Annotated in this window: 101 protein-coding genes, 2 tRNA genes and 1 pseudogene (1 of these 104 cut by a window edge); 67 read left to right on the top strand and 37 right to left on the bottom strand. The window is 67.5% G+C overall.

Annotation, left to right across the window (positions count from 1 at the left end):
* The 3 genes from ACT54R_RS06670 to ACT54R_RS06660 form a co-directional block, all read right to left on the bottom strand.
* On the bottom strand, positions 1-106 hold the 5' end (the start) of the coding sequence (locus ACT54R_RS06670; RefSeq protein ID WP_476324744.1) for a hypothetical protein. 215 nt of this gene lie to the left of the window's left edge; 106 of the gene's 321 nt are visible here — the first part of the coding sequence; its start codon is at positions 104-106; the stop codon falls past the left edge of the window.
* A gap of 63 nt (positions 107-169) precedes the next feature.
* Complete coding sequence (locus tag ACT54R_RS06665; protein WP_476324742.1) at positions 170-1,552, bottom strand: PP2C family protein-serine/threonine phosphatase; 1,383 nt, start codon at positions 1,550-1,552, stop codon at positions 170-172.
* An 84-nt stretch (positions 1,553-1,636) separates the two neighbouring features.
* Entirely contained in the window at positions 1,637-2,062 is a 426-nt protein-coding gene (locus ACT54R_RS06660; RefSeq protein ID WP_476324740.1) for an ion channel, read from the bottom strand.
* A 246-nt stretch (positions 2,063-2,308) separates the two neighbouring features.
* Between ACT54R_RS06660 and typA the strand changes: the two genes are divergently transcribed.
* Positions 2,309-4,138, top strand: coding sequence for a translational GTPase TypA (typA, locus tag ACT54R_RS06655; RefSeq protein WP_168459313.1), 1,830 nt, complete (start codon positions 2,309-2,311; stop codon positions 4,136-4,138).
* Between the two features lie 106 nt (positions 4,139-4,244).
* On the opposite strand, the gene ACT54R_RS06650 is transcribed toward typA, so the two are convergent.
* On the bottom strand, positions 4,245-5,348 hold the full coding sequence (locus ACT54R_RS06650) for an NAD(P)/FAD-dependent oxidoreductase (protein WP_476324738.1): 1,104 nt from the start codon (positions 5,346-5,348) through the stop codon (positions 4,245-4,247).
* Positions 5,349-5,478: 130 nt separating this feature from the next.
* Between ACT54R_RS06650 and ACT54R_RS06645 the strand changes: the two genes are divergently transcribed.
* From ACT54R_RS06645 to ACT54R_RS06625, 5 genes are all read left to right on the top strand, one after another.
* On the top strand, positions 5,479-5,820 hold the full coding sequence (locus ACT54R_RS06645; RefSeq protein ID WP_476324736.1) for a DUF971 domain-containing protein: 342 nt from the start codon (positions 5,479-5,481) through the stop codon (positions 5,818-5,820).
* Positions 5,817-7,565 carry a fumarate reductase/succinate dehydrogenase flavoprotein subunit gene (locus tag ACT54R_RS06640; RefSeq protein WP_476324734.1) on the top strand — a complete coding sequence of 583 codons (1,749 nt, stop codon included), beginning with the start codon at positions 5,817-5,819 and terminating at the stop codon, positions 7,563-7,565. The genes ACT54R_RS06645 and ACT54R_RS06640 overlap by 4 nt, the downstream gene beginning before the upstream one ends.
* Positions 7,566-7,596: 31 nt before the next feature.
* On the top strand, positions 7,597-7,830 hold the full coding sequence (locus ACT54R_RS06635; RefSeq protein WP_024277657.1) for a 4Fe-4S dicluster domain-containing protein: 234 nt from the start codon (positions 7,597-7,599) through the stop codon (positions 7,828-7,830).
* 5 nt (positions 7,831-7,835) lie between these two features.
* Positions 7,836-8,807, top strand: coding sequence for a HEAT repeat domain-containing protein (locus ACT54R_RS06630; protein WP_476324732.1), 972 nt, complete (start codon positions 7,836-7,838; stop codon positions 8,805-8,807).
* 106 nt (positions 8,808-8,913) lie between these two features.
* Positions 8,914-10,539, top strand: coding sequence for an alpha-amylase family glycosyl hydrolase (locus ACT54R_RS06625; RefSeq protein ID WP_476324730.1), 1,626 nt, complete (start codon positions 8,914-8,916; stop codon positions 10,537-10,539).
* 51 nt (positions 10,540-10,590) lie between these two features.
* On the opposite strand, the gene ACT54R_RS06620 is transcribed toward ACT54R_RS06625, so the two are convergent.
* The gene (locus tag ACT54R_RS06620) at positions 10,591-11,622 is read right to left on the bottom strand and encodes a TRAP transporter substrate-binding protein (RefSeq protein ID WP_476324728.1); all 1,032 of its coding nucleotides are present in this window, start codon (positions 11,620-11,622) and stop codon (positions 10,591-10,593) included.
* 257 nt (positions 11,623-11,879) lie between these two features.
* On the opposite strand from ACT54R_RS06620, the gene ACT54R_RS06615 reads away from it, so the two are divergent.
* The 7 genes from ACT54R_RS06615 (at position 11,880) to bluB (ending at position 19,838) form a co-directional block, all read left to right on the top strand.
* Positions 11,880-12,740: an IclR family transcriptional regulator gene (locus tag ACT54R_RS06615; RefSeq protein ID WP_476326413.1), complete on the top strand. Its 861-nt coding sequence runs from the start codon at positions 11,880-11,882 to the stop codon at positions 12,738-12,740.
* A gap of 26 nt (positions 12,741-12,766) precedes the next feature.
* Positions 12,767-14,386, top strand: coding sequence for an acyl-CoA synthetase (locus tag ACT54R_RS06610; protein ID WP_476324726.1), 1,620 nt, complete (start codon positions 12,767-12,769; stop codon positions 14,384-14,386).
* A 39-nt stretch (positions 14,387-14,425) separates the two neighbouring features.
* The gene (locus ACT54R_RS06605; protein ID WP_476324724.1) at positions 14,426-15,187 is read left to right on the top strand and encodes an SDR family NAD(P)-dependent oxidoreductase; all 762 of its coding nucleotides are present in this window, start codon (positions 14,426-14,428) and stop codon (positions 15,185-15,187) included.
* 11 nt (positions 15,188-15,198) lie between these two features.
* Complete coding sequence (locus ACT54R_RS06600) at positions 15,199-15,954, top strand: SDR family NAD(P)-dependent oxidoreductase (RefSeq protein ID WP_476324722.1); 756 nt, start codon at positions 15,199-15,201, stop codon at positions 15,952-15,954.
* A gap of 109 nt (positions 15,955-16,063) precedes the next feature.
* Entirely contained in the window at positions 16,064-17,584 is a 1,521-nt protein-coding gene (gene glpD / locus ACT54R_RS06595; RefSeq protein WP_476324720.1) for a glycerol-3-phosphate dehydrogenase, read from the top strand.
* Between the two features lie 22 nt (positions 17,585-17,606).
* Positions 17,607-19,094, top strand: a complete 1,488-nt coding sequence (gene glpK, locus ACT54R_RS06590) for a glycerol kinase GlpK (RefSeq protein ID WP_476324718.1) — start codon at positions 17,607-17,609, stop codon at positions 19,092-19,094.
* Positions 19,095-19,163: 69 nt separating this feature from the next.
* Positions 19,164-19,838, top strand: a complete 675-nt coding sequence (gene bluB / locus ACT54R_RS06585; protein ID WP_476324716.1) for a 5,6-dimethylbenzimidazole synthase — start codon at positions 19,164-19,166, stop codon at positions 19,836-19,838.
* Between the two features lie 12 nt (positions 19,839-19,850).
* Here the strand turns inward: bluB and ACT54R_RS06580 are convergent, their stop codons facing one another.
* Positions 19,851-20,411 (bottom strand): AprI/Inh family metalloprotease inhibitor, encoded by a 561-nt coding sequence (locus tag ACT54R_RS06580; protein ID WP_168459324.1) that lies wholly within the window; start codon positions 20,409-20,411, stop codon positions 19,851-19,853.
* Between the two features lie 303 nt (positions 20,412-20,714).
* On the opposite strand from ACT54R_RS06580, the gene ACT54R_RS06575 reads away from it, so the two are divergent.
* On the top strand, positions 20,715-21,488 hold the full coding sequence (locus ACT54R_RS06575) for an SDR family NAD(P)-dependent oxidoreductase (RefSeq protein ID WP_168459325.1): 774 nt from the start codon (positions 20,715-20,717) through the stop codon (positions 21,486-21,488).
* Between the two features lie 88 nt (positions 21,489-21,576).
* Positions 21,577-22,506 (top strand): methylated-DNA--[protein]-cysteine S-methyltransferase, encoded by a 930-nt coding sequence (locus ACT54R_RS06570; RefSeq protein ID WP_476324713.1) that lies wholly within the window; start codon positions 21,577-21,579, stop codon positions 22,504-22,506.
* A 7-nt stretch (positions 22,507-22,513) separates the two neighbouring features.
* Here ACT54R_RS06570 and hemH read toward each other — a convergent pair whose 3' ends face one another.
* The 3 genes from hemH to cpdR all read right to left on the bottom strand — a co-directional run bounded on the left by hemH (position 22,514) and on the right by cpdR (position 24,274).
* Entirely contained in the window at positions 22,514-23,572 is a 1,059-nt protein-coding gene (gene hemH / locus ACT54R_RS06565) for a ferrochelatase (protein ID WP_476324711.1), read from the bottom strand.
* Positions 23,573-23,750: 178 nt separating this feature from the next.
* Positions 23,751-23,825: transfer RNA gene (locus ACT54R_RS06560), tRNA-Val, on the bottom strand.
* 86 nt (positions 23,826-23,911) lie between these two features.
* Positions 23,912-24,274: a cell cycle two-component system response regulator CpdR gene (cpdR, locus tag ACT54R_RS06555; RefSeq protein ID WP_168459327.1), complete on the bottom strand. Its 363-nt coding sequence runs from the start codon at positions 24,272-24,274 to the stop codon at positions 23,912-23,914.
* Between the two features lie 191 nt (positions 24,275-24,465).
* Here cpdR and ACT54R_RS06550 point away from each other — a divergent pair, with 191 nt between their 5' ends.
* The gene (locus ACT54R_RS06550) at positions 24,466-25,353 is read left to right on the top strand and encodes an N-formylglutamate amidohydrolase (protein ID WP_476324709.1); all 888 of its coding nucleotides are present in this window, start codon (positions 24,466-24,468) and stop codon (positions 25,351-25,353) included.
* Positions 25,354-26,544: 1,191 nt separating this feature from the next.
* A complete protein-coding gene (gene hisN, locus ACT54R_RS06545; RefSeq protein WP_168459328.1) occupies positions 26,545-27,330 on the top strand; it encodes a histidinol-phosphatase in 786 nt (261 codons plus the stop codon).
* 73 nt (positions 27,331-27,403) lie between these two features.
* Here hisN and ACT54R_RS06540 read toward each other — a convergent pair whose 3' ends face one another.
* Both ACT54R_RS06540 and ACT54R_RS06535 read right to left on the bottom strand, forming a co-directional pair.
* Positions 27,404-28,345 (bottom strand): alpha/beta hydrolase, encoded by a 942-nt coding sequence (locus tag ACT54R_RS06540; protein WP_168459329.1) that lies wholly within the window; start codon positions 28,343-28,345, stop codon positions 27,404-27,406.
* An 86-nt stretch (positions 28,346-28,431) separates the two neighbouring features.
* Positions 28,432-28,971 carry a hypothetical protein gene (locus tag ACT54R_RS06535; RefSeq protein WP_476324706.1) on the bottom strand — a complete coding sequence of 180 codons (540 nt, stop codon included), beginning with the start codon at positions 28,969-28,971 and terminating at the stop codon, positions 28,432-28,434.
* Positions 28,972-29,236: 265 nt separating this feature from the next.
* Between ACT54R_RS06535 and ACT54R_RS06530 the strand changes: the two genes are divergently transcribed.
* Together ACT54R_RS06530 and ACT54R_RS06525 are read left to right on the top strand one after the other, a co-directional pair.
* Positions 29,237-29,722 carry an Hsp20 family protein gene (locus ACT54R_RS06530; RefSeq protein ID WP_476324704.1) on the top strand — a complete coding sequence of 162 codons (486 nt, stop codon included), beginning with the start codon at positions 29,237-29,239 and terminating at the stop codon, positions 29,720-29,722.
* A 208-nt stretch (positions 29,723-29,930) separates the two neighbouring features.
* Complete coding sequence (locus tag ACT54R_RS06525; RefSeq protein ID WP_476324702.1) at positions 29,931-30,917, top strand: phosphoglycerate dehydrogenase; 987 nt, start codon at positions 29,931-29,933, stop codon at positions 30,915-30,917.
* Positions 30,918-30,931: 14 nt separating this feature from the next.
* Here the strand turns inward: ACT54R_RS06525 and ACT54R_RS06520 are convergent, their stop codons facing one another.
* The gene (locus ACT54R_RS06520) at positions 30,932-31,216 is read right to left on the bottom strand and encodes a MoaD/ThiS family protein (RefSeq protein WP_168459333.1); all 285 of its coding nucleotides are present in this window, start codon (positions 31,214-31,216) and stop codon (positions 30,932-30,934) included.
* Positions 31,216-32,301: a WD40/YVTN/BNR-like repeat-containing protein gene (locus ACT54R_RS06515; RefSeq protein ID WP_476324700.1), complete on the bottom strand. Its 1,086-nt coding sequence runs from the start codon at positions 32,299-32,301 to the stop codon at positions 31,216-31,218. Before ACT54R_RS06515 ends, ACT54R_RS06520 begins: the two co-directional genes overlap by 1 nt.
* A gap of 162 nt (positions 32,302-32,463) precedes the next feature.
* Here ACT54R_RS06515 and ACT54R_RS06510 point away from each other — a divergent pair, with 162 nt between their 5' ends.
* From ACT54R_RS06510 to ACT54R_RS06500, 3 genes are all read left to right on the top strand, one after another.
* Positions 32,464-33,081 (top strand): TetR/AcrR family transcriptional regulator, encoded by a 618-nt coding sequence (locus ACT54R_RS06510; RefSeq protein WP_476324698.1) that lies wholly within the window; start codon positions 32,464-32,466, stop codon positions 33,079-33,081.
* A gap of 102 nt (positions 33,082-33,183) precedes the next feature.
* Complete coding sequence (locus ACT54R_RS06505) at positions 33,184-34,422, top strand: efflux RND transporter periplasmic adaptor subunit (protein ID WP_476324696.1); 1,239 nt, start codon at positions 33,184-33,186, stop codon at positions 34,420-34,422.
* Complete coding sequence (locus ACT54R_RS06500) at positions 34,419-37,538, top strand: efflux RND transporter permease subunit (RefSeq protein WP_476324694.1); 3,120 nt, start codon at positions 34,419-34,421, stop codon at positions 37,536-37,538. Before ACT54R_RS06505 ends, ACT54R_RS06500 begins: the two co-directional genes overlap by 4 nt.
* A 124-nt stretch (positions 37,539-37,662) precedes the next feature.
* Here the strand turns inward: ACT54R_RS06500 and ACT54R_RS06495 are convergent, their stop codons facing one another.
* Complete coding sequence (locus ACT54R_RS06495) at positions 37,663-38,244, bottom strand: HdeD family acid-resistance protein (RefSeq protein WP_476324692.1); 582 nt, start codon at positions 38,242-38,244, stop codon at positions 37,663-37,665.
* 183 nt (positions 38,245-38,427) lie between these two features.
* On the bottom strand, positions 38,428-39,657 hold the full coding sequence (locus ACT54R_RS06490; RefSeq protein ID WP_476324690.1) for a L,D-transpeptidase: 1,230 nt from the start codon (positions 39,655-39,657) through the stop codon (positions 38,428-38,430).
* Between the two features lie 237 nt (positions 39,658-39,894).
* On the opposite strand from ACT54R_RS06490, the gene ACT54R_RS06485 reads away from it, so the two are divergent.
* The 3 genes from ACT54R_RS06485 (at position 39,895) to metH (ending at position 45,684) form a co-directional block, all read left to right on the top strand.
* Complete coding sequence (locus ACT54R_RS06485; RefSeq protein ID WP_476324688.1) at positions 39,895-40,914, top strand: ArsR/SmtB family transcription factor; 1,020 nt, start codon at positions 39,895-39,897, stop codon at positions 40,912-40,914.
* Entirely contained in the window at positions 40,914-41,855 is a 942-nt protein-coding gene (metF, locus tag ACT54R_RS06480; RefSeq protein ID WP_476324686.1) for a methylenetetrahydrofolate reductase [NAD(P)H], read from the top strand. The genes ACT54R_RS06485 and metF overlap by 1 nt, the downstream gene beginning before the upstream one ends.
* Before the next feature lie 88 nt (positions 41,856-41,943).
* Positions 41,944-45,684 (top strand): methionine synthase, encoded by a 3,741-nt coding sequence (gene metH, locus ACT54R_RS06475; RefSeq protein ID WP_476324684.1) that lies wholly within the window; start codon positions 41,944-41,946, stop codon positions 45,682-45,684.
* Positions 45,685-45,690: 6 nt separating this feature from the next.
* On the opposite strand, the gene rsmA is transcribed toward metH, so the two are convergent.
* The 8 genes from rsmA to msrB form a co-directional block, all read right to left on the bottom strand.
* A complete protein-coding gene (gene rsmA, locus ACT54R_RS06470) occupies positions 45,691-46,569 on the bottom strand; it encodes a 16S rRNA (adenine(1518)-N(6)/adenine(1519)-N(6))-dimethyltransferase RsmA (protein ID WP_476324682.1) in 879 nt (292 codons plus the stop codon).
* Complete coding sequence (gene pdxA, locus ACT54R_RS06465; RefSeq protein ID WP_476324680.1) at positions 46,566-47,630, bottom strand: 4-hydroxythreonine-4-phosphate dehydrogenase PdxA; 1,065 nt, start codon at positions 47,628-47,630, stop codon at positions 46,566-46,568. Before pdxA ends, rsmA begins: the two co-directional genes overlap by 4 nt.
* Before the next feature lie 92 nt (positions 47,631-47,722).
* Positions 47,723-48,631, bottom strand: a complete 909-nt coding sequence (locus ACT54R_RS06460; RefSeq protein ID WP_168459343.1) for a SurA N-terminal domain-containing protein — start codon at positions 48,629-48,631, stop codon at positions 47,723-47,725.
* A 97-nt stretch (positions 48,632-48,728) separates the two neighbouring features.
* The gene (locus ACT54R_RS06455; RefSeq protein ID WP_476324677.1) at positions 48,729-51,167 is read right to left on the bottom strand and encodes an LPS-assembly protein LptD; all 2,439 of its coding nucleotides are present in this window, start codon (positions 51,165-51,167) and stop codon (positions 48,729-48,731) included.
* A gap of 110 nt (positions 51,168-51,277) precedes the next feature.
* Positions 51,278-52,375 carry an LPS export ABC transporter permease LptG gene (lptG, locus tag ACT54R_RS06450; protein ID WP_476324675.1) on the bottom strand — a complete coding sequence of 366 codons (1,098 nt, stop codon included), beginning with the start codon at positions 52,373-52,375 and terminating at the stop codon, positions 51,278-51,280.
* A 2-nt stretch (positions 52,376-52,377) separates the two neighbouring features.
* Positions 52,378-53,718, bottom strand: coding sequence for an LptF/LptG family permease (locus ACT54R_RS06445; protein ID WP_476324673.1), 1,341 nt, complete (start codon positions 53,716-53,718; stop codon positions 52,378-52,380).
* 137 nt (positions 53,719-53,855) lie between these two features.
* Positions 53,856-55,952, bottom strand: coding sequence for a S9 family peptidase (locus tag ACT54R_RS06440; RefSeq protein ID WP_476324671.1), 2,097 nt, complete (start codon positions 55,950-55,952; stop codon positions 53,856-53,858).
* Complete coding sequence (gene msrB, locus ACT54R_RS06435) at positions 55,942-56,385, bottom strand: peptide-methionine (R)-S-oxide reductase MsrB (protein ID WP_476324669.1); 444 nt, start codon at positions 56,383-56,385, stop codon at positions 55,942-55,944. Before msrB ends, ACT54R_RS06440 begins: the two co-directional genes overlap by 11 nt.
* A 495-nt stretch (positions 56,386-56,880) precedes the next feature.
* Between msrB and ACT54R_RS06430 the strand changes: the two genes are divergently transcribed.
* Positions 56,881-57,297, top strand: a complete 417-nt coding sequence (locus ACT54R_RS06430) for a Ros/MucR family transcriptional regulator (protein WP_168459348.1) — start codon at positions 56,881-56,883, stop codon at positions 57,295-57,297.
* 102 nt (positions 57,298-57,399) lie between these two features.
* Here the strand turns inward: ACT54R_RS06430 and ACT54R_RS06425 are convergent, their stop codons facing one another.
* Together ACT54R_RS06425 and ACT54R_RS06420 are read right to left on the bottom strand one after the other, a co-directional pair.
* Positions 57,400-59,013 carry a phosphoenolpyruvate carboxykinase gene (locus ACT54R_RS06425; RefSeq protein WP_476324667.1) on the bottom strand — a complete coding sequence of 538 codons (1,614 nt, stop codon included), beginning with the start codon at positions 59,011-59,013 and terminating at the stop codon, positions 57,400-57,402.
* Between the two features lie 183 nt (positions 59,014-59,196).
* The gene (locus ACT54R_RS06420) at positions 59,197-59,913 is read right to left on the bottom strand and encodes a HugZ family pyridoxamine 5'-phosphate oxidase (RefSeq protein WP_476324665.1); all 717 of its coding nucleotides are present in this window, start codon (positions 59,911-59,913) and stop codon (positions 59,197-59,199) included.
* Positions 59,914-60,211: 298 nt separating this feature from the next.
* Here ACT54R_RS06420 and ACT54R_RS06415 point away from each other — a divergent pair, with 298 nt between their 5' ends.
* The 7 genes from ACT54R_RS06415 (at position 60,212) to ACT54R_RS06385 (ending at position 65,946) form a co-directional block, all read left to right on the top strand.
* Positions 60,212-60,910: a response regulator transcription factor gene (locus tag ACT54R_RS06415; RefSeq protein WP_029557293.1), complete on the top strand. Its 699-nt coding sequence runs from the start codon at positions 60,212-60,214 to the stop codon at positions 60,908-60,910.
* A gap of 28 nt (positions 60,911-60,938) precedes the next feature.
* Positions 60,939-62,702 (top strand): stimulus-sensing domain-containing protein, encoded by a 1,764-nt coding sequence (locus ACT54R_RS06410; protein ID WP_476324663.1) that lies wholly within the window; start codon positions 60,939-60,941, stop codon positions 62,700-62,702.
* 2 nt (positions 62,703-62,704) lie between these two features.
* Positions 62,705-63,160 (top strand): HPr kinase/phosphorylase, encoded by a 456-nt coding sequence (locus ACT54R_RS06405; RefSeq protein ID WP_476324661.1) that lies wholly within the window; start codon positions 62,705-62,707, stop codon positions 63,158-63,160.
* Between the two features lie 109 nt (positions 63,161-63,269).
* Positions 63,270-63,671 (top strand): PTS sugar transporter subunit IIA, encoded by a 402-nt coding sequence (locus ACT54R_RS06400; RefSeq protein ID WP_024277703.1) that lies wholly within the window; start codon positions 63,270-63,272, stop codon positions 63,669-63,671.
* Complete coding sequence (locus ACT54R_RS06395; protein WP_476324659.1) at positions 63,640-64,023, top strand: HPr family phosphocarrier protein; 384 nt, start codon at positions 63,640-63,642, stop codon at positions 64,021-64,023. The genes ACT54R_RS06400 and ACT54R_RS06395 overlap by 32 nt, the downstream gene beginning before the upstream one ends.
* A 182-nt stretch (positions 64,024-64,205) precedes the next feature.
* Positions 64,206-65,690 (top strand): sensor histidine kinase, encoded by a 1,485-nt coding sequence (locus ACT54R_RS06390; RefSeq protein ID WP_476324657.1) that lies wholly within the window; start codon positions 64,206-64,208, stop codon positions 65,688-65,690.
* A 179-nt stretch (positions 65,691-65,869) separates the two neighbouring features.
* Positions 65,870-65,946 (top strand) — tRNA-Arg (locus tag ACT54R_RS06385).
* 203 nt (positions 65,947-66,149) lie between these two features.
* On the opposite strand, the gene ACT54R_RS06380 is transcribed toward ACT54R_RS06385, so the two are convergent.
* Complete coding sequence (locus ACT54R_RS06380) at positions 66,150-66,308, bottom strand: hypothetical protein (RefSeq protein WP_476324655.1); 159 nt, start codon at positions 66,306-66,308, stop codon at positions 66,150-66,152.
* Between the two features lie 249 nt (positions 66,309-66,557).
* Entirely contained in the window at positions 66,558-67,430 is an 873-nt protein-coding gene (locus ACT54R_RS06375) for a LysR substrate-binding domain-containing protein (protein WP_476324653.1), read from the bottom strand.
* A gap of 225 nt (positions 67,431-67,655) precedes the next feature.
* Here ACT54R_RS06375 and ACT54R_RS06370 point away from each other — a divergent pair, with 225 nt between their 5' ends.
* From ACT54R_RS06370 to ACT54R_RS06315, 12 genes and pseudogenes are all read left to right on the top strand, one after another.
* Positions 67,656-68,390 carry an ABC transporter ATP-binding protein gene (locus tag ACT54R_RS06370; protein ID WP_476324651.1) on the top strand — a complete coding sequence of 245 codons (735 nt, stop codon included), beginning with the start codon at positions 67,656-67,658 and terminating at the stop codon, positions 68,388-68,390.
* A complete protein-coding gene (locus tag ACT54R_RS06365) occupies positions 68,387-69,145 on the top strand; it encodes a branched-chain amino acid ABC transporter ATP-binding protein (protein WP_476324649.1) in 759 nt (252 codons plus the stop codon). The genes ACT54R_RS06370 and ACT54R_RS06365 overlap by 4 nt, the downstream gene beginning before the upstream one ends.
* Before the next feature lie 3 nt (positions 69,146-69,148).
* Complete coding sequence (locus ACT54R_RS06360) at positions 69,149-70,012, top strand: branched-chain amino acid ABC transporter permease (protein WP_476324647.1); 864 nt, start codon at positions 69,149-69,151, stop codon at positions 70,010-70,012.
* A 10-nt stretch (positions 70,013-70,022) separates the two neighbouring features.
* Positions 70,023-70,943 (top strand): branched-chain amino acid ABC transporter permease, encoded by a 921-nt coding sequence (locus tag ACT54R_RS06355; protein ID WP_476324645.1) that lies wholly within the window; start codon positions 70,023-70,025, stop codon positions 70,941-70,943.
* Positions 70,943-71,524 (top strand): carboxymuconolactone decarboxylase family protein, encoded by a 582-nt coding sequence (locus tag ACT54R_RS06350; protein ID WP_476324644.1) that lies wholly within the window; start codon positions 70,943-70,945, stop codon positions 71,522-71,524. The genes ACT54R_RS06355 and ACT54R_RS06350 overlap by 1 nt, the downstream gene beginning before the upstream one ends.
* The gene (locus tag ACT54R_RS06345; protein ID WP_476324643.1) at positions 71,521-72,747 is read left to right on the top strand and encodes an ABC transporter substrate-binding protein; all 1,227 of its coding nucleotides are present in this window, start codon (positions 71,521-71,523) and stop codon (positions 72,745-72,747) included. The genes ACT54R_RS06350 and ACT54R_RS06345 overlap by 4 nt, the downstream gene beginning before the upstream one ends.
* A gap of 145 nt (positions 72,748-72,892) precedes the next feature.
* Complete coding sequence (locus ACT54R_RS06340) at positions 72,893-74,212, top strand: LLM class flavin-dependent oxidoreductase (protein WP_476324641.1); 1,320 nt, start codon at positions 72,893-72,895, stop codon at positions 74,210-74,212.
* The gene (locus ACT54R_RS06335) at positions 74,212-74,730 is read left to right on the top strand and encodes a flavin reductase family protein (RefSeq protein WP_476324639.1); all 519 of its coding nucleotides are present in this window, start codon (positions 74,212-74,214) and stop codon (positions 74,728-74,730) included. Before ACT54R_RS06340 ends, ACT54R_RS06335 begins: the two co-directional genes overlap by 1 nt.
* A gap of 26 nt (positions 74,731-74,756) precedes the next feature.
* A complete protein-coding gene (locus ACT54R_RS06330; protein ID WP_476324637.1) occupies positions 74,757-74,999 on the top strand; it encodes a hypothetical protein in 243 nt (80 codons plus the stop codon).
* Between the two features lie 368 nt (positions 75,000-75,367).
* The gene (locus ACT54R_RS06325; protein ID WP_476324635.1) at positions 75,368-75,505 is read left to right on the top strand and encodes a hypothetical protein; all 138 of its coding nucleotides are present in this window, start codon (positions 75,368-75,370) and stop codon (positions 75,503-75,505) included.
* 96 nt (positions 75,506-75,601) lie between these two features.
* Positions 75,602-75,991, top strand: a complete 390-nt coding sequence (locus tag ACT54R_RS06320; RefSeq protein ID WP_476324633.1) for an ester cyclase — start codon at positions 75,602-75,604, stop codon at positions 75,989-75,991.
* Positions 75,992-76,002: 11 nt separating this feature from the next.
* Positions 76,003-76,271: pseudogene (locus ACT54R_RS06315) on the top strand (exodeoxyribonuclease III); the annotation flags it as partial.
* Between the two features lie 373 nt (positions 76,272-76,644).
* On the opposite strand, the gene ACT54R_RS06310 reads toward ACT54R_RS06315, so the two are convergent.
* Entirely contained in the window at positions 76,645-77,421 is a 777-nt protein-coding gene (locus ACT54R_RS06310) for an IclR family transcriptional regulator (protein WP_476324631.1), read from the bottom strand.
* A gap of 135 nt (positions 77,422-77,556) precedes the next feature.
* Between ACT54R_RS06310 and ACT54R_RS06305 the strand changes: the two genes are divergently transcribed.
* The 8 genes from ACT54R_RS06305 to ACT54R_RS06270 all read left to right on the top strand — a co-directional run bounded on the left by ACT54R_RS06305 (position 77,557) and on the right by ACT54R_RS06270 (position 84,970).
* The gene (locus ACT54R_RS06305) at positions 77,557-78,399 is read left to right on the top strand and encodes a cyclase family protein (protein ID WP_168459443.1); all 843 of its coding nucleotides are present in this window, start codon (positions 77,557-77,559) and stop codon (positions 78,397-78,399) included.
* Positions 78,400-78,475: 76 nt separating this feature from the next.
* Complete coding sequence (locus ACT54R_RS06300; protein ID WP_476324629.1) at positions 78,476-79,402, top strand: 3-hydroxyacyl-CoA dehydrogenase family protein; 927 nt, start codon at positions 78,476-78,478, stop codon at positions 79,400-79,402.
* Positions 79,399-80,334 carry a 3,5-dioxohexanoate:acetyl-CoA acetone transferase gene (kce, locus tag ACT54R_RS06295; protein WP_476324627.1) on the top strand — a complete coding sequence of 312 codons (936 nt, stop codon included), beginning with the start codon at positions 79,399-79,401 and terminating at the stop codon, positions 80,332-80,334. The genes ACT54R_RS06300 and kce overlap by 4 nt, the downstream gene beginning before the upstream one ends.
* Positions 80,335-80,369: 35 nt before the next feature.
* Entirely contained in the window at positions 80,370-81,509 is a 1,140-nt protein-coding gene (locus tag ACT54R_RS06290) for an ABC transporter substrate-binding protein (protein WP_476324625.1), read from the top strand.
* Between the two features lie 29 nt (positions 81,510-81,538).
* On the top strand, positions 81,539-82,414 hold the full coding sequence (locus ACT54R_RS06285) for a branched-chain amino acid ABC transporter permease (protein ID WP_476326411.1): 876 nt from the start codon (positions 81,539-81,541) through the stop codon (positions 82,412-82,414).
* A 3-nt stretch (positions 82,415-82,417) separates the two neighbouring features.
* Entirely contained in the window at positions 82,418-83,467 is a 1,050-nt protein-coding gene (locus tag ACT54R_RS06280) for a branched-chain amino acid ABC transporter permease (RefSeq protein ID WP_476324623.1), read from the top strand.
* Complete coding sequence (locus ACT54R_RS06275) at positions 83,464-84,255, top strand: ABC transporter ATP-binding protein (RefSeq protein ID WP_476324621.1); 792 nt, start codon at positions 83,464-83,466, stop codon at positions 84,253-84,255. Before ACT54R_RS06280 ends, ACT54R_RS06275 begins: the two co-directional genes overlap by 4 nt.
* A 10-nt stretch (positions 84,256-84,265) precedes the next feature.
* Positions 84,266-84,970: an ABC transporter ATP-binding protein gene (locus ACT54R_RS06270; protein ID WP_476324619.1), complete on the top strand. Its 705-nt coding sequence runs from the start codon at positions 84,266-84,268 to the stop codon at positions 84,968-84,970.
* A 4-nt stretch (positions 84,971-84,974) separates the two neighbouring features.
* Here ACT54R_RS06270 and ACT54R_RS06265 read toward each other — a convergent pair whose 3' ends face one another.
* On the bottom strand, positions 84,975-85,955 hold the full coding sequence (locus ACT54R_RS06265) for a LysR substrate-binding domain-containing protein (protein ID WP_476324617.1): 981 nt from the start codon (positions 85,953-85,955) through the stop codon (positions 84,975-84,977).
* A 134-nt stretch (positions 85,956-86,089) separates the two neighbouring features.
* Between ACT54R_RS06265 and ACT54R_RS06260 the strand changes: the two genes are divergently transcribed.
* The 13 genes from ACT54R_RS06260 (at position 86,090) to tcuB (ending at position 102,513) form a co-directional block, all read left to right on the top strand.
* Positions 86,090-87,541 carry an aldehyde dehydrogenase family protein gene (locus ACT54R_RS06260; RefSeq protein WP_476324615.1) on the top strand — a complete coding sequence of 484 codons (1,452 nt, stop codon included), beginning with the start codon at positions 86,090-86,092 and terminating at the stop codon, positions 87,539-87,541.
* Between the two features lie 34 nt (positions 87,542-87,575).
* Positions 87,576-89,366, top strand: coding sequence for a thiamine pyrophosphate-binding protein (locus ACT54R_RS06255; protein WP_476324613.1), 1,791 nt, complete (start codon positions 87,576-87,578; stop codon positions 89,364-89,366).
* Positions 89,367-89,401: 35 nt separating this feature from the next.
* The gene (locus ACT54R_RS06250) at positions 89,402-90,637 is read left to right on the top strand and encodes an ABC transporter substrate-binding protein (protein WP_476324611.1); all 1,236 of its coding nucleotides are present in this window, start codon (positions 89,402-89,404) and stop codon (positions 90,635-90,637) included.
* 54 nt (positions 90,638-90,691) lie between these two features.
* On the top strand, positions 90,692-91,561 hold the full coding sequence (locus ACT54R_RS06245) for a branched-chain amino acid ABC transporter permease (RefSeq protein WP_168459454.1): 870 nt from the start codon (positions 90,692-90,694) through the stop codon (positions 91,559-91,561).
* Positions 91,558-94,125, top strand: a complete 2,568-nt coding sequence (locus tag ACT54R_RS06240; RefSeq protein ID WP_476324608.1) for a branched-chain amino acid ABC transporter ATP-binding protein/permease — start codon at positions 91,558-91,560, stop codon at positions 94,123-94,125. Before ACT54R_RS06245 ends, ACT54R_RS06240 begins: the two co-directional genes overlap by 4 nt.
* Positions 94,125-94,961, top strand: a complete 837-nt coding sequence (locus ACT54R_RS06235) for a sugar phosphate isomerase/epimerase family protein (protein ID WP_476324606.1) — start codon at positions 94,125-94,127, stop codon at positions 94,959-94,961. Before ACT54R_RS06240 ends, ACT54R_RS06235 begins: the two co-directional genes overlap by 1 nt.
* Entirely contained in the window at positions 94,958-95,872 is a 915-nt protein-coding gene (locus ACT54R_RS06230) for an NAD-dependent epimerase/dehydratase family protein (RefSeq protein ID WP_476324604.1), read from the top strand. Before ACT54R_RS06235 ends, ACT54R_RS06230 begins: the two co-directional genes overlap by 4 nt.
* A 10-nt stretch (positions 95,873-95,882) precedes the next feature.
* Complete coding sequence (locus tag ACT54R_RS06225) at positions 95,883-96,305, top strand: cupin domain-containing protein (RefSeq protein ID WP_476324602.1); 423 nt, start codon at positions 95,883-95,885, stop codon at positions 96,303-96,305.
* 11 nt (positions 96,306-96,316) lie between these two features.
* Complete coding sequence (locus ACT54R_RS06220) at positions 96,317-97,285, top strand: NAD-dependent epimerase/dehydratase family protein (RefSeq protein ID WP_476324600.1); 969 nt, start codon at positions 96,317-96,319, stop codon at positions 97,283-97,285.
* 171 nt (positions 97,286-97,456) lie between these two features.
* Positions 97,457-98,167 carry an SDR family oxidoreductase gene (locus ACT54R_RS06215; RefSeq protein ID WP_476324598.1) on the top strand — a complete coding sequence of 237 codons (711 nt, stop codon included), beginning with the start codon at positions 97,457-97,459 and terminating at the stop codon, positions 98,165-98,167.
* On the top strand, positions 98,164-99,873 hold the full coding sequence (locus ACT54R_RS06210; protein WP_476324596.1) for an FAD-dependent oxidoreductase: 1,710 nt from the start codon (positions 98,164-98,166) through the stop codon (positions 99,871-99,873). The genes ACT54R_RS06215 and ACT54R_RS06210 overlap by 4 nt, the downstream gene beginning before the upstream one ends.
* Positions 99,874-99,887: 14 nt before the next feature.
* Complete coding sequence (tcuA, locus tag ACT54R_RS06205) at positions 99,888-101,318, top strand: FAD-dependent tricarballylate dehydrogenase TcuA (protein ID WP_476326409.1); 1,431 nt, start codon at positions 99,888-99,890, stop codon at positions 101,316-101,318.
* Positions 101,302-102,513 carry a tricarballylate utilization 4Fe-4S protein TcuB gene (gene tcuB / locus ACT54R_RS06200; protein WP_476324594.1) on the top strand — a complete coding sequence of 404 codons (1,212 nt, stop codon included), beginning with the start codon at positions 101,302-101,304 and terminating at the stop codon, positions 102,511-102,513. Before tcuA ends, tcuB begins: the two co-directional genes overlap by 17 nt.
* Positions 102,514-102,777: 264 nt before the next feature.
* On the opposite strand, the gene ACT54R_RS06195 is transcribed toward tcuB, so the two are convergent.
* The 6 genes from ACT54R_RS06195 to ACT54R_RS06170 form a co-directional block, all read right to left on the bottom strand.
* Entirely contained in the window at positions 102,778-104,316 is a 1,539-nt protein-coding gene (locus ACT54R_RS06195) for a multicopper oxidase family protein (protein ID WP_476324592.1), read from the bottom strand.
* A gap of 59 nt (positions 104,317-104,375) precedes the next feature.
* On the bottom strand, positions 104,376-104,750 hold the full coding sequence (locus tag ACT54R_RS06190; RefSeq protein WP_476324590.1) for a hypothetical protein: 375 nt from the start codon (positions 104,748-104,750) through the stop codon (positions 104,376-104,378).
* A gap of 11 nt (positions 104,751-104,761) precedes the next feature.
* Positions 104,762-107,893, bottom strand: a complete 3,132-nt coding sequence (locus ACT54R_RS06185; RefSeq protein ID WP_476324588.1) for an efflux RND transporter permease subunit — start codon at positions 107,891-107,893, stop codon at positions 104,762-104,764.
* A gap of 9 nt (positions 107,894-107,902) precedes the next feature.
* Positions 107,903-109,549 (bottom strand): efflux RND transporter periplasmic adaptor subunit, encoded by a 1,647-nt coding sequence (locus ACT54R_RS06180; protein WP_476324586.1) that lies wholly within the window; start codon positions 109,547-109,549, stop codon positions 107,903-107,905.
* 78 nt (positions 109,550-109,627) lie between these two features.
* The gene (locus ACT54R_RS06175) at positions 109,628-110,950 is read right to left on the bottom strand and encodes an ATP-binding protein (RefSeq protein WP_476324584.1); all 1,323 of its coding nucleotides are present in this window, start codon (positions 110,948-110,950) and stop codon (positions 109,628-109,630) included.
* Complete coding sequence (locus ACT54R_RS06170) at positions 110,947-111,660, bottom strand: response regulator (RefSeq protein WP_476324582.1); 714 nt, start codon at positions 111,658-111,660, stop codon at positions 110,947-110,949. The genes ACT54R_RS06175 and ACT54R_RS06170 overlap by 4 nt, the downstream gene beginning before the upstream one ends.
* Positions 111,661-111,883: 223 nt before the next feature.
* On the opposite strand from ACT54R_RS06170, the gene ACT54R_RS06165 reads away from it, so the two are divergent.
* On the top strand, positions 111,884-112,126 hold the full coding sequence (locus tag ACT54R_RS06165) for a hypothetical protein (RefSeq protein WP_168459468.1): 243 nt from the start codon (positions 111,884-111,886) through the stop codon (positions 112,124-112,126).
* A gap of 38 nt (positions 112,127-112,164) precedes the next feature.
* On the opposite strand, the gene bla is transcribed toward ACT54R_RS06165, so the two are convergent.
* Together bla and ACT54R_RS06155 are read right to left on the bottom strand one after the other, a co-directional pair.
* On the bottom strand, positions 112,165-113,055 hold the full coding sequence (gene bla / locus ACT54R_RS06160) for a class A beta-lactamase (RefSeq protein ID WP_476324580.1): 891 nt from the start codon (positions 113,053-113,055) through the stop codon (positions 112,165-112,167).
* Positions 113,056-113,208: 153 nt separating this feature from the next.
* Positions 113,209-113,595, bottom strand: a complete 387-nt coding sequence (locus tag ACT54R_RS06155; RefSeq protein ID WP_476324578.1) for a hypothetical protein — start codon at positions 113,593-113,595, stop codon at positions 113,209-113,211.
* Positions 113,596-113,608 lie beyond the last annotated feature (13 nt).

Raw genomic sequence — 113,608 nt, 5'->3', positions numbered from 1 at the left:
GCACGAGGATCTTGCGGTGGGCCGCCGCGGCGATGTCCAGCTCCAGCGGCGTTCGCGCCGGCAGACCGTCGGGGGCCGCCGGGTGCGTATCGTGCTCATCGGCCATGGCCGTCCTCCGCTCGGTCGCGCCCCTTTGGGCAACCCGCCGGGCGGGGGGATGTTCCCCCGATCAGCGCGGGCCGAGCGTGACTGCCAGCGCGGTCATGTCGTCGAACTGCAGCGCGGTGTCGGCCCAGCGGATTGCCGCGTCGAATATGCCGGAAAGGAAGGCTGCGGCGGGAAGGTCGGGCGCGGCTGCGAGGGCGGCCGTCGCGGCGGCTTCGAGCCGCGCCTCTCCGAACGCTTCTTCCGCCGGGTTGAACGCGTCGGTGAGGCCGTCCGAAAACAGGAACAGCCGGTCGCCGGGCGTAAGCGTCACGGTCGCGGCGCGGGTGCGGGCGCCTTCCATCATCGCGAGCGCCGGCCCGGTGGCCGCAGGGCGCTCCACGCCGCCGTCGGCGCGCAGGATCATGCAGTCCGTATGGCCGCAATTGCAGTAAGTGAGAACACCCGTGTCGAGATCGATGACGCCGCAGAACAGGGTGACGAACATGTCCTCGCCATTGGTGGCGCAGAGCAAGTCGTTTACCCGCGCAACCGCTACGGCAAGGTCCGGCTCGCTCCGCAGAACCATGCGCAGCGCGGTCTGGGTGGCGCTCATGAACAAGGCGGCGGGGGTGCCCTTGCCAGCGACATCGCCCAGCGTCACCACCAGCCGGCGGCCGTCGATAAGGAAGTAATCGTAGAAATCGCCGCCCACGTCTTTCGCCGGACGCATGGCGGCGAAGATATCCGCTCTGCCGCTCAGCACCTCCGGCGGCAAAGGCGGGGGCAGCATGGCGCGCTGGATGGCGGCGGCGTTGGCCATCTCCCGCCGCTCCGCCGCGCGGCTCATGATCGCCTCGGCGAGACGGCGGAAGGAGTGGGAGAAATCCACCATCTCCGGCAGTGGATTGCGCAGGTCATCGAGCAGGGCAAGGTCGAACTCGCGCCGCTCCAGCGCATTAAGGGCGTTGGCGTAGAAGCCGAAGACCTGATTGAAGGTCTCGAAACGGCGACCGAACTGGCGCATCACCGCTGACAGGAGATCCGGCCGCAGCCGTCCCGCCGCCTCCAATACCTCCGCCGATAGCCGGACGGCGCGGAGCGGGGTAAGGGCATCCACATGGGCAGTGCGGGCGACGCCGGTGAAGGCGGCGATCTCGCCGATCACCGCTGGTGCCTGCAATTGCGCCAGCTGGACGTGCTCATAGGGCGTATCGATGGTGACGACCGCCGTGCCCTCGAACACCAGGAGGGCGAAGGTGCCGACATCCCCCCGGCAGAGCAGGCGCGTGCCAGGCGCGACCTCCATCCACTCACCGCGGGCGATCAGGTCGGCCAGCTCCTCTAGCGGAAAGGCGGCGAAATAGGGATGGCGGGCCATCACCTGCGCGGCCGTGAGGGCGTGCTTCGCGGTTCCGTCCGAACCGGTCGGATCCGGTACCGTCTGCTGCGATGCTCCTGGTGCCATGGTTCGTGCGCGCCCCTCGCGATAATCCACTATAGCGCAGGCCGGGCGGGACGACCTTACCTCAAACGCGGGACGGCACCGGGCCTACCGGATGCGCAACTGGGCGATGGCCCGCGACAGCACGGCGAACAGCACCGCCGTGGACCAGCCGAACAGCAGCATGCCGTTGGCCGCCGTCATCGGCCCGAGGATGCGCCACGGGCGGGCCGGGATGAGGTCGCCGTAGCCCAGCGTCGTAAAATTGACGAAGGCGAAATAGTAGATGTTGTCCGGCTCGGTGGCGCCCGTGAGCGCATAGAGCTGCGCCCACACCATCACTTCCAGCAGGTGGATGACGGTGAGGATCGTGCCCGAGGCCGCCATGACGATGACGAGGGTCTCGATCTTGCGCCGTCCGGTGAGGTGGTGCGAGGCGAAGCGCACCATCTTGATGACGATGACCGTGCCCAAGGCCTGGATCGCGATGGTGATGATGCTGACCAGAAGACCCGCAGCGAACGCCCCGTCCATCCACATGCCCCTGTCTCTTCCTGTTCCGCGAGTCCGCGCCGCCACGGCTTGCCTGATGAACCGGCGCGAACGCGGCGGCAAGGGGAGGTCGCCACAGGTCTCGGCCTCGCCCGGCGAGGTCGCGGTGGCGGGGTCGCGGCGCGGTCGCATTGATCTTGATCGGTTTCTGTGTATTTTGCGCCGCAAAATATCCCTTTCCCGGCGGGCCCGAGTCATTCGGACCCGCGTTTTCGTGCTGGACCTTCCATGAAGCTGCGGAACATCGCCATCATCGCCCACGTCGACCACGGCAAGACCACGCTGGTGGACGAGCTGCTGAAGCAGTCGGGGTCCTACCGCGAGAACCAGCGGGTCGCCGAGCGCGTGATGGATTCGAACGATCTCGAGAAGGAGCGCGGCATCACCATCCTCGCCAAGGCCACCTCGGTGGTCTGGAAGGACACGCGCATCAACATCGTCGACACCCCCGGCCACGCCGACTTCGGCGGCGAGGTGGAGCGCATCCTGAACATGGTGGACGGTGCCATCGTGCTCGTGGACGCCGCGGAAGGCCCCATGCCGCAGACCAAGTTCGTGGTCGGCAAGGCGCTGAAGATCGGCCTCAAGCCCATCGTGGCCATCAACAAGGTGGACCGCTCCGACGCGCGTCCGACCGAGGTCATCAACGAGGTGTTCGACCTGTTCGCGGCGCTCGACGCCACCGATGAGCAGCTCGATTTCCCGATCCTCTACGGTTCCGGCCGCAGCGGCTGGATGGCCGATAGCCCGGAAGGCCCCATGGACCAGGGCATGGCGCCTTTGTTCGATCTCGTGCTGCGCCACGTGCCTGAGCCGACCGTCGACGACGGCCCGTTCCGCATGATCGGTACGCTGCTCGAGGCCAACCCCTTCCTCGGCCGCATGATCACCGGGCGCATCACCTCCGGCTCCATCAAGCCGAACCAGGCCATCAAGGTGCTGGCGCAGGACGGCTCGCTGGTGGAGCAGGGCCGCGTCTCCAAGATCCTCGCCTTCCGCGGCATCGAGCGCCAGCCCATCGAGGAAGGCGTGCAGGGCGACATCGTCGCCATTGCCGGCCTGTCCAAGGGCACGGTGGCCGACACCTTCTGCGCGCTCGAAGTGACCGAGGCGATGGAAGCTCAGCCCATCGATCCCCCCACCGTCACCATGTCGTTCATCGTGAACGATTCGCCCCTCGCCGGCACCGAGGGCGACAAGGTGACCAGCCGCGTCATCCGCGACCGCCTGTTCCGCGAGGCGGAGGGCAACGTGGCGCTGAAGATCGAGGAATCCACCGAGAAGGATTCCTTCTTCGTGTCGGGCCGCGGCGAACTTCAGCTGGCGGTGCTCATCGAGACCATGCGCCGCGAAGGCTTCGAGCTCGCCGTGTCGCGTCCCCGCGTGGTGTTCAAGAAGGACGAGGCCACCGGCCAGACCCTTGAGCCCATCGAGGAAGTGCTGATCGACGTGGACGAGGAATATTCCGGCACCGTCGTCCAGAAGATGAGCGAGCGCCGCGCCGAGATGATCGAGATGCGCCCCTCCGGCGGCAACCGCCAGCGCCTCGTCTTCTACGCCCCCACCCGCGGCCTCATCGGCTACCAGTCGGAGCTGCTTACCGACACCCGAGGCACGGCCATCATGAACCGGCTGTTCCACGAATATGCGCCCTATCGCGGTGAGATCGCCGGCCGCACCAACGGCGTGCTCATCGCCAACGCGGCAGGCGAGGCGGTGGCCTACGCCCTGTGGAACCTCGAAGATCGCGGCCCGATGATGATCGAGCCCGGCTGGAAGGTGTACCAGGGTATGCTCATCGGCGTGCACAACCGGGACAACGACCTGGAAGTGAACGTGCTGAAGGGCAAGCAGCTCACCAACATCCGCACCACCTCCAAGGACGAGGCCGTGCGCCTCACCCCGCCGATCCGCATGACGCTGGAGCGCGCGCTGGCGTGGATCCAGGACGACGAGCTGGTTGAGGTGACGCCCAAGTCCATCCGCCTGCGCAAGCGCCTGCTGGACCCCAACGACCGCAAGCGCGAGGAGCGCAAGAAGGAAAGCGAGATGGCCTGAGGGCCGTCTGCTTTAGGTGTTTGAAGAGGGCAGCGGTTCCGGCCGCTGCCCTTTTTTGTTGGGTTGTCGGTTGCCGTCTCGCGCGCGGGAGAGGGAGGCTCCGGCCCTATCCCTCCGCCACCTCCACCACCCTCTCTGCGATGGCGAGGCAGCTCGTCAGCCCCGGCGATTCGATGCCGAAGAGATTCACCAACCCCGGTACGCCATGCGCCGCCGGCCCCTGGATAGCGAAATCGGGTGCGCGCCCCTCCACGCCGGGGATCTTCGGCCGGATGCCGGAATAGCCGGGTGCCAGATCCTCCTCGCGCAACTCCGGCCAGTAGCGGCGGATGGAGGCCATCATGGCGGCCTTGCGTGCAGGGTCGACAACGTAGTCCCGCGTGCTGACCCACTCCACATCGGGGCCGAAGCGCCCTTGCCCGCCGAGGTCCAGCGTGAGGTGCGTGCCGAGGCCGCCCACCTCCGGCACAGGGTAGATCAGGCGCGAGAAGGGCACTTTCCTGAGGCAGGTGAAGTAATTGCCCTTGGCCATTGTCTCCTGCGGCACCAGATGGGGGGGCATGCCGGAGATGGCGCGGGCGAGGGCAGGGGCATCGAGCCCGGCGGAATTGATGAACAGCCGGCAGGCGAGCGCCATGGGCTCCGGCCCGCCGGTGGTCAGAACGATGCCGTCCGCCCCCGCCTCTGCGGCGACGACGGGGGAGGAGAGGGCGAGCATCCCGCCGGCCGCCTCCATGTCGCCGAGCAGCGCCAGCATCAGGCCGTGAGAGTCCACGATGCCGGTGGAGGGCGAGTGCAGCGCCGCGTGGGCCGAGAGCGCCGGCTCCAGCGCCTGCGCCTGCGCGCCGCTCAGCATCTTGAGATCATCGACGCCGTTGGCCGCGCCGGTCTTCGCCAGCTTCTCCAGATAGGCCACTTCCTCCGGCGTGGCGGCGACGATGAGCTTGCCGATGCGCTTGTGCCCCACCCCGTGGCTCTCGCAGAAGGCGTAGAGCAGCTCCTTGCCGCGCACGCACAGCTCGGCCTTGAGGCTGCCCGGCTCGTAATAGATGCCGGCATGGATTACCTCCGAGTTGCGCGAGGAGGTGCCGGTGCCGATGGCGTCCGCCGCTTCCACCAGCACCACTTCCCGTCCCGCCAGCGCCAGCGCGCGGGCGATGGCGAGCCCCACCACGCCCGCGCCCGCGACGATGCAGTCCACCCGATCCATACCGCTCTTCCCGTGATCCGCGACCGGTACCATAGCGCAGGCGGGGGCCACGCAAAGCGTCTCCCTGGAAGTGCTCCAGCCAGCAACTAGTTGCTATCGGCAGGAGGGGTCGCGATGTCCAATCGGGGCCATGATGACGTCTGCCCCCGCACCCCTTCCCCCTGAAGTCGAGGAAATCCGCCTCGACCGGGACCGGCGCCGCCTGACCCTTGCCTATGGCGGGACGCGGGCGGAATTCTCGGCCGAGCGCCTGCGCTCCGCCTGCCGCTGCGCCGCCTGCACGGCGGACCGCGCCCGCGACCGCTTTCCCTCAGCCTTTCCCGGCGTGGCGCTCACCGGCGTGGAGCCGTTCGGCGCGCACGGCCTGAACCTCACCTTTTCCGACGGCCACAAGCGCGGGGTCTATCCCTTCGCCTATCTCGCGGCGCTGGCCGCGGCGGCCGCCAACGACCTTCCGGAGATGAACCCATGAGCGCGTTCGACAGCGAGATGAAGACCGAAATCGTCGAGACCGACATCCTCGTCATCGGCGGCGGCACCGGCGGCCCGATGGCGGCCATCAAGGCCAAGGAGAAGAACCCCGGCCTTAAGGTGGTCCTCATGGAGAAGGCCAATGTGAAGCGCTCCGGCGCGGTCTCCATGGGCATGGACGGACTGAACAACGCCGTCATCCCCGGCTACGCCACCCCCGAGCAGTATGTGAAGGAGATCACCGTCGCCAATGACGGCATCGTCCACCAGAAGGCGGTGATGGCCTATGCGACGGGCTCCTACCCGATGATCCAGTATCTGGATTCCATCGGCGTGAAGTTCGAGAAGGACGGCTCCGGCGAATACAACGTCCGCAAGGTCCACCACATGGGCACCTATGTGCTGCCCATGCCGGAAGGGCACCACGTCAAGAAGGCGCTCTACCGCCAGCTGCGCAAGCATCAGGTGCTGGTGACCAACCGCTACATGGCCACCCGCCTCCTCACCGGCACGGACGGCCGCATCGCCGGCGCCATCGGCGTCAATACCCGAACCGGCGAGTTCCTGGTGATCCGCGCCAAGGCGGTGGTGCTGGCCTGCGGCGCCGCCGGCCGCCTCGGCCTGCCGGCCTCCGGCTATTTGTTCGGCACCTACGAGAACCCGGCGAACTGCGGCGACGGCTATGCCATGGCCTATCACGCCGGCGCGGGCCTCGCGAACCTCGAGTGCTACCAGATCAACCCGCTCATCAAGGATTATAACGGCCCGGCCTGCGCCTATGTCACCGGCCCGTTCGGCGGCTACACCGCCAACAACAAGGGCGAGCGCTTCATCGAGTGCGATTACTGGTCGGGCCAGATGATGAAGGAATTCTACGGCGAGCTACTGAGCGGCAACGGCCCGGTCTTCCTCAACATGACCCACCTCGCCGAGGAGACCATCTCCGAGATCGAGACCATCCTGCACTCCAACGAGCGGCCCTCGCGCGGGCGGTTCCACGAGAACCGGGGCACGAACTATCGCCAGAACATGGTGGAGATGCACATCTCCGAGATCGGCTTCTGCTCCGGCCACTCCGCCTCGGGCGTGTGGGTGGATGAGAACGCCCGCACCACCGTGCCCGGCCTCTATGCCGCCGGCGACATGGCGAGCGTGCCGCACAATTACATGCTCGGCGCCTTCGTGAACGGCGGCATCGCGGGCGAGGACGCGGCAGATTACTGCGCCTCCACCGACCTGCCGGCCTATGACGCCGCCGACATCGCCCGCGAGCAGGCCCGCGTGATGGCGCCCACCCGCCGCGACGACGGCCTCACCCCCTTCGAGATGGAGTACAAGGCGCGCCGCCTCGTGAACGACTATCTCCAGCCGCCGAAGGTGACCGCCAAGTACAAGATCGGCCAGGCCCGCCTCGCCGAGGTCCGCGACGATCTTTCGGCACTGTGCGTGAAGGATCCGCATGAATTGATGCGGGCGCTGGAGCTGCAATCCATCCTCGATTGCGCCGACATGGCCGCCGCCGCCTCGCTCTATCGCACCGAAAGCCGCTGGGGCCTCTACCACTGGCGCGTCGATCACCCCGCCACCGACAACGAGAACTGGTTCTGCCACACCCTCCTCTACAAGGACGAGATGGGCCGCATGGCGCACAAGAAGCGCGCGGTGGACCCCTATGTCGTCGAGATCGATGAGGACGAGATGGGCGCCTACCACCAGCTGCGCACGCCGGCCATCGCCGCCGAATGAGCCTCACACCCCGAATTCCGGAGCTGCCCCCATGCCTTTCGCCAATCACACCACCTCCGTGCCCGTGACCGTCGATGACGACAAGTGCATCGCCGAGAAGGGTTGCCGCGTCTGCATCGACGTGTGCCCCCTCGACGTGCTCGCCATCAACCCGGCCTCGGGCAAGGCGCACATGAAGTATGACGAGTGCTGGTATTGCATGCCGTGCGAGGTGGATTGCCCCACCGGCGCGGTGAAGGTCGAAATCCCCTATCTGCTGCGGTGAGCGCCATGGCCATCTTCGACGATTTCGACGACGATCTCGACGCCGTGGCGGATCGCGCCCGCGATCCCGATGCCGGCATCCGCCGCGTGGCCATGCTGGGCCTCGCCGAGAGTGTGGACCCGGGTGCGGTGGACCTGCTGCTCGCCGGCCTGAAGGACTCAGATGCCGGCGTGCGGGAAGCCGCCGCCAAGTCGCTGGACGAGCACTCCGGCCTGTCCGCTGCCCTCGGCCTGATCGATGCGCTGGACGACGCGGAGGAGGCGGTGCGCCTCGCCGCCGCCGAGAGCCTTGCCGACAAGAAGGAGCCGGCCTCCGCCCCCCGCCTCATCGAGAGGGCGCAGGAGACGGGCGGGCCCCTGAGCGCGTTCGTTCGCGCCTCGGCGCTGCGGGCGCTGCGCGACATGCAGGATCCATCGGCCATGCCGGTGGCTCTCGCCGCCCTCACCGATCCCGACATCGCCGTGCGGCGCGAGGCGCTGGGCGTTCTGGGCTACCTCAAGGCGGATGCCGCGCTGCCCGCGCTGCTGCTCGCCGCCACCGATCCGGAAGCGGCGGTGCGCCGGGCAGTGATGGCGGCCCTCGTGTTCGTGCGCAGCGGCACGGCGGGCGTTCCCGCTCTGATCGCCGGGCTCAAGGACGGCCACTGGCAGGTGCGCGAGGAAGCCGCCTATTCCATCGGCAAGGCCAAGATCCAGGAGGCGGTGGACCCGCTGATCGTCGCCGCCAACGACGATGCCTGGCAGGTGAAGGCCAAGGCGGTGAACGCGCTCGGCAAGCTCAAGGCCCGCGCCGCCGTTCCCGTGGTGGCCGAAGCGCTCGGCGACCAGTTGTCCAACGTCCGCAAGGAGGCCGCCGCCGCGCTGGGGGAGATCGCCGATCCCGCCGCCGTGTCCGCGCTGGAAGCCGCCTATGACGATCCCGATCCGGACGTGCGCAAGCTGGTGCGCTGGGCCATCGACCGCTGCCGCGCGGCCTGAAGCGACCCCGGCCTGCGTCCGGTCATGAAACCGAACCGGGCCGGCCGTACTTCTCCAATCTGAGCCGGAGCGCAAGAGTGCTCCGGCAGAGCGGGAGAAGGCGCCGATGGCGGAGCAGGAACGCGAGTGGCTGAAGACCGGGCCATTGTGGTGGCAGTCCGGCGTCGTCTACCAGATCTATCCGCGCTCCTTCCAGGACAGTGACGGCGACGGGGTGGGCGACCTTCCGGGCATCATCTCCCGGCTTCCCTATCTCGCCGACCTCGGCATCGACGCCATTTGGATCTCCCCCATCTATCCCTCGCCCATGGCCGACTTCGGCTATGACGTGGCCGACTACACCGCCATCCATCCCCTGTTCGGCTCTCTCGAAGATTTCGACCGGCTGGTGGCGGAGGCTCACAGCGTGGGGCTCCGGATCATCCTCGATTTCGTGCCCAACCACTCCTCGCAGGAGCATCCGTGGTTCAAGGCGTCGCGCTCGTCCAAGGACGATCCCAAGCGTGACTGGTACATCTGGCACGACCCCGCCCCCGACGGCGGGCCGCCCAACAACTGGCTCTCGGAATTCGGCGGCAGCGGCTGGGAATACGACGAGGCGAGCGGCCAGTATTACTACCACGCCTTCCTGAAGGAGCAGCCGGACCTCAACTGGCGCAATCCGGAGGTGGTAGACGCCATGCACGATGCCCTGCGCTTCTGGTTCGACCGGGGCGTGGACGGCTTCCGTATCGATGCGCTCTGGCATGTCATCAAGGATGCGGAGTTTCGGGACAACCCGCCGAACCCCGACTACCGCGAGGGCATGAATCCCCATTCCGCCCTGACGCACATCTATACCGGCGACCGGCCGGAAGTGATGGACGTGATCGCCGGCTTCCGCGATCTTGCCGATTCCTACGAGGGCGACCGGGTGCTGATCGGCGAAGCCTATCTGCCGCTCCATCGCATCGCCGCCTATTACGGCGAGGACGGGCGGGGCGTGCACCTGCCGTTCAATTTCACGCTGCTGGCGGCGCCCTGGAACGCGGCGGAGCTGGCGCCGCTGATCGCCGCCTATGAAGCCGCCATCCCCGAAGGGGGCTGGCCCAACTGGGTGCTCTCCAACCACGATCGCCCGCGTGTCGTCGGCCGGCTTGGGCCCGATCAGGCTCGGGTCGCGGCCATGCTGCTGCTGACGCTGCGGGGCACGCCGACGCTCTATTATGGCGACGAGATCGGCATGTCGCAGGTGTCCATCCCGCCCGAGCGGGTCCAGGATCCGTTCGAGAAGAATGTCCCCGGCCTCGGCCTCGGCCGCGACGGCGCGCGCACGCCCATGCAGTGGGACGATGGCCCTTTCGCCGGCTTTTCCACGGTGGAGCCGTGGCTGCCGCTGGCGGACGATTTCACCGAGGTGAACGTGAAGCGCGAGCAGGGGGAGGGGGCTTCCATGCTCACCCTCACCCGCGCGCTGCTCGCCCTGCGGCGGGCGCATCCGGCCCTGTCCGTGGGGCTGTGGTCGCCCGTGGCGGCGGTGGGCGATCTCGTCGCCTATCTCAGGCAGGGGGAAGGGGAGACGCTGCTGGTGGCGCTGAATCTCGGCGGCGATCCGCTGTCGGCGACCTTGCCGGAAGCCGCCGGCGGCGGTCGCCTCCTGCTGTCGACCTTCTGCGATCGGGCGGGGGAACGCGTGGGCGACACCATCGACCTTCGGCCCAATGAGGGCATCGTGGTGCAACTGGCGCCCTGAACGAAAAGGGGCGGCCGAGGCCGCCCCTTGAACGCGAGGAAGAGCGGCGGCTCAGGAGAGCTGGCCGGTATACTTCTCCAGCGTGGCCCAGGCCTCGTCGCCGTACTTGCCCTTCCACTCGGCGTAGAAGCCGGCCTTGCGCAGCTGGTCGCGGAAGCTGTCCACCTTCGGCTCGTTGAAGGCGAGGCCCTTTTCCGCCAGCTCCTTGCGCAGGGTGTTGTTGAGGGCGAACACGTCGTCGCGCTGCTTGAGGCCCGCCTCGTTGATGTTCTTCGCCACGATGGCGCGCAGATCGTCGGGCAGCTTCTCGAAGGCGCGGCGGTTGGCGAGGAACCAGAAGCCGTCCCACATGTGGTTGGTGAGGGAGCAGTATTTCTGCACCTCGTAGAGCTTCGCCGTGGAGATGATGGCGAGCGGGTTCTCCTGCGCGTCGACGGCGCGGGTCTGCAGCGCGGTGTAGACCTCGGCGAAGTTGAGCGAGGCCGGGGCGCTGTCGAACGCCTTGAACATGGAGGTCCACAGCGGCGACACCGGCACGCGGATCTTCAGGCCCTTGAGGTCGGCCGCGGTCTCGATGGGCTTGGTGGAGGTGGTGATCTGGCGGAAGCCGTTGTCCCAGATCTTGTCCATGGCGATGATGCCGGCCTTGGAGATCTGGCCCCGCACATAGGTGCCGAGGTCGCCGTCCATGGCCTTCCACACGCTGGCATAATCCGGGAAGGCGAAGCCGATGCCGCTGATGGAGGCGTTGGGCACCAGCGTGGAGAGGATCAGCGGCGACAAGGTGAAGAACTCGATGGCGCCCGAGCGCAGCTGGCTCAGCATGTCGGTGTCGCCGCCGAGCTGGCTGGAGGGGAAGATGCTGATCTCGACCCTGCCCTTGGTCTCGGCCTTGATCTTCGCCGCCATCTCCTGCGCGCGCACGTTCATGGGGTGCGTGACCGGCAGGTTGTTGGCGTATTTGTAGGCGAATTCGGCGCTCTGGGCCCGCGCGACGGTGGGGGCGAACAGAGCCGGGGCGATGGCCCCGGTCAGCGCGGTCGCGGCGCTCGCCTTGATGAGGGTGCGACGGGTCAGGGTCATCGGTGCTCCTCCTTGCGGCCGTTTCGCGCGGCGCCCCGACTGGCTCCGGCCCGGCCCGACTGGTTTCCTTGGGTCCAATATATGGACCTCTTTTCCCGCCGCCCATGCTGGCCCGCTTGTGGGCATTTCGCAAGCAGATTATGGTCCCAGCGGACGCCGCGCGGCGGTGGTCCCAATTCGCCAGATAGTTCAGGTCCATATTCTGGATCGAGGGAGCGCGCGTGGCAGGGGGACTTAAGGCGCCCGCCGCCGGAGCAATCGGGCCGGAGCATCCGTCGGGCGCGACCCCGGATAGCCTCCCCGAGGTAACCGGCGGCACCCAGAGCATCGAGCGCGCGGTCGCGCTGCTGATGCTGGTGGGCCGCGCCGGGGCGGAGGGCGCTCGCCTTGCCGATCTCGTCGCGCGTTCCGGCCTGTCCAAGCCCACAGTGCGGCGCGTGCTGCTCGCACTGGTGCGCGCGGGGCTGGTGGATCAGGACGAGGCGAGCCGCCGCTATCATGTGGGGCCGGAGGCCTATGTGCTCGGCACGCTCGCCGCGCCGCGCTTCGGCATCCATGCCCTCGCCCTCGACGGCCTCACCCGCATTGCCCGCCAGAGCGGCGACTGCGCCTTCCTCTCCGTTCCGCGCGGCGCCTTCTCCGTGTGCCTGCATCGCGAGGAGGGCACCTGGCCCATCCGCACCCACGTGCTTCAGGCCGGCGACCGGCATCCTCTCGGCATCGGCGCGGGCGGCCTCGCGATCCTTGCCGCTCTCCCGGAAGCCGAGGCAGCGCGAATCATCGAAGCCAATGCGGCGGCGCTCGCGGCCTATCCCGGCTATTCCGCCGACCTGCTGCGCCGCGCCATGGGTGAGACCCGCGCGCGTGGCTACGCGCTCAATCCCGGCCTTTACGTCGCCGGCTCGTGGGGGATCGGCGTGGTGGTGCGCGGGGCGGACGGGCGCCCGCTCGGCGCCCTCTCGCTCGCCGCCATCGAGAGCCGGCTCGGTGCGGAGCGGCAAAAGGATCTGGTGCCGCTGCTCCAGCGCGAAGCCGGTGCGCTGGAGGCGAAGCTGGGGGGCAGCGAGCGCAGCCCCGCGCAGCGCCCGGCCCGTTCCATCGCCCGCCCGGCCCCCTGACCGTTTCCGATCCCGGAGTGAATTGAATGTCCGCACCTGCCCAGACCGTTGCCGAGGCCCCGCGTGGCGGCGTGGCCCGCACCAGCCGCCGGGTGATGAACCTTTCGCATTTCCTGCGCCAGGCGGCGCGGCGGCTGCCGCAGCATATCGCCTTCGTCGAGGGCGACCGCACCGTGACGTGGGCTCAGATGGACGCGCGCGTGGATGCCATGGCGGCGGAACTGGCCGCCCGCGGTGTCGTCAAGGGCGACCGCATCCTCGTGCAGTCGAAGAACTGCCTCGAAATGTTCGAGAGCATGTTCGCGGCCTTCCGGCTGGGGGCGGTGTGGGTGCCCACCAATTTCCGCCAGACGCCGGGGGAGGTCGCCTATCTCGCCTCCGCCTCGGGCGCGAGCGTGATGATCTGCCACCGCGACTTCCCCGAGCATGCGGAGGCCGCGTGCGCGGAGGCCCCGGCGATCCGCGAGGTCATCGCCATCGGTGCAGCCCCCTTCGGCGCCGACTATGGGGAGATCGTCGCCGCCCGCCTCGGGGAAAAGGTGCCGGTGGCGGACGTGGAGCACGACGACCCCTGCTGGTTCTTCTTCACCTCCGGCACCACTGGGCGGCCCAAGGCGGCGGTGCTGACCCATGGCCAGATGGCGTTCGTCATCACCAACCACCTTTGCGACCTGATGCCGGGCACCACGGAGCAGGACGCCTCCCTCGTGGTGGCGCCTCTCTCCCACGGCGCGGGCGTGCATCAATTGGTGCAGGTGGCGCGGGGGGTGAAGACCATCCTCATGCCATCCGAGCGGTTCGATGCCGCCGAGGCATGGCGGCTGGTGCAGGACTGGCGGGTGACCAACATGTTCACCGTGCCGACCATCACCAAGCTCCTCACCGAGCACCCCTCGGTGGACCAGTTCGACCACTCCTCCCTGCGCTATGTGATCTATGCCGGCGCGCCCATGTACCGGGAGGACCAGAAGTTCGCGCTGAGGAAGCTCGGCAAGGTGCTGGTGCAGTATTTCGGCCTCGGCGAGGTGACCGGCAACATCACCGTCCTGCCGCCCTATCTGCACGATCCCGAGGACGGCCCACACGTGAAGCTCGGCACCTGCGGCTTCGAGCGCACCGGCATGCAGGTCCAGATCCAGGACGATGCGGGCCGGGAAGTCGCGCCCTTCGAGACCGGCGAGATCTGTGTCTGCGGCCCGGCGGTGCTGGCGGGCTATTACGACAATCCGGAAGCCAATGCGAAGGCGTTCCGCAACGGCTGGTTCCGGACCGGCGACCTCGGCCACATGGACAACGAGGGCTTCGTCTACATCACGGGGCGCGCCTCCGACATGTACATATCGGGCGGCTCCAACGTCTATCCGCGCGAGGTGGAGGAGAAGGTGCTCACCCATCCCGCCATCGCGGAGGTCGCCATCCTCGGCGTGCCGGACCCCATGTGGGGCGAGGTGGGCGTCGCCGTCTGCGTGCCGCGCGAGGGGCAGAGCGTGAGCGAGGAGGAACTGATCGCCTTCCTCGATGGCAAGGTCGCCCGCTACAAGCTGCCCCGGCGCGTGCATTTCTGGGATGCGCTGCCGAAATCCGCTTACGGCAAGATCACCAAGAAGATGGTGCGCGAGGCCCTGGCGGAGCGCGGGCTCATCTGAGCCGTTGACCGACCTAAAACACCCTCAGGGAGAAACGCCGTGTCGAGACCGGGAAGCGTGATCGTGACGGGTGGTGCCTCGGGCATCGGCCTCGCCGTGGTGGAGGAACTTCTGACCGAGGGCTGGCGCGTGGTCGCCGCCGACCTTGTGCCGGAGAGCGTCGAGAAGGCGCGGGCGGCGCTCGCCGCCCATGGCGACAAGGTGCGGGTCGTCCAGGCCGACATTTCCGACGAGGCGCAGGTGGTGCAGCTCGTCGCCGAGACGGAGAGCGGGTTCGGGCCGCTGTGGGGCGTGGTGAACTCCGCCGGCATCGCTCGCGACATCCCCGCCCTCGACACGTCCGCCGACATCTTCCGCAAGATCCTCGACGTGAACGTCATCGGCACTTTTCTCGTGGCGCGTGAGGCGGCGAAGGTGATGCAGGCGCGCAGCGCCGGCTCCATCGTCAACATTGCCTCCGTCTCGGGCATCCAGGGCAATCTCGGCCGTGCCGCCTACGGCTCGTCCAAGGGCGCGGTGGTGGTGCTCACCAAGATCCTCGCGGTGGAGTTCGCGGCCCTCGGCATCCGCGTCAACGCCATCGCGCCGGGGCCGGTGGATACCCCGCTGGTTCAGGCGGTCCACACAGAGCAGGCCCGCGCCGCATGGCTCGCCCGCGTGCCGCTCAACCGCTATGCGCAGCCGAAGGAGATGGCGGGCACCATCGCCTTTCTGCTGGATCCCGAAAAATCGTCCTACGTCACCGGCCAGACCATCAGCGTGGATGGCGGCTTCACCGCCGGCGGGTTGATCGGGCTGTGACGGGGGAGGGCATGAAGGGCAGCGTCATCGTCACCGGCGGTGCATCCGGCATCGGTCTTGCTGTGGTGGAAACCCTGCTCGGCGAGGGCTGGCGCGTCGTCGCGCTGGACCTTGCCGCCGACAGCATCGCCAAGGCGCGGGAGCACCTTGCCCCCCACGGGGAGCGGGTGCGGTTCGAGACGGTGGACATCACCGACGAAGGCGCGGTGGCGGCGGCCGTGGCGCGCACGGCGGCGGACTTCGGCCCGCTCAGAGGCGTGGTGAACTCGGCCGGTATCGCCCGTGACATTCCCGCCTTCGACACGACGGTGGAACTGTTCCGCAAGGTGCTCGACATCAACCTCGTCGGCAGCTTCGTCGTCGCGCGGGAGGCCGCGAAGGCCATGCGGGAGACGGGCGGCGGCTCCATCGTCAACATCGCCTCCATTTCCGGCCTGCGCGGCAATCTCGGCCGTTCCGCCTATGGCGCCTCCAAGGGCGGCGTGGTCACGCTGACGAAGATCCTCGCGGTGGAGTTTGCGTCCCTGGGCATCCGCGTGAATGCGGTAGCGCCCGGCCCCACCGAGACGCCGCTGGTGCGCGAACTGCTCACCACCGAGACCCGCGCCGCGTGGCTGAAGACCCTGCCGCTCCGCCGCACCGGCACGCCGCAGGAGGTCTGCGGCGCCGTCTCCTTCCTGCTGGACGAACGGGCGTCCTCCTTCGTCACCGGCGAGACCATCGCCGTGGACGGGGGGTTCTCCGCGGGCGGTCTCATCAACGTGTGAGGCGGCGGGGCGCCCGCTCGTCCACACGGAACCGCGATGCAGCCGTTGACCTGCCACGAGGCTCGGGCATCGTCTGGCGAGCGCGCTGATTCCGCGCCGGGAGGCGGAGATGGAGGAGAGCTGTCAGGTCTTCGACCTCGCCATCGTCGGCGGCGGCATCAATGGCTGCGGCATCGCCCGGGACGCCGTGGGGCGTGGCCTCAGCGTGGTGCTGTTCGAGAAGGGGGATCTTGCCTCCGGCACCTCTTCCGCCTCCACCAAGCTGATCCATGGCGGCCTGCGCTATCTCGAATATTACGAGTTCCGGCTGGTGCGCGAGGCGCTGGCCGAGCGGGAGGTTCTGTGGGGCATCGCGCCTCACATCGTCTGGCCGCTGCGCTTCGTGCTGCCGCACCATCCCGGCTTGCGCCCGGCCTGGATGCTGCGGCTCGGCCTGTGGCTCTACGACCATATCGGCGGCCGCCGCCTACTGCCACCCACCCGCACGCTGGACCTGCGGCACGATCACGCTGGCCAGCCCCTGCGGCCGGGCTATGGCCGGGCCTTCGAATATTCCGACTGCTGGGTGGAGGACGCGCGCCTCGTGGTGCTGAACGCCCGCGACGCCGCTGACCGGGGCGCCTCCATCCGCCCGCGCACCCGCGTGACCGGCGCGCGGCGGGAGGGTGCGCTCTGGGTGATCGAGAACGAGCATGAGGGTCGGCCGGAGTCGGTGAAGGCGCGGGCGCTGGTGGATGCGGCCGGCCCCTGGGCGGGCGAGGTGCTGGACGTGCTGAAGACCGGCCGGGACGAGGCGCATGCGCCGCTGCGGCTCGTGCAGGGCAGCCACATCGTGGTGCCGCGGCTCTATGCGCACGACCGCTGCTACATTTTCCAGAATGCGGACGGGCGCATCATCTTCGCCATCCCCTACGAGGGCGACTTCACCCTCATCGGCACCACCGACCGCGATTTTTCCGGCCATCCGGAGGATGTCCACGCAACGCCGGAGGAGGTCGCCTATCTGTGTGCGGCGGCCAGCGAATATTTCGCCGCCACCATCGCCCCCGAGCAGGTGGTGTGGACCTATTCCGGCGTGCGTGCGCTCTATGACGACGGGGCGAGCGCCGCCCAGTCGGCGACGCGGGACTATGTGCTCGCCCTCGATGCGCCCGACAAGGGCGCTCCGCTCCTCACCGTGTTCGGGGGCAAGATCACCACGTATCGGAGGCTGGCCGAGGCGGCGCTGGCGCGGCTCTCCCCGCACTTTCCCCATCTCGGCGCGCCATTCACCGCCAAGGCGCGCCTGCCGGGTGGCGATTTCCCCCGGCAGGGCTTTGAGACGCTGGTGCGCGCCCTTCGCGGCGCGTTCCCGGCGCTCGATCCGGCGCTGCTGGCACGGCTCGCGCGCGCCTATGGCACGTCGGCTTTCCAATTGCTGGAGGGCGTCACGGACGAGGACGACCTCGGCGACTGGTTCGGCGCGCATCTGTGCGCCCGCGAGGTGGATTATCTGATGGACCGGGAATGGGCTGAGACCGCCGCCGACGTGCTGTGGCGGCGGTCCAAGCTCGGCCTGCGCACCGCGCCGCACGCGGTGGCGGCGCTCGACGCCTACATGGCGGCTAGAATGGCGGCGCGCCGCGCCTGAAACAGAACAAGGGGAGGACGCCGTGGCCGCCTACATTCTCGCCATCGATCAGGGCACCACCTCCTCGCGCGCGCTTCTCGTGCGGCAGGACGGCTCCGTCGCGGCGCTGGCGCAGGAGGAGCTGCCGCAGCACTTCCCGGCCTCCGGCCATGTCGAGCAGGAAGCGGAGGACATCTTCGGCACCGTGCTCCGCTGCTGCCGCGCGGTGCTGGCGAAGGCCGGCGCTGCGGCGTCCGATATCGCTGCCATCGGCATCACCAACCAGCGCGAGACGACGCTCGTGTGGGAGCGCGCGACCGGCCGCGCCATCCACCGCGCCATCGTCTGGCAGGATCGCCGCACGGCCGAGGCCTGCGCCCAGCTGGAGGCGGAAGGCCATGGGGCGCTGGTGAGCGCGCGCACGGGCCTTCTGCTCGATCCCTATTTCTCCGCCACCAAGATCGCCCACATCCTCGATGCCGTGCCCGGCGCGCGGGAGCGGGCGGAGACGGGGGAGCTGGCCTTCGGCACTGTGGACAGCTTCCTGCTCCATCGCCTCACCGGAGGTCGCGTCCATGCCACGGACGCCACCAATGCCGCGCGCACCCTGCTCTTCGACATCCATCGCGGCGCGTGGGACGACGACCTCCTCGCGGTGTTCGGCGTGCCGCGCGCCCTCCTGCCCGAGGTGAAGGACTGCGCCGCGGACTTTGGCACAACCGACCCCGCGCTGTTCGGCGGTCCCATCCCCATCCGCGGCGTGGCGGGGGACCAGCAGGCGGCCATGGTGGGGCAGGCGTGCTTCGCGCCCGGCATGGTGAAATCAACCTACGGCACCGGCTGCTTCGCTTTGCTGAACACGGGGACGACGCCCGTCGCCTCCTCCAGCCGGCTGCTGACCACCATCGCCTACCAGATCGGCGGGCGGCGGACCTATGCGCTGGAAGGCTCCATCTTCGTCGCCGGCGCGGCGGTGCAATGGCTGCGCGATGGGCTGAAGATCATCTCCACCGCCAGCGAGAGCGACCGCCTCGCGGTGCAGGCGGATGCGGAGCAGGACGTGATCCTCGTCCCCGCATTCGTCGGCCTCGGGGCGCCCTATTGGCGGCCGGAGGTGCGCGGCGCCCTGTTCGGCCTCACCCGCGCCACCGGACCGGCGGAGCTGGCGCGGGCGGCGCTGGAAAGCGTCTGCTTCCAGACCGTGGACCTCATCGACGCCATGCGCGCGGACTGGCCGGACGGCGACACCGTGCTGCGCGTGGATGGCGGGATGACCGCCTCGGACTTCACCATGCAGCGCCTCGCCGACCTCCTCGGCGCGCCTGTGGACCGTCCGGTGGAGAAGGAGACGACCGTGCTCGGCGCCGCCTATCTGGCCGGTCTGGAATGCGGCTTCTTCCCGCCGCCGGATGTGTTCGCCGGCCAGTGGCGGCTGAAGCGCCGGTTCACGCCGCAGATGCTGCCGGAGGTACGCACCGGCCGCATCGCCCAGTGGCGGGATGCGGTGGGGCGGCTGATCGGTGGCGTGTGAGCGCAGGCGGGTTGACCTCTCCGCCGCGCTGCCGCCGAATGGCACCAACACACAAAGGGGGGCGCGGCCATGGTCCGGGACGACAGTTTCTCGGCGGACGAGCGCACCGCCATCTACCGCTGCATCGCCGCGCGGCGGGACGTGCGCCGGAACTTCCTGCCCGATCCGGTGCCGGACGCCGTGCTCGCCCGCGTCCTCGCCGCCGGCCATGCGGCGCCCTCGGTGGGCTTCCTGCAGCCGTGGAACTTCATCGTGGTGCGCTCGGCCGAGACGAAGGCGGCGCTGCACGACGCCTTTTCCCGTGCCAATGCCGAAGCAGCCGCGATGTTCGAGAGCGAGCGGGCGCAGCTCTATCGCACGCTGAAGCTGGAGGGCCTGCGCGAGGCGCCGCTCCTCCTGTGCATCACCTGCGAACGGGATCGGGCGGGGCCGGTGGTGCTGGGGCGCACCCACCAGAGCGAGATGGACATCTATTCCACAGTCTGCGCGGTGCAGAACATCTGGCTGGCGGCACGGGCGGAAAATCTGGGCGTCGGCTGGGTGTCCATCCTGGACCTCGCCGACCTGCACCGCATCCTCGCCATTCCGGACCACATCGTGCCCGTGGCGCTGCTGTGCGTGGGCTATGTGGATGGGTTTGCGGCGACGCCCGACCTCGAGCGCGCCGGCTGGCGCCAGCGCCTGCCGCTGGAGGAGCTGGTGTTCGCGGAGCGATTTGGTGCGCGGGAGAAGGCAGGGACTTAAGTTCCGCCCGCCTCAGCGGGCGAGGGCGACCTGCTGGCCGGTCTCGGCGATGGTGCCGACGTAATGGTTGGGACCATCCGGCTGGAGCCGGGCGGTGACCTTGCCCTGATGGTTCTGCAGCACGATGTCCGAGCCCATCATGTCCCAGCCCTTGGTCATGAAGATCTCGCTGGGGCAGGAGACATCGGCCTGGGCGGAGAGGCCGCTGAGGCCGCGGTCGGTGCCGAGGCGGACCGGGCAAGAGGCCTTGCCGCCATCCCACGAGAAGCTCCAGGCGCCGGAGACCTGCTCCTTCGCCGCGCTGGGGGCGAAGGCGGTGGCGCCGGGGTTGGCCGGAGGCGGGGTGAGGGGCACGTTGGAGGCGGTGGTGCGCGGCGTGATGGCGCCGGTAGCGGTGTCGGCCGCGGCGGTGGACACGTTGCCGGGCACGGGCGAGGATTCGACCGCACCCGTCGGCGCCGTGAGCACGCGATTGGCCGCCGTGGCGGACGGCTTCGCCCCGAAGCCGTCAAGCTCCGTGCTGCACCCGCCAAGGGTCAGCGCCAGCGCCGCCGTAACCAGAACCACCTTCATCCATTATTCTCCGGACGTGTCCGCAACCTAGCGCCTCCGCACCAAAACCGCCACCCGCCCCTGAGTGGCTCGCACGGGACGCCATCGACGTTCGGACCGCAACTGACGGGCGCAAACCCTAGCCGGCTGCGGGTAAACGCACCCTTTCGGGAGATCGTGGCAGTAGCAAGGCTGATGATGTATCTAAATACCGATCCAGGGCGACGGATGGACGCGATGGTTAAGGCGGTTTAATCACGTGCGCACCTTGGCGGCAGGATATTCCGCATCATTCTGCTGTCCTTTCCTTGCTCGGAGCTTTCCATGGCCATGCTCGATCCCCGCACGCTGACCCTCATCGTGACCGGCGCCACCTCGGGCATCGGCGCCGCCACCGTCCGCCGCTTCGCGAGCGCCGGATCGAAGGTGGTGGCGGTGGGCCGCCGGGCCGACCGCCTGGAAGGCCTCAAGGCCGAATTCGGCGACCTGATCCTCCCGCTGGAACTCGATGTGCGGGACGAGAAGGCGACCTTCGAGGCCTTCGCCAGCCTGCCGGCGCCGTTCGCCGACTACAACATCGTCTTCGCCAATGCCGGCCTCGCGCTCGGGCTCGAGCCCGCGCAGAACGCGGATCTGGATGAGTGGAAGACCATGGTGGAGACCAACATCACGGGCCTTCTCACCACCGTGCGCGCGAGCCTGCCGGCCATGGTGGCGCGCAAGGAGGGGCATGTGGTGTTCACCGGCTCCGTCGCCGGCGACTACCCCTATTTCGGCGGCAACGTCTACGGCGCCACCAAGGCCTTCGTGAAGCAGTTCTCCCTGAACTTGTGGGCGGATGTGGCCGGCACCGGCGTGCGCGTCACCAACATCGAGCCGGGCCTGGTCGAGACCGAATTCTCCGTGGTCCGCTTCTCCGGCGACAAGGGCAAGGCGGATCAGGTCTATGCCGGCTATACCCCCATGACCGGCGAGGACATCGCCGAGCAGGTGTATTTCGCCTGCACCGTGCCCCGCCACGTCAACATCAACCGCATCCAGTGCATGGCCGGCCAGCAGACCTTCAACGGCCTGACCGTGCGGCGCGATCCTGCCTGAAGGACGTGACCGGGGCGGGGGAAATCGGGTGGCCGGGCCTTGCGGCGCCTGCTGAGATGGGCAACGCTCGATCAGAAGGAGACGTGCCGTGCTGGCGCTCGATGCCCCCGATCTCATCCTGCCCGCGGCGGCGCCGGCGCTGACGGCGACGCCTGCCGCCCCGCTCGACATCGCCGCCCGCGACTACGACGTGGTGCGCCGGGCGGTGGAATACATCTCCTGCAACGTGCGCCGGCAGCCGGAAGTGGAGGAGATCGCCGCCGCCACCGGCGTCTCCGCCCGTGCGCTCACCGACCTGTTCCGCCGCTGGTGCGGGCTTACGCCCAAGGCGTTCCTCCAGGCGGTGACGCTGGACCGTGCCCGGCGCATCGTCGCCGAATGTCCCAACGTGCTCGATGCCGCGCTGGAGCTGGGCCTGTCCGGTCCCGGACGGCTGCATGACCTCTTCGTGGTGCATGAAGCCATGTCGCCGGGTGAGTGGAAGACCGGCGGTGCCGGCCTCGTCATCCGCTTCGGCTTCCATCCCTCGCCCTTCGGGCAGGCGCTCGCCATGTCCACGCCGCGCGGCCTCTGCGGCCTCGCCTTTGCCGATCTTGGGGAGGAGGCGGCCGCGCTCGCCGACATGCGCTCGCGCTGGCCCAACGCCACCTATGTGGAAGACCCGACAGCGACCGCCTCGCTGGTGGCGCAGATCTTCGATCCCGCATCCTGCCGGGGCGACCAGCCGCTGCGCATCGTCTTCATCGGCACGGATTTCGAGATAAGGGTGTGGGAGACGCTGCTGCGCATCCCCATGGGCCGGGCCACCACCTATTCCAGCATCGCCGAGCATGTGGGACGGCCCAAGGCGGCCCGGGCGGTGGGCGCGGCCATCGGCAAGAACCCCATCTCCTTCGTGGTGCCCTGCCACCGGGTCATCGGCAAGAGCGGCGACCTCACCGGCTATCACTGGGGCCTGACGCGCAAGCGCGCCATACTGGGCTGGGAAGCTGCGAAGGTGGAGCCCAAGGGGGAGTGAGGGGGGACTAGCCCACCCAGCCCCGCAATTCCCGCTCCACCACGGTCCTCAACACCCGCATGCCCTCGTCGCCCGCATTGAGGCAGGGGATGGCGGCGAACTTCTCGCCGCCCGCGTGCTCGAAGATCTCGCGGTTCTCGACGCCGATCTCCTCCAGCGTCTCCAGACAGTCGGCGACGAAGCCGGGGTTGAACACGGCGAGCCGCTTCACGCCGCTCTCGGCCAGCGCCTTCACCGTCTCGTCCGTATAGGGCTTGAGCCATTCCTCGCGGCCGAAGCGGGACTGGAAGGTGAGGCGGAAGCGCGTCTCATCCATGCCGAGGCGCGCGCGCAGCAGGCGGGCGGTCTTGGCGCACTGGCAGTGATAGGGGTCGCCCTTCATGAGGTAGGACTTCGGCACGCCGTGGAAGGAGGCGAGGATCACCTCGGGCTCGAAGTCCAGCGCCGCCAGATGCCGCTCGAGGTCGCGGGCCACCGCATCGATATAGACCGGATCGTCGTGCCAGGGCGGGGCGACGCGTAGCGTCGGCTGCCAGCGCATCTCTTTCAGCGCGTCGAAGGCCTTGTCGCAGACCGTGGCCGAGGTGGCGGCGGCATATTGCGGATAGAGCGGCACGAGCAGGATGCGCTCGCAGCCCTGCGCCTGCAGCGCGGTGAGGCGCTCGGCGATGGGTGGCTTGCCGTAGCGCATGGCGAAATCCACCACGACGCGGTCATCGATGCCGGCGTAATGGGCGGCAAGCTTTTCGGCCTGGTCGCGGGTAATGGTCTTCAGCGGGCCTTCGTTGCGCGCGTTGTTCCAGATGCTCGCATAGTCGCGGCCCTTGGGGCCGGGGCGCTTGGTGAGGATGATGGCGTTGAGCACGAACCACCATAGCGCCCGGTTCACCTCGATCACCCGGCGGTCCCAGAGGAATTCCTTCAAATAGGCGCGCATGGACCAGTAGTCCGTCGCCTCCGGTGTGCCGAGATTGACGATGAGCACGCCGATGCGTCCGAAGGCGACCTTCGGATGGTCCTTGGGGAGATGGGTGGCATCGGGAGAAAAGGCGGGAGCGTCGATCATCGGGTCCTCGGCTGCTGCCGGTGAGATGGCGCCTCGGCCGGGGCGCGTCAATGCGCCCGCAGGCGCCGCCATCATACGCAGCGGGTGCCACGCTGGATGGCCGCTGCGGCGGAATCGATGACGGCCCGGACGGCAGGTGCCGCCGGACGGATCAATCGCCGGATGATGAGGTGAGGGATGGTGGGCGCGACAGGGATCGAACCTGTGACCCCTACGATGTCAACGTAGTGCTCTCCCGCTGAGCTACGCGCCCCCTCGCAGGAGCAGCCTCTATATCGGCTCGAAACGCCGGAGGCAAGGCGGGTGTATGTGAGAGTGTTCCGGCCTGTGGATGACGGGTCAGGCCGCTGCCAGCATCTTGCCCACCTCGCTCACGAGGTCGCGCAGATGGAAGGGCTTGGAGAGCACCTTGGCCTCGCTCGGCGCCTCGCCGTCGGCGTTGAGGGCGACCGCGGCGAATCCGGTGATGAACATCACCTTGAGGTCGGGGTCGAGTTCGGTCGCCCGGCGCGCCAGCTCGATGCCGTCCATCTCGGGCATCACGATGTCGGTGAGCAGCAGTTCGAACGGCTCCTCCCGCATGCGCTCGTAGGCGGAGCGGCCGTTGTCGCAGGACGCGACGGCGTAGCCCGCATTCTGCAGCGCCTTCACGAGGAAGCGGCGCATGTCGTTATCGTCTTCAGCGAGCAGGATCTTGGCCACGCCGCTTCCCCTGATGTCGTGTTCCGTCCACCCCCCGGCCGAAGCTGGGGGTTCATATGACTTGTCTGCCGCATTCGGGTAAATTCGGAGTGAAAGCCGCGCCACCCCTTCCCAAAAGGTGCTCAGCCGGGCCATCATTCCGCCGCTCGCCGGTGTGAATTCCGGAACTATTCCAAGGTGCTGGGTTCTTGATGACTGCCTGCCTCGCCGACACCATTGAACCCGCTTTCGAGGTGCTCGCTCCGGACGAGGCGCACGCGCCCTTCCTCTTTAACTCCCCGCATTCCGGCCGCATCTATCCGCGCAGCTTCGTCGAGCAGACACGTCTCGACTTTGCAACCCTGCGCCGCTCGGAAGATACGTTCGTCGACGAATTGTTCAGCGATTGCATCGCGCTCGGCGCGCCGATGATGCGGGCGCTGTTTCCCAGGTCCTTCCTCGATCTCAATCGCGAGCCCTACGAGCTCGACCCGCGCATGTTCGATGGCCGCCTGCCGCCCTTCGCCAACACGCGGTCGATTCGCGTCTCGGGCGGGCTTGGCACCATCGCCCGGGTGGTGGGTGACGCGCAGGAGATCTACCCGCGCCGGCTCGCCGTGAACGAAGCGCTGGAGCGCATCGAGACCTATTACAAGCCCTACCACCAGACCTTGCGCCGCCTCGTGGGGCGCATTCAGCGAGAATGGGGGCTGGCGGTGCTGGTGGATTGCCATTCCATGCCCTCCACCTCCGCGCGCGACGAGGTGGCGCGGGCGGATTTCGTCATTGGCGACCGCTACGGCACGAGTTGCAGCGAAGTGGTCACCGACGCCATCGAGCGCTCCCTCATCGCCCGCGGCTACCGGGTGGTGCGCAACAAGCCCTATGCGGGCGGCTACATCACCGAGCATTACGGAAATCCCTCTGCCGGGCTGCATGCGGTGCAGATCGAGCTGAACCGCAGCCTCTACATGGATGAGGCCGTCTATGAGCGGAACAGCGGGTTTGCGAGCGCTCAGGCCGATATCCGCGCGCTGATGGGGGATCTTTTCACGGCTGTTGCCGAGGGCCTTGCTTCGCCCCGTGCGGCAGCTGAATGACAAAGCCCTGCATTTTTGCATAAGGTGCCTTGCGTTTTTCGTATGGCAAGGCTACCTATTGCGCACGGTTTGCGGGGGATTACCCCGCCACCATCGAATTCCGGCCCGGACACGCTTCGCCATGCGAAGAGGCCCGCTGAGACACGGGATCGAACATCGCGGCGCAAGACCGCATCCAGGGATGGAACGAGAGGGGCCTAGACAGGGCGGCAGGTGACGGCGAATGCCGGATCGACCAGCCCAAAAAGAAAGGGGCCGTCCGCGTGAGCAGACGGCCCAAGTCTAGGGAGGAAACGCCCAAGGAGGGCAGCGACACAGCGACGCCAATCGCCGTGTCGCAATGCACAAATAGCCGAGTGCAGTGCCATAAATCAAGTGCGCGTTTGTCGCAGTCTGGTATACCACGGCAAGTAATTGATCTTTATAGGGATTTATTTTCTCTGGCCAAGCCCGGGCTGGGCCCCGCGCGATGGGGCCGCTCAAAAAAATCGATAGACGAATACGCTTGGTCCGACTCGGCCGTGCCGGGATGGCCGGCCTTTCCATGTGCGGATGTTGCGCGATGCCGAAGCTCGCAGAGGCTGCCGGTCGATCGGGGCCCAGGCGCAGGTAGACGCGGCGGGCTGGCAGATGCGCGCGAGCAGATGCGCGGGATCGGCCTCAGCCGCAGCTTGTCGTCACGCGCGAAGTGCGGAGGCTGGCTCGGGCAGTGCTGGGTAGAGGGCGGCGGGCTTGGCCGCATCTCCTGCCTCGGCGTGAGGGGCCGAAAAAGAAAGGGGCCGCTGACGAACAGCGGCCCAAGTCTAGGGAGGAAACGCCCAAGGAGGGCAGCGGCACCGCAACAAGCAATGCCGCGCTGCATCAATATGACGAACGGACCCCTCTGCATCAAGTCCGTGACAGGCAGATAGTTTGTGCATCTGTCCAACATTTAAAACCATTTATTTTCATCTTGTTGCGGCGGGCCTGCCCAATCTTTGCGCGCCCTGCCCGCCGGATCTGCCGCAGGCGCGGTCATCCCGCACCGCCGTTATGGCGCGGGATCACCACCACCCGGATTCGGCCGCTGCCGTACCGGACCTCCGCGGAGGGAGCGGCCTTTCCTCGCAGATTTCCCTTGGCAGCCGCCACCGCCCGCGCTTTCTTGCCGGCGCGGGCGCCCTCGGCCCGCCCGACTGTTCCGGAGCGCTCATGACCGCGGTCGATTTCGACGCCTTCGTCCACCAGCTTGCGACCGTCTCCGGCGAGGCCATCCTGCCGTTTTTCCGCACGGCGCTGGGCATCGAGGACAAGAGCGCCGGCCGCGCCTTCGATCCGGTCACCGAGGCGGACCGGGCGGCCGAGCAGGCCATGCGCGCGCTCATCCGCTCCACCTTTCCGGCCCACGGCATCATCGGCGAGGAATTCGAGAACGTGACGGCGAGCGCGCCCTATACCTGGGCGCTCGACCCCATCGACGGCACCAAGTCCTTCATCGCCGGCCTGCCCGCCTGGGGCACGCTGATCGGTCTCCTGAAGGAGGGCGATCCGGTCTATGGCATGATGCACCAGCCGTTCATCGGCGAACGCTTCTTCGGCGACGGTGGCGCGGCGCGCTATCGGGGACCGGCCGGCGAGCGCCTGCTCGCCACCCGCGACTGCGCCCGGCTGGAGGATGCGGTGCTCTACACCACCAGCCCCCGCCTGATGAACGACGAAGACCGCGCCGCCTTCGGCACGGTGGAGGAGCGAGTGCGCATGTCGCGCTACGGCGGCGATTGCTACGCCTATTGCATGGTGGCGGCGGGGCTCATCGATCTTGTCATCGAGACCGGCCTGCAGGATCACGACGTGATCGCCCTCGTGCCCATCATCGAAGGGGCGGGCGGCGTCGTCACCAGCTGGGAAGGCGGTTCGCCGGTTGCGGGCGGCCGGGTGGTCGCCGCCGGCAGCCGCAAGGTGCATGAGGCGGCGCTGCGCCAGCTCACCGGCGGCTAAGCCCGCGCGGCGCCTGAGCGTGGCAAGGCAACACCAGCCCGCGCGGCGCCTGAGCGGTGCGACGTAAAACTTCTCAGATCGGCGTGCCCGGAATGAAGGCGTCGAACGCGGCCCAGAACTGGGCGCGGAAGATGTCGCGTTCCATGAGCAGCTCGTGCCGGCTGGCCGGCACCACCACATGGGCGCCGGCGATGAGCCGGGCCGAGAAGTGCTCGATGGCCTTGTTTGAGACCAGCCTCTCGCCGCCCGCCGCGATGATGAGCAGCGGCTGGCGGATGCGCGGAATCACATCGGGATGGGTCAGCTCCGCCATGGTGGCATAGGCACCCGCCAGCCAGCCGATGGTCGGCGCCCCGAGATCGAGCTGCGGATAGGCGGTCACGAGCGCCTGCGTGCGGTCGAACCGGCTCCGGTCCGAGGTCAGCGGATTGCCCTCGAACTTCAGCCGGGCGAGCGTGCGCCCGCGTCCACCCGGCACGAAGGCACGGGCGAAGCCGATGTGGGAGAGCACGGTGGCTGTCGGCCGCACGATGCCTTCGAACGGCACCGAATCAAGCCCCAGCATGGGGGCGCTCAGCACCATGCGGTCGAACCAGCGCTGCCCCTCCAGCACGGAGGACAGGAGGATGGAGCCGCCCATTGAGTGGGCGAGCGCGAAGTGGGGCGGCGGACAATCCGGCAGCAGCACCTCGCGGGCGAAGGCCTCGAGGTCCAGCAGGTAATCGGAAAAGCGGGTGACGTGCCCCTTCAGGCGGTTGCGCAGCAGGCGCTGCGAGCCGCCCTGTCCCCGCCAGTCGAGCAGCGCCACGGCGAAGCCGCGCGACCTCAGCTCGCGCACCACCTCGAAATATTTTTCGATAAACTCGCAGCGGCCGCTGAACAGGGCGACCGTCCCCTTCGCCTTGCCCTCGGGCAGGAAACGGGCGAAGCGCAGGCGCACGCCGTCGCGGGCGGTGATCTCGCCCTCGATCGCGCCTTCGGGCACCGGATTGTTCGGCAGGGAATAGAGCGTCATGAGGCTCGCAGCGATGGAAGGCGGGCGGGCTGAGGGTTACACGCCGGGCGCCCGCTTCACAATCGCCCTCTCGCCAGGAGCCGCGCTCAGCGCGGCCCCCCGGAGCCGATGATCTGCATGCCGCTGATGTCTCCGCTGGCGGCATCGAGCACCAGGCGCACCCGCTCGCCACGCGGGCCGGTCGCTTCGGCAAGAAAGCTCTGGCCGCGCTGGCGGACGGCACTGATCTGGCGGAAGCCGCGGGCTTCCAGGCTCGGCGCGACGGTCTCTGCGGTGAGCGGATGGGGGCCGGCGGGGGCGGTCTGGTAGGGCCGGTAGGCGCGCGGGGCGATGGCGCCGGGCAGCAGCGTGGCCTCGTCCGGCATCTGGGTCGCGGTGACGGAGGCTGCGCGCGCGATCGGCGCCGCGGGAAGGCCGATGGCCCCGGCCGCACTCGGCGGATAATGCATGTGCAGGGGTGGAGGCTGCAGGGGCGGGGGCTGCATGGGTGGGGGCTTGGCCGGCACGGCCGTCTGAGCGCCGGCCGAAACCGCGGGCTCGGCGCCGCACTGGGCGAGGGCCCGCGACGTTGGCGGCGCGAGCGCCATCAGGAAGAAGGCCGCACAGGCGGCCGCACAGGCCCGCATCGCCCGACCTCCCCTTGCTCCCCGCCTCCTCACCGGATGACGCCGCGGACGGAGCAGATGTCGTTGGGGAAAAGTCTATCCGAGGTGCGTGAACGCCGGCCGGCCGGGGCGTTCATCGCGTGTTCAGATTGCGGCCCGGGCACCCCCTTGACGCCCGAAACGGGCCTACCCACATCCGAAAAGGCGCCGGGCAGAGACCTGACGGCGCCCTGACCGGACCCGGCTTTATGCGGGTCCCGCATGTCGCTTCAAAGGAGGATATGCCATGCGTACGTTTGATCTTGCTCCGCTGTACCGCAACACCGTTGGCTTCGACCGGCTGTTCTCGCTGCTCGATTCCGTCGGCGGGGTGGACGCGGCGCCTACCTACCCGCCCTACAACATCGAGCGCACGGGCGAGAACGCCTATCGCATCACGGTGGCCGTGGCGGGCTTCACCGAGGCCGAACTCGGCCTCGAAGTGAAGGAGAACACCCTCACCCTCAAGGGCGAGAAGACGGCGTCCGAGGCGTCCGAGGGCGCCCAGGTGCTCTATCGCGGCATCGCCGCGCGCGCCTTCGAGCGTCGTTTCCAGCTCGCCGATCATGTGGAGGTGAAGGGCGCGGTGCTTGAGAATGGCCTGCTGCACGTGGACCTCGTGCGCAACATTCCCGAGGCCAAGAAGCCCCGCATCATCCCCATCGCGGGTGGGGCGTCCGCTCCCAAGACGATCGAGGGAGCGCCGGTAGAGAGCGCCGCACAGGCGGCCTGACCGGCGGCACTGAAAGGCGGGCAGCGGCCCGCCGAAACAGACTGGAGGGCGGTGCGTATGCGCCGCCCTTTTTCGCGTGGAGCGGTCGTATGAAGCGTTCGCGAGGCGCGGTTGCATGGCGTGGTTGCGGCGGGCAGGGCTTGATCTTGCCGCGCCGCCGGGAGAGGAGGGGGCACCGTTCTGCTTCTCTCCTGCAAAGGTCGCTGCCGTGTCCGCCCCCCGCAAGGTTCTCATCACCACCCGCCTGTTCGATGCCGCCGCCGCCGAATATCTTGCGGAGCACGGCTGCGTCGCGGTGCCCTCTGGCCTGCCGGGCGATGCGCTCGATGCCGACATTCCCGATGCCGAGCTGAGCGCGCTGCTGGAAGGTGCAGAGGGCTGGATCGTCGGCATGCGCGCGGTGACGCGGGAGATCCTTGCCGCCCATCCCGATCTGAAGGTCATCGCCCGCCGCGGCGTCGGCTATGACCGGGTGGATGTGCCCTCAGCCAAGGCACTGGGCCGGGTGGTGACAATCGCGGCCGGGGCCAATGACGATGCGGTGGCGGACCACACCCTGGCGATGATCCTTGCCCTGCTGCGCCGGCTGAAGGAGAGCGACCGCGCCATCGCCGCCGGCAATTGGCGGGTGCTGAGCGGCTTCGACCTCACCGGCAAGACGGTGGGCCTCGTCGGCCTCGGCCGCATCGGCAAGGCGGTGGCGCGGCGCCTGCACGGATTCGGCACCAAGGTGCTGGTGGCGACCCGCACCCCCGACCCAGACTTCCCTTTCGTGGACTATGTGCCGCTGGAGGATCTCATCGCCCGGAGCGACGTCATCAGCGTGCACGCTCCGCTGACCCCCGAAACGCACCACATGATCGGTGCCGCCGCGCTCGCTGCCATGAAGCCCCATACGCTGGTCATCAACACTTCGCGCGGCGGGCTCGTGGACGATCGGGCGCTGCTGGCGGCGCTGGAGGCGGGGCGCATCGGCGGCGCTGGGCTCGACGTGTTCGAGGCAGAGGCGGACCCCGCAATGCTGCCGGTTGCCGCTGCCCTGGCGGCGCGGGGCGACGTGGTGGCGACCGCCCATGCCTCCGGCTCGAGCGCCGAGGCGCTGGCCCGGGGCAACCTCATCTCGGCGCAATGCGTGGTGGCGGCGCTGGACGGGACCGAGTTCCCGCCCGGCTGCTTGATCGCCGACGGGCGCTGAGATCCGCGCCCCCTCTAGCCGCCGCTGATGGCGGTGAGCACGAACACATCCGCGCCGGGCCGCAGCGGCGTATCCAGCCGCGCCCGGCGGCCGTCGACGAACACGTTGATGTGCCGGCGGATGGCGGGGCGTTCGTCGCACAGCCGGTCGCGCATGCCCGGCCACAGGGCCTCCAACTGGCCCATCAGCTCCTCGACGGTGCGCGCGTCCAGCTCCACATAGGTTTCCCCGTCCGGGAACAGCCGGACGAGATGCGCCGGCAGGCGCACCTTCACCGGCGCGGGGGCCTCCGCCACCATCAGGCGTCAACCACCAGCGTCTCCACGGAGGAGATGGTGGGCAGGTGCTCCGCGAGCCGCGTCCAGCTCTCCCCCTCGTCGGCGCTGGCGTAGATCTCGCCCGAGCTGGTGCCGAAATAGACGCCGGCCGGCTCCAGCGTGTCCGTGGCCATGGCCTGACGCAGCACGTTGAAATAGGCATCCTGCTGCGGGAGGCCCGTTCGCAGCGCCTGCCATGAGGTGCCGCCGTCGCGGGTGCGCCAGACGGCGGCCTTCGCCTCCGGCATGAAGCGGCCGGCGGTGTCGCCGTTGAGCGGCACGAGGAACAGCGTCTCCGCATCGCGCGGATGGGCAGCGGCGGGAAAGCCGAAGCTGGAGGGCAGGCCCTGTTCGATGCTCTGCCACGAGACGCCGCCGTCGTCGGAGCGGTACATGCCGCAATGGTTCTGCTGGTAGAGGCGGTGGCGCAGGCCCGGCGCCTTGACCACGCAATGCACGCACTGGCCATGCTCGGGATAGCGCTGGCCCTCGGGCATGTAGTCGGCGCGGGTGCCGCGGTTGCGCGCGCTCCAGGTGCGCCCGCCGTCGGCGCTGTGGAAGACGCCGGCGGCGGAGATGCCGACCCACAGCGCCTCCGGATCATCCGGATCGAGCACCAGGGAATGCAGGATGAGACCCGCCCCGCCGGGGTTCCATTCGGCGCGGGAGGGATGCTTCTGCAATCCGTCGAGCGCCGTAAAGGTTTCGCCGCCATCGTCGGAGCGGAACAGGCCGGCCGGCTCGACCCCGGCATAGAGCACGCCGTCCGCGCCGGGCGCGAGGCTCCACACGGATTTCACCGGCGCCTCGCCCTCGGCTGCAGCCAGGCCGCGCGAGGAATGGGTCCAGCTGGCGCCGAGATCGTCCGACTGCCACACCGCCGGCCCGAACCATTCATTCCCTCCGCCGGCATAGATGCGGCCGGAGGCGCGATCGCCCATCACGTGGTTGGTCGGCCAGGTGTCGCAGAAGGGACCGCGCAGCGCCCAGCTTTTCCGGGCGGGGTCGCTCTCCAGGATGAACGCGCCTTTTTTCGTTCCGATCAGGATGAGCACCTTCTGCGTCATCTCTTGTTCCTCCCTCGGCCCGAGCTGGGGGCCGCTCCGAGGACGCGGGCGCAGGCGACGCGCCGACACGGCGGGGATAAGATTTTGCGAGACGCGCGAGTCGCGGGCTTGGAAATTCAGAACTGATGATTTATGATAATCGTCAGTTCGTAGGAGTATGACGTGAACATCAGGGTGAAGGAGACGGCAGACGAGACCCGCGAGCGCATCGCGCGCACGGCGGAGGAATTGTTCCGCCGCATGGGTTTCGCTAAGACGGCGGTGGCCGACATCGCCGCCGAACTGGGCATGTCCCCGGCCAACGTCTACCGTTTCTTCCCGTCCAAGACCGCCATCGTCGCCACCATCTGCTCGCGCTGCCTCAACGAGAGCGAGGCCGAGGTGGCCGCGGCCGTTGCCGACGGGGGCTCCCCGCAGGAGCGCATCCTCGCCGCTTATCTCGCCATCATGCGCTATCACAAGGAGAATTTCCTTGAGGAGCGGCGCGTCCACGACATGGTCCTGGTGGCCATCGAGAACAATTGGGACGCCATCGAGGCCCACAAGGCGCGCCTGTGCGACCTGACAGCCCGCGTTCTCGCCGAGGGCATCGCCCAAGGCGTGTTCGTGGCCCATGACCCGGGCAAGATCAGCCGGCACATCCAGAGCGCGCTGCTCCGCTTCTGCCATCCCGTGCTGGTGGCGCAGCATATTGGCGACGAAGATCAAGAGGGCGCGCTGCGCGAGAGCCTCCGGTTCATTCTGAGAAGTATCGAGGTTGAGCGTTCGCCACTGCCCTGACCGGAGTGAGCGAAACGCCGTTCTGCGCCGTAAAAGTGATGATCGACGAAAATCGTCAGTGTTGAGTTCATATTCGATAGGCCCGAGCTACAGGATCGTCCCATGCCCCGCCTCGCTGTTCCGATCCGATCCGGCCGCCACCTCAGGGGCGTCGCCGCGCTGATTCTCGCCGGGTCCGCCCTTTTGCTCGCCGGCTGCGGCCAGGAAAGCCCCGCCAACGCGGGGGAGGCGCCGCCGGCCGGAGGGGCGCCGGCCACGCTCGCCCGCCCGGTGCAGGTGATGACGGTCAGCTTCCGTCCGCGTGAGACGCAGAAAAGCTTCGTCGGTGTCGTCCGCGCCCGCCGCGAGATCGATCTCGCCTTCCGGGTCGGCGGCAAAGTGGTGCAGCGGCTGGTGGAGGTCGGGGATCGCATCGAGCCCAGTACCGTTGTTGCGCGCCTCGACAGGGAAGACCTGAAGCTGGAGCTGGAGAGCGCCAAGGCCGAGATGCAGGCCGCCACCGCCAACCTCGCCCAGACCACCACCGAGGACACCCGCTATCGCGCGCTCACCGCCAAGGGCGCCGCCTCCAACGCCGACCTCGACCGCAAGTCGCTCGCCAAGGACGAGGCCGTGGGCCGGCTCGAACGGGCTAAGCGCTCGCTGGAGCTGGCGGAGAACCGCCTCTCTTATGCCGACCTCGTAACCGATGCGGCCGGAGTCGTCGTCGCGACCTCGGCGGAGCCGGGGCAGGTGGTGGCCTCCGGCCAGACCATCGTGCGCGTCGCCAGGCTGGACGAGAAGGAGGCGCTGGTCTCGCTGCCCGAAACCGCGCTGGCCGACGCCCGCGCCGCCGACGCCGTCGTGACCCTCTGGGCCGATCCCGGCCGCCGCATTCCGGCCCGCCTGCGGGAGCTGTCGCCGCAGGCCGACGCGACATCCCGCACCTATCCCGCCCGCTTCACGCTGGAAGGGGCGGACGAGACCGTGGCGCTGGGCATGACCGCCACCGTGACGCTTCGCCCGAAGGACCAGCAGCAGGTGGCGCGCCTGCCGCTTTCCGCGCTCATCGATCGCGGCCACGGCCCGCAGGTCTTTGTGGTGGATGGCGCGAGCCATGCCATCGTCGCCCGCCCGGTGGAGATCGCCGCTTATACGGGCGACGAGGTGCTGCTCTCGGGCGGTGTCGCACCGGGGGATGCGGTGGTGATCCTCGGGGTTCAGACGCTGCTGCCAGGCCAGAAGGTGCGCACGGTGCAGGCCCCATCCGTGACCGAGGTGGCCGAGCGCCTCCCGTCTGTCGAAACCCGCCGGGCGCAGACGCCGGCCACCGGCGCCAGCGTCGCGGAGCAGCGGCCGTGAGCGCCGCCGGTCCTTCCCCGGACGGCGCCTCGCGCTTCAATCTTTCGCGCTGGGCCATCACCCACCGCGCGCTGACCCTGTTCGCCATCATCCTCCTGGGCGCTGCGGGGGCCTATTCCTATTTCAACCTCGGCCGCGCCGAGGATCCGTCCTTCACCATCAAGGTCATGGTGGTGCAGGCCGCGTGGCCGGGCGCCACCGCCTCCGAGATGCAGGCGCAGGTGGCTGATCCCATCGAGAAGAAGCTGCAATCCCTGCCGCACCTCGACCGGGTGGAGAGCTATTCGCGCCCCGGCGTGTCCTTCGTGCAAGTCTTCCTGCGCGACAACACGCCGGCGAAAGAGGTGAAGGACCTCTGGTACCAGGTGCGCAAGAAGGTTTCCGACGTGCGCGGCGACCTTCCCGCCGGCGTCATCGGGCCCGGCTTCGACGACGAATATGGCGACGTCTATTCCGCCCTCTACATCCTGAGCGGTCAGGGGGCGGCGCCGGCCGAGCTGAAGCGGCAGGCGGAGGTCATCCGCCAGCGTCTGCTGCGCGTGCCGGACGTGGAGAAGGTCGACCTCATCGGCGAGCGGCCGGAGAAGATCTACATCGAGTTCTCTCACGCCCGCCTCGCCAATCTCGGCATCACGCCGCAGCAGGTGTTCGACAGCGTGGCCCGGCAGAACGCCGTGGTGGCGGGAGGGGCGGTGGATACCCGCTCCGACCGCATCAACCTCCGCGTCACCGGGGCCTTCACCGGCGTCGAGGCCATTGCCGAGGTGCCGGTGGCGGTGAACGGCGCGCTGCTGCGTCTCGGCGACATCGCCACGGTCCGGCGCGGCTACGAGGACCCGCCCTCCTTCCTCATGCGCCAGCATGGGCTGCCGGCCATCGGCATTGGCGTGTCCATGGCGCAGGGCGCCAACATCCTCACCCTGGGCGAAAACCTGAAGGTCGCCATGGCCGAGGCCACCGCCGAGCTGCCGCACGGCATCGACGTGACGCAGGTGGCCGATCAGCCGCACATCGTCGGCGAATCGGTGGGCGAGTTCCTGAAGACCTTCCTCGAAGCCCTCGTCATCGTGCTGGTGGTGAGCTTCCTCTCGCTCGGGTTCCGCACCGGCATCGTGGTGGCGCTGTCGGTGCCCCTCGTGCTCGCCATTGTCTTCCTCATCATGTTCTCGGCGGGCATGGACCTCCACCGCATCACGCTGGGCGCGCTCATCATCGCCCTCGGCCTCTTGGTGGACGATGCGATCATCGCCATCGAGATGATGGTGGTGAAGATGGAGGAGGGCTGGGACCGCATGTCCGCCGCCACCTTCGCCTGGACCTCCACCGCTTTTCCCATGCTCACCGGTACGCTGGTGACGGCGGCCGGCTTCCTGCCGGTCGGCTTCGCCAAGTCGTCGTCGGGCGAATATGCCGGCGGCATCTTCTGGGTGGTGGGCATCGCGCTCATCGCATCGTGGTTCGTGGCGGTGATCTTCACGCCCTATCTCGGCACGGTGCTGCTGCCGGACATGAAGAAGGCGGGCGGGCATCACGAGATGCACGACGGCCGCCTCTACCGGATGCTGCGCGGGACGCTGGAATTTTGCCTGCGCCACCGCTTCATGGTCATCGGCACCACGGTTCTGATGTTCGCCGGCTCGGTGGTGGCGTTCGGCTTCGTGCAGCAGCAGTTCTTCCCCACCTCCACCCGGCCCGAGCTGTTCCTCGAAATCCGCCTGCCGGAAGGCACCTCCATCACCGTCACCGAAGCGACGGCGAAGAAGGCGGAGGCCCTCGTCGGAGACGATCCGGATGTCGCCACCCGCACCACTTATGTGGGCCGCGGCGCGCCGCGCTTCTGGCTCGGCCTCAATCCGGTGCTGCCCAATCCCAACTTCGCGCAGATCGTGATCGTGGCGAAGGATGTGGCCGCCCGCGAGCGGTTGAAGGCCCGGCTCGACGCAGAGCTGGCCGAAGGCGCCCTGTCCGAGGCGCGCGTGCGCGTGGACCGCTTCGTGTTCGGCCCGCCGGTGGGCTTCCCGGTGCAGTTCCGCGTGGTGGGGCCGGACCCCATCGCGGTGCGCGACATCGCCGAGAAGGTTCGGCTGGTGATGGCGTCCGACAAGGACGTGATCGACCCGCATCTCAATTGGGGCGAGCAGGTCAAGTCCATCACCCTGACCGTCGATCAGGACCGCGCCCGGGCGCTCGGCACCTCGCCGCGCGACATCGCCGAGACGCTGCAGACCCTGCTTCAGGGCTATGCCATCACCCAGCTGCGCGAGGGCAATTTGCTCATCGACGTGATGGCGCGGGCCGTGCCGGAGGAGCGGGTTGACCTCGAACACCTCGCCGCGCTCACCGTCACCACCCGCAATGGCCTCGCCGTGCCGCTCGGACAGGTGGCCCGCATCGGCTATGCCCATGAGGAGCCGATCCTGTGGCGGCGCGACCGCGACCTCGTGCTGACCGTGCGCGGCGATGTGCGGGACGGCGTGCAGCCGCCGGACGTGACCACTCGCCTCCTGCCCAAGCTGGCGCAGCTCAAGGCGGAGCTGCCGCCCGCCTACCGCATCGAGACCGGCGGCTCCATCGAGGAAAGCGCCAAGGCCAATGCCTCGCTGGCGGCGGTGTTCCCGGTGATGATCCTGGTGATGCTGACGCTGCTGATGATCCAGCTGCAGAGCTTCTCGCGCCTTGCCCTGGTGCTGGCGACCGCCCCCCTCGGCCTCATCGGCGCGGCGGCGGCTCTGCTCATCGCGCACCGGCCGTTCGGCTTCGTGGCGCTGCTGGGCCTCATCGCGCTCGCCGGCATGATCATGCGCAATACCGTGATCCTGGTAGATCAGATCGACCACGACATCCGCGAGGGGGCGACGCCCCACCGCGCCATCGTGGAGGCGACGCTGCGGCGGGCCCGGCCCGTGGTGCTCACCGCGCTTGCCGCCGTGCTCGGCATGATCCCGCTGGCGGAAAGCGTGTTCTGGGGTCCGATGGCGGTAACCATCATGGGCGGCCTTCTGGTCGCGACCGTGCTCACTTTGCTGGTGGTGCCGGCGCTCTATGCGACCTGGTTCCGCGTGAAGGTCACGGAGGGGGAGACCGCGCCGGCCGCGCTGCCGCAGCCTGCGGAGTGATCGTCATCATCTGAACAGGACGCGCCCCGACGCCCCCCGGGGCCGTCCGCTCCGCCCGTTCCCGGCAACGCCCCCGCCGCGGACGGGCGGGGCGGTTTTTCCAACGTCGAGCGAACGGAGCGACTCAGTCCTTCTTCTCGCGCAGGGCGAGGCCGAACATCAGCGTGCCGACGCCGTTGACGATGAGGTCCACGCCGAGGAAGAGGCCGAGGATGTAGACCGAGTTCACCGGCCAGCGGGCGATGATGATGAGGCCGAGCAGCAGGGTGACGATGCCGGAGACCACGATCCAGCCCCAGCCCTTGCCGTGCTGGGAGCCGAAGCCGGCGAAGACCCGGAAGATGCCCTCGACGGCGAGCGCCACGCCGATCATCAGCGTGAGCACACCGGCGCCGAGCAGCGGGTTGTACATGATGAGGGCGCCGGCCACGACGTAGAGCACGCCCGCCAGCAGCCAGTAGAAGAAGCGTCCCCAGCCCTGCACCCGGAAGGCATGGATAACCTGCACCACACCGCCCACCAGAATCAGCGCGCCCACATAGAGGGCGGTGACGACCGTGGAGGCCAGCACGTGCGCGAGGGCGACGAAGCCGAGCACGATGAAGGCGATGCCGAGCACAGCGAACCAGCCCCAGCTGGCGCGTACCGCGTGCAGCTGGTCGGCGATGGTGGAAGCGGGGGTGGGCGCAGATGCAGGCGTGGACATGGGCCTCTCCTGTCAGCTTGATCGCTGCTGGGGCCATCATATCGAACAGGAACGCCGCGCACAGTGGTCTTCCGCTCCGGCAAATTGCGGAGCCCGCGACCGGCCAAGGGCGCCTTAAACAGCAAACGGCCCGGCGTGGGCCGGGCCGTCTGGGTCCTGTTTTCCCGGCGGACCGGGATGCGCTCAGCGCTGCGCGGCGGGCTTGCCGGCCGAAGCGGTCGAGACGGGCGCCGGAGCGGCATTGGCCTGGGGGGCGGAGCTGCCCTTGGGCAGAATCACCACCTTGGTGCCGACCTTGGCGCGGTCATAGAGATCTTCCACATCGGCGTTCAGCATGCGGAAGCAGCCGGAGGACACGAACTTGCCGATGGTCTGCGGCTCGTTGGTGCCGTGGATGCGATAGACCGTGCCGCCGAGATACATGGTGCGTGCGCCCAGCGGATTGCCGGGGCCGCCGGCCATGAAGCGCGGCAGGTAGGGCTGGCGCTCGATCATCTCGGACGGCGGGCGCCAGTCGGCCCATTCCTTCTTCGCGGTGATCTTCTCGGTGCCGGCCCAGGTGAAGCCTTCGCGGCCGACGCCGATGCCGTAACGCACGGCCTTGCCGCCGCCGAGGACGAAATAGAGGTAGGTGTTCGGCGTATCGATGACGATGGTGCCGGCCGGCTGGGTGGTCACGTAATCCACCGTCTGGCGGCGGAAGCGCTCCGGCACCGGCTCGGTGGGATCGATGTTCTCGATGCGCGGACCGGACGGCGCCTCGGTGGTACCGGGCACCACGGCGGAGTTGGGACCATAGGAGCCGGCGGGAGCGGGAGCGTTGTTCAGGCTGGCATAAAGCGCATCCTGATCCACCGCGCCGCGGCCGGAGCCGCCATAGCCGGGCTGCTGCTGGCCATAGGCCTGCTGCTGGGGCTCATAGGCGGTCGGGGTCGCCTGGCGTCCGTAGAGATCGGGCGCCGCATTGTAGACCGGCTGGCCGCCATAGGCCTGCTGACCCTGCGCCGGCACCGCGGCCGGGTAGGGACCGGAATCGGGCGCCACGGGCATCGGACGGCTGGCGTAGCCACCGGGCGCGGGCTGCGGATAGCCCTGCTGCGCCGGCTGGGGATACGCCTGCTGGGGATAGCCCTGCTGCTGCTGAGGATAGGCCTGACCCGGCGCCGGGAGATCCGTCCGCTCCACCTGGTCGCGGCGCACCGGCGCCTGCTGACGCGCATACGGGTCCGAATAGCCGGGAGGCGCCTCGCCATAACCGCCGACAGGCGCGGGCGGGAGCGTGCCGGTGGCATCGTCCTGCTGGCCGCCGGGCAGGCTGTAGTTCGGTCCGCCGTAAGGCCCCTGTGCAGAGGCCGGAGCGGCAAGAACGGACGCCCCGAAGGCGGCGAGGAGAAGGGTATTGCGAAGGGTCATGCTTGAGGTGTTAACCGTGAAACGTGACGAAATTGGAAACGGGTCGCGGAAAAATTTGGCCCGTCTGGCGGTAGCTTGTTCCGGCTCTGCAGCTGGTGTCTTGCAACGGCTTTAGGCGCGCTCCTGTTCCCCGGCAATGCGAGATTGCGACAGGCGCGCGATCGTGATCGGCCTGTGGCGCGCGTGCATCGCAGCCCGCACTTGAATGCGGCTCGGTAAGGATATAAAGATATCTTTATGTCAGATCGGCCCGTGCCCGTAGTCTCTTCTTTCGCCGCCGTCCTCGAAGGCCTCAAGGCCGCCGGGGAGGATACGCGCCTGCGTCTTGTCGCCGTCCTGGGCGAGGCGGAACTGACCGTCTCCGATCTCACCGAAATCCTCGGCCAGTCGCAGCCGCGCATCTCGCGGCATCTCAAGCTCCTCGCCGATGCCGGGCTGGTGGATCGCCACCGCGAGGCGAGCTGGGTCTTCTATCGCCGCGCGGCCGAGGGCGCTGGCGGGCGAATCGCCAAGAGTCTCCTCGACCTGCTCGACCGCGACGATCCGGTGCTCGCCGGCGACCGCGCGCGGCTGGAGGCCGTGCGAGCCTCGCGCGCTGCGGCGGCACAGGGCTATTTTGCCGCCCATGCCCGCCAGTGGGACGAGATTCGCCGGCTCCATGTGCCCGAGGCGGCGGTTGAGGCGGCGGTGCGCCGTGCGTTCGCCGGCAAGCCCATTCGCGCGCTGCTGGACCTCGGTACCGGCACGGGGCGGATGCTGGAACTGTTCGCGCCGGACATCGAGCGCGGCATGGGCGTCGATCTCTCTCCCGACATGCTGGGCGTCGCTCGCGCAAATCTGGAGCGCGCGGGCGTGCGCAACTGCCTGCTGCGGCAGAGCGACATCTATGCCGTCCCGGTCCCGCGCGACGCTTTCGACGCGGTGATCGTCCATCAGGTGCTGCATTACCTCGACGACGGCAGCCGCGCGCTGAAGGAAGCGGCGCGGGTGCTGGCGCCCGGCGGACGGCTTCTGGTGGTGGACTTTGCGCCCCATGGCCTCGAGTTCCTGCGCGACGCCCACGCCCACCGTCACCTCGGTTTCGACCGCGCGACGGTGGAGGGCTGGCTCGCCGCCGCGGGCCTCGATCTCGTCTCCTTCGACACCCTCACCCCCGATGGCGGCGCCGGCGACGGCCTGACCGTCTCGCTCTGGCTCGCCCGCGATCCGCGTTACGTGGTGGCCGATGCCGACCTCGCCCACAGGGAGATTGCCTGATGACCACCCCCGCTTCCATTCCCGCCGCCGCGCCCGTGCGGGCCAGCCGGGAGATGGACCGGCCGCCGGTCAACGTCTCCTTCGAGTTCTTCCCGCCCAAGACCGAGGAGATGGAAAAGACCCTGTGGTCCTCCATCCACCGGCTGGCGCCGCTCTCCCCGAGCTTCGTCTCCGTGACCTACGGCGCGGGCGGCTCCACCCGCGAGCGGACCCATGCGACGGTGGCGCGCATCGTGAAAGAGACGGCGCTCCATCCGGCCGCGCACCTCACCTGCGTGGGCGCCAGCCGCGCCGAGATCGACGATGTGGTGCGCGCCTACAAGGACGCTGGCGTGAAGCACATCGTCGCCTTGCGCGGGGATCCGGCGACCGGCGTCGGCACGCAGTACGAGCCGCATCCGGACGGCTATCCTTATGCCTGCGACCTCGTGGAGGGCATCCGCCGCATCGGCGATTTCGAGGTGTCGGTCTCGGCCTATCCCGAGAAGCACCCGGAGAGCGCCAGCCTTGATGCCGACATCGACTATCTGAAGGCCAAGGTGGATGCCGGCGCCACCCGCGCCATCACCCAGTTCTTCTTCGAGAACGACGTCTATTTCCGCTACCTCGACAAGGTGCGCGCCCGGGGCATCGACATCCCCATCCTGCCCGGTCTGCTGCCGGTGACCAACTTCAAGCAGGCGTCCAACTTCGCCACCCGTACCGGGGCATCGGTTCCCGCGTGGCTGCTGAAGCGGTTCGAGGGGCTGGACGACGATGCGGAGACCCGCAAGCTCATCGCCGCGGCCGTGGCGGCCGAGCAGGTGACGGACCTCGTTGATCGTGGCGTCACCGATATCCATTTCTATACGCTGAACCGCGCCGACCTCGTCTACGCCATCTGCCACCTGCTCGGGCTGCGCCCCGATGCCGCGCCGGTGCCGCAGGCGATGGCGGTCTGAGCGCGACTCCATTCCCGCCGGCGCGATGCGCCGGCTTATCCTTCACGGAGGCGCGCCCCCGCGTCGCCCCGAGCCCGAGACCGCCCCGATGACCGCCTCTTCAGCCCACGCCGACACCATCTTCGCCGATCTCGCCAAGGCCGCCTCCGAGCGCATCCTGGTGCTGGACGGCGCCATGGGCACCATGATCCAGCAGTTGAAGCTGGACGAGGCGGGCTATCGCGGCGAACGGTTCAAGGACTGGCCGAGGGATGTGAAGGGCAACAACGACCTTCTCAGCCTCACCCAGCCCGATGCGGTGCGGGCCATCCACCTCGAATATTTCCGCGCCGGTGCGGACATGGTGGAAACCAACACCTTCTCCGGCACCTCCATCGCCCAGGCCGACTACGGCATGGAGGAGATCGTCTACGAGCTGAATTTCGAGAGCGCGAAGCTCGCCCGCGAGGCGGCGGACATTGCGCAGAAGGAGGACGGCCGTCGCCGCTTCGTGGCCGGCGCCTTCGGCCCCACGAACCGCACCGCCTCCATTTCGCCGGACGTGAATGATCCCGGCTTCCGCGCCGTGACCTTCGACGAGCTGGCCGACGCCTATTACGAGCAGGCGCGCGGCCTCGTGGACGGCGGCGCGGACATCCTCCTCGTCGAGACCATCTTCGACACGCTGAACGCCAAGGCGGCGATCTTCGCCATCGAAAAGCTCTATGCGGAGCGGGGTTTCCGCCTGCCGGTGATGATCTCCGGCACGATCACGGACCTTTCCGGCCGCACCCTCTCTGGCCAGACGCCGAGCGCCTTCTGGTATTCGCTGCGCCACGCCAAGCCCTTCTCCATCGGCCTCAACTGCGCCCTCGGTGCCCGCGAGATGCGCGCCCACATCGCCGAGATCGGCCGGGTGGCGGATACGCTGGTGTGCGCCTATCCCAATGCGGGCCTGCCCAACGAATTCGGCATGTATGACGAGAGCCCCGAGGCCATGGCAGCCCTCGTGGGCGAGTTCGCCGCCTCCGGCCTCGTGAACGTGGTGGGCGGCTGCTGCGGCACGACCCCGGCGCACATCCGTGCCATCGCCGAGGTGGTGAAGGGCAAGGCGCCGCGCGAAGTGCCGGAGCTGGAGCCGCGCCTGCGCCTCTCCGGCCTCGAGCCGTTCGAGCTGACCCCGCAGATCCCGTTCGTGAACGTGGGCGAGCGCACCAACGTCACCGGCTCCGCCCGCTTCCGCAAGCTCATCACCACCGGCGACTTCCCCGCCGCCCTCGCGGTGGCGCGGGACCAGGTGGAGAGCGGCGCGCAGGTGATCGACATCAACATGGACGAAGGCCTCCTCGACAGCGAGGCCGCCATGATCACCTTCCTGAACCTCGTCGCCGCCGAGCCGGACATCGCCAAGGTGCCGGTGATGGTCGACAGTTCCAAGTGGGAGATCATCGAGCAGGGCCTGAAGCGGCTTCAGGGCAAGGGCATCGTCAATTCCATCTCGCTCAAGGAGGGCGAGGAGGCCTTCATCGAGAAGGCCCGGCTGGTGCGCGCCTATGGCGCCGCGGTGGTGGTGATGGCCTTCGACGAGGAGGGGCAGGCCGACAGCTACGCCCGCAAGACCTCCATCTGCGAGCGCGCCTACCGCATCCTGACCGAACAGGTCGGCTTCCCGCCGGAAGACATCATCTTCGATCCCAACATCTTCGCGGTGGCGACCGGCATCGAGGAGCATTCAGGCTACGGCGTCGCCTTTATCGACGCCACCCGCTTCATCCGCCAGAGCCTGCCTTACGCCCATGTGTCGGGCGGCGTCTCCAACCTCTCCTTCTCGTTCCGCGGTAACGAGCCGGTGCGCGAGGCGATGCACGCCGTGTTCCTCTATCACGCCATCAAGGCGGGCATGGACATGGGCATCGTCAACGCCGGCCAGCTCGCCGTCTATGACGAGATCGAGCCTAAGCTGCGCGAGGCTTGCGAGGACGTGGTGCTGAACCGCCGTCCCGACGCCACCGAGCGCCTGCTGGAGATCGCCGAGGGCTTCAAGGGCGCGGCCGGCAAGGAGAAGAAGGAGGCTGATCTCGCCTGGCGCACCTGGCCGGTGGAGAAGCGGCTGGAGCACGCCCTCGTCAACGGCATCACCGACTTCGTGGAGGCCGACACCGAGGAGGCCCGCCAGAACGTGGCGCGCCCGCTCCACGTCATCGAGGGCCCGCTGATGGCCGGCATGAACGTGGTGGGCGACCTGTTCGGCGCCGGCAAGATGTTCCTGCCCCAGGTGGTGAAGTCCGCCCGCGTGATGAAGCAGGCGGTGGCCTACCTCATGCCCTTCATGGAGAAGGAAAAGGAGGAGCAGGGCATCACCTCCGCCTCGGCTGCGGGCAAGGTGCTGATGGCCACCGTGAAGGGCGATGTCCATGACATCGGCAAGAACATCGTGGGCGTCGTGCTCCAGTGCAACAATTACGAGGTCATCGACCTCGGCGTGATGGTGCCCACGCAGAAGATCCTGCAGGTGGCCAAGGACGAGAAGGTGGACGTGATCGGCCTCTCCGGCCTCATCACCCCGTCCCTCGACGAGATGGTGAACGTCGCCGCCGAGATGGAGCGCGAGGGCTTCTCGGTGCCTCTCCTCATCGGCGGCGCCACCACCTCGCGCGTCCACACGGCGGTGAAGATCGCGCCCCGCTATGACCGCGGGCAGGCGGTCTATGTCACCGACGCGAGTCGGGCGGTGGGCGTGGTCTCCAACCTGCTCAATGCGGAGACGCGGGGCACCTATGTGGCCGACGTGCGCGCCGAATATGCCAAGCTCGCCGAGGCCCATGCCCGCGCCGACGCCAACAAGCAGCGGCTCACGCTGGCCAAGGCGCGCGAAAATGCGCTGAAGCTGGATTTCTCAGCCCACACGCCGGAAAAGCCCTCCTTCCTCGGCACCCACGTGTTCGAGGACCACGACCTCGCCGACCTCGTGCCCTTTATCGACTGGACGCCCTTCTTCCAGTCCTGGGAACTGACCGGGCGCTATCCCGCCATCCTCGAGGACGCGGTGGTGGGTGAGCCGGCGCGCGCCCTGTTCGCCGATGCGCAGGAGATGCTCGCGAAGATCGTCGCCGAGAAGTGGGTGACGGCCCGTGCCGTGGTGGGCTTCTGGCCCGCGAACGCGGTGGGCGACGACATCCTCTTGTTCCGTGACGACACGCGGAAGACCCCGCTTGCCACGCTTCACACCCTGCGCCAGCAGCTTTCACGGCGGGAAGGGCGGCATAATCTGGCGCTGGCGGATTTCATCGCCCCGCTGGAGAGCGGCGTCGCCGACTATGTAGGCGGCTTCGCGGTCACGGCCGGCATCGGCGAGGAGGACCGCGTGGCGGCCTTCAAGGCGGCCAACGACGATTATTCCGCCATCCTTCTCAAAGCCCTGTGCGATCGCCTCGCGGAGGCCTTCGCGGAGCGCATGCACCATCTGGTGCGCACGAAACTCTGGGGCTATGCGGCCGACGAGGCCCTCCCCAACGATGACCTCATCGCCGAGCGCTATCGCGGCATCCGTCCGGCGCCGGGCTATCCGGCCCAGCCCGACCACACGGAAAAGGCGACGCTCTTCGAGCTGCTGGACGCCACCCACAAGGCCGGCATCCACCTCACCGAGAGCTTCGCCATGTGGCCCGGGGCGGCCGTCTCCGGCCTCTATTTCGCCCACCCCGAGAGCGCCTATTTCGGCGTCGGCCGCATCGAGCGCGATCAGGTGGAGGATTACGCCCGCCGCAAGGGCTGGACCCTGGCAGAGGCCGAGCGCTGGCTCGCCCCCATCCTCAACTACGATCCGGCGCGGGTGGAGGCGGCGGAGTGAAGCCGCCTATTTGAGCGCGGACAGCGCGCCGAACTGGCGGCCGACACCCTCGGAGAAGGCGTTGGCCAGCCGGACGAAGCCGGCCACGTCGATCTCCTCGGCGCGGGCGGTCTCCTCCACGCCGGCGGCGGCGAGCAGGGCCATCGCATCGACGCCGAGGGTCTTCAGGCTCTGCCGCAGCATCTTGCGGCGCTGGCCGAAGGCGGCTTCCGTCACCTTCTCCAGAGCGGACAGCGCGCAGGGCAGGGGCTCCGGCCGCGGCACGAGGTGGATCACCGAGGAGGTGACCTTGGGCGGCGGCACGAAGGCGGAAGGGGCGACATCGAAGGCGATCTTCCCCTTCGTCCGCCAGCCCGCGAGCACCGCGAGACGCCCATAGGCCTTCGAGCCCGGCTCGGCGACGATGCGCTCCGCCACTTCCTTCTGGAACATGAGGGTGAGGGAGGAGAACCACGGCGGCCACGGGTCCGTGGAGAGCCAGCCCACCAGCAGCACGGTGGCGATGTTGTAGGGCAGGTTCGCCACCACCCGCGCCTCTCCATCGCCGATGAGGGGGCGCACGTCCACCTTCAGCGCGTCGCCCTCGATCACCTCCAGCCGGCCGGGATAGTGCGCGGCGACTTCCGCCAGTGCATCCATGCACCGCCGGTCGCGCTCGATGGCGATGACGCGCTTCGCCCCGAGCGCCAGCAGCGCACGGGTGAGCCCACCGGGGCCCGGGCCCACCTCCACGATCGTCACATCTTCCAGCGGCCCGGAGGCGCGGGCGATGCGGCCGGTGAGGTTCAGGTCCAGAAGAAAGTTCTGCCCCAGCGACTTCTGCGCCGAGAGACCATGCTTGCGGATGACGTCGCGCAGCGGCGGCAGGTCGTCGAGCGCGCTCATGCGCGGGCCAGCGCGGGTGCGGGGGCCTGGGATGCCGCCACCTCGGCGTCGGCGAGGCGGCGGGCGAGTCTGAGTGCGGCGATCAGGCTGGAGGGATCGGCGCGGCCCGTGCCGGCGATGTCGAATGCCGTGCCGTGGTCCGGCGAGGTGCGGATGAAGGGCAGGCCGAGGGTCACGTTCACCCCGTCGTGGAAGGCGAGGGTCTTGGCCGGGATCAGCACCTGATCGTGATACATGCCCACCGCCACGTCGTAGCGCGCCCGCGCCTCGGGGTGGAACATGGTGTCGGCGGGCAGGGGGCCGGTGGCGAGGATGCCGTCGCGCTTCAGCGCCTCTACGGCGGGCCGTACGATGGCCTCGTCCTCGCCGCCCAGCGTGCCTTCCTCGCCCGCGTGGGGATTGAGGCCGCAGAAGGCGAGGCGGGGGCGGGCGATGCCGAAGCGCCGCGCCATGTCGCGGGCGACGATGCGGCCGGTCTCCACCAACAGGTCGATGGAGAGCAGGGCCGGCACATCCGCATAGGGCACATGGATGGTGGCCGGCACCACGGCCAGTTGCTCCGACCAGATCATCATCACCGGATGGGGGGCTGGACGACCCGGAGCGGCGGCGCGGTCGGCGAGCCATTCGGTATGGCCGGGGAAGGGAAAACCGGCCTCGTACATGACCGACTTCGCCAGCGGATTGGTAACAAGGGCCGACGCACGCCCATCCTTCACCAGACCAAGGGCGGCCTCAAGGCTCGCTTCCACACTGGCGGCCGACGAGGCGTCCGGGCGGCCGGCGCGGCCGGTGAAGGCCGGGCCGGCGGGCAGAACCGGCAGGGCATTGGCATAGTGCGCGGCCACACCTTCGGGGGTCGTCTCCACGAGCGGGACATCGAGGCCGAGCAGGCGGGCGCGGGCGGAGAGCGCGGCGGGATCGCCCGCGACGATGAAGGGCGGGACAGCCGCAGCGCCGCCTGAAGCGCGGCGGCGCAGAAAGGCGGCGAGCGCGATATCGGGGCCAATGCCGGCGGGATCGCCAAGAGCGAGAACGAGGGGAGACAGGGCGGCCATCAAATGTTCGTCAACAGCTCAGGGAGCAGCGCCCGGTGCGGGCGCGGGCCGACCATAGCACGTCGCCGGCAGACGGCACGTGCCGCCGGCGCGGGTCAGCGGCGGTATTCGATCAGGGCCTGCTTGCGCAGCTCGGCGAGGAACTTCTTGGATTCCGCCGTGAACTGGCTGCTGGTCAGCTCGTCCTTGATCTCGCGCTTCTGGGAACTCTCGCCGCGCACCTCGCGCTTGCCGCACATGGCGAAGGTCTCGACCCCGGCCTGCGCAACCTCGGGCGGGGTGAGCCGGCCCACTTCGGTCTTGTCGAGAATCTGCTTGAGCTGGGCGGGCACTTCGGAGGACAGGCGCGTCACCTTGGGGCGGACCACGACCTCCTTCATGGACTTCACCATCTGGGCGCCGCTGTCGCAATCGGTGAAGCGGGCGCGAAGGGCGTTGGCCTCCGCAAGGCGGGCGCTGTGGGTGCTGGCGTTGCGCGGCACCACGAAGACGATGGGCATAAGGGTGTATTCGGTGGCGACCAGCTGTGTTTCCCCGCGCTTCTGCAAGGCGGCGATCACGTCGGCGTCGCGGATGTTCACAGTGCCGGAGCGGGCGCGCACATACTGGCCCCAGACATAATCGGCGAGCAGCTTCTGCTTGAACGTGCGGTCGTCCATGCCCTGCTGCTTGAAACCGGACGACAGCTGCTCGGGTGTGCGGCCGGACCGCTCGGCCACCGAGGCGAACAGGCGGTCGACGTCCTTCTGGTCCACGTCGAGCTTGAGGCGGAAGGCCTGCTGGATCTTGAGGCGCTCGTCGATCAACTCCTCCAGCGCCTCCTTGGCGCCGATGGGCTTGCGCTCGATGAGGCTGTGCAGGAGCTGGCGCTGGGAGACGTCGTAGCTGGTGATCGGATCGCCGTTGACGACGACCACGACCTGCTGCGCACGGGCCGGCGTGCCCGCGGCGAGCACGGGAAGGAGGAGGGCGACGGCGAGGAGAAGAAGGCGTACGAGCGGCATGGTCCTGTCCGGGGGCTGCCTGCGACTTGTGTCTTCATCCTGTGGCGGCAATGCGGCTTCGCGAGCGTGGCCATGACGCCTGCCGCCGCAGCCGGCATCAATTCGAGGATTCGGAGCCGAAGCTGGTGGAGAAGCCGCCTTCGCCGAGGGTCCGCAGGCCGATGCGGAACATCACCTTGGTCACCGGCGGCGCGTTGGGGCCGTTGAGGGTGTAGTCGGAGATGTAGTTCAGGGCGAGGGTGAAGCAGTCGTCGATATAGCTGAGGCCGAGCAGGGTGTAGTCCACCTCGCCGGCGGCGAAATCGTAGCGGATGGCGCCACGGATGGCCCAGTTGTCGGTCAGCTTGTAGGAGGCGTTGGTGTAGATGCCCTCGCGGGGATCGTAATAGCCGAGCAGCGGCTGGGCCTCGTAGCGGCCGTAGGTGACGGCGATGTTGAACTTGTCGATTTCGGCCCGCGCCTGCAACTCGAACCGCTGCATGGAGAAATTCTGCTCGTCGAAGCGGAAGCGGGTCACGAACTCAAGATATTTGGTGGGCGAGTAGCCGAACTTGGCGATGTAGTCCGACGCGGCGGTCTCCAGGCCCGATTCGAGGCCGGTGTTGGCCATGTCGCCGTAGGCGTAGGAGTTCTTGCCGAACAGATTGTAGGACTGGCCGACCACGGCAGTGAACAGGCCGGCGCCGTTGATGGCGGCCGTGTAGGTCACGCCGAGGTTCAGGCGGCTGCCGCCCTCGACCCGGTCGTAGCCGGAATACTTGTTCACCTCGAACAGGTTGGTGTCGTCGAACACCAGGCTCTGGGCGTCCTCGTTCGGGAACTTGCCGATGTTGCTCTCGTTCGGGCGGATGATGACCTGCGCCCGGGGCTCGATGGTCTGAGTGCCCCAGCTCTCCGCCGAGATGAAGGGATATTTGTAGTCGACGCCGACCGCGGGCATGGCGCGGATGAGGTCGTCGCTGCCGGACTGGAGCGGGTTCTGGCCAGGGAAGGTGGGGCCGAACTGGTAGCTCGCGGGCAGGTAGGAGGTGTTGACCGAGGCCACGTCCACGCGCGCCGTGACGAACGGCGTCCACTGCTGGCCGAGGGGATCGGTGATGGTCTTCTTCCAGTAGACGTCGCCGGACAGGCGCGTGTAGTCGCCCGGCGCGCCGCGCAGCAGGCATTCCTTCGCGTTCGGCGACCACAGGGTGCAGGCACCGGTCGGCACGCCGACGCTGCCGACGGCGGACGTCAGCTCGGAGGTGCCGATGAAGTCGGCCTGGTCGCGGGTCAGGCTGGTGAGGTTCACCTTGAACCCGGCCTCGCCGCCCCACAGGGCCTTGTCCAACACCTTGCTGTAGTTGAGCGTGCCGACGATGGGCTGGCGCTGCTGGTCGTCGGTCACGGCGAGGCCGAGGAAGTACAGGCCGCGCAGGTCGAAATAGGAGCGGTCGCCCTGGCCGGTCAGGTAGACGGTGGACGTCTTGGTGGTGGTCGTGTCCGGGATCAGGTTGTAGTCGCGCAGGAACGTGCGGTCCGACGCCACGGTGGCATCCCAGCCGAAGGTCCAGAACTTGTTCAGGGCGAAGGCGCCGGAGCTTTCCACCGCGCCGCGGTCCTCACGGTATCCGGGAAGGATCTCCGTGATGCCATTGGAGGTGGTAATGAAGTCCTGCGGATTCTGCTGCACGATGCCGGCGGCGCGAATGGTGTAGCTGCCGTTGATGAGGCGCTGGCGCCACTCTCCCTGCATCAGCACGCCCTGCTGGGTCAGGAAGGCGGGCGTGAGGGTCAGGTCGCGGTCGGGCGCGATGTTCCAGAAGAAGGGAACCGCGACGCCATAGCCGATCTGGCTCGAGGAGAAGAACTCCGGCATCAGGAAGCCGGTCTTGCGCTTCACCGTCGGGTCGGGCGACGACATGTACGGGAAATAGGCCACCGGCAGGCCGAAGAACTCGACCCAGGCGTCCTCGTAATAGACCATCTTCTCGTCGTCGTTGTGGATGATCTTCTTGGCTTTGATCTGCCACAGCGGCGGCTTGGAGGGGTCGTCCTTGCACGGCTCGCAGGCCGTGTAGATGCCGTTCTGGAACACGGTGATGTTGCCGTCGGTCCGGTCGGCCCGGATGGCGGCGAAGTGGGTGTTGTCCGGCGTGTCGAGGCGCAGGGAATCGATGAAGCCCTGCTTGAAGTCCTGCGTCAGCTGCAGGGTGTCGGCGGTGACGATCTTGCCGTCGTTGTCCTTGAGGCGGGCGTTGCCTTCCGCGCGCAGGGTGTTGGCCTTGCGGTCCAGCACCACGCGGTGCGCCTCGAGGGTGGAGCCGTCGTAATAGATCTGGACGTTGCCGACCGCCGCGACCGTGTCCTTCTGGTAGTCGTATTCGAGCTGGTCGGCCGTCACCAGCATCTTCTGGTTCGGGTCGAGCTGGCGCGCGCTGAGGAGATTGCTGCCCGGCGACTGGTTCTGCCCCGCCTGCGCCGCGACCGGCTGGGCGGTCTGCGCACGGGCGCTGCCCATCGGCGCGAGGAGGGCGACGAGGCCGGCAAAGATCAAGCTGAAGGCGGCAGCCGAAGGGGCGCGTCGAGACGCGCGACCGCCCATTCCCCGCGCAGCTGCGCGAAGGCCCTTGGCAGTCATCCCTACGGCGGGGGGATGCCCGACCGTCATCCGTCCTCCCGGTGCAACAGAATGAGCGCCCCCAGCAAAATCCCGGTCACCGCAGGAAACCACGCAGCAGCAACGGGATGAACGATTCCAGCCTCACCAAGATCCTCGGCGAGCTTGGTCCCAACATAAAGCAGAAAGCCCGCAAGCACGCCACCGAGAATCGTCTGCCCCACCCCGCCGAAGCGGAACACACGCAGCCCCACGACCGCGGCAATGAGGACCATTGCCACCAGCAGAAACGGCTTCGCCAGAAGGCTCTGGAGCTGCAGGCGGTATTTTTCCGCGCCGAAGCCGGATTGTTCTGCACTGCGAATAGCCGACGGGAGTTGCCAGAACGACACGGTTTCCGGGGCGATCAGCGAATCCTGAATCTGCCTCGGGTCCAGCTTGGTGGCGATCAGGTAGGTATCATAGGAGGCGAGATCGAGCCCCGGAACGAGCACCTTGGCGCCGGTAAGAATCCATGCACCATCTCCCAAAGTTGCAGATTTGGCCTCCACACGCTCCATGAAGTTTCCGGCCGGGTCGAACTCGAAGATCACCACCCCGGACAGTACCCGGCCACCTTGTCGGGAGGACTGCGCCTGGATGATGGACTGGCCGTCCACGCTCTGCTGGCGAATCCAGAAATCCTTCTTCCCCTGCGTGAGGCCAGGGGTGCCGCCGCCGCTGGCGAAGATGTCGCCCTCGATCTGGTTCGCCCGCTCCTTGAAGTCGGCGGAGATCGGGTTGAACACGCAGGTGGCGAAGATGCCCACCAGAAAGGCCACCAGCACCGGCGGGGTGATGAACTGCCAGACCGAGAGCCCCACCGCCCGCGCCACCACCAGTTCCAGCCGGCGGGACAGGATGACGAAGGTCACCATGCCGCCGAACAGGACCGCAAACGGCAGCAGTTGCTCCGTGAAGGCGGGGGCGCGGTAGAGGGTGAGCAGGGCCAGGAGGCTCACTGTCACCTGGTCGCGGTCGGCAGTGCGCCGCGCCATCTCCAGGAAGTCCACGAGCACGATCAGCGTGACGCAGGACAGGAAGATGACCGCCACGGCATGGCCGAAGCGGCGCGCGAAATAGAAGCCGAGGATGCGTCCGATCATCGTCAGGCGGCCGCCCGCCGCGAGAACCGCGCCCGGATCGCCTCGCCGAGCGCGGTCAGCGCTGCCGGCGGGGAGAGGCGGATCCAGCCTTGCAGCACCATGGCGCAGATGATGACGGTGACGATGGGCAGCGCATAGATCAGCGGCACCGCAGCCGCATTGGCCTTCAACTGGCCGGCGATGGCGAAATTGCCGATCTGTACCAGCCCCATGGCCGGGATGATGGCCGTGAGCGCCGCGCCCCGGCTCTGGCGGGTCGTGCGCGGCTGGGCGAGCGCGGCGGCGGCGATGGCGAAGAAGGCCATGGGATAAAGCCCGGCCGACAGGCGCTTGTGGAGTTCCTCCCGGTAGCGCCCGGGGAAGAACCGCACGTACATGTCCTCGGCCGGCGGGTTCATCACATAGAGCAACGGGCGCTCCATGGGCTTGATGTCCACGCCCTTGGTGTCGGGCGCCAGCGAGGACAGGTCGAAGGCGTAGCGCTGGAATTCCACCACCGAGGAATTGGCGGCCTGGCTGTCGGAGCGTCCCTGCTTCTGGTCCCCGGCGGCGGCCGGAGCGACCGCCGCTGCGGAGGGCGTGGTCGAATCGGCGCCCTTGGCGGCCGGCTTGCCGCCATTCTGCGCCGCGAGCTTGGCGCGGGCGGCGGCGCGGGCCTCTTCGGGAGTCGGCTGGGGCGTCGCCTCAGTCTTCCAGAGGTCGCCGCCGCGCCGGTGGATGGAGCCGTTCTCCAGCACCAGGAAGATGCCGGCCTTGCTCTCGACGATCTGGCCGCGATCCGCGAGGTAGGTAGAAACCTCCTTCTCGCGGGCGTCGTTGATGAAGATGCCGCGCATCACGCCATTGGCGGAGCGCTCGCGCACGTGGAAGACGAGGCCCTGCGTCAGGTTCACGAAGCGACCGGGCTGGGCGACGAACGACACCACGTCCGCGCGCACCTTCGTCACTTGCTCGCGGAAGCTGGTGAGGCTGGCCGGCACCACATGGACCGCGAGCGAGGAGCAGAACAGGGAGACCAGAATCGCCAGCAGGATAAGCGGGCGCAGCAGGCGCCACGGCCCCATTCCGGCAGCCGCCATCACCACGATCTCGCTGTCGCCGTTGAGCTTCAGCAGCGTGTAAGCGGTGGCGATGAAGAGCGCTGCTGGCGCAATCACCAGCACCAGGGTCGGCATGGTGAGGCTGGTGATGGCGATGAAGGCCAGGATGGTCTGCCCCTGGCTTGTTACCAGGTCGAGCTGGCGCAGGGCCTGCGTCGCCCAGATCATCCCGGCGAGCACGACCACGACCCCCAGGAAGGCGACAGCCGCCGTGGAGAAGATGTAGCGATCCAGACGGCCCATCACAGCATGCCTTTAAATGCGCGGAGCCGCCCCCTCACTCGCATGTCGATCGACAGCGCGCTCTGGATAGCCGGAAGCCGTCCGCCGCGCAAATGTCCATGGGGAAAGGCCGGCTTCCCCCTGTGAATGGCCACGCCTCAGCCGGCGCGACCCACCGTTCTCAGGGCGAAGAGATAAACGAGGGCGACCTCGTCCAGCCGGTCGAACCGGCCGGCAGCCCCGCCATGGCCCGCATCCATGTTGGTGCGCAGCAGCAGGGGCCGGTCCCCGGTGTCCGCCGCCCGCAGCCGCGCCATCCATTTCGCCGGCTCCCAATAGGTCACGCGCGGGTCGGTGAGCCCGGCCAGGGCGAAGATGGAGGGGTAGGGCTGCGCCTTCACATTATCCACCGGCGAATAGGACCGAATCCGGTGGAAGGCGGCTTCGTCGGCGATGGGGTTGCCCCACTCCGGCCATTCGGGAGGGGTGAGGGGGAGGGTGTCGTCCAGCATGGTCGTGAGCACGTCCACGAACGGCACTTCGGCGACGATGCCGGCGAACAGGTCCGGCCGAAGGTTTGCGACCGCGCCCATCAGCATCCCGCCCGCCGAGCCGCCCTGGGCGACGATGCGTTCCGGGCGGGTGAAGCCTTCCGCCACCAGATGCTCGGCTGCGGCGATGAAATCCGTGAAGGTGTTCGTCTTCTTGGCCAGCTTGCCGTCGGCATACCAGCGCCAGCCCTTGTCCGTGCCGCCGCGGATATGGGCGATGGCATAGACGAAGCCGCGATCCACCAGCGACAGCCGGTTGGTGGCGAAGCCGGCCGGAATGGTGATTCCGTAGGCGCCATAGCCATAGAGCAGCAGCGGTGCGGAGCCGTCGAGCGGCGTGTCCTTGTGGTAGAGCAGGGAGACCGGAACGGTCTCGCCGTCCGGCGCCGGGGCCATGAGGCGACGCGTCACGTAGTCCGCCGGGTCATGGCCGGAGGGCACCTCCTGCCGCTTCAGCATCTCGCGCCGGCGGCTCGCCATGTCATAGTCCCACACCTCGGACGGGGTGGTCATGGACGCATAGGTGAAGCGCAACTGCGTGGTGTCGAAGGCGTAGCCGGCCGACATCCCCAGCGCATAGGCCTCCTCGTCGAAGGCGATGGCGTGTTCCGTGCCGTCGGCGAGCGCCCGGATGACGATGCGCGGCAGCCCGCCCTCGCGCTCCAGGCGCGCCATGTGGCCGCTGAACACCGTATGGCTCAGGATCATGCAGCCGGGGCGATGGGGGACCAGATCGCGCCAGTGATCCCGCCCCGGCGTGGCGACGGGGGCCACGGCGATCTTGAAATCCTCGGCATGGTCCGCGTTGGTCAGGAAGACCAGGCTGTCGACGCCGCCAAGGTCGGGATGGTGCTCCACCTCGTAGCGCACGCCCTCGGTGCGGGGCGCGATGCAGCGGGGGGCCGCGGCCGGGTCTTGAAGGTCCAAAAGGTGGACCTCAGAGGTCTCGTGGTCGCCGCAGGCGATCAGGCCGTAGCGGCGGGACTGGGTTTCCCCCAGCGAGACAAAGAAGCCCTTGTCCGGCTCCTCGTAGATCAGCGTGTCGGTCTCCGGCGCGGTGCCGAGGACATGGCGGAAAACGAGGGAGGGGCGGTGCTCGGCATCCCGGCGGATGTAATAGAGCACGCTGCCGTCGGCGCTCCACAGGAGATCGCCGGTGGTTTCCTCGATGGCGTCGGGAAGGTCCGTGCCGGTCGCAAGGTCGCGGATGCGGATGCAATAAAGCTCGGCGCCGGATGTGTCGGCGGAGAAGGCGAGGCGGCTGTGGTCGGTGCTGTGGCGCCAGTGGCCGAAGTGGAAGTAGGCCTTGCCCTCGGCTTCCCTGTCGCCGTCGAGCAGGATGACCTCCTCCCCGTCCGGCACCGCCTTGCGGCAGGCGAGGGGATGCTGTCCCCCTTCCCGGTGGCGCGAATAATAGGCAAACGGGCCGTCCGGCGTGGGCACGGAGGAATCATCCTCCTTGATCCGCCCGCGCATCTCGGAGACCAGCGCTGCCTTCAGGTCGCCGAGCGGCGCGAACCAGGTGTCCGCATAGGCGTTCTCCGCCTCCAGATAGGCCCGGATATCGCCGTCGAGCACGGAGGGGTCGCGCATGACGGCGCGCCAGTTGTCGGCGCGCAGCCACGCGTAGTCGTCGGTGAGGGAAAGTCCGTGGACGGTGCGGGTCGACGGGCGGCGAGGGGCGCGCGGCGGCTCAGGCGCCACGGTCTGCCTCACCGTCCGGCTTCAGGGAGAGGGCGGTGCCGTTCATGCAGAAGCGCAGGCCGGTGGGTGCCGGGCCATCCGGAAAGACGTGGCCGAGATGGCTGTCGCAGGATGCGCAGCGCACCTCGATGCGGCGCATGCCGTGGGAGACGTCCTCATGGGTCACCACCGCGTCGGGCGAGACCGGCTGGAAGAAGCTCGGCCAGCCCGTTCCGGAATTGTACTTGGTCTCGGAGCGGAACAGCGGCGTGCCGCAGGCGACGCAGGAATACAGGCCGGCGCGCTTCTCATCCCAGTAGGGGCCGGTGAAGGCGCGCTCGGTGCCGGCCTGACGGGTGATTCGGAACTGCTCGGGCGTGAGGCAGGAGCGCCATTCGCTTTCGCTCTTCACGATCTTGGTGTGGTCCGTGTCGGAAGGGGCAGAGGTGGACATGGAAGAACCCCGGTCTGATTTGTCGCAGAGGTAGGCATTCCATATGGCGACGGCAAGGCTCTCCCGATCACATGCCCGCGGGCTGCTCCGGGGCGTCGCTGCGGCTCGCACCCAGTGCAGATTTGCGATTTTGCGACAACTGAAGAAGATGAGCCGTATCGCCGAAATATCGGTTGCAAAGTCGAAAGTGCGAAACTAACACGGACACATAGCCGTCTTCGCAGCATCCGTGCGCGGGCGACTGTTCAGGGTACGTACACTGTCCGAGGTTCGTACACTGTGTGTCTGCGGACGAGTGCCGCGGGGTGCGACGAAAGCGTCCCGGCGATGTCTTGCGTCTTGGTGGCGCCTTTGCAGCACTGGGCTCCACCTTAGTCGCATGCGCCGAGTTCTCCCGCTCCGCCCGCCGATTGCATGTCCTGATTGTTCGGAAGCGCGAAACCTGACCGGCCGCGCATTCGTCATCACAAGCCATCTCAACGCGAAGCAGGTCCCATGAGCGACACCACCGAACAGACGGCATACATCGAGCTCGCGACGGACATCATCTCCGCCTATGTCGGCAACAACACGGTTGCCGCGACCGAGCTGCCGGCCCTCATCAACGATGTCTTCCTCGCCCTCACGCGCCTCGGCACCGGCGAGGCGCCGGCCGGGGCGGAGCCGCTCAAGCCGGCGGTGGCGGTCAAGCGTTCCGTGCATCCGGACTTCATCATCTGCCTGGAGGACGGGCTGAAGTTCAAATCCCTGAAGCGCCACCTGCGCACGCGCTACGACATGACGCCCGAGCAGTATCGTGAGAAGTGGAGCCTGCCTGCCGACTATCCCATGGTGGCACCCAACTATGCCGCCGCCCGCTCCGAGCTGGCCAAGCAGATGGGCCTCGGCCAGCAGCGTCGCCGCGGCCGCTGAAATTCGCGATCTCCAATTTCGCGGTCCCTAATTTCGCGGTCCCATGCAGAAAGGCCCGGCGCGGTGCGCCGGGCCTTTCTCGTTTCATGCCTCCGGGGTCGATCACTCGGCGGCGAGGCGCACCTGCGGCTGGGCATCGCGCACGGCGGCGTCGACGTGCGTCTCGAAGCGGGCGAAGTTCTCGCGGAACATGTTCACCAGCCGGCGGGCGGTGGCGTCGAAGTCCGCCTTGTCCGCCCAGGTCTTGGATGGATAGAGGATGTGCGGCTCGATGCCCGGCACGGAGGTGGGCACCTCGAAGCCGAAATAGGGATCGGTGCGGAACGAGGCGTCCTTGAGCGAGCCGTCCAGCGCCGCGGTGAGCAGCGTCCTTGTGACCTTGATGGGCATGCGCCGGCCGGTGCCGAACTTGCCGCCGGTCCAACCGGTGTTCACCAGCCAACAGTCGACGCCATGCTCCGCGATGAGGTCGCGCAGGAGATTGCCGTAGACCGAGGGGTGGCGCGGCATGAAGGGCGCGCCGAAGCAGGTGGAGAAGGTGGCCTCCGGGTCCTTCACGCCCTTCTCGGTGCCCGCGACCTTCGCGGTGTAGCCGGAAAGGAAGTGATACATGGCCTGCGCCGGGCTGAGCCGCGCGATGGGCGGCAGCACGCCGAAGGCGTCGCAGGTCAGCATCACCACATTCTTCGGCTGGCCCGCGCGGCCGGTGGGGCTGGCATTGGGGATGAAGGCGAGGGGATAGCAGGAGCGGGTGTTCTCGGTGAGGCTGCCGTCGTCGAAGTCCGGCACCCCCGTCACCTTGTCGAGCACCACATTCTCCAGCACCGTGCCGAAGCGGTTGGAGGCGGCGAAGATCTCGGGCTCGGCCTCGGCCGAGAGGCGGATGGTCTTGGCGTAGCAGCCGCCCTCGAAGTTGAACACGCCGTCCTTGCTCCAGCCGTGCTCGTCATCGCCGATGAGAGTGCGGTTGGGATCGGCGGACAGCGTGGTCTTGCCGGTGCCTGACAGGCCGAAGAACAGGCAGACGTCGCCCGCCTCGCCTACGTTCGCCGAGCAGTGCATCGGCATGATGCCCTTCTTCGGCAGGATGTAGTTGAGGGCCGTGAACACCGACTTCTTCATCTCGCCCGCATAGGACGAATTGCCGATGAGCACGATGCCGCGGGTGAAGTCCACCGCGATCACCGTCTCCGAGCGGACCCCATGGCGCGCCGGGTCGGCCTTGAAGGACGGCAGGTCGATGATGGTCATCTCCGGCACGAAGCCGTCGAGCTCGGCCCGCTCGGGGCGGCGCAGCATGGTGCGGATGAACAGGGAGTGCCAGGCGAACTCGGTGTAGACGCGCACCTTGATGCGGGAAGCGGGATCGGCGCCGCCATAAAGGTCCTGCGCGAACAGGGTCTTGTCCTCGGCCTCTTTCAGGAAGTCCTGATAAAGGGTCTCGAACTGCTCCGGCGTGATGGCGCCGTTATTGTCCCACCAGACTTCGCCCTCGGTCGCGGCATCGCGCACCACGAACTTGTCCTTGGGGCTGCGGCCGGTGTGGGCGCCGGTCTCGGCCATCAGCGCGCCGCCGGAGGACAGGTGTCCCTCCTTGTGCGCCAGCGCGTGCTCGTAGAGCGCGGGCTCCAGAAGATTCCAATGGACCGCCGTCAGATTCTTGAGGCCGAAAGTGTCCGCGCCGCAGGCGCTGTTCCGGTGACCGGTTTCGAGCACGGAAAATCCTCCACAGTTCCCGCCGGCGTGACGCCGGCATTCCATCCGCCGCCGCTCTCGTAGAGTTATGCGGCAGGCGTCGGCCTGGGGGCATCTTTGCGCGCCCCTCCAAACCGCGTCGCGCACGCTAGAGGGAGTTGGCCGACAAGGAAACTCCGACAAACGGACGCTAAACGTTTAAATTCAGGCGGCAGTTCCGCGCCGCGCATCGGCGACGAGCTTCACCAGTTCTTGCCGCACTGCAGCAAGGTCTTCGACCCGTCTTGTAAAGTCGAGGCGGCGGACGAGATCGCCGCAGATCAGCTCGCACCCCTCAGGATCGAGCGAAAGCATCCGCCACTCACCCTCCGGCGCGCCGAGGAGCACGGTGGCGTAGAGCTGCACCGCGTCGGCATGGTCTGCATTCATGTGCTCTATGACGCCCGCGGCCCCCTCGGAGAGCGCGTCCGCTCCCTGCCAGGAGGTCAGCAGCTTCTCTCCCGGCACGTCCACGATGCGGCCGAAGCCCTCGACCAGGTGCGCCTCGGTGATGTCGATGGCGTAAAAGGCAAAATCGGTGAAATCCGCGTATCCCGCCGCTGCCACGTGCCGGGCGAGGTAGCGCGCGCGGACCTCCGGGGCAGGGGCGGGGACGATGCGGCCGATGAGGCTGGCGCGGGGCGCGTTCAACGGGTCCTCGGCACCAGCGGCGGAGACGAGGAGGGAGACGCGGGCATCCCCCGCAATATTGCGGGTGTGGCGGGCGAGGCGGGAGATGAGCAGCGTGGGCCGGCCCTCGAGGTCCGTGGAGATCGCCACCAGCGAGGCGTAGGGCGCGCCGTCACCCTCCAGCGTTGCAAGAGCGCCGAAACGGGCCTCGCGCACGAGGTGGCGGACGGCGGTCGCGGACGGCTTGGTCATGGTGCTCCTCCCACGGGGCGGTGCCACGATGCTCCGGCGCGGCGGGACGGCGCAAGGGGTCCGGCGCAAAGGGGGGGCCGCACGGGAAGCCCCCGGGTCCGGCAGAACTTGATTAAGGGTATTCGGCAGCCGCCATTTGGTGTCGGTGGAGAATCCCGCTATTTTGCGTCGATCGAGTCTTGTGTGTCACATTTCGGCCACGCGAACGCGGTTCACCGCAAGGCGCGGCCGCAACAGATGGCCGGCTTGAAGGCCCGCGTTCGGCGGACCGCTTTCCGGACGGCTCAAAAGAGGTGTCATGCCCACGATCGCCCTCGTCGACGACGACCGCAACATCCTGACCTCGGTCTCCATCGCTCTGGAGGCGGAGGGCTACCGCATCGACACCTATACGGACGGCGCATCGGCCCTCGACGGGTTCAAGACCAACCCGCCGGATCTCGCCATCCTCGACATCAAGATGCCCCGCATGGACGGCATGGAGCTGCTCCGCCGCCTGCGCCAGAAGACCGACATGCCGGTGATCTTCCTCACCTCCAAGGACGAGGAGATCGACGAACTGTTCGGCCTCAAGATGGGCGCCGACGATTTCATCAAGAAGCCGTTCTCCCAGCGCCTGCTGGTGGAGCGGGTGAAGGCGGTGCTGCGCCGCGCCGGTGCCAAGGACGGCGCCGCCCCGCGCGAGGTGGACAGCGCCAAGGTTCTCGAGCGCGGCAACCTGCGCATGGACCCCGAGCGTCATACCTGCACCTGGAAGGCCGAGCCGGTGACGCTTACCGTCACCGAATTCCTGATCCTCCAGGCGCTTGCCCAGCGCCCGGGCGTGGTCAAGAGCCGCAATGCCCTGATGGACGCGGCCTATGACGATCAGGTCTATGTGGACGACCGCACCATCGACAGCCACATCAAGCGGCTGCGCAAGAAGTTCAAGTCGGTGGACGATTCGTTCGAGATGATCGAGACCCTGTACGGCGTCGGCTACCGGTTCAAGGAGTGATCCGGGTCGCCGGCCCCGGGGGCGGCAGATGACGGTCGAGACCAACGAAGCGCCGCTGGAGCGCCCGAGCGAGCCGGCGGGCGGCATTCTCGCCACCGTTCGGCGCGTGCGTCGCTTCGTGGCATTCAAGGGCTTCTCGTCGCTCACCCGGCGCATTGTGCTCCTGAACCTCGCCGGCCTGTGCGCGCTGGTCTCCGGCATCCTCTATCTCTCGGAATTCCGCTCCGGCCTCATCGACGCGCGCATCCAGAGCCTTCTGGTGCAGGGCGAGATCATCGCCGCTGCGATCGCCTCTTCCGCGCAGGTCGAGACCAACGCTATCACCCTCGACCCTGATCGCCTGCTGGAATTGCAGGCGGGCGAGAGCTATGGCCCCGAGGACGGCTTCGCCCCGCTGGAATTCCCCATCAATCCGGAGCGGGTCGCCCCCGTTCTGCGCCGCCTCGTCGGCCCGACCCGGACCCGCGCCCGCATCTATGACCGGGAAGGCCAGCTGCTGCTGGATTCCCGCTCCCTGTATTCCCGCGGCGAGATCCTGCGCTTCGACCTGCCCTCGCCCAATGAGCCCAAGCCCGGCTTCTTCGAGCGCGCCTGGCTCGGCATCCAGCTTTGGCTTGGCCGGGGCGATCTGCCGCTCTACCGCGAGATGGGACCGCAGGCGGGCAAGAACTACCCGGAAGTCGCCTCCGCCGCGCTCGGCACCAAGGCCAGCGAGGTGCGGGTGGACGAGCGCGGGCAGGTGGTGGTCTCCGTCGCCGTGCCCATCCAGCGCTTCCGCGCCATCCTCGGCGTGTTGCTGCTCTCCACGCAGAGCGGCGAGATCGATGCGGCGGTGAAGGCCGAACGCTTCGTCATCGTCCGCGTGTTCCTGGTGGCGGCGGCGGTGATGGTGCTGCTCTCCGTGCTGCTCGCCGGAACCATCGCCGATCCGGTGCGCAAGCTCGCCGCGGCGGCCGAGCGGGTGCGCCGGCGCATCAAGACCCGCGTGGAAATTCCCGATTTCACCGCCCGCGCCGACGAGATCGGCCATCTCTCCGGCGCCCTGCGCGACATGACCAGCGCGCTCTACAACCGCATCGAGGCCATCGAGAGCTTTGCGGCGGACGTGGCGCACGAGTTGAAGAATCCGCTCACCTCCCTGCGTAGCGCGGTGGAGACACTGCCGCTGGCGAAGACCGATTCCTCCCGCTCCCGGCTGCTGGAGGTGATCCAGCATGATGTGAAGCGGCTCGACCGCCTGATCTCCGACATCTCCGACGCCAGCCGCCTCGACGCCGAGCTGCAGCGGCAGGAAGCCGTGACGGTGGACCTGAAGCAGCTGCTGGAGATGGTGGTGGGCCTTGCCCAGGACGTGCGCAAGGACGATGGCGTCAGCGTCTCCCTCGCCTTCGAGCGCGCGGCCGGGGCGCCGCAGGACTTCAACATCGCCGGCCACGCCTCCCGCCTCGGCCAGGTGGTGGACAATCTCGTCTCCAACGCCCGCTCCTTCTCGCCGCAGGGCGGCTCGGTGCGCGTCACCTGCCGCCGCCTCAAAGACGGGGCCGAGATCGTGGTGGACGACGACGGGCCGGGCATCCGCCCCGACGCCCTCTCGCGCATCTTCGAGCGCTTCTACACGGATCGCCCGCACCAGGGCTTCGGCCAGAATTCCGGCCTCGGCCTCTCCATCTCGCGGCAGATCGTGGAAGCCCACGGCGGGCGCATCTGGGCCGAGAACCGCACCGCCACCGACCCGGACGGCACCCCCCACGTGACCGGCGCCCGCTTCCTCGTGCGTCTGCCGGCCGGTTGACCGTGACCGGCGCCGCACCGCCCACCGTTCACGCAAGCTGCGTCGCCGTAGGGGACGTGGGGCTCCTCATCCGCGGCCCGTCGGGCTCCGGCAAGTCCATGCTGGCCCTGAGCCTCATTCTCGACGGCCCCCGTGCCCTGCCGCCGGCGGAGCTGGTCGCGGACGACCGGGTGGTCCTCACGGCCGAGAATGGTATCTTGATCGCACGCCCGCCTCCGCTGCTTGCAGGGCTGATCGAGTTGCACGGTATTGGTGTGCGGAAGATGCCCCATCGCGCTCACGTCGCAGTGCGGCATGTGGTCGATCTCTCGGCAGTGGAAACGGCGCGCATGCCGGATGCGGCCGAGCTTCGGGAGCAAATTCAAGGCATTGAAATCTTGAGAACTCCAATCTCTGCCTTGGCCTTGGCACCCGTCATAATCGCTTGCATTCTCAAAACGCGGGCTTACGAAAACTAAATGTGCTTTTGTGCGTTGCACCCCTTGCGTAATTTTTAAGCCCCTCTGAATATGGCCATCCCGCAGCGCGGGAGGCCTTCATCCTGGGGAAGATGAGGGCGGAGGAAGCATGATCGGTCTCGTCCTCGTCACACATGGTCGTCTGGCAGACGAATTCTGCTCCGCGCTGGAGCACGTCATGGGCCCGCAGGCCCAGATCGCCGCTGTCACCATCGGTCCCGAAGACGACATGGAGCGGCGGCGCCAGGACATCATCGAGGCGGTGGATCGGGTGCGCACCGGCGACGGGGTGGTGATCCTCACCGACATGTTCGGCGGGACCCCCTCGAACCTCGCGATTTCGGTGATGAATACGCCGGACGTCGAGGTGGTCGCGGGCATCAACCTGCCCATGCTGGTCAAGCTCGCCAAGGTGCGTGGGGAGATGCCTCTGGCCCAGGCCGTGGACGTCGCCCAGGAAGCCGGTAGGAAATACATCAATGTCGCAAGCCGCGTCCTCTCCGGTAACTGAGCTTTTCGCCGACGCCGGGTGCGAGGCGGGCGGCTGTTCCGACGATCCGGCCATCGCCTGCGGCCGGCCTATCGCGCCCGAGGCGCTGGTACGCGTCCTTCCCATCATCAACAAGCGCGGCCTCCACGCCCGCGCATCTGCCAAGTTCGTCCAGACCGTGGAGCGCTTCGACGCCATGGTCACGGTGTGCCGCAGCGGCGAGGCGGTGGGCGGCAATTCCATCATGGGCCTGATGATGCTCGCCGCCGGGCCCGGCACCTGCGTCACCGTCACCGCCACCGGCCGGGAGGCGTCCGACGTGCTCGACGCCCTCGGCGCCCTCGTCGGCGATCGCTTCGGCGAGGAAGAATAGGGGCCACGCCCCATGCCCGTGCGCTGACGGGCAGGCAAGCGAAAGCGCTGCCGTTTCGGCCGTTTACCTCAAATTGAGGTTGCTCTGGCCCGTTCCCCGATGGTTGCCTATGTCTTAACGCTGATCCCTTCGTGCAATGGGCCCGAGGGATCCGGGACGGGCCTTCCCCCCGTATCAGATGCATGTTCGAGCCGAGGAGCCATAAGCCCGAGGAGGCACCGGCGCCCAAGCGCCGCCGGTGGAGCCTTGGCTTGTCGGCAAAGCTGCTCGCTTTGACGGTGGCGGTGGTGGCCACGGCGGAGATCGCCGTGCTGGTGCCGACCATCGCCAACTACCGCATCGCCTGGCTCTCCGACCGCCTTGCCGCCGCGCGGACGGCCGCCCTCGTGCTCGACGCCGCGCCGCAGGACGGCGTGACGGTGGACATGACCCGCGAACTCCTGGACAGCGTGGGCGCCAAGGTGATCGTGGTGAAGCGGGAAGGTACCCGGCGCCTGCTCGCCGCCTCAGACATGCCGCCCGAGGCAAATGTGCATATCGACATGCGCGAAACCACCCTGTGGGGCGCGGTGCACGACGCTTTCGACACGCTCATCGCAGACAACGGGCGCATCCTCCGCATCGTCGGCGAACCGCCACGGGGGGCGGACTTCATCGAGATCGTGCTCAGCGAGACCCCGCTGCGGGTCGCGCTGCTGCGATTTGCGGCCACTGTGCTGCTGATCTCGCTGGCGGTGGCGGTGGTGGCGGGCGTGCTGGTCTACGTCAGCCTCAACTGGCTGTTCGTGCGCCCCATGCGCCGTCTCACCGAGCGCATCTCCGCATTCCGCGAGGATCCGGAGGATGCCTCCCGCATCATCGTGCCCTCCGGCCGCTCCGACGAGATCGGCACCGCCGAGGAGGCGCTCAAGGAGATGCAGCGCGAGCTCTCCCACACCCTGCACCAGAAGAGCCACCTCGCGGCGCTGGGCCTCGCCGTGTCCAAGATCAACCACGATCTGCGCAATCTTCTGTCGTCGGCCCAATTGCTGTCGGATCGCCTCGCCTCGGTGCCGGACCCGACCGTGCAGCGCTTCGCGCCGAAGCTGCTCGCGGCGCTCGACCGCGCCATCCATTATTGCGAGCAGACCCTGTCATACGGCCGCGCCAAGGAGCCGCTGCCGGAGCGCCGCGACGTGGAACTCGCCCACCTGTTCGAGGAGGTGCGCGAGACCCTCGGCCTGTCGGCGGGCGGCAGCGCGGGGGTGGGCTGGGTGGTGGACGTGGAGCGGGGCCTCACTGCCGATGCCGATCCTGACCAGTTGTTCCGGGTCATCCTCAACATCACCCGCAATGCCCTCCAGGCGCTGGAGGCGCGCGCGCCGCTCGATCCCGAGCGCGACCAGATCCGCGTGCGCGCCCGCCGCAAGGGGCCGGTGGTGGAGATCGAGCTCAGCGACACCGGGCCCGGCATTCCCCCGGCGCGGCGGGAGCATCTGTTCGAGGCCTTCGTCTCCTCAGCCCGCCGCGGCGGCACGGGGCTCGGCCTGCCCATCGCCGACGAACTGGTGCGGGCCCACGGCGGGCATATCCGCCTGCTCGATACCAAGATCGGCACCGCCTTCCGCATCACCATCCCCGACCAGCCGGAAAGCCGGCATCACCGGCGCGAACGCATCCGGGCATGATCAAGCCCAAGTTTTCCACAAGGCACGCAGTTTCCGGCCCTCCTCGCGCGTGATGCCGGACAGGGGCCTTGCACCCTCCGATAAAAAGGGGTAGCAGACGGGCCTCGCGGAATTCCAAGCCGCGAACGTCCCGGAAAGCTCCCTGCTTTCTCGACCGGCCCAGCCGGTCCCGGGCACAGGCGCCGGTAGCTCAGCTGGATAGAGCACCAGACTACGAATCTGGGGGTCGGGAGTTCGAATCTTCCCCGGCGCGCCACCTAAATCCAAGAAAATAAAAGATAATTGTCCGTATGCTCGGGTGCGTGAAAGCGTGCAGGCGCGGTCGGGCCATCACCGGGTCCTCACCAGAGACAGCGGGTGCTCGGGCGCAGTTCGCCTGAGCTGGCTGACGCTATACGACTAGACGCAGCTGCTCAGGCCGTCTCTGCGGACGATACCGTCGTGCCAAAGGCTGGGGCCTCATCCCAGCACCATGAGCACCATCCCCGCCACGCCATAAGCCGCGTGGGTGCGAAGCATCCCCAGCCTGAGCCGCAACGTGGCGAACATGGCCATCGCGGAGAGCGCGGCCGCACGCCAGTCGATAGGGGAGAGCACAAGCAGGTTCGCCGATGCCATGCCAGTCCACGCTCACCCCGCGCCGGAAGACAACGTGGATAGGGAACCCCAAGGCGAGGTTCAGGATCACGCCCACAACGGCGCGAGCGAGAAATAGGCGCCGCCGCGCGCGGTGCCGAGATGCCGTGGCGCGGGCACGAAGTGGGCGAGGCCGGTGTGAACGGCTTGGGCCTTTGCGATGGTCGCTCGGTGTGCTGACCTCTTCTTCGTGTCGGCGGCGAAGGCCCTCCCGTCAAACCGACGCGCGGATCATTCCCGCTCCGATACGGACCGGCGAATGTGTGCGGCGAGATGATCCGCCGCGGATGAGCCGCCGGGATGGCGCTCCCATAGGATGAGGTCAACGCCTTCCAGCGTTGGCATGCCCTCCGCGCTGCCGAGGCGGACGAGACCCGGCGTGCGCACCGATCGGGCAAGGACGCACACCGCCGAGTCCGCAAGTGCCATGGATTGCAGCCCTGCGATGCTTTCCGAGACACAGGCGATGCGCCAGCGCCGGCCGATGCGGTCGAGCGCCGCCAGCGCATAGTCCCGATAGAGATTGCCGTCCGGCAGCATGGCAAGCGGGACAGGGTCTGCGAGGTGCGCGCTCCCGCCTTCCGCGCCCAGCCAGATCAGCGGCTCGGGTCGCAGCAGCGTGCCGGTTCCGACGCGGGGCGAGACACCGGGCATGCGGGTGGCGATGGCGATGTCGAGAAGGCCCTCGCTCATATCTTGCGCCAGCTGCCGCGAGAGCGCGCAGCGCACCGTCACCTCCACGCCCGGATATGTGTCGCGGAAGCGCGCCAGCGTCTCGGGCAGGAGGAAGGCGGCATAGAGATCCGGACAGCCCAGCGTGACGCGCCCCGCCACATCGTCCGCCGAAAGCCGCAGCCGGGCCTCCTCGTCGAGCCGCAGCATGGTGCGCGCATGCGGCAGCAGCATTTCCCCGTGGCGCGACAGCTTCAGATGCCGCAGGTCCGGCTCGAACAAGGGGAAGCCGGCTGCCGCCTCCAGCCGCCGGATCTGCAGGCTGACGGCGGGCTGGGTGCGGTTCAGGCGCCGTGCGACGCGCGTCACGCTCTTCTCCTCCACCAGGAGGACGAAGGTGCGCAGCAGGGCGATCTCCAGCGGATCCGACATTGCCATCATTAAAAATACTTGGCGAAGTGCAAAGCAATATAAATTTGATTTGAGCGCAATGCATCGATCTAATCTGTACGTAGTCGCAATCGACTGTCCAATGACTGTTCAAAATCTCTGATTTTGATGCACATCAAAAAGGCATTTGCGCGCCAGCGAGGCAATCTCGCCCGGCGCCGTGGAGACGACGTGAATCCGAGCCCCTTCCTTCAGGTTGATGGTCTGATGCGTCGCTATGGCGGCGTCGCCGCCCTCGACGGCGTGACCCTCGATATCGCCCGCGGTCAGGTCACCGGCCTCATCGGCCCCAACGGCGCGGGCAAGACCACGCTGCTGAACGCGCTGACCGGCCTCGCCCGGCCTGAAAGCGGCACAGTGCGGTTAGAGGGCGAGGACGTCACCGGCCTGCCAGCCCACGTGATGGCCGGCAAGGGCGTGGTCCGCTCCTTCCAGATCGTGCGCGAGCTCTCCAGCCTCACCGTGTTCGAGACCCTTCTCGCCGCCCCGCCGGCCCAGAGCGGGGAGAGCGTGGCGGGCGCCCTGTTCGGCCGCCGCAAATGGTGGGCGCAGGAGCGCGCCAATGCCGATCTCGCCCGCGCGCTGCTGGAGCGGGTGGGGCTCGTGAAGCTCGCCGACCAGCCGTCCGCGATGCTTTCCGGTGGCCAGAAGAAACTGCTGGAAATGGCGCGGGCGCTGCTGATGAAGCCCAAGCTGATCCTGCTCGACGAGCCGGGTGCCGGCGTCTCGCCGCCGCTGCGTCTCGAGATCGTGCGGCTAGTGCGTGAGCTGAAGGCGGAAGGCCTCACTTTCGGTATCGTCGAGCATGACATGCATCTGGTGGAGGAGGTGTGCGACCGCGTGCACGTACTCGCCCTGGGGCGCGTGCTCGTCTCCGGCACGTTCGCCGAAGCGACCTCGGATCCGCGCGTGGTCTCCGCCTATCTCGGGGTGGCAGCATGATTGCGCGCCCCTGCGATCCGAAGGCGGAAGAACTCTCCCTCGCGCTCGCTGTCTCGGGCCTGCGCGCCGGCTACGGCCGGGGCGGCGATATCGTCTGCGGCATCGATCTCGCACAGAAGGCCGAGAGCATCGTCGCCGTCATCGGCCCCAACGGCTCGGGCAAGTCGTCCTTCATCAAGACCATCGCCGGCCTCGTGCCGACGCGGGCCGGAACTGTGGCCGTGACGGGGCGGGACATCACCTCCCTCTCGCCGGCGCGGCGTGTGGCGTCGGGGCTCGCTTACGTGCCTCAGGAAGCCAACATCTTCGCCACCCTCACCATTGCCGAGAACCTGAAGCTCGCCACCGAATTCCTGCGCGGGCGCGCCGGCGTGGGGCCGGAGCAGCGGGAGAAGGTGCTGGATCTCTTCCCCGAACTGCGGCAGCGGCCACGCACGCTCGCGGGCAACCTCTCCGGCGGCCAGCGGCAGATGCTGGCCTTTGCCAGCTCCCTCCTCGCCAACCCCGAGGTGCTGCTGCTCGACGAGCCCTCCGCCGGCCTCTCTCCCAAGATCGTCAGCGAGACCATGGAGGCGGTGGTCCGGGTGCGGGAGGCGGGTGTTACCGTGCTGCTGGTGGAGCAGAACGTCGCCGCCGCGCTCGGCATCGCCGACGAGGTGGTGGTGCTGGTCGCCGGCCGGCTCACCCTCCGCGCCTCCGCCGCAGACATCCGCCAGGCGGACCTCGCCGGCCTCTTCTTCGGAAAGGCGGCCTGAGCCATGGCGCTTCAGCTTTTCCTCAACGGCCTCGTCACCGGCCTGCTGCTGGCCCTGCCGGCGCTGGCGCTGACATTGGTGTTCGGCATCCTGCGCTTCGCCAACTTCGCGGTGGGGGCGCTCCTCACCCTCGGCGCCTATGCGGCCTATTCGGCCAACGTTGTGCTCGGCCTGCCGCTGCCCATCGCCGCCGCCGTCGCCGCGGGCACGGTGGCGCTCGCCTCCCTCATCGCCGATGCGCTGGTGTTCGAGCGGCTGCGGACGCGGGGCTCCATCACGTTGCTGGTCGCCTCCATGGGCGTCTCGCTGGTGGTGGAGAACATCTGTCGCTTCATCTTCGGCAATGCCGCGCGCAGCTTCGATCTCGCGGTTGCGCGACCGATCCGCTGGAACGGCCTGCGTATCAACCACGAACAGCTCATCACGGCTGGCGTGGTGATCGTCGCGCTTGTCCTGCTGCACCTGCTCGTCACCGCCTCGCCACTTGGCCGGGCCATGCGGGCGGTGGCGGACAATGCCTCCCTTGCCGCCGTGCGGGGGGTGGAGCGGCGCACCATTGCCCGCATCACCTTCGCCCTTACCGGCGCGCTCATCGGGCTCGCCGGCGTGTTGGCGGGGCTCGATCGCGCCATCGATCCGCTGATGGGCTGGAACTACCAGATCCCCATCTTCGCCGCCGCGATCCTCGGCGGGCTGGGCAGTCCCATCGGGGCGGTGGCGGGCGCGCTCCTCATCGGCGTGGCGGAGGAAATGTCCGCCCTCGTCCTGCCCGTCTCCTTCCGGCAGATCGTGAGCTTCGGCGTCATCCTGCTGCTCCTCCTGTTCCGCGCCAATGGCCTGTTCGGGGCCAAGGCCATCCGAAAGTGAAGGCGCGGCGATGATTTCCTACCTCGTCACCGTCGTCATCCTCGTCGCCATCGCGGCCCTCGTCGGGCTGGCGTTGAACCTGCAGTGGGGCCTCGCGGGGCTGGTCAATTTCGGCGTAGCCGGCTTCGTCGCGCTCGGCGCCTACACGTTGGCGATCAGCGCGCCGCATGTGGGCTGGCTCGCCGGCATGGTGCTGGCTGCGGCGGTCTGCGCGGGGCTTTCCATGCTGCTCTCGCTGCTCACCATCCGGCTGGAAGAGAATTACCTCGCCATCGTCACCATCGGCTTCGCGGAGATCGTGCGCATCCTGCTGCTCAATCTCGGCGGCCTGACTGGCGGCGCCCTCGGCATCGCCGACATCCCCCGACCCTTCGCGAGCATCACGCCGGCAGGATGGGGCGATGTGGTGATCCTCGCCTTCGCGGTAGGGCTGGTGGTGATCGTCTTCGCCTTCAGCGAGGCGCTGGTCCGCTCGCCCTTCGGCCGGGCCCTGCGCGCGGTGCGCGACGACGCGACAGCGGCGGCAGCGCTCGGCAAGCCGGTGCTGGCGCTCAGGGTGCGCGCCTTCGCCATCGGCGGCGCCATCATGGGGCTCGCGGGGGCGCTGCACGCCTTCTTCCTGACCTATATCGACCCCAGCCAGTTCACCCCCATCATCACAGCCTATGCCTTCATGGCAGTGATCGCCGGCGGACGCGGCTCCAATCTCGGCCTGGTGCTTGGCGCTGGCTCCATCATGCTGATCCTGGAGGCGACGCGCTTCCTGAAGGACGTGATCCCAGGCGTCGATGGCGTCCAGCTCTCCGCCCTACGGCTGGGGATGATCGGCGTCGGCATCGTTCTGCTGCTCATCCTGCGGCCGGAAGGCCTCGTCGCCGAGCCGAAGCGCCGCTTCGCCGATTTCTTCCCGCCCGAAAGCGAGAAAGCCTGATGCCCCGCGTCGCCCCCCTCACCGCGGCCGATCTGCCGCCCGCCTATGCGGAGGTCTTCGCGGCCTTCGCTGGCGGATACGCCGACTTCGGCGACCAAGCGGCTGTGCTTGCCCACGTGCCGCCCGCACTCGACCATCTCTACCGGATGCTGATGGAGCTGCGGGCGCGGGAAGGCGTGCCATTCCGCTATATCGAGCTGGCGGTCGTGACCGTCTCGAAGCTCAATGCCTGCCCCTATTGCGTCTCCCACCACACCCCCCTGCTGGAGGTGGAGGGCGTGCCCGAGGAGGCGGTGGCCGCCCTCCCCGGGAGCGATCATCCCGCCTTCGATGCGGCTGACCGCGCGGTGATCGACTACGCCCGGCTCGTCACCCAGCGCGCCTGGGGCATCCGCGACCACGTGTTCGATGACCTCCGGCAGCATTTCACCGAGGCGCAGATCGTGGAGCTGACGCTGCGCGCGGCACTGGCCGGCTTCTTCAACCGCTTCAACGACGCATTGCAGATCGACGACGGAGCCGCCGAGGCGTTGCTCCACCTTCATCCCGAACCCGACACAGCAGCAGGAGAACAGCCGTGACGCGCAGTCTGCCCCTCACTCGCCGGCACGTGGTCGCCGGTCTCGCCTCGCTTCCGGCGGCCGCCCTGCTGGGACGGCCAGCGGCGGCTCAGGCGGCGGAGATCCCCATCGGCATGGTGCTGCCCTTCTCCGGCGCCACCGGCCCCTATGGCCCCGACATGAAGAAGGCCGCCGAGATGGCGGTGAAATGGGTGAACGATGCCGGTGGCATCCTCGGTGGCCGTCCGCTGAAGCTGTTCATTGAGGATTCGGAGACCAACCCCACGGTCGGCGTCACCGCCACCAAGAAGCTGCTGGAAGTGAACAAGGTGGAACTGGTGGGCGGCTTCTGGGGCAGCCCCATCGCGCTGGCGGCCAAGCCCATCATCCTCGCCGCCGACAAGGTGCAGATGGTCTCGTGCTCGGCCAATGCGGTGACCGAGGGCGACACCAAGGGCATGGTTTTCCGCTTCCAGGCGAAGAGCACGTCCTGGGGCCCGGCTGGCGCCAAGGTGATGAAGACCATCGGCGCCAAGACGGCGGTGGTGCTGGCCCAGCAAAACCCCTTCGTGGTGGCCATGATCGAGCCCTTCAAGGCGGAGTTCGCCAAGCTCGGCGGCAAGGTGCTCGACGTGGTGATGTACAACCCGGACCAGCCCTCCTACCGCTCGGAAGTGGAGAAGGCGTTCGGCGGCGATCCGGACGCGGTGTTCTGCCTCTCGCTGCTCACCGATTTCGTCTCCATCGCCAAGGAGGCCTATCGCGGCGGCTTCAAGTCCAAGATTGTCGCCCTGTCCATCGGCGCCGATGCGGAGGGTAAGTTCCTTCAGGCGGTCGGCCCGGAGGTGGCGAACGGCATCTACCACCTTCAGCCCGCGCCGCCGCTGGACGCGACCTCCTACAAGAGGTTCGTCAAGGAGATGGGCGCAGCGCCCGGCACCGTGTTCCTGTTCGCCGGCAATGCCCACGACCAGATGTGCGTGACGGCCCTCGCCATGGAGCACGCCAAGTCCTCCGACGCAAAGGTGTGGGCGAAATCCGTGTTCGAGGTCTGCAATCCGCCTGGCGAGGAGGTGGACGACGTGGTGAAGGGCCTCGAGCTCATCCGGGCCGGCAAGAAGATCAAGTTCGTCGGCGCCGGCGCCACCTGCGACTTCGACGCCCGTGGCGACCAGATCAACCGCTCCTTCCTCGTGCAGGAGATCAAGGGCGGAAAGAACGTGACCCTCGGCGTGATTACCTGACGCCCGTTCCAAACCGGCCATTCCCGGCAGGTGTCTGGGAATGGCCATCGCGTCCAGCCATCAATCTCTCATCATCAGCATGCGCAGGGTATCCGGCGCGTGAACCGGAAAGCCTTGCCCAGGATCGGGACAGGGAGGATCTACCATGCCAAAACCCATGCATTTGTGCGGCTTTCTGATCGCCGGCCCGGTGGTGCACAGCCACGCCATATGGCGCAATCCGGCGCATGAGACGCCGTTCCTCAGCCTCGACCACTACGTGCGCATCGCCCGTCTGCTGGAGCAGGGCTGCTTCGACTTCCTGTTCTTCGCCGATCGCCTCGCCATCGCGGACCGCTACGGCGACAGCCATGCCGCCGGCCTCGCGCGGGGCGATCAGGACGCGACCCGGATGGATCCCATGCCGATCCTTGGCGCCATGGCGGCGGTGACGCGCCATATCGGCCTCGGCGCCACGCGCTCCACCACCTATGACGCGCCCTACAACATCGCCCGCGAGTTCGCGACGCTGGACCATATCTCCGGCGGACGGGCGGCGTGGAACGTCGTCACCTCGATGAACGACGGCGAGGCGCTGAATTTCGGCACCGTGCCGCATCTCGGGCACGACGAGCGTTACGATCGCGCCGACGAGTTCATGGAACTCGCCTTCCGTCTCTGGGACAGCTGGGACGAAGACGCGCTCGTCCTCGATCGGGCGGCCGGCATCTATGCCGATCCCGCCAAGGTGCATTATGTGAACCACCGCGGGCCGTGGTTCCAGTCGCGCGGGCCTCTCAACATCCCGCGCAGCCCGCAGGGGCGGCCGGTGATCGTGCAGGCTGGGTCATCGGGACGCGGCAAGGCGTTCGCGGCGCGCTGGTCTGACGTCATCTTCGCGCTCCAGCCCAACCTTGAGCGGATGCACGCCTTCAAGGCCGATGTCGCGGGCGCGCTGGAAGCCGCCGGGCGGCCGCCGGGGGCCAGCAAGGTGCTGATGGCCATCATGCCCTTCATCGGCGCGACGCGCGCCGAGGCGGAGGCGAAAGAGGCGCTGCACGATTCCCTCGCCGATCCGGTCGCGGGCCTGTCCACGCTGGCGGCGCACGCCAACACAGACTTCTCCAGCCTGCCCATGGATGCCACGGTGAAGGAGATCGCCGCCTCCGGCAGCCAGGGCAATCTCGCTGCGCTCCGCAGCATCACCCCCGACGGCGGCATGACCATCGCCGAGGCGGGCGGTGTCTATGCGCGCGGCGTCATGTGCCCCCGCGCCGTGGGGACGGCCGAGGAGGTGGCAGACCAGCTCATCGCCATCATCGACAGCGGCGCGGCGGACGGTTTCGTCGTCTCTCCGGCCTTCCTGCCCGATACGTTCGAGGATTTCGTGGGTGAGGTCGTGCCGCTGCTGCAGGCGCGCGGATACCTGCGGCGCGGGTATGCTGGCGGCCAACTGCGCGACCTCCTCACCGAGGGGGCGGCCTGATGCGTGCCTCAGCTCCTATCGACAAGGCTTCCGTGGACGCGGCGGATTTCAAGGCCGCCATGCGCGCGCTGGCCGCAAGCGTCACGGTCATCACTTCGTGCCGCGGCGACCAGCTTAACGGCATGACGGCGACGGCGGTGTGCAGCGTCAGCACAGCCCCGCCGCAAATTCTCGCCGTGGTGAACCGCGAGACCACCTCCCACGACCTCATCGCCGACAGCGGCGCCTTCGCCGTGAATATTCTCGCCGAGCACCAGCAGAATCTGGCGGGCCGCTTCGCCCGCCGGCTCGACCAGCCGTTCGAGGGCGTCGCCCACAGGTTGGGCAAGATCGGCTGTCCTCTCCTCGAAGATGCGGTGGCGATGCTTGAATGCCGGCTGCGCGAGCGTCACCACGCCAGCACGCACACGATCTTCGTCGGCGAGGTTGTCGGCGTAAGCTATCGGGGGGCCGACCCGCTGCTCTATTTCGATGGCGCGTTCCGGCGGCTGGCCGCGGCGGACGGCGCGACGGTCTGAAGGGGCCCGGCGCTGCGGCGGGCAGCATGACGGCCGGCGGCATTGGCGCGGCGGCTGGAGCCGGTGGCGGCGCGCAGCTCGGCCGCGTCATCGAAGCGATGCGGCAGGCTGGACTCCCGAGCGTTGATGACATCGCGAAGGATGCCCTGCTGAACCCGGAGCGCGCCCGCGCGCCGCTGGCCCAGGCGAAGGGTGAACCCACCTCCGGGCAGGCTCTCAGCCTCGCCCGCGTCTACATGTGGGCCGCGGCAGCGCCGGACGTCAACTGACCGAGTGCGACGAGGTCTAGCGGCGCTTCGGGCGCCATAGACTCAGAACGGTGAAGGCGATCATTAGGATAACCACACCCAAGAAGAGCCAGCCCCGCCCCCCGTGGTCCGCATGCTCAAAGAGGAGCCTCGAAACCACTACACCTACAGTCAGAGAGGCGAGCGAAATGACCAGTTTTTTCATGCGGCCGTCTCATATCGTAGGAGAGTGTTCACGAGGTCAGTTCGCCTCACCTTGGACTTCGGTGCCGAGAAGAAGTGCGTCATCGATGCTTGGTGGAGATTCTACCGCCGGACGATCACCGGTGACCCTCTCGGCATGAGCCGCGTACGCTTAGCACCGGCTCAATCACAGGTGGAGTCCGCTCGTGGTGGACAAGAGCGAGAACGTGAATATCGACCACGAGGTCAGCGACAAGCCCATGTCGGAGGACGAGTGGACTGCGGCGTATGGGGCGGGGGAGGGGCTGGGCGGGCTGAGCTGGACCAGCCAGCTCACGCACTGATCGACGTTATTTGGTGGCGGACGAAGGTGCTGAGGCCAGCCAGCTTAGGGCATAATGCAACCGGAACCGTCAGCCCGGTCGCGCGTTGCAGCTCCTATGCCCAACGATGCAACCATCTTCTACGGCCATTACATCGCCTGCCTGAATGCCCGAGACTGGAGACGGCTTGGTGATTTCGTGGCGGACGGCGTAATTCATAACGGGCGGCGTCTCGGGCTGGATGGTTATCGAGCCATGCTTGAAGAGAACTGCCGCGATATTCCCGATCTCCAATTCGACCTCGATATCGCTGTGGCCGAAGAAGGTCGTATCGCGTCTAGGATCCACTTTGATTGCGCGCCGCTCGGCGAATTTCTCGGTTTGCCGGTAAATGGAAGGCGCGTCGTGTTCCATGAGCACGTCTTTTATACTTTGATCGGAGGCAAAATCGCCGAGGTGTTCTCCGTGATCGACAAGGCGGAGATCGAAGCTCAGCTCACGCTCTAGAGATGGCGGCGGGCTGGACCGATGCCCTGCGTTCGCTACACCCCGGCGAGGCAATCTACACGTTCTGGGACTGTTTCCGGAACGCCTGGGGACGCAATGCAGGGCTGAGGCTGGACCATTTTCTCCTGAGCCCGAGCCTCGTGCCCCGCCTCACCTTAGCCGAGGTTGACCGCGCCTTGCGGGGCTGGGAGAAGGCGAGCGACCATGCCCTGTCTGGATTGAACTGGCTGAGGCGGAGGCCACGGCTCCAGCGGGTGCAATGCTGACGGCGCAATCTTGATCAGGAGTGCGCCCGCCGCGCCGGAAGTGATGCCGCGCGCGAATTTCCAGCCGTGCGGCGGCCGTCACGCACCCGATATGGGTGCCGCGCGCTCGCCGCCTCTGCGCCCGGCACGGTCTACCATCTTCGATGGCCGACATGACTTCGGCCGTCGCAGTGCAACACCGAGCGGCCGCACTCCGCGCTCGGCTACAAGCCTCCGGCACCGGCCGTCATCGTGCCGCCGGTGCCGCCAACATCAATGCGGCCAACAGGCCCACAATGCATTAGACTCAAGCCGGACCACTCAATAGGGGCAGGCCACTTCGCGTCGGGCGGCGGGCGAGCGCCACTCAGCCGCTGAATATTGTTCAAATATTCTGATCCACGATAGTCACGCCACCCGGACGTTTTTGCTACCAGCGCCCAATTCTTCGATGATCTGGCTCTTGTGCGCCTGCAGATGGCGGATTGCATCATCTCGCACGAGCTCGAAGCGTGAGGTGGGAACGGGGATGGAAATCGAATAGACACCGCCCGCGGCATCGCGGAAGCCAATGCCGACGGCACTGATCCCGACAGTATGTTCCTCGTGATTGAAGCCGATGCCCGTGCGTCGCACCTCGGCGATTTCTGCGAGCACGGCGTCCAGTCGCTTCGTGCCCGGGAGTTCCTTGCGAACCAGAGCCCGCGCGCGCTCGGGTTCGAGCAGAGCGAGGCAGCATTTGCCATTGGCCGTATTGGTCAGCGGAAAGATGTCCCCGACCGCCGAGACCGCCCGCAGCCGGTGCGTCCCCGTCACCTGGTCAAGGAACAGCACCTCGCTCCCGCGCAGCACCGAAAAGTCCACGGTCTCGCCCGTCGCCTGGGAGAGCGCAACGATATGGGGGCGCACCTGCTCGACGATGTCGATCTTTCCCGAGCGCGAAAGCGCGTGGATCTCCGGCCCGAGGCGGTAGCCCCCGTCGGGACCTGCGGAAATCACCAGGTCTTCCTCCAGCAGGGCATGGACGATCCTCTGCACGGTCGAGCGCGGGAGACCCACCCGGCCCGCGATCTGCGCGAGGCTGAGCCCCGAACGCACGTTCTTCAACGACCGCAGGATGGCCGCCGCCCGAGCGATCACCTGGATTCCGCCCCCGTCGCGGATGGCAGATCCATCCTCCGTCATCGCTCGCTCCATGGATGTGTATCGCATTACAATACACATGTATCATTATGTTTGACCACCCCCTTCATGCGCCATATCCCGGAAGCAACGAAAAAGATCCGCCCTCGCCGAGGGCAAGACGCTGGGAGGCGTTAAATGACTGTCACGATTCGTGGCATCGAGTTCCAGTCGAATCTTCACAATGACATGGGACTCAAGTTTTATAACCTGTCGCACCGGTTTGGATTCCAGTCTCCGAACTGGCCATATTTCCAGGATGTGCAGATCGATCGCATTCATTACATGGCGAAATCGGGTGTCCTGACCCAGCGCATCACCACGACGATGCATAACACGACCCATATCGACGCGCCGGCCCATGTGGTGGAAGGCACCCCCTTCATCGATGAAGTTCCCCTGCCGCATTTCTTCGGCACCGGGATCGTCGTCTCGATCCCGAAGAAGAGGTGGGAGCCCATCACCTATGAGGACCTTGAAAAGGCCGCGGGGGCGCATGTGCGTCCGGGTGACGTGGTCATCGTGAACACTGGGTGGCACAAGCTCTACGACGACAATGCCGAGTATTTCTGCTACGCGCCCGGCTTCGTCGCCTCGGCAGGCGACTGGTTCGTCGAGAAGCGGGTGAAGGTGGTTGGCCACGATACACAGGCCAACGACCACCCGCTGGCGACAGCCATCGGCCCTCACCGCAACGGCCCCCTGCATCCCCACCTCGCCGAGGAATACAAGGCATGGTCCGGCGGCCGGGACTGGAAGGAGGATCACCCCGAGTGGGAGCCGGTCCACCGCAAGCTTTTCACCAACGGCATTCTTGGCATCGAGAATGTGGGTGGCGACCTCGACGCCGTTACGGGCAAGCGCGTGACCTTCGCCTTCTTCCCCTGGAACTGGGATCGGGGCGACGGTTGCATCATCCGCCTCGTCGCCATCGAGGATCCCCAGCAGGCGTACCGCATCGAGGCGGGCACCCCCCTCTGAGCAGCACCCGACCTGACCCGCTCCGGCATCCGCCGGGACGGGTCGCACCCTGCGGGGGACGCGGGAGGAGAAGGGCATGACCGGAAAACCAATCACAGCCATTGTCGGCGCCGGCCTCATGGGCCATGGCATTGCCCAGGTGTTCGCGGCGCGGGGGCACGAGGTCCGGGTGTTCGACCCGATGCCCAATGCGCTGGCGTCCCTGCGCTCGCGCATCGGTGCCAACCTTTCCGCGCTCGGCCAGGACCCTGCCGCCGCACAACGGGTTCTGCCTTTCCAGAAGCTCGCGGATGCCGTTGCCGGCGCTGACCTCGTCATCGAGGCGGCGACGGAGAACCTCGACGCCAAGCTCGCCCTGTTCACCGCAATCGAGGCCGACGCCCCAGTCGACGCCATTCTCGCCACCAACACCTCCGTCATCCCCATCGGCAGCATCATGGCCGGCCTCGCCCGACCGGAGCGGGCGCTCGGCACCCATTGGTGGAACCCACCCTACCTGGTCCCGCTGGTCGAGGTGATCGGGACGGACCGCACCGCGCCGGACATTGTCGCGCGCACCATGGACATCCTCGCGGCAGCGGGAAAGAAGCCGGTCCATGTGCGTCGGGACGTGGCGGGCTTCGTCGGGAACCGGCTGCAGCACGCGCTATGGCGGGAGGCCATCGCCCTCGTTGAAGAGGGGGTCTGCGACGCCGAGACGGTGGATACGGTGGTCAAGTCCAGCTTCGGGCTGCGCCTCGCGGTCCTCGGGCCGCTGGAGAATGCGGACCTCGTGGGCACCGACCTGACCCTCGCCATCCATGAGACGATCCTCCCCGCGCTCAATCGCGATCCCGCGCCGTCGGCCTATCTGCGCGCTCTCGTGGCGCAGGGCCGGCTCGGCATGAAGTCCAGAGAAGGTTTTCGCCGCTGGGAGGCGGGGGATGCCGACCAACTGCGCGCCACCCTCGTGCGCCATCTAAAGGACGCGGTGCGCAAGATCGGCCAAGGAGAAGACGCATGAAGCGGCCCGACAAGGTCATCATCACCTGCGCCATCACCGGGGGCATCCACACCCCCACCATGTCGCCCGCCCTGCCGTTCACGCCCGAGGATATCGCGGCCCAGTCCATCGCCGCTGCGGAAGCCGGCGCGGCCATCCTCCACCTGCACGCCCGGGATCCCCGAGACGGCCGCCCGACGCCGGACCCGAAGGTCTTCATGCAGTTCCTGCCGGTCATCAAGCAGGCGACCGATGCGGTGCTGAACATCACCACCGGCGGCAGCCTGAACATGAGCGTGGAGGATCGCCTCGCTGCTCCGCTGGCGGCACGGCCGGAAATGTGCTCGCTCAACATGGGCTCCATGAACTTCGGCATCTACCCGCTGGCGGACCGCTACAAGGACTGGCGGTTCGATTGGGAAGAGCCCTACCTTCGGAGCACTGACGACTTCATCTTCCGCAACACCTTCCGCGACATCGAACGGATCCTGAAGCTCCTGGGCGAGGAGCATGGCACGCGCTTCGAGCACGAGTGCTACGATATCGGTCACCTCTACAACCTCGCCCACTTCGTGGACCGCGGCCTCGTAAAGCCGCCGTTCTTCGTCCAGACCATTTTCGGCATCCTGGGCGGCATCGGTCCCGAGATGGACAACGTCCTCTTCATGAAGCGCACCGCAGACCGGCTGTTCGGCGCGGACTATGTCTGGTCGGTGCTGGCTGCAGGTCGGCACCAGATTCCGGTCGCAACTCAAGCGGCCATGCTGGGCGGGAATGTGCGGGTGGGGCTGGAGGACAGCCTCTTCATCGGTCGCGGACGGCTCGCTGCGAACAACGCCGAGCAAGTGAGGAAGGTCCGCCAGATCCTGGAAGAGCTCGGCCACGAGATCGCAACGCCAAGCGACGCGCGGTCGATGCTCGCCCTCAAGGGAGGTGACCGCGTCGGTTTCTGAAGTGTCGAATAATCATAAAATCTGGGAGGAAGAACATGAAGCAATCAGTGTCGCGCCGGGCGGTCCTGGCGGTGCCCGCGCTCGTCCTCGCGCTCGCTGGAACGGGAACACCAGTTGATGCCGCGGAACCGATCCGCATCGGCGCCATCCTGTCGACCACCGGACCCGGCGCAGGCGCCGGCATCCCTCAGCGCAACGGGCTGCAACTGGCCGTAAAGCTGTTGAACGAGAAAGGCGGCATCGACGGCCGCCAGGTCCAGCTTGTCATGGAGGACGACGGGTCGAGCCCGGACGTGGCGGTCACGAAGGCGAACAACCTGATCTTCTCGCAGAAGGTGCAGGCCATCATCGGCCCGACGCTGACAGCCTCGACCCTCGCCGTGGGCGGCGTGGCCGACCCGGCCAAGATCCCCGTCATGGCCTTTACCGGCCTTGGCGTTCCCATGGAGAAGACCCGGCGCTGCGTGTTCCACATGCTCCCGTCCCAGGACCTCAACGCCCGCGCGCTGCTCGAGGTCGCGACCAAGGCGCTGGGCGCGAAGAAGCTCGGCGTGCTGCATGATTCTGCCTACGGCAACATCGTGATGGCGAAGATCCGCGAGGTGAGCCCCGATTACCCGGTGGAGATCGTGGCGGTGGAGAAATGGGAGGTCGGCGCGACCGACGCCACGACACAGGCCGCCAAGGTGAAGGCCGCAGCCCCCGACGCCGTCGCCGTCATCGGCAACTCGGCGACGCCCTTCCGCAACGCACGGCAGATCCGCATGACCGCGCCGCTCCTGTCGGGCATCGGAACCGCGACTTACGAGTATGTGAAGGCCATGGGCGACGCGGCGGACAACATCGTCTTCGCCGAGTTCCTTGTTGCGGAGGATCCGCTGCCCGGCCAGAGCGCGTTCGTGGACGCCTTCCACAAGGAATACGGGGTGCTGCCCAAGACCATGGAGGCGAGCGCCTGGGACGCCTTCAACGCGGTGGCCGCCGGCCTCGCCAAGGTCGGGCCGGACGCGCAGCCTGGCGCCCTGTGCGAGGCGATCCGCGGTCCCTTCGACGGCGCCATGGCACGGTTCGACTTCTCGCAGGACGATCTGACCGGGCTCACGCTCAAAAGTTACGTCTTCTCGAAGCTCGACAAGGGCAAGTTTGTCCGCCTGCCGTTCAAGGCCGGTTCCTGAACCAAATAGGGGGACGTCCCTTGGCCTTGATGCTCTTCACCCAGGCGCTGCTCGCCGGCGTCACCAACGGCTTCGTCTATGCCCTCGTCGGGCTCGGCATTGCCGTCATCTTCAAGGGTAGCCACGTCATCAACGCCATGCAGGGCGAGCTCGCGGTGGTCGGCGCGGCGACGGCGGTGTTCGCCGCCGTCGTGTGGGGCCTTCCGCTCTGGCTGGCCGTGGCTGTAGGGGCTCTCGCGGGGATGGCCATCGGCATCCTCGTGGAACTCGGCCCCATCCGCGCCCTGTTTGCGCGGCGGGCGCGGGAGGAATCCTTCCTCCTGCTCACAGTTGGCCTCGGCTTCACCTTCTCGGCCGGGGTGCTCTACCTGTTCGGGCGGGAGGAGCACCTCCTGCCTCCGCTCGGGGACGGCGTCTATGAGGTCTTCGGCGCCATCATCCGCGAGCATGCCCTCTGGGTGATTGCCATCTCCGCCGCGTTGATCCTGGGGCTTCGCCTGTTCTACCGGTACACCCATCTGGGTCTCTCGATGATGGCGGCCTCCATCGATCCCGATGGCGCCGCCACCACCGGCATCAATGTCCGTGCCATGCGCACCGCCACCTTCGCGCTGGGCGGCCTGCTGGCGGCGCTGGCGGGCCTGCTCGTCGCCCCGCTCATCGGCGTCGGCTACCAGATGGGGCCGCTGCTCACGCTGAAAGGCTTTGCGGCGGCGATCCTGGGCGGCCTTTCCAATCCGCTCGGGGCGCTGGTCGGGGGGCTCGTCATCGGCATCCTGGAGGCGATGTCCATCGTCTTCGTCTCGTCCGGGATGAAGGATGCCGTCGCCCTCACCCTGCTCATCGTCATCATGATCTTTGTTCCGGATGGAATCCTCGGCCGCGCCGGCCGTAAGGGAGGCTGAGCCATGCTGCCCAACAAGACCTCTCTGGCCCCGCCCGGCATTGCCGGCAATCCGCCTGCGCAACAGGTGCGGATCACCCGCCCGTCGGCGGCGGCCATATCCAGCCTCGCGATCGCCGCGGGCCTGTACCTCATCCTGCCGCTGGTTCTGGAGCGCCACGCCGTGGACCTCCTGGTGTTCTGCGGGCTCTATGCCATCGCGGGCGCCGGCGTCGGCTTCCTTCTCGGACAGGGCGGGATCGTCAATCTCGGACAAGCGGCCTTCTACGGCATCGGCGGCTACGCCAGCGCCTATTGCTCGGCGCGGCTGGGCTGGCCGGCGCCCGCGGGGCTCGCCATCGGCATCGTGCTTTCGATTGCCATCGCCGCCATCATCGGCCGGCCGATCCTGCGGCTGTCCGGTTACTTTCTGGCGCTGGCGACCCTGGCCCTCGGCATCATCTGCACCAACATCTATTTCGAGGCGGACTTCATCACCGGCGGCACGCTCGGCGTGCCGGGGGTGCCGAAGCTGGTGATCGGCGGCTTCGTCTTCGATACGCCGGAAAAGTTCTACTATCTGGTCTGGCCCATCGCCTTCGCCATCATCCTTGCCATGCACAATCTGATGGGCAGCCGCATCGGCCTCGCGCTGCAGGCCATGCGTGACGCTCCGGATGCGGCCATGGTGATGGCCATCGACAACGCCCGGCTGAAGCTCTGGATCTTCATGCTGTCGAGCGGGCTCGGCGCGCTGTCGGGCAGCCTGTTCGCCCATTATGTGGGGTTCGTGAACGTGGACAGCTTCGGCGTGGACAAGTCCATCATGTTCCTGCTGGTTCCTGTCATTGGCGGCGCGTCGGTCCCGGCCGGGGTCATCGTTGGCGCGCTTTTCATCGGCCTCGTGCCGGAACTGCTCAGCGCGCTCGGCGACATCCATCGCGTCCTCTTCGGGCTCGCGCTTGTCGCGTCCGTGGTGTTCTTCCCGGATGGCCTATGGGGCCTCGGCCGCGGCCTGGTCGATCTGGTGAGGCGCAGGTCCGCTGCCGCCGCCAGCGGGGAGGCCACGCCATGACCCTTGCTCCCCGCATTGCCGCCCGCGCCCCCCATGCTCGGTTGCTGGAGCTGAAGGCCATCGCCCACCGCTTCGGTGGCTTCCAGGTGCTTCACGACGTGAGCTTCGCGGCGCCGGCCGTGGGCATCACCGGGCTGATGGGGCCCAACGGCTCGGGCAAGACGACCTTGTTCAACATCATCTCCGGCTTTCTCACGCCCACGTCGGGCCAGGTGCTGTTCGATGGACGGGATGTCCGTGCCGAGAGCGTGCGCCGGCGGAGCCTCGACGGACTGGTGCGTACCTTCCAGACGCCGAAGATATTCGAGCGCCTGACCGTCGCGGAGAATGTGATGGTGGGCGCCTTCAAGGCGGGCCGCTCGGGCTTCTTCGCCGGACTTGCCGGCCTCCCCTCGGTGCGGCGCGAGATGACGGAGATGCGTGCGCGGGCCTATGAGACCGCGCAGCGTTTCGATCTTGGAGCCGTCTTCGACCGGCCCTCGCCCCTGCTGACAGCCGGCCAGCGGCGCCTGCTGGAGCTGGCGCGGGCCTATGAAGGCCAGCCGAGGCTCCTGATGCTGGACGAACCCTCCTCGGGCCTCACCACCACCGAGATCGAGGTACTCATCACCAAGTTGAAGCTTCTGGCGGACGAGGGCATCGCCATCCTGCTCGTCTCGCACGACATGGACCTGATGGGGGTGGCGCAAGCCATCCACGTGCTCAACTTCGGGCGGATCATCGCCTCCGGCACCATGACGGAGGTCCAGGAGAATGCGGCCGTGCGCCAGGCCTATCTGGGGGTGTGAGATGTTGAGCGTGAAGGGCCTCAGCGCCGGCTACGGCGCGCTGACGATCCTCAAGGGGATTGATCTCGGCATCGGCAAGGGGGAAGTGGTCGGTCTGGTCGGGGCCAACGGTGCCGGCAAGACGACGCTGGTACGCACGCTGGCCGGTCTCCTGCCCGCGCGGGACGGCGAGATCCGCCTGGACGGCAAGGACATCACCCGCATCCCGCCGCATCTGCGCAGCGGGTTCGGTCTCGCCGTGGTGCTTGAGAACCGGAACCTCTTCGGCGAGCTGACGGTGCGGGAAAATCTGGCATTGGCCGAGCGGGCAGGCCGGGGACGCCGACGTGTGTTCACCCTGGAGCGGATCGTCGATCTCTTCCCTGCGGTGGGCGAAAAGCTGGGCGCACGATGCGACCTCCTCAGCGGAGGCCAGCAACAGCAGGTCGCCATCGGCCGCGCGCTTCTCCTCCAGCCGGACATCATGCTGATGGACGAACCCTCCACCGGCCTCGCCCCAAAAGTGGTGAAGGACATCCTCGATGTTCTCGGCCAGCTGCGCGCCGACGGCATGAGCATCATTCTGGTGGAGCAGAACATCGCCATCGCCTCGAGTGCGACCAGCCGGGCCTATGTGATGGCGACCGGGCGGGTCGCCCACGAGATCGGCGACGGTGACTGGCCCCGCTTCATGGCCGACGAGAAACTGGTGAGCGCCTATCTGGGCCATCATTAGGGGCCTACTCGGCCGCGGCTTGCGAGGTGACGTTCGTATCGTCGTGGGGCTCGACCAGTGAGACGCCTTGCCATTTTCCAGTCGTCACGAGAACATTCACTGTATGGTGTAGTTCAAGAGCGACGGCTGACGCCGCCGGAGACAGTAGGTCTCTAGATATCGAGTAGAGATAGTTTCGGCGATTGAGCGTTGCATCGGTGATGCGTATGGCGCGCCAGTTTCGGCCATGTTCGTTTTCATGATGCAGCGCGGACATCGGTTTGATGGTGACGCCCATGCCGTCATAGACGCATTTCATCAGGAGTGTGAGCGAGTCGATCTCAGCGACGACATGCGGGGTGAGATCGCGGCGATCGAATTCCGCAACGATGCGGCGACGCAGTCCGTGTGTGCCGGTCGGCAGAATGAGCGGCAGTTTGGCGACATCAGTGACCGAGATGCTGACCTGGTCTTCCGGCACATGAGTGCTGTGCCGTGGCAATAGAAGAAATAGCTCCTCGTCCAGCAACGGAATCGCATCGAGCTTGGACGAAACGTCGCTTGTGAACAGGATCGCAAGATCCAGCTGTCCGAGCCGCATCATCTGCGCGATATGCCCGCTCATGCCCTCAACCACATTGAGCAGGACGCCCGGATACTTTTCATGGATGCACCGCATCAGCGGCAAGCCCAGCGCAACCAGTGTTGTCGATGGAAGTCCGAGCGAGACCATGCCGCGGACGACACCTGTGTCCTGGCGCGCAATCGACAGGGCCTGGTCAAGCTGGCGCAACATGAAGCGCGCGTGGTGATAGAGCGCGAGCCCGTTTTCGGTTGGGGTGACGCCGCGCGCGGAGCGATTCAGCAGCGGCTTGCCGACTTCGTCCTCCAGCTTGGCAAGCTGCTGGCTTAGCGCTGGCTGAGCCACGAACAGGCAACGCGATGCCTTTGACAGGCTCCCGCTTTCGACGATCTGGGCAAAGTACCGCAGCTGGCGCAGATCCATGGGGCACCGGGCATATGAGGAGTTCGGCCAAGGGATATAGGTGCTGCTTATAGCACCCAATGTAAATCGGTATTTTCGCTTATGCCCAATCGGCTCTAAGCCGCAAAGGAACGAGAAAACGGGGAGTTGAAGCAATGGCAGATGCCGCGGCGCCGCACATTACGGCCGCTTTGCCTGCCTGCCGGCTGTTGATCGGCGGCCAGTGGACGGAAGGCGCGTCCGCTGTGGCCGCGATGGACAAGTACCGCCTTGAGCCGTGCATGTATGTGCAACTGCCGTCTCGCCAACAGGTGTCGGAGTGCGTTGCTGCGGCCGATGCGGCCTTTCAGGCCAGCACACTCACTCCCTATGCGCGCGGGGCCATCCTCGATCGTGCCGCCGCGTTGATCGAGCAGCGGGCGGAAGAGCTTGCCGACGTGCTGGGCAAGGAGGCGGGCTTTCCGCGCCGCGATGCCATGGGCGAGGTCCGGCGCACCGCGGTCACATTCGGGCTCTCCGCCGAGGAAGCTCGCAACTTTCGCGGCCAAACGGTTCCCATCGAGGGCGCGGCCGGCCAGGCCGGGCGGCTCGGCTTCACCCTGCGCGTGCCGCTCGGGGTCATCTGTGCCATCACGCCGTTCAACGCGCCGTTGAACACGGTCGCCCACAAGGTCGGCCCCGCGCTGGCCGCCGGCAACGCCGTGGTCCTGAAGCCATCGCTGCATACGCCTATGTCGTCCTGCATCATGGCCGAGTGTCTCCTCGAAGCGGGACTTCCCTCGGGCTTGATGTCGGTCCTCCATGGGGATGCCGAGGTCGCGCAATGGCTGCTCCAAGAGCCGCTGGTGCGTTTCTACGCCTTCACTGGCAGCACCGAGGTGGGACGGTCGATCCAGGCGGCCGCCGGCTTGCGGCGCACGCAGATGGAACTCGGTTCGATCGCCCATTGCATTCTCTGCGAGGACGCCGATCTCGACGTCGCGCTGCCGAAGGTGATCAACGCCAGCTATCGCAAGGCCGGGCAGGTCTGCACCTCGATCCAGCTCCTGTTGGTGCAGCGGCCTCTGATGGAGCCCGTGATCGATCGCCTGGTGCCGATGGTGAAGGCGCTGCCATACGGCGATCCGGCCGATGACAGGACGGTGGTCGGGCCAGTGATCAGCGAAGCATCGGCGCGGCGCATCGACGCTTGGATCCGACACGCGGTCGATCACGGGGCGCGTCTCCTGGCGGGCGGCAAACGCGAGGGCGCCGTCGTTCCGCCGGCCCTACTCACCGACGTCCAGTCGAACACGCCACTCGGCTGCCAGGAAGTGTTCGGACCCGTGCTCTGCGTCGCGCCGTTCGATTCGATGGACGAGGCGATCGCGCGCATCAATTCCACGCCGTTCGGCCTGGCCGCCGGCATCTTCACCAAGCGTATCGATGTTGCGATGCAGGCCGCCCTCAAGCTGCAGGTGGGCGGCGTCCACATCAACGAGACGCCGAGTTCTCGTGTCGACGTCATGCCCTATGGCGGCTCCAAGGACAGCGGCTTCGGGCGGGAAGGCCCGCACTACGCGATCCGCGAGATGAGCGAAGAACGCATGATCACCATCTTGGCCTGAGATGCTTGGCGGCCGAGAACCATAGGAAAAAGTTATGGCAAAAATGAAGGGTGGCGAAGTCATCGCCGAGTATCTTGTCAAGCAGAACGTGCCCTTCGTCTTTGGGATCTGCGGACACGGTAACGTCGGCATCCTGGACGCGCTGCACGCAGTACGCGACAAGGTCAAGCTGGTGTCCCCGCGTCATGAACAGTGCGCCGGGCATATGGCGGACGCATATTTCCGCGTGAAGCATCAGCCCGTCGCCACGCTGACATCGACCGGGCCGGGGTCGGCCAACATGGTCATGTCGCTCGCGACGGCGCTGGCGGATTCCTCCACCTTCATGGCCATCACCGCCAACGTGCCGACCTCCCAGGCCAATCGCGGGCCGTTCCAGGAGCTGTACGCGCATAACCAGGCCGACTTCGCCCAGGTTCTTCGCCCGGTGGTGAAGCGCTCGTTCCAGCCCAGCCGCGTCGACATGCTGCCCCTGGCGCTGCGTCAGGGCTTCGATACCATGGTCACGGGCCGCCCTGGACCGGTCAACCTCGACATCCCCTATAACGTTTTCCAGGAGGAAGACGACGTCGAGCTTCCGCCCCGGTCCCATGTGCATGGGGGGCACCGTCCGAGCGCCAGCGCTGACGATGTGGCGGCGGCCCTCGATCTCCTGTCGCGCGCGAAGCGTCCCGTCTTCTTCATCGGCCACGGCACGACGCTCGCGGAAGCCGGCCCCGAGATCGCGGAGTTGCAGCACAAGCTGGGCATTCCGGTCATCACGTCGCCGAATGGCATGGGTTGTGTTCCCGCCGATGACCCCCTCACGCTCGGCTTCATCGGTCGAAATGGGGCCTATCCGGCCAACCAGGCCGGCCGTTTTGCGGATCTGGTGATCTGCATCGGCACACGCTTCGATGATCGCTCGTCGTCGAGCTGGCATCCCGGCTATTCATGGAACTTCCCGAACACGAAGCTGCTGCAGGTCGATATCGATCCGGCGGAGCTCGGCCGCAACTACCCGCCGACCCTCGGCATCATCGCCGACGCCAAGGCGTTCGCCGCCCAGATGATTGCCGCGCTGCCGGAGCATCCCGAGATCACCCGCGAAGCCTTTGCGCCATGGCGCGAGGACGTAGCAAAGTGGGTTGCCGAGTGGGAGGCGTTCGTGCGCCCCAACTTCAGTTCGGTGACGACGCCGATCCGGCCGGAATATGTCGTCGGCGCCCTGCTCGACGTCCTGCCCGACGATGTCATCCTCTCGCTCGATTCCGGTGTGCACCACAATTGGTTCATGCAGTTCTGGAAGCCAAAGCGTTCGCAGAGCATGCTGAACAGCTGGGGCTATTCGTCGATGGGCTTCGGCGTCTGCGGCATCCTCGGTGCGCAGCTGGCGGCGCCCGATCGTCCCTGCGTCGCGGTGGTCGGCGACGGCGGCTTCATGATGGCGCCCTACGTGGTCGCCACGGCGGTCGAATATGATCTGCCCTGCATCTGGATCGTGTGGAACAACTTCGCCTGGGGTGCCATCCGCGACCTGCAATACGGCCTGTTTGAAGGCCGCGAACTCGGCACCGCCTTCTACAAGGGCAACCAGGGCCCCGGCGGCGATCGTTACAATCCCGACTTTGCGGCCTGGGCGCGCGCCTGCGGCGCCGATGGCGTGACCGTCACCCGCAGCGAGGATCTGCGTGGCGCCGTCGAGGCGGCGATCAAGAACCGTCGCCCCTGTGTGATCGACGTGCATGTCGATTCGGATGTGCGGCCGCCGTCGACCGGCACATGGGAATTGCCCCCCATCCCCTTCAAAGAACCGATTTTCGGCAAACCCCACCGCACGACCTGAAGCAAAACACAAAACAATACGGGAGGAGAACCAACATGACGAAAAGTCCTACTCAGCGAAGAGCCTTCATCGGTGCCATTGCCGGTGCCGTGGCGCTCTCGACCTTGGGCCTTGGGGCTGCTCATGCGCAGTCCGCAGAGCCCATCCGCATTGGCCTGATCTATTCGAAGCAGGGTCCCGGCGCCGCCATCGGCCAGTATCTGCAGCGCGGCAGTGAACTCGCCGTGGAGCAGGCCGGCGGCAAGGTGCTCGGTCGTCCCATCGAGCTGGTGTGGCTCGACGAGCCCAATCCGCAAGTTTCCCAGCAGAACATGCAGAGGCTGGTTGACGAGAGCAAAGTGGTTGCCGTCGTCGGTGGCAACTACAGCTCGTCGGCGCTGGCGATGATGAGCGTCGCCAATCGCGAGAAGATCCCGCTGATCCTGACCGGCGCTGCGGCCAGCGAGATCACCGGCAAGAGCTGCAGCCGCTATACATTCCGGACCCAGGCGACCGTGCCGGTCCAGATGGAAGGCCTGATGCCTTACGTCTCGCAGATCGGCAAGAAGGTCTACTTCATCACGGCGTCCTATGCCTTCGGGCAGGACATTCTCCGCGCCTCCCGCGCCCTGCTCAAGAAAGTGGGCGCAACTGAAGTTGGCGTGGATGAAGTTCCGATCAATACCGCCGACTACAGCTCCTACATCCTGAAGATTCGCCAGGCGAAGCCTGATGTCGTCGTCGGCGGCCTCGTGGGCGGCGATTTCTCGAATTTCCTCAAGCAGTGGAACGAGATGGGGATGAAGGACAAGATCCCCTACGCGGCCATCGCCGTGACCGATACCGATTTCTGGGACGTCGGTGCCCAGGCGTCGACCGGAATCTACGTGAAGCCGTGGTATTACAACAATCCCAAGAATACGGCGGCGGAGAAGAAAATGACCGCCGATTTCGAGAAGAAGTATCACGAGCCGCCATCCGATAAGACGTGGTCGGGCTGGATCGGCATGCGTGCCCTGCTCGAATCGATCGAGGCCGCCAAGTCCACCGATCCGAAGGCGATCGTGACCCAGCTGGAGAAGTGGAAGAATACCGAAGAGGCCTTCCCATTCTTCTTCCGTGAATGGGATCACCAGATGGTGCGCCCCGCCGTCATCGTCGGCGTCAAAAAGCAGATCACCGACAAGTGGGACTATTTCGACGTTCTGAAGAATACGTCCGACTCTGCAGCCAGTACGGAGACGGCGTTCGGCACCAAGGAAGAGGTTGGCTGCAACATGCCGCCTCTCTGAGCCGGCAGGTCGCGCGCCGCCCTGTTTCGTCGCAGCTTCCGAACGGATGGAAACATGCTTGACACCCTCGTCTCACAGACGGCCAATGGTCTCGTCCTTGGCTTCATCTACGTCCTGATTGCCGTGGGACTTTCCATCACGTTCGGACTGCTCGGCGTGATTAATTTCGCGCACGGCGCGTTCTTTGCGCTCGGTGCCTACGCGGCCTGGCAATTGTTCCAGCTGTTCGGCTGGCCGGCGGTGATCTTTGCACCGCTCCTGGTCGGCTTGGTGGGCATGCTCGTGGAGGTGACGATCATCCGTCGCCTCTACGGCAAGGAGCCGTTGCTGAGCCTGATCGTGACGTTCGCGCTTGCTCTGCTGATCGAAGCGCTGATCCGCTATATCTGGGGGGCGGATGGCAAACCCTTCAACGCGCCGCCCGCGCTGCTCGGGGTCGTCGAGGCCGGGCCGCTGCTGATCACAAAATATCGTGTCGCTGTGCTCGGTGCCACCATCGCGACACTGCTTGGCCTGTGGGCCTTTCTGGCCTGGACGCCTTATGGCCGGGTTCTGCGCGCCGGCAGCCGGGATCCCGAAATGGTGGAACTGCTGGGCATCAACCTGCCGCGCGTTCTCACGGCGGTGTTCGGCCTCGGCTGCGGGCTCGCCGCCATTGCCGGCGTCCTTGCCGCCCCGCTCTGGACGGTCTCGCCCTCGATGGCGGCGAATGCGGTGATGCCGGCCTTTGTCGTCGTCGCCATCGGCGGTCTCGGATCGTTCCGGGGCGCGGTCGTGGCCGGGCTCGCCGTCGGAATCGTCACGTCACTGACGATCCAGTTCAAGCCCGAGGCTGCCGCAGCTTCGATGTACGTCCTCATGTTTGCAATCATGCTGCTTCGGCCGCGCGGCCTGTTCGGCGAGCGCTGGGAGCGATTCGAATGAGAAATGGTCGCTCAATTCTGTACCGCCTCTGGGACCACCCCATCTTCATCATGACGGTGGTGCTGATCGCGGCGACGGGCATCGCGCTCGCCACGGGCATGCCGATCCATCGCATCACCCAGATCGCCATCTACACGCTCTATGCCGGCGGGGTGAATTTCCTGATCGGCTATGTTGGACTGGTCCCGTTCGGTGCCTCGTTCTTCTTTGGTTGCGCCAGTTACGCGCTTGCCATCGGCAGCGGCATGCTCGGCGGCAACGAGATCACCGGCATCATCATCGCCGCTCTGTTCTCGCTGCTTCTGGCCCTGGTCGTCGGTGCCGTCATCCTGCGGCGGCGCGGCCTTTATTTCTCGCTGCTGACGCTGGCCTGTTCGCAGATCGCCTTCGAAATCGCGTTCAAATGGACCAGCGTGACCGGCGGCGAGAACGGCCTGCAGAATGTCGAGCGGCCCCTGTTCGGCTCGGCGGTGTCGTTCCACGTCTTCGCGCTGGTCACGGTTCTGGGAAGCTGCTGGGTCATGTGGCGCCTGGCGCACGCTCCGTTCGGCCGGCTGATGCAGGCGATCCGCGACAACGAGCAGCGCGTATCGAGCCTCGGCTTCGACACCTACCGCACGAAGCTGATCGCGCTCATCGTCGCGGGCGGCGTCATCGGCGTGGCGGGTGGCCTCATGTCGCTGCTGCTGCAAGGCGTCTATGCCAACAATTTGAGCTGGCAGCATGCCGGCGACCCGGTGCTGATGGCGGCGCTGGGCGGCGTGCACCATTTCCTGGGCCCGCTGTGGGGCGCCATCATCTTCATCACCCTTGAAGACCGCCTGAGCGCGATCACTGAGAACTGGTGGCTGCTCTTCGCTCCTATCATCATCGCCTTTGCCCTGCTGTCGCATGAGGGCGTGCAAGGCATTTTCCAACGCCTGATGGGGCGCAGCCGCTGGACGCTGACGCGGTCCGTGATCCCGCCCCGTCCGTCGAAGATTGCGCCGCTCACATCGGCCCAGGCCGTCGTTTCGGACTCATCGACGCCAATTCTCCTGATCGAGAACGTCTCGAAGCGCTTCGGCTCGATCGTCACCCAAGAGGCAGTCTCGCTGGAGGTGAGCCGGATCGGCCTGCACAGCCTGATCGGTCCCAACGGCGCGGGCAAGACGACCTTGTTCAATCTCCTCACCGGCGTTCACAAGATCGATGCCGGCGCCATCCTGTTCGAAGGCAAGCCGATCCAGCATCTGGCGCCGCACAAGCGGGCGCGGCTCGGCATGTCGCGCTCGTTCCAGATCCTGAGCGTATTTCCAAACCTCACGACCTTTGAGAACGTGCGCATCGCGGTGCAGGCCGCGCAGCACCAGTGGGGCGGCTACTGGAACGACGCCTATGACAACGAAGCCGCGAACGCCAAGGTGTGGTCGCTGCTCGATGCCGTGGGCCTCGCAGACCGGGCGGGAGAGACGTGCGCATCGCTCGCGCACGGCGAAAAGCGCCTGCTGGAAATCGCTATGTCGCTGGCGACGGAAGCCAAGCTTCTGCTGCTCGACGAACCGCTGGCCGGCCTTGCCGAGTCCGATCGCAAGGTCGTCAGCCGCCTGATCCAGCGCCTCGCGAAGTCCTACGCGGTGCTGCTCATCGAGCACGACATCGACCGCGTCCTGTCCATGTCGGACCGCATCACCGTGCTGCATCAGGGCCGATTGATCGCCGATGGCAAGCCGTCCGAGGTGGCCGGGCATCCGGAGGTGATCGCAGCCTACCTGGGCAGTGCCCATGGCAAGGCGCTGCCGCCACCGCGCGCCGCCGCGGATCGTCCGGTCACCACGTCCGCTGCGTCCGCGGCTCCGCTGCTCAAGGTCGAAGGCATTTTCGCCGGCTATGGCGGAGGCACCGTCCTCGATGGTCTGGACCTCGTCGTTCAGCCGGGCGAAGTCGTCGCGCTGCTGGGTCGCAATGGCGTCGGCAAGACCACGTCGCTGCGGGCGATCACCGGCGTGCTGCCGCTGGCGGCGGGGCGGATAACTTTCGACGGCAAGGAAATCAGCGGGCTGCGTCCCGACGAGATCAATCGCCTGGGCATATCCCTGGTGCCCGAAGGTCGTCGCTTGTTCCCGAACCTGACGGTCGAGGAGAATCTCAAGCTGGCGGTGCGGCGGGGCGGCGCCTCGCAGGAGGAAATCTGCGATCTGTTCCCGAAGTTGCGGGGGCTGATGCGGCAGCGGGCCGAAAACCTCTCCGGGGGCGAACGCCAGATGGTCGCGATTTCGCGCGCACTGATGGTGCCGAGCCGGTTGATCCTGCTCGATGAGCCGTTCGAAGGCCTCGCGCCCGCCGTCGTGCAGGAGGTGCGTGAAGCTGTGGCCAAGCTCACCAGGAAGGCCAGCCTCGTGATCGTTGAACATCACGCCGAGAGCGTTCTGGCGATGGCTGACCGCGCCTACGTCCTGGTCAGCGGCAAGGTGGCGTTCAGCGGCGATGCCGAAACGCTGGCGGGCGACATCGCGCTGCAGGAGCGGTTGCTTGGCATCACCAAGGTCGCCGATCTGGCTCCCACCGAATTGCGGGCCGTCTGATGGCGCGCGACATCGGCATCAACACCTACGGCTATATCTGGTCCACCCCGGCGGCCGCGTGCGTGCGCCGTCTGGGACGGCTCGGCTATCGCCAGATCGAGTTTCTGCTGCAGCCCCCGCATCTGTCGTTCGACGATTTCGGACCAGCCGCGCGGCGCGAGCTGCGTGCGGTTCTGCAGGATGCAGGCGCTTACAAGACCGCGATCAACCTGCCGAGCCTCGACCACAACCTCGCCAGCCCGTTCGCGCGCGTGCGGGACGCGTCGGTGAAAATGTTCGAGGACACCATCGATCTTGCCGCCGATATCGGTGCCGGGACGGTGGTGGTGGTGCCAGGGCGGATGAGCCCGCTGTTTCCGCCGAGTGTCGCCGATCGCACCGGCTGGGTCGGCGATGGCATCGGCAAGCTGTTGCCCCATGCGGAGGACCGCGGCGTCGGCCTCGCGATCGAGAACGTGCCGTTTGCCGCGTTCCCGGACGCGACGGCGCTGGAGCAGTTCGTGCGCGAGTTCACCTCGCCCGCGATCGGGGTGTGCTACGACGCCGCCAATGCCCATTTCATCGGGGAAGACCCGGCCGCCGGCATCCGGCAATTGGCCGATCTGCTGCGGATCGTCCATTTGTCCGATACCGGGCGGGACAAATGGCGTCATGACCCAATTGGCACCGGGACCGTGCCGTTTGCCGAGGTCGCCAAGGCGCTCGATGCCGTGGGCTTCGAGGGGGCTACCACCCTCGAGATCATCGACCAGGATCCCGACGCTGCAATCCTGATCAGCCATCGCGCGCTGGAGCCCCTCGGCTTCGTGCCGTGCACGGCCGGAGTTGTCCCATGAGCACCATTCTCGTCACCGGGGCCGCCGGATTGCTGGGCCGGTTCGTCGTGCGCGAACTGATGGCGCATGGCCATCACGTGCGGGGGCTCGATCGACGCGCCGGCGATGCCCATATCGACTGGCACGTGGGCGATGTCACCTCGCCCGAACTGGTGCAGCGCGCCATGGCCGGAGCCGATGGCGTCCTGCACCTGGCGGCTATACCGAATATCTGGTCGGGCGACGGCCAGACCATCATGCGCGTCAACCTGCTCGGCACATACACCGTGCTCGACGCGGCGGAAGCGGCAGGCGTCGGGCGCGTGGTGTTCTGCTCAAGCGATTCCGTGGCAGGCTATACGGTGCGCGAGGGCCGGATGCTGGCGCCGCATTATGCGCCGCTCGATCTCGGTCATCCGCTCCTCGCGACCGATCCCTATGCCATCAGCAAGGTGGCGGGCGAAGACCTCGTTCGCGCCTACGCGCTGCGCGGCCTCTCGGCGGTGGCCCTGCGCACCGTTTTCGTCGCCTATCCCGAAATGGCGGGCGAGATCGTGGCGCGGGCCAGGGATCCGGACCGCTACCGCGGCCCGATGGTGGGTGGCCCGTCATCGGCCGGCGGCGGCCCATTGCATCACCATATCGACCCGCGCGATCTCGCCCGTGCCTTCCGGCTCGCTTTCGAACTTCGGATGGAGCCGGGCGCGTTCGAGCGCTTCTACCTGTCGGCGCAGGTGACGCTGTCGCCCGAGCCGACCCTCGACCGGCTGCGCCGGCTGCATGGCGGAGCCGTCGAAATTCGCAATCGGGACGTCTATGTCCGGCAACCCTTCGCGCCGCTTTATGACCTGTCCCACGCGGCCGAAGGTCTGGGCTTCGTCGCCGAACATGACCAGCGCCATCTGCTTGCCGGCCTCCCCGCATTCTCTTGAGGAGTTATCAATGACCTTCGTCTCTCCCGAACCGAACGCCTTCGCCGATGCTGGCGAAAAGAAATATGCTGTCACACGCAATCTCGCCGAGCTGCTTTGGATCCAGTATCCGGGGCACTTCAATCAGGCGCTCTCGAAGGCGATCGTGACGCCCGAGACCGTCGGCAGCCGGTTCTTCGACCATCGCATCTCGTGCTACGAGCCGGGTGCCCATGTGGAAAGTCATTCGCACAAGGTCCAGGAGCAGATCTATCATGTGCTGGGCGGCGAAGGCATTCTGATCGTCGACGGCGAGCGCCGCCTCGTGCGCGCCAACGACGTGACCTATATTCCGCCCGGCGTCGTGCATGAATTCCACTGCACCGGAACCGATACGCTGACATTTCTCGTGATCACCTCGCCGCCGACGGATGACGAGCCGCAGCCGCGGTGACGGGGACCACCATGGCAAAGAAAATTCTCGTCACAGGCGCCAGCGGCTGGCTCGGCAGCGCAATCGTCGAGGCGCTGCTGAAGCGGGGCGATGCGGTCGTTGCGACCGATATCGCGGTGTCGCCCGCGATCGCCGCGCTCGCCGCGCACCAGCCGCAGCTGACGACTGCGATCGCCGATCTGGGCGAGTGGCATCAGGTGGTGCGCCTGTTTGAGACCCATCGACCCGATGCGGTGATCCACGCCGCCGCGATCGTCGGCGTGGTCCAGGCCGCGGACGTGCCGATCAAGGCCCAGCGCGTCAATGTGGAGGGCTCCATCAACGTGTTCGAGGCCATGCGCCTCGGCGGCGTGAAGCGGGTCATCCATATCAGCACCGAAGAGACTTACGGCGATTTCCGCGCGCCCGTGATCGACGAGGATCATCCGCAGACGCCCCTCAGCGTCTACGGCCTCACCAAGCTTGCCGCCGAACATTACGGGCGGGTCTATTCGCGCGAGCACGGCCTCGAATGCATCAATGTGCGGACCTGCTGGGTCTATGGCCCGCATCTGCCGCGCTTGCGGATGCCGCGGACGTTCGTCGAGGCGGCCCTGCGCGGGGAATCTTTCCACCAGCCCGATGGCGGGGCCTTCGCGGTGGATCAGGTCTATATCGACGACACGGTCGCCGGGGCGTTGCTGGCGCTCGACAAGCCCAAGCACACCTATGACGCCTACAATATTGCGACCGGCGTCGCTCCCACGCTGCGCGACACCGCGGAGGCGGTCAACCGGGCCATTCCAGGGGCAAGGATCACGGTTGGCGACAATGGCCCGTATCACCACGGCGGCCGGATCTTGAGCGCGGTGAAAGGCGCCCTCGATATCAGCCGGGCGAGGACCGAACTCGGCTATGCGCCACGCTACGATCTCCAGAGCGGCATCGAGGCAACCATCGCGGCGACGCGGGAACGCATGGCCGGTCCACCGTCGTCCTGACGGGACGGCCCGTCAGGATCGCTCCGCCGCCTGCGCCTGTGCCCAACGCCATCGCGCGCGATCCGGCGGATCAAAGAGGGGTGGTTCGGGCAGTGCACGCCGGATGGGTTTCGTCTGTCGCGCTCGAACCGCCGGCGTCCTCCCCCATCCCCTTTCCTAGAGGACCATCTTATGACGACGTCATCTCCCGTAGTGCTCATTTTTGGCGGTTCGCGCGGCATCGGCGCCGCCTGCGTCAAGACTTTTTCCGACGCCGGCTGGCAGGTCGCCTCGACCTATTCGACCCAAGCCTCCGCCCCGGTCTCCGGCAAGAGCTATCAGGCCGACATCCGCGATGCGGCGTCGGTGGCCAAGGTGTTCGATGAGGTCGAGGCCGATTTCGGCGCCGCGCCGCAGGCCGTCATCGCCAATGCCGGCGTCAACGTGCCCGGCGCGCCGATGGTGAGCTTCAGTCCGGACCACTTCCGCGAGCTGCTCGACGTCAATGTCGTCGGCGCGTTCAACGTGCTCGCCGAATCCGCGCGCCGGGTGAAGGACGGCGGCGCGATCGTGGCCGTCACGACGTCGTTGGTCCGCCACGCCGTTCCCGGCACCGGCCCATATGCGGCGACCAAGGCCGCCGTGGAAAGCCTGGTGCGCGCGATGGCGAAGGAGCTCTCGGGCCGTGGCGTGCGCGTCAACGCCGTGGCTCCGGGTCCGGTGGACACCGACCTCTTCAACGCGGGCAAGACCGAAGAAGCCAAACAACGCATGGCCGGCTTCAGTCCATTCAACCGTATCGGCCGTCCGGAAGAGATCGCGGAGGTCGTGCGCTTCCTCGCCTCCGGGCAGGCATCCTGGGTGCAGGGCCAGATCGTGCAGCCGAATGGCGGCATGGTATGACATCATCGGGTCCTGATGCACCGGACGAGGTCTTCGACGTCGTCGTGGTGGGCGCGGGTGCCGGCGGCCTCACCGCCGCCAGCACCGCGGCGGCGCGGGGCTGCTCGGTCCTGCTGCTTGAGCAGGCCGATGTCGTCGGTGGCACGACGGCAATCTCCGGCGGAATGGTATGGATTCCGGCCAATCACAAGGCTTCCGGGCAGCGTCCGGACAGTCTCGAGGCGGCGCGCGCCTATCTCGCGGCAACCGTGCCCGGCACCGACCGCACGCGGCTGGAGGCCTTCCTGGCGAGCGGCGATGCGGCGATCCGCGATCTGGAAGCGCGCACCAGCCTGCGCCTGCAGCCGGTCGTCACCTATCCCGACTATTATCCCGATTTGCCCGGTGCGACGTCGGGCGGGCGCGTGCTCGAACCCGTCCCGTTCGATGCGCGCGCCCTCGGCAGGGCCTTCGCGCTGGTGCGCGATCCGCTGCCGGAATTCACCCTGTTCGGCGGCATGATGATCAGCCGCCAGGACATTCCGCACCTGCGCCGGATGACGAAGTCACCGCGGGCGGCATTGCACGTGGCAAAACTGCTGTTCAGATACGGCCTGCAGCGTCTTGGCGCCCGCCGCGGCACGACGCTTTACCTTGGCAATGCCCTCGTCGCGCGGTTGCTGAAATCCGTCATCGATCTCGGCGTCACCCTTCGCACCGGCACGACGGTGGATGCGCTGCACGCGGATGGGAACGGTCGCATCGCGGTGCTGGAAACGCGGGATGCGGCGGCGCGCGCGCGGCGCGTGGGCGCGCGCCGGGGTATCGTGCTCGCCACCGGCGGCATCTCGCACGATGCGGAACTGCGCCGCGCCTTCGTCCCGGACAGCGCAGGCGCGCTGACGGCGACGGTGTGTCCCGGCACCGCACCGCGCGGGGCGCGGCTGGCGACGGCGATCGGCGCCCAGCTCTCGGCGCCGACACGCGATGGCGCCTTCTGGGTACCGGCTTCGACCTTCACGCGGGCCGATGGCAGCCGCGGTGTCTATCCGCACACGGTGACAGACCGCGCCAAGCCGGGTCTGATCGCCGTCGATGGCCATGGACGGCGTTTTGTCAATGAGGCCGTATCCTATCACGAATTCGTCCGTGCCCAGCTGGCGCATGCCAACAGCGCAATCCCGGCCTGGCTGATCTGCGACAGCCGCTTCCTCTGGAAATACGGGCTCGGCAAGATCAAGCCGTTTGCCGCCTCGGTGCGGGCAGACGTCACGTCGGGCTATCTCAAGCGCGCCGATACGATCGGCGCGCTTGCCCAGCGGATTGGCGTCCCACCCGGCGAACTGGAACGCACCATCGCCACGTTCAACGCGCACGCCGATCGCGGCGAAGATCCGGCGTTCGGGCGCGGCAGCAATATCTATCAGCGATCGCTCGGCGACGCCGATCAGCAGCCCAATCCCTGCGTCGCGCCGCTGAAGGCTGCGCCGTTCTACGCCGTCGCCGTGATGCCTGCCGATCTCGGCATGTCGGCAGGCATCGTCACCGATGAGGAGGCGCGCGTGCTGGCGGTCGACGGCAAACCGATCCCTGGCCTTTATGCCTGCGGCAACGATATGGCGTCCATCATGGAAGGTGCCTATCCGGGGCCCGGGATCACGCTCGGTCCCGCTCTGACATTCGGCTGGCTTGCGGGACGAAACGTTGCAGCGGAGCCCATGGCGTGACGACACCCTCATCCATGCCCGACGTTCTCGTCATCGGCGGCGGCAACGCGGCCCTGTGCTCGGCCCTTATGGCGCGTGAGGCGGGAGCGTCGGTGTTGATGCTGGAAGCCGCGCCGAAGGAATGGCGGGGTGGCAATTCCATGCATGTGCGCAATCTGCGCTGCATGCATGACGCGCCGCAGGACGTGTTGGTCGACGCCTATCCCGAAGAGGAGTTCTGGCAGGACCTGCTGAAGGTCACTGGCGGGCTGACCGACGAGCGGTTGGCGCGCCTCGTGATCCGGCATTCGTCGCGCTGCCGGCCGTGGATGCGCAAGCACGGCGTCCACTTCCAGCCGCCCTTGTCGGGCGCGCTCCATGTGGCCCGGACCAACGCCTTCTTCATGGGCGGCGGCAAGGCCTTGGTGAATGCCTATTATCGCAGCGTAGAAGCGCTGGGCGCCGAAGTTCGCTACGGCACGCCGGTGAAGAGTCTCGAACTGAAGAACGGCCGGTTCATCGCCGCAATCACGCAGGGCGGTGAGCGCATCGCCGCGAAAAGCTGCATTCTCGCGTGCGGCGGCTTCGAGTCCAATCTCGAATGGCAACGTGAGGCCTGGGGCCAGAACGCGCGCGGCGAATGGACCGCAGAGAATTTCCTCATTCGTGGCACCCGCTTCAATCAGGGCGTTCTGCTCAGATTCATGATCGATGCGGGGGCGGACTCGATCGGTGATCCAACCCAGGCACATTGCGTCGCCATCGATGCCCGCGCACCGCTCTATGACGGCGGCATCTGCACCCGCATCGACTGCGTCTCGCTGGGTGTCGTCGTCAATCGCGAAGGCAAGCGCTTCTACGACGAGGGCGAGGATTTCTGGCCGAAGCGCTATGCGATCTGGGGCCGCCTCGTGGCGCAGCAGCCCGGCCAGACCGCGTGGTCGATCATCGACCAGAAGGCCATCGGGCGCTTCATGCCGCCGGTGTTCGAGGGCACCAAAGCGAGCACGCTGGACGACCTCGCCGTCAGGATCGGCATCGATCCGGAGTCCTTCGTCGCGACGCTCGCCGCCTATAATGCCGCCTGCCGTCCCGGCACTTTCGACCACACCTCGCTCGACGATTGCCGCACCGAAGGCCTCGCGCCGGCCAAGACCCACTGGGCCCGCGTGATCGACACCCCGCCGTTCTACGCCTATCCGCTCAAACCCGGCATCACCTTCACCTATCTCGGCATGAAGACCGATGCGACCGCCGCCGTGCGCTTCAAGGGCGTGCCGAGCGACAATCTGTTTGCCGCCGGCGAGATGGTTGCGGGCAACGTGCTCGGCAAGGGCTACACCGCTGGTGTCGGCATGAGCATCGGCACGGCCTTCGGACGCATCGCCGGCGTCAATGCCGCCGCGAGCACTGGGCACCGCCACCCCACATTTCAGGAGGAAATGGCTTATGCCGCCGCACGATGATCCGGCAGCGCCCGTTGCCGGCGGCGCCTGCGAGGGCGGCGTGAACCTCGCGGGCGCCCTGAGCGCGGGCGAGGCAGAGATTGCCCGCGTCATGCAGATTTGCAACGCCTGCCGTTACTGCGAAGGCTTTTGCGCCGTCTTCCCGGCGATGACGCGGCGGCTGGAGTTCAGCAAGGCCGACACCCATTACCTGGCGAACCTCTGCCACAATTGCGGCTCGTGCCTCTATGCCTGCCAATATGCGCCGCCGCACGAATTCGCCGTCAATGTCCCGCAGGCCATGGCGAAGGTGCGCGTGCGCACCTATCAGGATTATGCGTGGCCGCGGGCGTTCGGCCGGCTCTATGACCGGGCCGGACTGACCGTCGCTCTTGCGCTCGCCGGCGGTCTCGCGCTGTTCATGATCCTCGCGATCGCCATGAACGGCCAGCTGATCCACGAGCCGCTGGCAGGGAATTTCTACGCGATCTTCCCGCACAACTTCCTCGCCGTGCTGTTCGGCGCGGTGTTCCTGTTTGCGATCCTCGCGCTTGGGGTCGGCGTCACCCAATTCTGGCGATCGGTTTCGCCCACCAGAGACGGGGATCTTTCTGCCATCGCCGCCGCTGCCAAAGCGCGCGTGCCGGCCGCGGCGGAGGCCCTCACGGACGTTGCGCGCCTGCGCTATCTCGGTGGAGGCCACGGCGATGGCTGCAACGAGGGCGATGACGCATTCACCCTGTGGCGCCGCCGGTTCCACCAGATGACGCTCTACGGCTTCCTGTTGTGCTTCGCGGCGACCTGTGTCGCGACCCTGTATCATTATCTGTTCGACCTGCACGCGCCCTATGCCTTCACCAGCGCGCCGGTCATTCTGGGATCGCTTGGCGGCCTCGGCCTGATCATCGGTCCGATCGGCCTGTTGTGGCTGAACCTGAAGCGCGATGCGCTGCGGGCCGACGTCCAGCAGAACACCATGGATCGCGGCTTCATCATGCTGCTGATCTTGGTCAGCGTCACCGGTTTCGCACTTCTGCTGCTGCGCGATACCCGCTTCATGGCGCTGTGGCTCGCCATCCATCTCGGCACGGTGATGGCGCTGTTCCTGACGCTACCCTATGGCAAGTTCGCCCACGGCATCTTCCGCTCTGCCGCACTGCTCAAGTTCAATCTCGAGAAGCGTATGCCCAACCGGTTCGGGCTCGGAGAGGAGTGAAGGGACTGCCTGCGCCGTGCAGCGGCTGATTTACCCCATGAATCCAGCGCGACTTCGGGAGAACCAGACTGGTGGTCTCCAGATGGCGACCAAACAACTCCAAGATGTCTGGGCGGCGCTCCCGCTTCACCGCCCGAGATACTTAATGAGCGCGGCGATGCCGAGCACGACAAGCGCCAGAACGAGAAGGCCGAACAGCCACATCCCCCACATGCCGCCGCCCATCATCTGATCGTAGTGCATGACAGTCTCCCTTCTGCGGGATCAAGCAATCTTCACCACCGCCATCATGCCGGTGGCCATGTGGTAGAGGTGATGGCAGTGCAGAAACCACTCGCCCTTCGGGCCAGCGTCGAAGGCGACGGTGACAGGCACGTGCGGCGGCACCATTACCGTGTCGCGGATGGCGCCGGAGAAACGGCGCCCGCCGATGCCGACCACCTGGAAATGGTGGCCATGCAGGTGCATGGGATGGCTCATGGTGGTGGGGTTCATGAACGTCAGTTCGACGCGCTCGCTGGGACTTGCCTCGAACGGCTTGGCCTCGCCATAGATGCGGCCGTTGATGGTCCAGCGATAGCCGGCCTCCTCTCCGAGCATGATGGGAATGACCCGGTCGGCTGTGCGCGGCACGAGCGGCTTCGCCGCTGCGAGGCGCGTCTCGAATGCGAGATCGACAAGGCCCTGCAGCCGGTCCGCGCTCTCGGCGATACGCGCCACGGAAGCCCCGGCGGTGGCCAGGACGAGGCCGGTACGGCGCGGCGAAGACTCCACCTGGGCCAGTACGGGAAAAGCGCCGCCGCCCGCGGGAATATCCACGATGAGGTCGATCCGCTGGCCCTGGGCCAGCGGAAAGGCATCTGCCTCGACGGGAACGCACGGCGACCCATCCACGGCGATGCATCTGGGCCTGAGGCCGGGCACACTGATGAAGAAGGCCGTGGCCGTGCCGCCGTTGATGATGCGCAGGCGCACCCGGCCGCCCTTCTCCACCTGCACCGTTTCGGGGTCGGCGAGGGTGCGCCGGTTGGCGAGGAAGGCGTCGTAATCGACATCGTTGGCGTGGGCCATCATGCCGCCACCCATTCCCCCACCCATGCCGTGGCCCATCTGGCCGGCGGGGGGTGACCCGGACATCCCGCCGCCCATAGCTCCCCCCATGGATCCCATGCCGCCCATTTCACCCATCCCATGCCCGGAATGGCCCATTCCGGGCATGGCCATTCCCGGCATGGACCCGCCCATGCCGTGGCTGCCATGAGCGCTGCTCCCGCCGAGACCGGCGAGGATCTCCTCCGCGCTTCGGAACGAGAAGTCGTGCAGCATCACCACCACATCCTGCACATCACCGGCGTCGGCCTCCCGGGTCACGAGGGGGGCGGCGAGAAGCTGCTGTTCGCTGAGCGTATGGGAGTGCATCCAGTGGGTGCCGGGCGTCAGGAGGAAGTCCACCTGATCCGTGCTCCCGGGCGCCAGTTCACCGCCACCGGGACGGGCGCGATCCTGGTCGGCCGGGGCAAAGAGCTGGCCGTGCCAGTGCATGACCGCCGGCGATCCGGAGGCATTGAGCACCCCGCCAGCGAGCCGGTCGCCCTCCTTGGCGAAGATGCCTTCCCCGCCCGGGCCTTTCACCGTGAACACCTTGGCGGCCTTGCCGTTCACCTCGAGCGTCATGCTCTCGACGCTGAGAAGGGGCGCCGCGAGGGCGCGGGTCCACCCGCCGGAAACGGCGAGCGCGCCCATTGCCGCGCTGCCCGCGAGGAAGGAGCGGCGGGTGAGAGAGGGGGGCATCGGTCGGGTCATGGTCAGCCTCTTGGGCGCGTCGCCGGGCAGACAAGGCGGGCCCGGGAAATCAGGTGTCTTCAGTATTTGGCCTGGGCAGCGGAGCCGTCCGGAGCTGTGATCTGGACCGCGCCCTTCACCCCCTTGGGAACGGCCACGGCGGCGGTGCCGGCAAGCCGGTTGGCGCCGGCGGGAGCGAGCGGGAAGCGCTGGGCCTTGCCGTCCACCACGAGGATGGCGTTGGCCTTGAAACCATCGGCCGCGATGGGCTTGTCGGATCCGTCGCTGAGATAGAGCGCGACGGCGGGGGTGCCGTCGGCCACCAGCTCGGCATGATAGTGCCCGGCATCCACCCGCACCCCGCCGTTGGCCCCGACGCCGGGCTCGTGCGCGAACAGCGGCGTGGCGGCGAGGGGCAGAGCCAGGAGGGCGGGAACGAGGCGTCGGAAATTCATGGTAGGCTCCGTCAAAAGGCGTCGGCGCGCGCGGCGCGGGCAAGGGGAGAAGCCTCGCCGGCCGCGGCCACGAGCCGCTCCAGCGGGCGGCGGCCGTAGGCGAGGACGAGGACGGGGGTGAGCACGGCGTCGAGCAGCGTGGCGCTGACGAGGCCGCCAAAAATGGTGATGGCGACCGGGTGGAGGATTTCCTTGCCCGGCACCTCCGCCCCGCTCATGAGCGGCAGCAAAGCAATGCCGGCGGAAGCCGCCGTCATCAGCACCGGGGTCAGTCGCTCGAGGCTACCGCGCGTCACCAGCGCCGGGCCGAAAGGCAGGCGCTCGGTGATCGCGAGATTGATGATGTGGCTGATCTTCAGGATGCCGTTGCGCGCGGCGATGCCGGTGAGCGTGACGAAGCCGACCATGCTCGCGACCGAAAGAGGCTGCCCGGCGAGCCATAGCGCCGCCACGGCGCCGATGAGCGCCAGCGGCACGCTGCCCATGATGACCAGCGCGAACAAAGCCGAGCGATAGCGGCTGTAGAGGATGGCGAAGACCAGCAGCAGCGACACGGCGGCAAGGCCGACGATCGTGCGCATGGCGTCCTCCTGCGCCGTGAAGGTGCCCTCAAGGCTGGTCGAAGTCCCCGCCGGAAGGGCTGTTTCACCGATGACCCGCCGCATGTCGGCGATGATGGCCCCCGTGTCCCGCGCGCCGGAGGTGTTGGCCAGCACCACGATGCGCCGCCGTCCGCCTTCACGCAGGATCTGGTTCGGCCCGTCCGTCTCCTTCACTTCGGCCACCTGCGAGAGCGGTATCCAGCCGGATGGCGTCTCGATGAGGAGGCTGGCCAACCCGTCAGCGCTGCGCGTCGCGTCGGGCAAGCGGACAACCAGGTCGAAGCGCCGGTTCCCGTCCACGAGGGTCGAAACCACGCGCCCGTTGGAGAGCCGCGCCAGCGCCTCCGTCACCTGGGCCGGCTGGAGGCCATAGAGGGCGGCACGGCCATAGTCCACGCGCACCGTCACCTCGGGCACGCGCACCTGCCGCTCCACCTGCAGGTCGACGAGCCCTGGGATTGCGGCGAGGCGCTGGCGCAGACCCTCCGCAGTCGCGCGCAGGGTGTCGAGGTCTTCGCCGAACAGCTTCAGGGCGATCTCGGCCCGCACGCCCGAGAGCATGTGGTCGAGCCGGTGCGAGATGGGTTGGCCGATGTTGAAGGACGCGGGCAGGATGGCAAGCCGATCGCGGATGTCGGCGGTGATCTCGGCGCGGCTGCGGATGGAGGGCCGAAGGTCCACCTCGATCTCGGAGGCATGCACGCCCTCCGCATGCTCATCCAGCTCCGCCCGCCCGGTGCGGCGGCCCACCGCCTTAACCTCCGGAACCTCCAGGATGAGCCCCTCGGCGATGAGCCCCATGCGATGGCTCTCGGCGAGCGAGAGCCCGGGACGGAACGACATGGAAATAGTCAGCGAGCCTTCATTGAAGGGCGGCAGGAAGGCACGCGGCAGCCCGGCGGCGGCGGCGAGGGCGGCGACGAAGAGCAGCGTCGTCGTTCCCCTCACGAGACCTGGGTGGCGGAAGGCGCTGGAGAGCACCGCCGCGTACCCGCCCTTCAGCATGCGCACCAGCGCGCCGTCCCGCTCCGTATGCCGGCTGAGTGCCGGCAGCAGATAGAAGGCGAGCACCGGCGTCAGCGTGATGGAGGTGGCGAGGCTGGCGAGGATGGAGACGATGTAGGCCTGCCCCAGCGGGGCGAACAGACGCCCTTCGATGCCGGGCAGCGCAAAAAGGGGCACGAACACCAGCACGATGATCAGCGTCGCGTAGACGATGCCCGAGCGCACCTCCCGGCTCGCCGCCACCACCACGTCGAACACCGGGCGGGGCACCGCCGCCGCGGCGTTCTCCCTGAGGCGCCGAAAGATGTTCTCCACGTCCACCACGGCATCATCCACCAACTCGCCGATGGCGATGGCAAGGCCGCCCAGCGTCATGGTGTTGATGGAAAGGCCGAAGGCGTGGAACACGATGGCGGTGCTGAGGATCGACACCGGAATGGCGGTGAGCGAGATGAGCGTGGTGCGCCAGTTGAGCAGGAACGCGAACAGCACCACGGCCACCACCGCCATGGCTTCCATCAGCACCTTCTCCACATTGCCGATGGAGGCGGTGATGAAGTCGGCCTGCCGGAATACCGGCGGGGAGATGCGGATGCCGTTCGGGAGCGTGCGGTTGAGATCGGCCACCGCCGCTTCCACCGCGCGCGTGAGGGCGAGGGTGTCCGCCTCCGGCTGTTTCTCCACCGAGAGGATCACGGCCGGCCGCCCCATGTAGCCGGAATCGCCGCGCTTCAGCCGCGCGGCGTAGTCCACCTGCGCGATCTGGTGGAGGAAGACGTTGCCTCCGGCGGGGCGGGGCAGCACGAGGGTCTTCAGATCATCGAGGCTGAGCGTGCGGGCGATGTTCCGGATCAGGAACTCACGCCCGCTCTGGTCGGCGAAGCCGCCGCCCGAATTGGTGCCGAACTGCTGGAGCGCCTTGTCCAGAGCATCAAGGAGGATGCCGTTGGCGCGCATCGCAGCAAGGTCCGGCGAGACGCGGAACTGCCGCACGTCGCCGCCCATGGGAATGACCTGGGCGATGCCGGGAATGGCGAGGAGCCGGGGCCTGATGACGAAATCCGCCGCCTCGCGCACCGCTATGGGTGAGGCCGTGTCGCTGGTCACGGCGAACATCAGGATCTGCCCCATGATGGAGCTGATCGGCCCCATCTGCGGCGAGACGTTCGCCGGCAGGCGGTCCCGCACCAGCGCAAGGCGTTCGGCGATCTGCTGGCGGTCGCGGAAGATATCGGTCCCGAAGTCGAATTCCACATAGAGGATGGAGAGGCCGACGCCCGACACCGACCGCAGGCGGATGAGGCCCGGCAGCCCGTTCATCGCCGTTTCAAGCGGAAAGGTGACGAGTTGCTCGACTTCGGCCGGGGCGAGGCCCTCCGCCTCGGTCATGATGGTCACGGTGGGACGATTGAGGTCCGGCAGCACGTCCACCGGCAGGCGGGTCACCGCATAGGCACCGGTGACCACCAGCACGGCCGCGAGCGCCAGCACCAGCAGGCGGTTGCGCAGGGACTGGGTGACGAGGACGGTGAACATCGGCCGGCCTCAGCGGATCTGGTCGATAAGCTCGGCGCCCTCGGTCACGACGCGCTGGCCGGGCGAGAGACCCGCCACCACCAGCACGCGGGCGGCGTCGAGGGGCGCGGTCTTCACCTCCAAGGAGACGAAGCGCTCGGCGCTGACGTGCGCATAGACCACGGACTGGCCGTTCGCCCCGCGCACCACCGCCGAGCGGGGGATCGCGATGCCAATGCGCGGGGCGCCGGCCTCGGCGAATACCGTCAGGAACTGGCCTGGGCGCAGCTCCGCGGTATCCGAGGCGACCGAGAACAGGAGGGGGAGCGCCTGGGCGCGGTCGGATATGCCCGCCCCCAGAAAGGTGAGGGCCACCGTGCGTCCGTTCGGAAGGCGGCCGGTGGCGCCGGATCGTCCCGCATCCGGCGAAAACCCGAGCGCCTCCACCCAGAGCCGGGAGGGATCGACGATGCGGAACACAACGGTATTCGGATCCGCCATCTGCCCCGCCACGGCGTCGGTGGAGGCGATGATCCCGGCCACCGGTGCACGAAGCGCCTCCGGCTCGCGCTGCACCCGCTCCAGCTTGGCCCGGCGGGTCTTGAGGCCGTTCAGCTCGATCTCCGCCTCCTCCACCTCGCGGCGTGTGACCGCGTTGGGAATGGCCGAGAGCCGCTCGTAGCGGCGCTTCACGAGGGCGATCTGCTGATCCAGTTCGTAGCCCTGCTGCTCCAGGTCCTTGAGATCGGAGGCGCCGATGGGCGGATGCACGAACGCGAGGATTTCCCCTGCAGCGACTCGCGTACCGAGCGGTTTGAAGCCGCTCTCCGGCGGCGCGAGTCGTCCGCCCACGGCGGTCTGGACCAGGCCGCTGGCATTGGCGTCCGGCACCACGCGGCCGGGCAACTCGACCGTTGGGGAGAGGTTGCTCTCCGCTGAGACCACCGTTCGGACCCCCAGAATGCGCTGCGTCGGCTTGGGTACGATGACGGATCCGTTGGGCAGGCGCTGGGCGCTGTCCCGCGGGCTCGTCTTCGGCGCCTCTGTGGCTCGGGCTCCCGATGGCGCCACGGAAAGCACGATGCCCAATACGGTAAGGACGAGAAGGGTGGGTGTGCGCCGGCGCGATACCACGAACGCTCCGGCGAGGAAGCCGATGACAAGTCCGGCGCCCAGGCCCGTGAGTGCCCCGGTCGGCAGCCCGCCGAGCTGCGCCAAGGTCGCAGGAGGGGCCGTCCTGGCGTCGGAGAGACCAGTCGGGGGCGGGACTGTCAGCGTGGCAGCGAGCACGTCCACCGTGTCGCCGGCTGTGATGGTGAAGGCGAGATCATGCGCGCCCGGCGTCGCCACGAACGGCGCGGGCAGAACATATGTGCCTGGCCCCGCTGGCTTCGCGGCGTGGGAGCCGTCCGGCGTTTCCACCTCGACGGTGGCGTCGTCGACCGGGGCGTTGTCGGCGAAGCGGTCGAGATGGATGGTGAGGGCACCGTCGCGCAGGACGGCGACCAGCTCGAAATCGACGGAGGCCGCTTCGGCGCGGGGGGCTAGTGTGGTGACCTGGGGCGGCGGTTGGCCATGGTCATGACCTTCATGCGCAAAGGCGACGGCCGAAAGAAACAAGGCGCCGAGAAGGCCGCACAGCCCAAGACCCAATCCGTGCAACACGTGGCGCGACATGCCTCTCCCCGTCGGTTTGCGACTCCGGTACGGGAGGCTGATAGCGCGCGAGGCGTCACGCCGCGTTTCGCTTCTGTATCAGTTTGTTTCAGGCTGGGCCTTGGGCAGGCGTACCGAGGCGAGGAGCCCGCCGTCGGGCGCGTTGGCCAGGGTCAGCGTACCGCCGTGTGCCTCGGCCACCGTGCGCGCGATGGTGAGGCCGAGCCCCACACCTCCCGTCGATCGGCTCCGCGAACCTTCCAGCCGCACGAAGGGCTCCAACACGGCGGTCAGCTGATCCTCAGGGATGCCCGGACCGTGGTCGCGCACCGTCACCACCGCGTCAGCACCCGCATCGGTGAGGGATACAGACGCGGCGCCGCCATAGGTGACAGCGTTCTCGATCAGGTTGGAGACCATCCGCTTCAGGCTGACGAGACGCCCCGCGATCACGAGGCTCGGCGGCGCAGAGAGGCCGGCGGGACGTCCGCGATCCCGCACATCGTCCACGATGGTCTCCACCAGAGCCACGAGATCGAGCGGCCGCAGGGGCTCTTCGCTCGCTTCTCCACGCAGGTAGGAGAGGGTGGCCTCGACCATCTGCTCCATTTCCGCGATGTCGCCTTCCATGGCCGTGCGAAGGTCGGCATCGGTCACATCTTCAAGGCGGAAGCGCAGTCGGGTCATGGGCGTGCGCAGATCGTGGGAGACGGCGGCGAGGGCCTGTGTGCGCCGTTCGACCAGCCCGGCGATCCGCGCCTGCATGTCGTTGAAGGCATGGGCCAGCTCCCGAACCTCCTTCGGTCCGGTCTCGGCAAGCCGGATGCGGGAGGCGTCCTGCGGCAATGCCGTGACCGCGCGGGCCATGGCCCGGAGAGGGCGTGTGAGCCACGCGGCGATGGCGAGCGAGAGCAGCAGCACACCGGCCGCCATGAGCGTGGTGGAGAGCAGCGATCCATGAGCGCCGGCCGACTGAGGAGGCGAGGCGAACACGCGGGCGCTCAGCCAGCTTCCATCCGGCAGGCGCAGGGCAACGAGGCTGAGATGGGGATCGGCCCCCGCGCTCACCAGCACGTCCTCCGGCTGAATCTCCGGCGCCAGCGTGCGGACCTCGTCGGCGAGGCGCTGTCCCGCCTCCGTGGGGCGCGGTCCGGCCGCGGCCATGGTGTCCCGGCTCCAATGGGCATCGATGGCGCCGCCTGACAGGTCGTGCGCCACGTCCTCGCGGCCTTCCGGCGCCACCGCCGCCACCGAGCGGCGCAGCGAGACGAGTTGGTCCGCGAGACGAAGGGCATGGGCGGCGTGGCGCTCGCGCTCCATGGCGTGCTCGTAGGTCCACAGGCTGAGCACATGCACCACCACGATGCCCACCACAGCCACCAGGGCGGTGCGCAGGGCGAGGCTGTCGAGGGCGCGGATCACGCGCGCTCCACCTGCGGGGTGAAGAAGTAGCCCGCGCCGCGCACGGTCTTCACCATCTCAGGGCCGCCATGGGAATCGAGTTTCTTGCGCAGCCGGCTCACCTGGATGTCGATGGCGCGGTCGAAGCCGGTGGCGGTGCGGTTCTTGGCGGCGTCCATCAGCTGGTCGCGCGTCAACACCCGTTGGGGATGCTCAAGGAAGGTGACAAGGAGGTCATATTCCCCGGTGGAGAGGTCGATGATGGCGCCATCGGGATTGACCAGCTCCCGCCGCCGCGTATCGAGGCTCCAGCCGGCGAACGTGAGGCACGAGCCGCCTGTGGCGGCGGCCGCTCCTGATGGCCGCGCACGGCGCAGAACCGCGTGGATGCGGGCGAGCAATTCCCGAGGGTTGAAGGGCTTCGCCAGATAGTCGTCGGCACCGATCTCCAGCCCAACGATCCGGTCCACGTCGCTGCCGCGCGCGGTCAGCATGATGATGGGCACATTCGAGGTGCGGCGAAGGTCCCGGCACAGATCCAGCCCATTCGCGCCGGGCAGCATGATGTCGAGAATGACGAGATCCACGGTGCCGGCGGCCATCGCTTCCCGCATTTCTCGGGCATCCTGCGCGGCTGTGACCTTGTGCCCCTGCTCGCGCAGGAACTTGCCGGCGAGACGGCGGATCTCGGCGTCGTCGTCGACAATGAGGATGTGGCCTTCAGGGGACACGGTCGCGAACTCCAGAGAGCCGCATTTCTATCGCTTCGACGATGGCGCGCAACCGCCGTCAGGCCCACGGCCTTCGGGCTGGACCCGGCCGGGGAGGCAATCAGCTCCGACCGGGCGGGCAGCCGTGAACATGACGAACCGCGCCTGCCGTTTGGACACCATCGAACCGCAGCCGGGGTGGTGATAGCTTGCCATCACGGGCCTAGCCTGGGAGGAAAAAATCATGAAGACGCTCGCAATCGCGTTCACCCTGCTGTCGCTTTCTGCCGCCGCCGCCTCGGCTGACACCTGCGTTGCCAATGCCGACGCGAAGAAGCTCGCTGGCGCGGCGCGTACCAGCTTCCTCACCAAGTGCCAGAAGGACGCGACCGCGGCCTGCGACACCCAAGCAGCGGAAAAGAAACTCCAGGGAGCTGCACAGACCAGCTTCACCACGAAGTGCGTGAAGGATGCCGTGGGGCAGTGACGGTTAACGCTCGCCGCAGCAGTTTCATATTCGCTCCGTCAGCCGTCCAGGGCGGCGACGGCGCGGGCGACTGAGGCGTGGATCCCATTGCGCCGCGCGTCGTCGCCGGGCGCCTGCGTGAGGTAGGAGGCGATGACGAGCGGCGGGCGCCCCGGTGGCCAGATCATCGCGACGTCGTTGCTGGTGCCGTGGCTGCCGGAGCCGGTCTTGTCGCCGGCCCGCCAGTCCGCCGGCAGTCCGGCGCGGAGCTTTGCCGTTCCGGTGGTGCAGGCAATGAGCCATCCGTTCAGGCGCTCACGCGATGCGGTACTCAGGGCGGTACCTGTGGAAAGCACCAGCATGTCGCGCGCCATGGCGGCGGGGGTGGTCGTGTCGCGCGGGTCGCCGGGCGTCGCCTCGTTGAGGTCGGGCTCCATCCGGTCGAGCCGCGTGCTCGTGTCGCCCAGCGTGCGGACAAACGCCGTGAGCGCGGCCGGACCGCCGAGGGCCTCCAGCAGCAGGTTCGCCGCCGTGTTGTCACTGACCAACACCGCAGCCGCGCACAGGTCGGCGATGGTCATCTCTCCGCCCACATGCTGCTTCGCCACCGGGGCATAGGAGAGGATATCCGCCTGCGCCACCGGGATGCGCCGCCCCAGTTGCTCCGTGCCGGCATCGACCCGGGCGAGGATGGCAGCGGCGGCGAGGGCCTTGAACGTGCTGCACAGCGGAAAGCGCTCATCCGCGCGATATCCCGCGGACGTACCGGTCGCCGTAAGCACTGCAACCCCGAGCCGCCCGCCGCTCTCGGCCTCGATGGCCGCGAACGCCTGTTCGAGCCCTGTAAGCCCGGCCGGCTCCGCCCGGGCTAGCGACCACCAGGTCGCGGTTAGTGTCGCAAGTGCTGCGGCTGGAGCACTTCGGAAGAGGAATGAGCGTCTTGTCGTCACTGGGGCGCCTGTCGGAGCGTGCGGCGTGGTCGGCGCTTGATGGACCGGCATTGGGCCGGCGGCAAGGCAGCCTAATGGCGCCGCGACGGATCGTGTCGAGTCGGCCTTGTTGCGCCTGCGTCGGTTGGGCGTCGTCGGGGCTGGCGCCGACGCTCATCGCCAACGGTTCACGAGCCATAGCGCGCCCCAAGCCCCCAGGAGCGTGAGGGCCAGCTGGCCCGCGAGCGCAATTGACATCCTGGCACCGCCGGCCGCAGCCAGCGACGATGCGCCGTCCATGAACGGAAGAAGCAATGCCACCATCGCGCCGCCGGCGAGAGGAGCGATCAGCAACGCGCCTGCGAATGAGACAATGATGTTGACGATCCAGCCGAGGACGCCGCGCTTCTTCGTCCATGCCTCGTGGATCGCGACCGCCAGCGCACCGAAGATTGCAGCGGCCGCGATCACCAGCGCGCCGCCAACGCTATCCATTGGTATGGCGCCGCTCCACTGCAGCAGCAGAAGGCCTCCGACCGCTATCAGCACAATGTAAGTCATGAACGTTCACCCC

Source organism: Xanthobacter sp. DMC47 (assembly GCF_056313845.1).
Note: the sequence above shows the minus strand (reverse complement) of the source record. Positions and strands in the feature narration are given on the sequence as shown.

What these genes read in the sequence shown, in the direction of transcription:
- ACT54R_RS06355 (WP_476324645.1), top strand. Translation starts at nt 70,023, where the DNA reads ATGATTTCCTACCTCGTCACCGTCGTCATCCTCGTCGCCATCGCGGCC.
- glpD (WP_476324720.1), top strand. Translation starts at nt 16,064, where the DNA reads ATGGAGGAGAGCTGTCAGGTCTTCGACCTCGCCATCGTCGGCGGCGGC.
- ACT54R_RS06380 (WP_476324655.1), bottom strand. Translation starts at nt 66,308, where the DNA reads ATGGCATCGGCGAACCTGCTTGTGCTCTCCCCTATCGACTGGCGTGCG.
- ACT54R_RS06260 (WP_476324615.1), top strand. Translation starts at nt 86,090, where the DNA reads ATGGCAGATGCCGCGGCGCCGCACATTACGGCCGCTTTGCCTGCCTGC.
- ACT54R_RS06275 (WP_476324621.1), top strand. Translation starts at nt 83,464, where the DNA reads ATGACCCTTGCTCCCCGCATTGCCGCCCGCGCCCCCCATGCTCGGTTG.
- ACT54R_RS06640 (WP_476324734.1), top strand. Translation starts at nt 5,817, where the DNA reads ATGAGCGCGTTCGACAGCGAGATGAAGACCGAAATCGTCGAGACCGAC.
- hisN (WP_168459328.1), top strand. Translation starts at nt 26,545, where the DNA reads ATGACCGCGGTCGATTTCGACGCCTTCGTCCACCAGCTTGCGACCGTC.
- ACT54R_RS06225 (WP_476324602.1), top strand. Translation starts at nt 95,883, where the DNA reads ATGACCTTCGTCTCTCCCGAACCGAACGCCTTCGCCGATGCTGGCGAA.
- typA (WP_168459313.1), top strand. Translation starts at nt 2,309, where the DNA reads ATGAAGCTGCGGAACATCGCCATCATCGCCCACGTCGACCACGGCAAG.
- ACT54R_RS06420 (WP_476324665.1), bottom strand. Translation starts at nt 59,913, where the DNA reads ATGACCAAGCCGTCCGCGACCGCCGTCCGCCACCTCGTGCGCGAGGCC.
- ACT54R_RS06235 (WP_476324606.1), top strand. Translation starts at nt 94,125, where the DNA reads ATGGCGCGCGACATCGGCATCAACACCTACGGCTATATCTGGTCCACC.
- ACT54R_RS06215 (WP_476324598.1), top strand. Translation starts at nt 97,457, where the DNA reads ATGACGACGTCATCTCCCGTAGTGCTCATTTTTGGCGGTTCGCGCGGC.
- ACT54R_RS06255 (WP_476324613.1), top strand. Translation starts at nt 87,576, where the DNA reads ATGGCAAAAATGAAGGGTGGCGAAGTCATCGCCGAGTATCTTGTCAAG.
- ACT54R_RS06520 (WP_168459333.1), bottom strand. Translation starts at nt 31,216, where the DNA reads ATGGTGGCGGAGGCCCCCGCGCCGGTGAAGGTGCGCCTGCCGGCGCAT.
- ACT54R_RS06305 (WP_168459443.1), top strand. Translation starts at nt 77,557, where the DNA reads ATGACTGTCACGATTCGTGGCATCGAGTTCCAGTCGAATCTTCACAAT.
- ACT54R_RS06505 (WP_476324696.1), top strand. Translation starts at nt 33,184, where the DNA reads ATGCCCCGCCTCGCTGTTCCGATCCGATCCGGCCGCCACCTCAGGGGC.
- ACT54R_RS06265 (WP_476324617.1), bottom strand. Translation starts at nt 85,955, where the DNA reads ATGGATCTGCGCCAGCTGCGGTACTTTGCCCAGATCGTCGAAAGCGGG.
- ACT54R_RS06190 (WP_476324590.1), bottom strand. Translation starts at nt 104,750, where the DNA reads ATGAATTTCCGACGCCTCGTTCCCGCCCTCCTGGCTCTGCCCCTCGCC.
- ACT54R_RS06620 (WP_476324728.1), bottom strand. Translation starts at nt 11,622, where the DNA reads ATGACCCTGACCCGTCGCACCCTCATCAAGGCGAGCGCCGCGACCGCG.
- ACT54R_RS06335 (WP_476324639.1), top strand. Translation starts at nt 74,212, where the DNA reads ATGCGTGCCTCAGCTCCTATCGACAAGGCTTCCGTGGACGCGGCGGAT.
- ACT54R_RS06155 (WP_476324578.1), bottom strand. Translation starts at nt 113,595, where the DNA reads ATGACTTACATTGTGCTGATAGCGGTCGGAGGCCTTCTGCTGCTGCAG.
- ACT54R_RS06240 (WP_476324608.1), top strand. Translation starts at nt 91,558, where the DNA reads ATGAGAAATGGTCGCTCAATTCTGTACCGCCTCTGGGACCACCCCATC.
- ACT54R_RS06430 (WP_168459348.1), top strand. Translation starts at nt 56,881, where the DNA reads ATGAGCGACACCACCGAACAGACGGCATACATCGAGCTCGCGACGGAC.
- ACT54R_RS06580 (WP_168459324.1), bottom strand. Translation starts at nt 20,411, where the DNA reads ATGAAGGTGGTTCTGGTTACGGCGGCGCTGGCGCTGACCCTTGGCGGG.
- kce (WP_476324627.1), top strand. Translation starts at nt 79,399, where the DNA reads ATGAAGCGGCCCGACAAGGTCATCATCACCTGCGCCATCACCGGGGGC.
- ACT54R_RS06390 (WP_476324657.1), top strand. Translation starts at nt 64,206, where the DNA reads ATGTTCGAGCCGAGGAGCCATAAGCCCGAGGAGGCACCGGCGCCCAAG.
- ACT54R_RS06165 (WP_168459468.1), top strand. Translation starts at nt 111,884, where the DNA reads ATGAAGACGCTCGCAATCGCGTTCACCCTGCTGTCGCTTTCTGCCGCC.
- metH (WP_476324684.1), top strand. Translation starts at nt 41,944, where the DNA reads ATGACCGCCTCTTCAGCCCACGCCGACACCATCTTCGCCGATCTCGCC.
- metF (WP_476324686.1), top strand. Translation starts at nt 40,914, where the DNA reads ATGACCACCCCCGCTTCCATTCCCGCCGCCGCGCCCGTGCGGGCCAGC.
- ACT54R_RS06180 (WP_476324586.1), bottom strand. Translation starts at nt 109,549, where the DNA reads ATGTCGCGCCACGTGTTGCACGGATTGGGTCTTGGGCTGTGCGGCCTT.
- ACT54R_RS06530 (WP_476324704.1), top strand. Translation starts at nt 29,237, where the DNA reads ATGCGTACGTTTGATCTTGCTCCGCTGTACCGCAACACCGTTGGCTTC.
- ACT54R_RS06365 (WP_476324649.1), top strand. Translation starts at nt 68,387, where the DNA reads ATGATTGCGCGCCCCTGCGATCCGAAGGCGGAAGAACTCTCCCTCGCG.
- ACT54R_RS06490 (WP_476324690.1), bottom strand. Translation starts at nt 39,657, where the DNA reads ATGACCCTTCGCAATACCCTTCTCCTCGCCGCCTTCGGGGCGTCCGTT.
- ACT54R_RS06410 (WP_476324663.1), top strand. Translation starts at nt 60,939, where the DNA reads ATGACGGTCGAGACCAACGAAGCGCCGCTGGAGCGCCCGAGCGAGCCG.
- ACT54R_RS06185 (WP_476324588.1), bottom strand. Translation starts at nt 107,893, where the DNA reads ATGTTCACCGTCCTCGTCACCCAGTCCCTGCGCAACCGCCTGCTGGTG.
- ACT54R_RS06350 (WP_476324644.1), top strand. Translation starts at nt 70,943, where the DNA reads ATGCCCCGCGTCGCCCCCCTCACCGCGGCCGATCTGCCGCCCGCCTAT.
- ACT54R_RS06660 (WP_476324740.1), bottom strand. Translation starts at nt 2,062, where the DNA reads ATGGACGGGGCGTTCGCTGCGGGTCTTCTGGTCAGCATCATCACCATC.
- ACT54R_RS06245 (WP_168459454.1), top strand. Translation starts at nt 90,692, where the DNA reads ATGCTTGACACCCTCGTCTCACAGACGGCCAATGGTCTCGTCCTTGGC.
- ACT54R_RS06395 (WP_476324659.1), top strand. Translation starts at nt 63,640, where the DNA reads ATGTCGCAAGCCGCGTCCTCTCCGGTAACTGAGCTTTTCGCCGACGCC.
- ACT54R_RS06330 (WP_476324637.1), top strand. Translation starts at nt 74,757, where the DNA reads ATGACGGCCGGCGGCATTGGCGCGGCGGCTGGAGCCGGTGGCGGCGCG.
- ACT54R_RS06550 (WP_476324709.1), top strand. Translation starts at nt 24,466, where the DNA reads ATGACTGCCTGCCTCGCCGACACCATTGAACCCGCTTTCGAGGTGCTC.
- tcuA (WP_476326409.1), top strand. Translation starts at nt 99,888, where the DNA reads ATGCCCGACGTTCTCGTCATCGGCGGCGGCAACGCGGCCCTGTGCTCG.
- ACT54R_RS06575 (WP_168459325.1), top strand. Translation starts at nt 20,715, where the DNA reads ATGGCCATGCTCGATCCCCGCACGCTGACCCTCATCGTGACCGGCGCC.
- ACT54R_RS06445 (WP_476324673.1), bottom strand. Translation starts at nt 53,718, where the DNA reads ATGGGCCGTCTGGATCGCTACATCTTCTCCACGGCGGCTGTCGCCTTC.
- ACT54R_RS06220 (WP_476324600.1), top strand. Translation starts at nt 96,317, where the DNA reads ATGGCAAAGAAAATTCTCGTCACAGGCGCCAGCGGCTGGCTCGGCAGC.
- ACT54R_RS06460 (WP_168459343.1), bottom strand. Translation starts at nt 48,631, where the DNA reads ATGCCGCTCGTACGCCTTCTTCTCCTCGCCGTCGCCCTCCTCCTTCCC.
- ACT54R_RS06280 (WP_476324623.1), top strand. Translation starts at nt 82,418, where the DNA reads ATGCTGCCCAACAAGACCTCTCTGGCCCCGCCCGGCATTGCCGGCAAT.
- ACT54R_RS06665 (WP_476324742.1), bottom strand. Translation starts at nt 1,552, where the DNA reads ATGGCACCAGGAGCATCGCAGCAGACGGTACCGGATCCGACCGGTTCG.
- ACT54R_RS06300 (WP_476324629.1), top strand. Translation starts at nt 78,476, where the DNA reads ATGACCGGAAAACCAATCACAGCCATTGTCGGCGCCGGCCTCATGGGC.
- bluB (WP_476324716.1), top strand. Translation starts at nt 19,164, where the DNA reads ATGGTCCGGGACGACAGTTTCTCGGCGGACGAGCGCACCGCCATCTAC.
- lptG (WP_476324675.1), bottom strand. Translation starts at nt 52,375, where the DNA reads ATGATCGGACGCATCCTCGGCTTCTATTTCGCGCGCCGCTTCGGCCAT.
- ACT54R_RS06415 (WP_029557293.1), top strand. Translation starts at nt 60,212, where the DNA reads ATGCCCACGATCGCCCTCGTCGACGACGACCGCAACATCCTGACCTCG.
- ACT54R_RS06535 (WP_476324706.1), bottom strand. Translation starts at nt 28,971, where the DNA reads ATGCGGGCCTGTGCGGCCGCCTGTGCGGCCTTCTTCCTGATGGCGCTC.
- ACT54R_RS06600 (WP_476324722.1), top strand. Translation starts at nt 15,199, where the DNA reads ATGAAGGGCAGCGTCATCGTCACCGGCGGTGCATCCGGCATCGGTCTT.
- ACT54R_RS06375 (WP_476324653.1), bottom strand. Translation starts at nt 67,430, where the DNA reads ATGTCGGATCCGCTGGAGATCGCCCTGCTGCGCACCTTCGTCCTCCTG.
- ACT54R_RS06625 (WP_476324730.1), top strand. Translation starts at nt 8,914, where the DNA reads ATGGCGGAGCAGGAACGCGAGTGGCTGAAGACCGGGCCATTGTGGTGG.
- rsmA (WP_476324682.1), bottom strand. Translation starts at nt 46,569, where the DNA reads ATGAGCGCGCTCGACGACCTGCCGCCGCTGCGCGACGTCATCCGCAAG.
- msrB (WP_476324669.1), bottom strand. Translation starts at nt 56,385, where the DNA reads ATGTCCACCTCTGCCCCTTCCGACACGGACCACACCAAGATCGTGAAG.
- ACT54R_RS06250 (WP_476324611.1), top strand. Translation starts at nt 89,402, where the DNA reads ATGACGAAAAGTCCTACTCAGCGAAGAGCCTTCATCGGTGCCATTGCC.
- ACT54R_RS06310 (WP_476324631.1), bottom strand. Translation starts at nt 77,421, where the DNA reads ATGACGGAGGATGGATCTGCCATCCGCGACGGGGGCGGAATCCAGGTG.
- ACT54R_RS06635 (WP_024277657.1), top strand. Translation starts at nt 7,597, where the DNA reads ATGCCTTTCGCCAATCACACCACCTCCGTGCCCGTGACCGTCGATGAC.
- ACT54R_RS06340 (WP_476324641.1), top strand. Translation starts at nt 72,893, where the DNA reads ATGCCAAAACCCATGCATTTGTGCGGCTTTCTGATCGCCGGCCCGGTG.
- ACT54R_RS06650 (WP_476324738.1), bottom strand. Translation starts at nt 5,348, where the DNA reads ATGGATCGGGTGGACTGCATCGTCGCGGGCGCGGGCGTGGTGGGGCTC.
- ACT54R_RS06290 (WP_476324625.1), top strand. Translation starts at nt 80,370, where the DNA reads ATGAAGCAATCAGTGTCGCGCCGGGCGGTCCTGGCGGTGCCCGCGCTC.
- ACT54R_RS06320 (WP_476324633.1), top strand. Translation starts at nt 75,602, where the DNA reads ATGCCCAACGATGCAACCATCTTCTACGGCCATTACATCGCCTGCCTG.
- ACT54R_RS06230 (WP_476324604.1), top strand. Translation starts at nt 94,958, where the DNA reads ATGAGCACCATTCTCGTCACCGGGGCCGCCGGATTGCTGGGCCGGTTC.
- ACT54R_RS06360 (WP_476324647.1), top strand. Translation starts at nt 69,149, where the DNA reads ATGGCGCTTCAGCTTTTCCTCAACGGCCTCGTCACCGGCCTGCTGCTG.
- ACT54R_RS06540 (WP_168459329.1), bottom strand. Translation starts at nt 28,345, where the DNA reads ATGACGCTCTATTCCCTGCCGAACAATCCGGTGCCCGAAGGCGCGATC.
- ACT54R_RS06485 (WP_476324688.1), top strand. Translation starts at nt 39,895, where the DNA reads ATGTCAGATCGGCCCGTGCCCGTAGTCTCTTCTTTCGCCGCCGTCCTC.
- ACT54R_RS06400 (WP_024277703.1), top strand. Translation starts at nt 63,270, where the DNA reads ATGATCGGTCTCGTCCTCGTCACACATGGTCGTCTGGCAGACGAATTC.
- tcuB (WP_476324594.1), top strand. Translation starts at nt 101,302, where the DNA reads ATGCCGCCGCACGATGATCCGGCAGCGCCCGTTGCCGGCGGCGCCTGC.
- ACT54R_RS06210 (WP_476324596.1), top strand. Translation starts at nt 98,164, where the DNA reads ATGACATCATCGGGTCCTGATGCACCGGACGAGGTCTTCGACGTCGTC.
- ACT54R_RS06495 (WP_476324692.1), bottom strand. Translation starts at nt 38,244, where the DNA reads ATGTCCACGCCTGCATCTGCGCCCACCCCCGCTTCCACCATCGCCGAC.
- ACT54R_RS06515 (WP_476324700.1), bottom strand. Translation starts at nt 32,301, where the DNA reads ATGACGCAGAAGGTGCTCATCCTGATCGGAACGAAAAAAGGCGCGTTC.
- hemH (WP_476324711.1), bottom strand. Translation starts at nt 23,572, where the DNA reads ATGATCGACGCTCCCGCCTTTTCTCCCGATGCCACCCATCTCCCCAAG.
- ACT54R_RS06610 (WP_476324726.1), top strand. Translation starts at nt 12,767, where the DNA reads ATGTCCGCACCTGCCCAGACCGTTGCCGAGGCCCCGCGTGGCGGCGTG.
- ACT54R_RS06370 (WP_476324651.1), top strand. Translation starts at nt 67,656, where the DNA reads ATGCGTCGCTATGGCGGCGTCGCCGCCCTCGACGGCGTGACCCTCGAT.
- ACT54R_RS06645 (WP_476324736.1), top strand. Translation starts at nt 5,479, where the DNA reads ATGATGACGTCTGCCCCCGCACCCCTTCCCCCTGAAGTCGAGGAAATC.
- ACT54R_RS06630 (WP_476324732.1), top strand. Translation starts at nt 7,836, where the DNA reads ATGGCCATCTTCGACGATTTCGACGACGATCTCGACGCCGTGGCGGAT.
- ACT54R_RS06285 (WP_476326411.1), top strand. Translation starts at nt 81,539, where the DNA reads ATGCTCTTCACCCAGGCGCTGCTCGCCGGCGTCACCAACGGCTTCGTC.
- ACT54R_RS06195 (WP_476324592.1), bottom strand. Translation starts at nt 104,316, where the DNA reads ATGACCCGACCGATGCCCCCCTCTCTCACCCGCCGCTCCTTCCTCGCG.